Origin of the sequence: Cupriavidus sp. Met-2 (assembly GCF_049843575.1) — a bacterium.
Lineage (GTDB): Bacteria > Pseudomonadota > Gammaproteobacteria > Burkholderiales > Burkholderiaceae > Cupriavidus > Cupriavidus metallidurans.
This window is the reverse complement of record NZ_JBBHZL010000002.1, coordinates 512,034-624,848: the sequence shown is the minus strand read 5'-3', so window position 1 is coordinate 624,848 and position 112,815 is coordinate 512,034. Positions and strand designations below refer to the sequence as shown.

General features: G+C 64.0%; 109 protein-coding genes and 4 tRNA genes (2 of these 113 running past the window's edge). 49 read left to right on the top strand and 64 right to left on the bottom strand.

Annotated features, from left to right (window positions below):
* The 14 genes from WD006_RS08110 to WD006_RS08045 all read right to left on the bottom strand — a co-directional run.
* A protein-coding gene (locus WD006_RS08110) for a hypothetical protein (protein ID WP_009876580.1) crosses the window boundary here: on the bottom strand, window positions 1-313 show its 5' portion. It extends 425 nt beyond the left edge of the window; the window shows 313 of its 738 coding nt (coding positions 1-313); its start codon is at window positions 311-313; its stop codon lies beyond the left edge, outside the window.
* Between the two features lie 214 nt (window positions 314-527).
* Entirely contained in the window at window positions 528-920 is a 393-nt protein-coding gene (locus WD006_RS08105; protein ID WP_009876579.1) for a hypothetical protein, read from the bottom strand.
* Between the two features lie 21 nt (window positions 921-941).
* A complete protein-coding gene (locus tag WD006_RS08100) occupies window positions 942-1,154 on the bottom strand; it encodes a hypothetical protein (RefSeq protein ID WP_009876578.1) in 213 nt (70 codons plus the stop codon).
* 922 nt (window positions 1,155-2,076) lie between these two features.
* Window positions 2,077-4,098, bottom strand: a complete 2,022-nt coding sequence (locus tag WD006_RS08095) for a DNA topoisomerase III (protein WP_009876577.1) — start codon at window positions 4,096-4,098, stop codon at window positions 2,077-2,079.
* 279 nt (window positions 4,099-4,377) lie between these two features.
* A complete protein-coding gene (locus WD006_RS08090) occupies window positions 4,378-4,818 on the bottom strand; it encodes a single-stranded DNA-binding protein (protein WP_009876576.1) in 441 nt (146 codons plus the stop codon).
* 73 nt (window positions 4,819-4,891) lie between these two features.
* Entirely contained in the window at window positions 4,892-5,419 is a 528-nt protein-coding gene (locus tag WD006_RS08085) for a DUF3158 family protein (RefSeq protein ID WP_011871437.1), read from the bottom strand.
* Window positions 5,416-6,195, bottom strand: a complete 780-nt coding sequence (locus WD006_RS08080) for a PFL_4669 family integrating conjugative element protein (protein ID WP_011871436.1) — start codon at window positions 6,193-6,195, stop codon at window positions 5,416-5,418. The genes WD006_RS08085 and WD006_RS08080 overlap by 4 nt, the downstream gene beginning before the upstream one ends.
* Before the next feature lie 331 nt (window positions 6,196-6,526).
* Window positions 6,527-7,777 (bottom strand): STY4528 family pathogenicity island replication protein, encoded by a 1,251-nt coding sequence (locus tag WD006_RS08075; protein ID WP_011871435.1) that lies wholly within the window; start codon window positions 7,775-7,777, stop codon window positions 6,527-6,529.
* Window positions 7,778-7,780: 3 nt separating this feature from the next.
* The gene (locus WD006_RS08070) at window positions 7,781-8,341 is read right to left on the bottom strand and encodes a DUF2857 domain-containing protein (RefSeq protein WP_009876573.1); all 561 of its coding nucleotides are present in this window, start codon (window positions 8,339-8,341) and stop codon (window positions 7,781-7,783) included.
* A 15-nt stretch (window positions 8,342-8,356) separates the two neighbouring features.
* On the bottom strand, window positions 8,357-10,021 hold the full coding sequence (locus WD006_RS08065) for a ParB family protein (protein ID WP_009876572.1): 1,665 nt from the start codon (window positions 10,019-10,021) through the stop codon (window positions 8,357-8,359).
* Complete coding sequence (locus tag WD006_RS08060; protein ID WP_009876571.1) at window positions 10,014-10,274, bottom strand: hypothetical protein; 261 nt, start codon at window positions 10,272-10,274, stop codon at window positions 10,014-10,016. Before WD006_RS08060 ends, WD006_RS08065 begins: the two co-directional genes overlap by 8 nt.
* The gene (locus tag WD006_RS08055) at window positions 10,258-11,133 is read right to left on the bottom strand and encodes a ParA family protein (protein WP_011871433.1); all 876 of its coding nucleotides are present in this window, start codon (window positions 11,131-11,133) and stop codon (window positions 10,258-10,260) included. The genes WD006_RS08060 and WD006_RS08055 overlap by 17 nt, the downstream gene beginning before the upstream one ends.
* Before the next feature lie 42 nt (window positions 11,134-11,175).
* Window positions 11,176-11,388, bottom strand: coding sequence for an AlpA family transcriptional regulator (locus WD006_RS08050; RefSeq protein WP_009876569.1), 213 nt, complete (start codon window positions 11,386-11,388; stop codon window positions 11,176-11,178).
* A gap of 118 nt (window positions 11,389-11,506) precedes the next feature.
* Window positions 11,507-12,253, bottom strand: a complete 747-nt coding sequence (locus WD006_RS08045; RefSeq protein ID WP_011871432.1) for a hypothetical protein — start codon at window positions 12,251-12,253, stop codon at window positions 11,507-11,509.
* A 725-nt stretch (window positions 12,254-12,978) separates the two neighbouring features.
* Here WD006_RS08045 and WD006_RS08040 point away from each other — a divergent pair.
* From WD006_RS08040 to ybaL, 8 genes are all read left to right on the top strand, one after another.
* Entirely contained in the window at window positions 12,979-13,302 is a 324-nt protein-coding gene (locus WD006_RS08040; RefSeq protein ID WP_009876567.1) for an ArsR/SmtB family transcription factor, read from the top strand.
* A 4-nt stretch (window positions 13,303-13,306) separates the two neighbouring features.
* Window positions 13,307-13,801 carry an arsenate reductase ArsC gene (locus WD006_RS08035; RefSeq protein WP_009876566.1) on the top strand — a complete coding sequence of 165 codons (495 nt, stop codon included), beginning with the start codon at window positions 13,307-13,309 and terminating at the stop codon, window positions 13,799-13,801.
* Window positions 13,802-13,811: 10 nt separating this feature from the next.
* Window positions 13,812-14,882, top strand: coding sequence for an ACR3 family arsenite efflux transporter (gene arsB / locus WD006_RS08030; RefSeq protein ID WP_011871431.1), 1,071 nt, complete (start codon window positions 13,812-13,814; stop codon window positions 14,880-14,882).
* Between the two features lie 2 nt (window positions 14,883-14,884).
* Window positions 14,885-16,117 (top strand): MFS transporter, encoded by a 1,233-nt coding sequence (locus WD006_RS08025; protein ID WP_009876564.1) that lies wholly within the window; start codon window positions 14,885-14,887, stop codon window positions 16,115-16,117.
* On the top strand, window positions 16,114-16,536 hold the full coding sequence (gene arsC / locus WD006_RS08020; RefSeq protein WP_009876563.1) for an arsenate reductase (glutaredoxin): 423 nt from the start codon (window positions 16,114-16,116) through the stop codon (window positions 16,534-16,536). Before WD006_RS08025 ends, arsC begins: the two co-directional genes overlap by 4 nt.
* Complete coding sequence (gene arsH, locus WD006_RS08015; protein ID WP_011871430.1) at window positions 16,529-17,251, top strand: arsenical resistance protein ArsH; 723 nt, start codon at window positions 16,529-16,531, stop codon at window positions 17,249-17,251. The genes arsC and arsH overlap by 8 nt, the downstream gene beginning before the upstream one ends.
* 370 nt (window positions 17,252-17,621) lie before the next feature.
* Window positions 17,622-17,695, top strand: a tRNA-Cys gene (locus WD006_RS08010).
* Window positions 17,696-18,087: 392 nt separating this feature from the next.
* Window positions 18,088-19,314, top strand: coding sequence for a YbaL family putative K(+) efflux transporter (gene ybaL / locus WD006_RS08005; protein ID WP_011516989.1), 1,227 nt, complete (start codon window positions 18,088-18,090; stop codon window positions 19,312-19,314).
* A 15-nt stretch (window positions 19,315-19,329) separates the two neighbouring features.
* Here the strand turns inward: ybaL and WD006_RS08000 are convergent, their stop codons facing one another.
* A complete protein-coding gene (locus WD006_RS08000; protein WP_029307409.1) occupies window positions 19,330-20,247 on the bottom strand; it encodes a LysR family transcriptional regulator in 918 nt (305 codons plus the stop codon).
* 102 nt (window positions 20,248-20,349) lie between these two features.
* On the opposite strand from WD006_RS08000, the gene WD006_RS07995 reads away from it, so the two are divergent.
* On the top strand, window positions 20,350-21,438 hold the full coding sequence (locus WD006_RS07995) for a YeiH family protein (protein ID WP_029307410.1): 1,089 nt from the start codon (window positions 20,350-20,352) through the stop codon (window positions 21,436-21,438).
* A gap of 8 nt (window positions 21,439-21,446) precedes the next feature.
* Here WD006_RS07995 and WD006_RS07990 read toward each other — a convergent pair.
* Window positions 21,447-21,532, bottom strand: a tRNA-Leu gene (locus tag WD006_RS07990).
* Window positions 21,533-21,705: 173 nt separating this feature from the next.
* On the opposite strand from WD006_RS07990, the gene WD006_RS07985 reads away from it, so the two are divergent.
* Entirely contained in the window at window positions 21,706-22,032 is a 327-nt protein-coding gene (locus WD006_RS07985) for a hypothetical protein (protein WP_011516986.1), read from the top strand.
* A 247-nt stretch (window positions 22,033-22,279) separates the two neighbouring features.
* A complete protein-coding gene (locus tag WD006_RS07980; protein WP_008642389.1) occupies window positions 22,280-22,687 on the top strand; it encodes a heme-binding protein in 408 nt (135 codons plus the stop codon).
* 210 nt (window positions 22,688-22,897) lie between these two features.
* On the opposite strand, the gene hemP is transcribed toward WD006_RS07980, so the two are convergent.
* The 4 genes from hemP to WD006_RS07960 form a co-directional block, all read right to left on the bottom strand.
* Window positions 22,898-23,224, bottom strand: a complete 327-nt coding sequence (gene hemP, locus WD006_RS07975) for a hemin uptake protein HemP (protein WP_011516984.1) — start codon at window positions 23,222-23,224, stop codon at window positions 22,898-22,900.
* 208 nt (window positions 23,225-23,432) lie between these two features.
* Window positions 23,433-23,846: an ExbD/TolR family protein gene (locus WD006_RS07970; RefSeq protein WP_029307411.1), complete on the bottom strand. Its 414-nt coding sequence runs from the start codon at window positions 23,844-23,846 to the stop codon at window positions 23,433-23,435.
* Between the two features lie 32 nt (window positions 23,847-23,878).
* Window positions 23,879-24,610 carry a MotA/TolQ/ExbB proton channel family protein gene (locus WD006_RS07965; RefSeq protein WP_008642395.1) on the bottom strand — a complete coding sequence of 244 codons (732 nt, stop codon included), beginning with the start codon at window positions 24,608-24,610 and terminating at the stop codon, window positions 23,879-23,881.
* Window positions 24,611-24,663: 53 nt separating this feature from the next.
* The gene (locus tag WD006_RS07960) at window positions 24,664-25,323 is read right to left on the bottom strand and encodes an energy transducer TonB (protein WP_011516982.1); all 660 of its coding nucleotides are present in this window, start codon (window positions 25,321-25,323) and stop codon (window positions 24,664-24,666) included.
* A gap of 456 nt (window positions 25,324-25,779) precedes the next feature.
* On the opposite strand from WD006_RS07960, the gene WD006_RS07955 reads away from it, so the two are divergent.
* On the top strand, window positions 25,780-28,095 hold the full coding sequence (locus WD006_RS07955) for an AAA family ATPase (protein ID WP_029307413.1): 2,316 nt from the start codon (window positions 25,780-25,782) through the stop codon (window positions 28,093-28,095).
* Here the strand turns inward: WD006_RS07955 and murI are convergent.
* From murI to WD006_RS07935, 4 genes are all read right to left on the bottom strand, one after another.
* Window positions 28,085-28,897: a glutamate racemase gene (murI, locus tag WD006_RS07950; protein WP_029307414.1), complete on the bottom strand. Its 813-nt coding sequence runs from the start codon at window positions 28,895-28,897 to the stop codon at window positions 28,085-28,087. The two genes, WD006_RS07955 and murI, sit on opposite strands and share 11 nt — an antisense overlap.
* Before the next feature lie 164 nt (window positions 28,898-29,061).
* Window positions 29,062-30,585, bottom strand: coding sequence for a fumarate hydratase (locus WD006_RS07945; RefSeq protein ID WP_008642400.1), 1,524 nt, complete (start codon window positions 30,583-30,585; stop codon window positions 29,062-29,064).
* Between the two features lie 153 nt (window positions 30,586-30,738).
* Window positions 30,739-31,293 carry a TIGR00645 family protein gene (locus WD006_RS07940; RefSeq protein ID WP_029307415.1) on the bottom strand — a complete coding sequence of 185 codons (555 nt, stop codon included), beginning with the start codon at window positions 31,291-31,293 and terminating at the stop codon, window positions 30,739-30,741.
* A 93-nt stretch (window positions 31,294-31,386) separates the two neighbouring features.
* Window positions 31,387-32,313, bottom strand: a complete 927-nt coding sequence (locus tag WD006_RS07935) for a DMT family transporter (RefSeq protein ID WP_011516976.1) — start codon at window positions 32,311-32,313, stop codon at window positions 31,387-31,389.
* Between the two features lie 296 nt (window positions 32,314-32,609).
* On the opposite strand from WD006_RS07935, the gene acs reads away from it, so the two are divergent.
* From acs to WD006_RS07915, 4 genes are all read left to right on the top strand, one after another.
* On the top strand, window positions 32,610-34,592 hold the full coding sequence (gene acs / locus WD006_RS07930) for an acetate--CoA ligase (protein WP_011516974.1): 1,983 nt from the start codon (window positions 32,610-32,612) through the stop codon (window positions 34,590-34,592).
* A 108-nt stretch (window positions 34,593-34,700) separates the two neighbouring features.
* Entirely contained in the window at window positions 34,701-36,752 is a 2,052-nt protein-coding gene (locus WD006_RS07925; RefSeq protein ID WP_029307416.1) for a sodium:solute symporter family protein, read from the top strand.
* Window positions 36,753-37,334: 582 nt separating this feature from the next.
* A complete protein-coding gene (gene fliD, locus WD006_RS07920; RefSeq protein WP_029307417.1) occupies window positions 37,335-38,831 on the top strand; it encodes a flagellar filament capping protein FliD in 1,497 nt (498 codons plus the stop codon).
* A gap of 377 nt (window positions 38,832-39,208) precedes the next feature.
* Window positions 39,209-39,721 (top strand): hypothetical protein, encoded by a 513-nt coding sequence (locus tag WD006_RS07915; RefSeq protein WP_227874038.1) that lies wholly within the window; start codon window positions 39,209-39,211, stop codon window positions 39,719-39,721.
* A gap of 146 nt (window positions 39,722-39,867) precedes the next feature.
* Here WD006_RS07915 and WD006_RS07910 read toward each other — a convergent pair whose 3' ends face one another.
* The gene (locus tag WD006_RS07910) at window positions 39,868-40,497 is read right to left on the bottom strand and encodes an O-antigen polymerase (RefSeq protein WP_160172326.1); all 630 of its coding nucleotides are present in this window, start codon (window positions 40,495-40,497) and stop codon (window positions 39,868-39,870) included.
* 2 nt (window positions 40,498-40,499) lie between these two features.
* Here WD006_RS07910 and WD006_RS07905 point away from each other — a divergent pair, with 2 nt between their 5' ends.
* The 10 genes from WD006_RS07905 (at window position 40,500) to WD006_RS07860 (ending at window position 47,448) form a co-directional block, all read left to right on the top strand.
* On the top strand, window positions 40,500-40,781 hold the full coding sequence (locus WD006_RS07905) for a tyrosine-type recombinase/integrase (RefSeq protein WP_051723018.1): 282 nt from the start codon (window positions 40,500-40,502) through the stop codon (window positions 40,779-40,781).
* A gap of 475 nt (window positions 40,782-41,256) precedes the next feature.
* Window positions 41,257-41,457, top strand: coding sequence for a helix-turn-helix transcriptional regulator (locus WD006_RS07900; RefSeq protein ID WP_029307421.1), 201 nt, complete (start codon window positions 41,257-41,259; stop codon window positions 41,455-41,457).
* Window positions 41,458-41,492: 35 nt separating this feature from the next.
* Window positions 41,493-41,873 carry a DNA primase gene (locus tag WD006_RS07895; protein WP_196765236.1) on the top strand — a complete coding sequence of 127 codons (381 nt, stop codon included), beginning with the start codon at window positions 41,493-41,495 and terminating at the stop codon, window positions 41,871-41,873.
* 25 nt (window positions 41,874-41,898) lie between these two features.
* Window positions 41,899-43,362, top strand: coding sequence for a phage/plasmid primase, P4 family (locus WD006_RS07890; RefSeq protein ID WP_214608468.1), 1,464 nt, complete (start codon window positions 41,899-41,901; stop codon window positions 43,360-43,362).
* A gap of 288 nt (window positions 43,363-43,650) precedes the next feature.
* Window positions 43,651-44,085 (top strand): hypothetical protein, encoded by a 435-nt coding sequence (locus tag WD006_RS07885; RefSeq protein ID WP_029307424.1) that lies wholly within the window; start codon window positions 43,651-43,653, stop codon window positions 44,083-44,085.
* Between the two features lie 314 nt (window positions 44,086-44,399).
* Window positions 44,400-45,947: an HK97 family phage prohead protease gene (locus WD006_RS07880; protein ID WP_051723020.1), complete on the top strand. Its 1,548-nt coding sequence runs from the start codon at window positions 44,400-44,402 to the stop codon at window positions 45,945-45,947.
* 1 nt (window position 45,948) lies between these two features.
* Window positions 45,949-46,509, top strand: a complete 561-nt coding sequence (locus WD006_RS07875) for a hypothetical protein (RefSeq protein WP_029307426.1) — start codon at window positions 45,949-45,951, stop codon at window positions 46,507-46,509.
* Entirely contained in the window at window positions 46,506-46,694 is a 189-nt protein-coding gene (locus WD006_RS07870) for a hypothetical protein (RefSeq protein WP_029307427.1), read from the top strand. The genes WD006_RS07875 and WD006_RS07870 overlap by 4 nt, the downstream gene beginning before the upstream one ends.
* A 161-nt stretch (window positions 46,695-46,855) precedes the next feature.
* Complete coding sequence (locus WD006_RS07865) at window positions 46,856-47,218, top strand: hypothetical protein (RefSeq protein WP_029307428.1); 363 nt, start codon at window positions 46,856-46,858, stop codon at window positions 47,216-47,218.
* The gene (locus WD006_RS07860; RefSeq protein WP_029307429.1) at window positions 47,215-47,448 is read left to right on the top strand and encodes a hypothetical protein; all 234 of its coding nucleotides are present in this window, start codon (window positions 47,215-47,217) and stop codon (window positions 47,446-47,448) included. The genes WD006_RS07865 and WD006_RS07860 overlap by 4 nt, the downstream gene beginning before the upstream one ends.
* A 37-nt stretch (window positions 47,449-47,485) precedes the next feature.
* On the opposite strand, the gene WD006_RS07855 is transcribed toward WD006_RS07860, so the two are convergent.
* From WD006_RS07855 to bcsB, 17 genes are all read right to left on the bottom strand, one after another.
* Window positions 47,486-47,857, bottom strand: a complete 372-nt coding sequence (locus tag WD006_RS07855; protein ID WP_029307430.1) for a hypothetical protein — start codon at window positions 47,855-47,857, stop codon at window positions 47,486-47,488.
* 155 nt (window positions 47,858-48,012) lie between these two features.
* A complete protein-coding gene (locus WD006_RS07850; RefSeq protein ID WP_051723022.1) occupies window positions 48,013-48,582 on the bottom strand; it encodes a hypothetical protein in 570 nt (189 codons plus the stop codon).
* A 129-nt stretch (window positions 48,583-48,711) separates the two neighbouring features.
* Window positions 48,712-48,802, bottom strand: a tRNA-Ser gene (locus WD006_RS07845).
* 61 nt (window positions 48,803-48,863) lie between these two features.
* On the bottom strand, window positions 48,864-49,127 hold the full coding sequence (locus WD006_RS07840) for a hypothetical protein (RefSeq protein WP_029307432.1): 264 nt from the start codon (window positions 49,125-49,127) through the stop codon (window positions 48,864-48,866).
* Between the two features lie 103 nt (window positions 49,128-49,230).
* A complete protein-coding gene (locus WD006_RS07835) occupies window positions 49,231-49,944 on the bottom strand; it encodes a GGDEF domain-containing protein (protein ID WP_011516964.1) in 714 nt (237 codons plus the stop codon).
* A 26-nt stretch (window positions 49,945-49,970) separates the two neighbouring features.
* Window positions 49,971-50,360, bottom strand: a complete 390-nt coding sequence (locus WD006_RS07830; RefSeq protein ID WP_017515511.1) for a DUF1987 domain-containing protein — start codon at window positions 50,358-50,360, stop codon at window positions 49,971-49,973.
* Between the two features lie 21 nt (window positions 50,361-50,381).
* The gene (locus WD006_RS07825) at window positions 50,382-50,954 is read right to left on the bottom strand and encodes a SiaB family protein kinase (RefSeq protein ID WP_008642446.1); all 573 of its coding nucleotides are present in this window, start codon (window positions 50,952-50,954) and stop codon (window positions 50,382-50,384) included.
* Between the two features lie 35 nt (window positions 50,955-50,989).
* Window positions 50,990-52,165, bottom strand: a complete 1,176-nt coding sequence (locus WD006_RS07820; RefSeq protein WP_035821990.1) for a SpoIIE family protein phosphatase — start codon at window positions 52,163-52,165, stop codon at window positions 50,990-50,992.
* Between the two features lie 220 nt (window positions 52,166-52,385).
* Window positions 52,386-52,613, bottom strand: a complete 228-nt coding sequence (gene bcsR / locus WD006_RS07815) for a BcsR/BcsP family cellulose biosynthesis protein (protein ID WP_029307433.1) — start codon at window positions 52,611-52,613, stop codon at window positions 52,386-52,388.
* Window positions 52,610-54,172 (bottom strand): cellulose biosynthesis protein BcsG, encoded by a 1,563-nt coding sequence (gene bcsG / locus WD006_RS07810; RefSeq protein WP_029307434.1) that lies wholly within the window; start codon window positions 54,170-54,172, stop codon window positions 52,610-52,612. The genes bcsR and bcsG overlap by 4 nt, the downstream gene beginning before the upstream one ends.
* A gap of 27 nt (window positions 54,173-54,199) precedes the next feature.
* On the bottom strand, window positions 54,200-56,773 hold the full coding sequence (gene bcsA, locus WD006_RS07805; RefSeq protein WP_029307435.1) for a UDP-forming cellulose synthase catalytic subunit: 2,574 nt from the start codon (window positions 56,771-56,773) through the stop codon (window positions 54,200-54,202).
* Window positions 56,770-57,525, bottom strand: a complete 756-nt coding sequence (bcsQ, locus tag WD006_RS07800; protein ID WP_011516957.1) for a cellulose biosynthesis protein BcsQ — start codon at window positions 57,523-57,525, stop codon at window positions 56,770-56,772. Before bcsQ ends, bcsA begins: the two co-directional genes overlap by 4 nt.
* Complete coding sequence (locus WD006_RS07795; RefSeq protein WP_011516956.1) at window positions 57,522-57,722, bottom strand: hypothetical protein; 201 nt, start codon at window positions 57,720-57,722, stop codon at window positions 57,522-57,524. The genes bcsQ and WD006_RS07795 overlap by 4 nt, the downstream gene beginning before the upstream one ends.
* Window positions 57,723-57,725: 3 nt before the next feature.
* On the bottom strand, window positions 57,726-59,474 hold the full coding sequence (gene bcsE / locus WD006_RS07790; protein ID WP_029307436.1) for a cellulose biosynthesis protein BcsE: 1,749 nt from the start codon (window positions 59,472-59,474) through the stop codon (window positions 57,726-57,728).
* Between the two features lie 28 nt (window positions 59,475-59,502).
* A complete protein-coding gene (locus WD006_RS07785; protein ID WP_029307437.1) occupies window positions 59,503-63,306 on the bottom strand; it encodes a cellulose synthase subunit BcsC-related outer membrane protein in 3,804 nt (1,267 codons plus the stop codon).
* Window positions 63,288-64,451, bottom strand: a complete 1,164-nt coding sequence (gene bcsZ / locus WD006_RS07780) for a cellulose synthase complex periplasmic endoglucanase BcsZ (RefSeq protein WP_029307438.1) — start codon at window positions 64,449-64,451, stop codon at window positions 63,288-63,290. The genes WD006_RS07785 and bcsZ overlap by 19 nt, the downstream gene beginning before the upstream one ends.
* Window position 64,452: 1 nt before the next feature.
* The gene (bcsB, locus tag WD006_RS07775; protein ID WP_029310056.1) at window positions 64,453-66,705 is read right to left on the bottom strand and encodes a cellulose biosynthesis cyclic di-GMP-binding regulatory protein BcsB; all 2,253 of its coding nucleotides are present in this window, start codon (window positions 66,703-66,705) and stop codon (window positions 64,453-64,455) included.
* Between the two features lie 360 nt (window positions 66,706-67,065).
* Between bcsB and WD006_RS07770 the strand changes: the two genes are divergently transcribed.
* The gene (locus WD006_RS07770; RefSeq protein WP_011516951.1) at window positions 67,066-67,914 is read left to right on the top strand and encodes a D-amino acid aminotransferase; all 849 of its coding nucleotides are present in this window, start codon (window positions 67,066-67,068) and stop codon (window positions 67,912-67,914) included.
* Between the two features lie 69 nt (window positions 67,915-67,983).
* The gene (locus WD006_RS07765) at window positions 67,984-68,259 is read left to right on the top strand and encodes a hypothetical protein (protein ID WP_011516950.1); all 276 of its coding nucleotides are present in this window, start codon (window positions 67,984-67,986) and stop codon (window positions 68,257-68,259) included.
* Window positions 68,260-68,274: 15 nt separating this feature from the next.
* Here WD006_RS07765 and WD006_RS07760 read toward each other — a convergent pair whose 3' ends face one another.
* The 4 genes from WD006_RS07760 to WD006_RS07745 form a co-directional block, all read right to left on the bottom strand.
* On the bottom strand, window positions 68,275-70,827 hold the full coding sequence (locus WD006_RS07760; protein ID WP_051723025.1) for an EAL domain-containing protein: 2,553 nt from the start codon (window positions 70,825-70,827) through the stop codon (window positions 68,275-68,277).
* 285 nt (window positions 70,828-71,112) lie between these two features.
* A complete protein-coding gene (locus tag WD006_RS07755; protein ID WP_008651927.1) occupies window positions 71,113-71,616 on the bottom strand; it encodes an OmpA family protein in 504 nt (167 codons plus the stop codon).
* Window positions 71,617-71,625: 9 nt separating this feature from the next.
* Window positions 71,626-72,906, bottom strand: a complete 1,281-nt coding sequence (locus WD006_RS07750) for a diguanylate cyclase domain-containing protein (RefSeq protein ID WP_029307441.1) — start codon at window positions 72,904-72,906, stop codon at window positions 71,626-71,628.
* Complete coding sequence (locus WD006_RS07745; protein WP_011516947.1) at window positions 72,903-73,553, bottom strand: YfiR family protein; 651 nt, start codon at window positions 73,551-73,553, stop codon at window positions 72,903-72,905. The genes WD006_RS07750 and WD006_RS07745 overlap by 4 nt, the downstream gene beginning before the upstream one ends.
* A 174-nt stretch (window positions 73,554-73,727) precedes the next feature.
* Here WD006_RS07745 and WD006_RS07740 point away from each other — a divergent pair, with 174 nt between their 5' ends.
* The 3 genes from WD006_RS07740 (at window position 73,728) to WD006_RS07730 (ending at window position 74,811) form a co-directional block, all read left to right on the top strand.
* Window positions 73,728-73,931, top strand: coding sequence for a hypothetical protein (locus tag WD006_RS07740; protein ID WP_008651931.1), 204 nt, complete (start codon window positions 73,728-73,730; stop codon window positions 73,929-73,931).
* A gap of 125 nt (window positions 73,932-74,056) precedes the next feature.
* On the top strand, window positions 74,057-74,488 hold the full coding sequence (locus tag WD006_RS07735; protein WP_011516946.1) for a YXWGXW repeat-containing protein: 432 nt from the start codon (window positions 74,057-74,059) through the stop codon (window positions 74,486-74,488).
* A 98-nt stretch (window positions 74,489-74,586) separates the two neighbouring features.
* The gene (locus WD006_RS07730) at window positions 74,587-74,811 is read left to right on the top strand and encodes a hypothetical protein (protein WP_008651933.1); all 225 of its coding nucleotides are present in this window, start codon (window positions 74,587-74,589) and stop codon (window positions 74,809-74,811) included.
* A 109-nt stretch (window positions 74,812-74,920) separates the two neighbouring features.
* Here WD006_RS07730 and WD006_RS07725 read toward each other — a convergent pair whose 3' ends face one another.
* The 3 genes from WD006_RS07725 to glpK form a co-directional block, all read right to left on the bottom strand.
* Window positions 74,921-75,304, bottom strand: coding sequence for a hypothetical protein (locus tag WD006_RS07725; RefSeq protein ID WP_029307442.1), 384 nt, complete (start codon window positions 75,302-75,304; stop codon window positions 74,921-74,923).
* Window positions 75,305-75,382: 78 nt separating this feature from the next.
* Window positions 75,383-76,987, bottom strand: coding sequence for a glycerol-3-phosphate dehydrogenase/oxidase (locus WD006_RS07720; protein WP_029307443.1), 1,605 nt, complete (start codon window positions 76,985-76,987; stop codon window positions 75,383-75,385).
* Window positions 76,988-77,006: 19 nt separating this feature from the next.
* Entirely contained in the window at window positions 77,007-78,539 is a 1,533-nt protein-coding gene (gene glpK, locus WD006_RS07715; RefSeq protein WP_029307444.1) for a glycerol kinase GlpK, read from the bottom strand.
* 33 nt (window positions 78,540-78,572) lie between these two features.
* Between glpK and WD006_RS07710 the strand changes: the two genes are divergently transcribed.
* Both WD006_RS07710 and purU read left to right on the top strand, forming a co-directional pair.
* Entirely contained in the window at window positions 78,573-79,424 is an 852-nt protein-coding gene (locus WD006_RS07710; protein ID WP_029307445.1) for an NUDIX hydrolase, read from the top strand.
* A 47-nt stretch (window positions 79,425-79,471) separates the two neighbouring features.
* Window positions 79,472-80,338 carry a formyltetrahydrofolate deformylase gene (purU, locus tag WD006_RS07705; protein ID WP_008641549.1) on the top strand — a complete coding sequence of 289 codons (867 nt, stop codon included), beginning with the start codon at window positions 79,472-79,474 and terminating at the stop codon, window positions 80,336-80,338.
* 184 nt (window positions 80,339-80,522) lie between these two features.
* Here purU and WD006_RS07700 read toward each other — a convergent pair whose 3' ends face one another.
* Window positions 80,523-81,293, bottom strand: coding sequence for a DeoR/GlpR family DNA-binding transcription regulator (locus WD006_RS07700; protein ID WP_024570378.1), 771 nt, complete (start codon window positions 81,291-81,293; stop codon window positions 80,523-80,525).
* Window positions 81,294-81,455: 162 nt separating this feature from the next.
* On the opposite strand from WD006_RS07700, the gene WD006_RS07695 reads away from it, so the two are divergent.
* The 7 genes from WD006_RS07695 (at window position 81,456) to WD006_RS07665 (ending at window position 88,955) form a co-directional block, all read left to right on the top strand.
* Window positions 81,456-82,580 carry an ABC transporter ATP-binding protein gene (locus WD006_RS07695; RefSeq protein WP_029307446.1) on the top strand — a complete coding sequence of 375 codons (1,125 nt, stop codon included), beginning with the start codon at window positions 81,456-81,458 and terminating at the stop codon, window positions 82,578-82,580.
* A 1-nt stretch (window position 82,581) separates the two neighbouring features.
* Window positions 82,582-83,682 carry an ABC transporter ATP-binding protein gene (locus WD006_RS07690; protein WP_029307447.1) on the top strand — a complete coding sequence of 367 codons (1,101 nt, stop codon included), beginning with the start codon at window positions 82,582-82,584 and terminating at the stop codon, window positions 83,680-83,682.
* The gene (locus WD006_RS07685; RefSeq protein ID WP_011516938.1) at window positions 83,679-84,563 is read left to right on the top strand and encodes a carbohydrate ABC transporter permease; all 885 of its coding nucleotides are present in this window, start codon (window positions 83,679-83,681) and stop codon (window positions 84,561-84,563) included. The genes WD006_RS07690 and WD006_RS07685 overlap by 4 nt, the downstream gene beginning before the upstream one ends.
* Window positions 84,556-85,386 carry a carbohydrate ABC transporter permease gene (locus tag WD006_RS07680; protein WP_008641554.1) on the top strand — a complete coding sequence of 277 codons (831 nt, stop codon included), beginning with the start codon at window positions 84,556-84,558 and terminating at the stop codon, window positions 85,384-85,386. Before WD006_RS07685 ends, WD006_RS07680 begins: the two co-directional genes overlap by 8 nt.
* An 11-nt stretch (window positions 85,387-85,397) precedes the next feature.
* Entirely contained in the window at window positions 85,398-85,706 is a 309-nt protein-coding gene (locus WD006_RS07675; RefSeq protein WP_029307448.1) for a DUF2160 domain-containing protein, read from the top strand.
* 123 nt (window positions 85,707-85,829) lie between these two features.
* Entirely contained in the window at window positions 85,830-87,560 is a 1,731-nt protein-coding gene (locus WD006_RS07670; RefSeq protein WP_008641556.1) for an ABC transporter substrate-binding protein, read from the top strand.
* A 183-nt stretch (window positions 87,561-87,743) separates the two neighbouring features.
* Window positions 87,744-88,955 (top strand): ATP-binding protein, encoded by a 1,212-nt coding sequence (locus WD006_RS07665; protein WP_029307449.1) that lies wholly within the window; start codon window positions 87,744-87,746, stop codon window positions 88,953-88,955.
* A gap of 27 nt (window positions 88,956-88,982) precedes the next feature.
* On the opposite strand, the gene WD006_RS07660 is transcribed toward WD006_RS07665, so the two are convergent.
* Window positions 88,983-90,947 (bottom strand): sensor domain-containing diguanylate cyclase, encoded by a 1,965-nt coding sequence (locus WD006_RS07660; RefSeq protein WP_035832585.1) that lies wholly within the window; start codon window positions 90,945-90,947, stop codon window positions 88,983-88,985.
* 255 nt (window positions 90,948-91,202) lie between these two features.
* Window positions 91,203-92,063, bottom strand: coding sequence for a LysR family transcriptional regulator (locus tag WD006_RS07655; RefSeq protein WP_029307451.1), 861 nt, complete (start codon window positions 92,061-92,063; stop codon window positions 91,203-91,205).
* An 85-nt stretch (window positions 92,064-92,148) separates the two neighbouring features.
* On the opposite strand from WD006_RS07655, the gene WD006_RS07650 reads away from it, so the two are divergent.
* Entirely contained in the window at window positions 92,149-92,757 is a 609-nt protein-coding gene (locus WD006_RS07650; protein WP_011516932.1) for a cysteine hydrolase family protein, read from the top strand.
* Between the two features lie 214 nt (window positions 92,758-92,971).
* Window positions 92,972-93,994 carry a lipopolysaccharide heptosyltransferase I gene (gene waaC, locus WD006_RS07645; RefSeq protein ID WP_011516931.1) on the top strand — a complete coding sequence of 341 codons (1,023 nt, stop codon included), beginning with the start codon at window positions 92,972-92,974 and terminating at the stop codon, window positions 93,992-93,994.
* On the opposite strand, the gene WD006_RS07640 is transcribed toward waaC, so the two are convergent.
* The 6 genes from WD006_RS07640 to WD006_RS07615 all read right to left on the bottom strand — a co-directional run bounded on the left by WD006_RS07640 (window position 93,949) and on the right by WD006_RS07615 (window position 99,967).
* The gene (locus WD006_RS07640; protein ID WP_011516930.1) at window positions 93,949-94,638 is read right to left on the bottom strand and encodes a hypothetical protein; all 690 of its coding nucleotides are present in this window, start codon (window positions 94,636-94,638) and stop codon (window positions 93,949-93,951) included. The two genes, waaC and WD006_RS07640, sit on opposite strands and share 46 nt — an antisense overlap.
* A 142-nt stretch (window positions 94,639-94,780) precedes the next feature.
* Window positions 94,781-95,968 (bottom strand): c-type cytochrome, encoded by a 1,188-nt coding sequence (locus WD006_RS07635; protein ID WP_029307453.1) that lies wholly within the window; start codon window positions 95,966-95,968, stop codon window positions 94,781-94,783.
* 15 nt (window positions 95,969-95,983) lie between these two features.
* Window positions 95,984-96,772 (bottom strand): ABC transporter ATP-binding protein, encoded by a 789-nt coding sequence (locus WD006_RS07630; protein ID WP_029307454.1) that lies wholly within the window; start codon window positions 96,770-96,772, stop codon window positions 95,984-95,986.
* The gene (locus tag WD006_RS07625) at window positions 96,766-97,809 is read right to left on the bottom strand and encodes an ABC transporter permease (protein ID WP_011516927.1); all 1,044 of its coding nucleotides are present in this window, start codon (window positions 97,807-97,809) and stop codon (window positions 96,766-96,768) included. Before WD006_RS07625 ends, WD006_RS07630 begins: the two co-directional genes overlap by 7 nt.
* 4 nt (window positions 97,810-97,813) lie before the next feature.
* On the bottom strand, window positions 97,814-98,839 hold the full coding sequence (locus tag WD006_RS07620; RefSeq protein ID WP_011516926.1) for an ABC transporter substrate-binding protein: 1,026 nt from the start codon (window positions 98,837-98,839) through the stop codon (window positions 97,814-97,816).
* Window positions 98,840-98,875: 36 nt separating this feature from the next.
* Window positions 98,876-99,967, bottom strand: coding sequence for an LLM class flavin-dependent oxidoreductase (locus WD006_RS07615; RefSeq protein ID WP_011516925.1), 1,092 nt, complete (start codon window positions 99,965-99,967; stop codon window positions 98,876-98,878).
* A gap of 194 nt (window positions 99,968-100,161) precedes the next feature.
* Between WD006_RS07615 and WD006_RS07610 the strand changes: the two genes are divergently transcribed.
* From WD006_RS07610 to bluB, 5 genes are all read left to right on the top strand, one after another.
* Window positions 100,162-101,370, top strand: a complete 1,209-nt coding sequence (locus WD006_RS07610; protein ID WP_029307455.1) for an acyl-CoA dehydrogenase family protein — start codon at window positions 100,162-100,164, stop codon at window positions 101,368-101,370.
* A 102-nt stretch (window positions 101,371-101,472) separates the two neighbouring features.
* Window positions 101,473-102,093, top strand: a complete 621-nt coding sequence (locus tag WD006_RS07605; RefSeq protein ID WP_029307456.1) for a cysteine dioxygenase — start codon at window positions 101,473-101,475, stop codon at window positions 102,091-102,093.
* Window positions 102,090-103,688 carry a rhodanese-related sulfurtransferase gene (locus WD006_RS07600; RefSeq protein WP_029307457.1) on the top strand — a complete coding sequence of 533 codons (1,599 nt, stop codon included), beginning with the start codon at window positions 102,090-102,092 and terminating at the stop codon, window positions 103,686-103,688. Before WD006_RS07605 ends, WD006_RS07600 begins: the two co-directional genes overlap by 4 nt.
* Window positions 103,689-103,852: 164 nt before the next feature.
* Window positions 103,853-104,449 carry a ParB-like protein gene (locus WD006_RS07595; protein WP_029307458.1) on the top strand — a complete coding sequence of 199 codons (597 nt, stop codon included), beginning with the start codon at window positions 103,853-103,855 and terminating at the stop codon, window positions 104,447-104,449.
* Between the two features lie 103 nt (window positions 104,450-104,552).
* The gene (gene bluB, locus WD006_RS07590; protein WP_011516920.1) at window positions 104,553-105,236 is read left to right on the top strand and encodes a 5,6-dimethylbenzimidazole synthase; all 684 of its coding nucleotides are present in this window, start codon (window positions 104,553-104,555) and stop codon (window positions 105,234-105,236) included.
* A 123-nt stretch (window positions 105,237-105,359) separates the two neighbouring features.
* On the opposite strand, the gene WD006_RS07585 is transcribed toward bluB, so the two are convergent.
* From WD006_RS07585 to WD006_RS07560, 6 genes are all read right to left on the bottom strand, one after another.
* Window positions 105,360-106,247 carry a universal stress protein gene (locus tag WD006_RS07585; RefSeq protein ID WP_029307459.1) on the bottom strand — a complete coding sequence of 296 codons (888 nt, stop codon included), beginning with the start codon at window positions 106,245-106,247 and terminating at the stop codon, window positions 105,360-105,362.
* Between the two features lie 30 nt (window positions 106,248-106,277).
* On the bottom strand, window positions 106,278-109,016 hold the full coding sequence (locus WD006_RS07580) for a cation-transporting P-type ATPase (protein WP_029307460.1): 2,739 nt from the start codon (window positions 109,014-109,016) through the stop codon (window positions 106,278-106,280).
* Between the two features lie 635 nt (window positions 109,017-109,651).
* Window positions 109,652-109,726, bottom strand: a tRNA-Val gene (locus WD006_RS07575).
* 124 nt (window positions 109,727-109,850) lie between these two features.
* Complete coding sequence (dnaQ, locus tag WD006_RS07570) at window positions 109,851-110,576, bottom strand: DNA polymerase III subunit epsilon (protein WP_029307461.1); 726 nt, start codon at window positions 110,574-110,576, stop codon at window positions 109,851-109,853.
* 22 nt (window positions 110,577-110,598) lie between these two features.
* Window positions 110,599-111,036: a ribonuclease HI gene (gene rnhA, locus WD006_RS07565; protein WP_029307462.1), complete on the bottom strand. Its 438-nt coding sequence runs from the start codon at window positions 111,034-111,036 to the stop codon at window positions 110,599-110,601.
* Window positions 111,037-111,054: 18 nt separating this feature from the next.
* Window positions 111,055-111,849, bottom strand: a complete 795-nt coding sequence (locus WD006_RS07560) for a class I SAM-dependent methyltransferase (RefSeq protein WP_011516914.1) — start codon at window positions 111,847-111,849, stop codon at window positions 111,055-111,057.
* 12 nt (window positions 111,850-111,861) lie between these two features.
* Here WD006_RS07560 and gloB point away from each other — a divergent pair, with 12 nt between their 5' ends.
* Window positions 111,862-112,662, top strand: a complete 801-nt coding sequence (gene gloB, locus WD006_RS07555; protein WP_029307463.1) for a hydroxyacylglutathione hydrolase — start codon at window positions 111,862-111,864, stop codon at window positions 112,660-112,662.
* A 137-nt stretch (window positions 112,663-112,799) separates the two neighbouring features.
* Window positions 112,800-112,815, top strand: the beginning of a protein-coding gene (locus WD006_RS07550) for a transglycosylase SLT domain-containing protein (protein ID WP_029307464.1). The gene runs 1,697 nt beyond the window's last position; 16 of the gene's 1,713 nt are visible here — the first part of the coding sequence; it begins with the start codon at window positions 112,800-112,802; its stop codon lies off the right edge, out of view.

Sequence of the window (112,815 nt, the reverse complement as noted above, 5' to 3'; positions counted from 1 at the left end):
GGCGACCGTCCAGGTCGTCGCCATGGATGGCATAAACCACCGCACCCACCACGCCTTCGCCGCTGACGCCTTCAATGGCATCGCATTCGGCCATCAGTTCGGCACTGACAGGCACAGTGCCATTCCTGACCACCGCGAAGTCGCTGGTGACGATGCAGGGGGAAGAAACCAGCTCCTCGTCGGAGAGGTGCTGTTGGCTCGCGTGGATGTTTCGCCACACATGCGGGCTTCCGTCTTCGTAGCTGATGCACAGCGTTCGGACGATTTTCAGATTCCAGTAGCCGCGTACAAAGGGGTTGGGATTCTGGGTCATAGGATTTCTCCAGATTGAATAATGGAGCCAATCCCCGCCACCGGGAACTGGACCCCGGTGGGTTGAAAGTCGAAAAAGCGTCAGGCGGCACTGATCGATGGCTTTGGGCCAATCCGCGCTGGCTGACGGAGGGAAAATTGAGGGACATGGCCTGGTGGGCGCATGTCCCTCATGGGGTGGCGAACGACAAGGTGGTGATATTCCGGAAGCCGGCTCACCAACCGCTGTAGTTCACCAGCAGGTCGGCGATGACCTTGCGGCGTTGCAGATCGAGACCGTCGAAGTCCGACAGTCCTTGGAAGTGGCAGCGTTTGAGCATGGCACCGCCCTCGCGCGCGTTGTAGAAGCTGAACATGGCGGACAGGAACATGCGTTCTCCGCTGCTCAGGACGCCGAGAGCGTCGTTGGCACGCAGCATGTCGGGACGCAGATCCCACTTGCTCTTGGCCTGGTTCAGGCCTTCGCGTGTGCCGTCGCCAAACCATTGCGGGCCAGCGATCTCGACACCGCGCTTCCAGGCCTCGAAGAAGGCTTGGGGCGCGGCGGCGAAATGCTGCTCTTCCCGCATGATCTGATCGACGACTTCCTGTGGCAAAAGCTGGTTCATGACGTGATTCCTCCAGTTGGATCAGGGCGTGGCGAGCTGGGACCAGCCGCCTCTTTCTAGGGCACGTTGAGCCGCGACATAGCTGCGGAAGTACTCGCTGGATTCCCGCGAAACGGGACCTTCGGTATCGCGCGTGCCGATGTAGTGGCCGGCGGCGCTATGCAGGACTTCGAGCGGCAGGAACTTGCCGCAATGGATCAAGGCCAACTGGCCGAAAGAGGCTTGCTGGGACATGGATGGGCTCCTTGGAGAAGCGAGGGCCTTGTCCCTCACGGGATGGCAGCTCCCGCATGCGGTTGAGAAAAAGCATCGGCGTCACGAGGACGCGCGTCCGCAGACTCGATGCGATGGCGGACTGGCGGGTGGCGCGGAGAGAATCCGCGGCAGCCTGGAAACCCTGGCTGCTGGCATGGTGCTGACGGATCAGCGACACATGCAGGCAGCTTCGTGCGCGAGTCGAGCCACGTCAGCCGGAAATCGGCACCTGCTACAGCCCCGATTGGCGAACGTGGAAAAAGAAAGCCCCGCAGCAAGTGCGGGGCTGTCAGGACGGGTAGGAGAAGCTGGATCGATGCCGCTGCACACACTGCCGTACAGCAGTTGCGCGCAATATTGAGGGTGCATGTCATCTCTCCTGTTCGTGTGGCCCAGGCCAATGGCCGGACCGGGACGTTGATGGGCAGGAAAAAGGCGCCGAAGGCCCTGCGGCCTTCGGCTCGGGAGGAAAGAGGAGCCACCCGTGGGCTGATTGGCAGGCCCGGTCGTCGCTAGAACCGTCTGCTCTCAGCAATCACACCCGGCCCATGTCGTGGCTGGGGCCGGCATCGTCTGGCGCACATCCGCGCACAAAGGGAGCCCGTTTTTGCACCGGCGGGCACCGGCACCGATTACCGCTGACCACGAAGGGTCTCCCGGTGGCTCGTGCACGCTGGCAAGCCACCGGGAGACCCTTCGCAGAGGGCGGAAGAAACGCAGATCAACAGAACGCGCGTGGTGCGGCTCGCAGAGAAGCTACCTTCAGGTCCCGCGGCCGGGGACGGCTGGGCGGGACGCGCACACAAATCAAGAAGGCGTTGCGCGCTGGGCGTCCCGCAGGGCATGCGGGACACGGGCCACGCCGCCGAAGGCGGGCACGGCTCACGGGGAACGGGATCGGTCAGGAGCCTTTGCGGCCGCTACGGCGCGGGCGCGAGGCGGCGCGCTTGGAGCTGCCGGATTCGACCGGCAGCGTGCCTTTGCAGTCCGGGTAGCGACTGCACGACCAAAACGGGCCGCTCTTGCTGCTGCGCTGGCGCGTGGGTGCGCCGCACTGCGGGCATGTCGGCCCTTGGGGAGCCTTGATAGACAGGGACGCGTTGCCGTACTGCGCGATCAACTGCGAAATCCATGCGGCCTGCTTGCCGATGAACACATCCAGCGTGAGCTGGCCGGCTTCGATCATGTCGAGCGCTTGTTCCCAGACGGCGGTGGTGCCGGGGTCGGCAATCGCCGCAGGCACGGCATCGATCAAGGTGAAAGCCGCATCCGAGGCGCGGATGGCGCGCCCTTTCTTTACGAGGTAGCCGCGGGCGATCAGGCCGCCGATGATGTTGGCCCGGGTCGCTTCGGTGCCGATGCCGACCGTATCCTTGAGCTTCTGCTTCAGGCGGGGATCGGACACCAGCTTGGCGACGCCTTTCATAGACTTGACCAACTCGCCTTGCGTGTACGGTTTGGGCGGCAGCGTCTTGAGTGCCTTCAGATCGATATCGGCCACCTGACATGCCAGACCTTCGTGCAGCGCCGGTAGCACCTGGGCGCGGGCCGCGGTGTCGCCGTCGCCATCGCCGTCCTCGGACTGCGGCTCGGCCAGCACCTGGCGCCAGCCCGGCGTGACAACCTGCTTGCCCGTGGCCGCAAGGTTCTGCCCACCGCACGAAAGCTTGGCCACAGTATGGTCGAACTCGTGGTGAGGGAGGAACTGCGCTAGGTAATGCGCCCGGATGAGCCTGTACACGGCCAGTTCCTTCTCGCTCATGGCGGAGAGGTTCGCCGGTTCGAGCGTCGGGATGATGCCGTGGTGGGCCGTGACCTTGCCATCGTTCCAGGCGCGCGAGCGCTGCAAACGGTCGAGCTGGCCTATGATCGAGCGCAGCGAGGGATCGGTCTTAAGCAGGCTGTCGAGAACGGTGGTCACTTCGGCAAACATGCTCTCGGGCAGGTAGCCGGAATCCGAGCGGGGGTATGTCGTGGCCTTGTGCGTCTCGTACAGGGCCTGGGCGATCTCCAAGGTTTCCTGCACGTCCAGCCCGAGCTGCTTTGAACACACCTCCTGCAAGGTGCCCAGGTCGAACGGCAGCGGCGGGCCTTCGCGCACGCGCTCGGTCTCAACCGACACTACGTGGGCGCTGCCCGCAGCGCGGATCTGCTGCATGGCCTGCTGTGCGACCGGCTGCTGCAGGCAGCGGCCTGCGTCGTCGGTGCAGGCATTGGGTGGAACCCAGTGCGCGGTGAAAGCCTGGACACCTGCGGACAGGGACACGACGATGGCCCAGTACGGCACGGACACGAAGGCTGCGATCTCGCGGTCGCGGTCCACGACGAGCTTGAGCGTCGGGGTCTGGACGCGGCCGACCGACAGCACGCCGTCGTAGCCGGCCTGCCGCCCCAGCACCGTGAACAACCTACTGAGGTTCATGCCCACCAGCCAATCCGCACGGGATCGCGCCAGCGCCGAGTGGTACATCGGCAGCGTCTCGGCTGAGGGCCGTAGCTTGCCGAGGGCGGCGCGGATGGACGCATCGTTGAGTGCCGACAACCACAGCCGCTCGATGGGGCCGCGGTAGCCGCACAGTTCGATGATCTCGCGGGCGATCAACTCGCCTTCGCGGTCGGCATCGGTGGCGATGACAAGCTGGGTCGCCTTCGCCAGAAGCGCCTTGACGACCTTGAATTGCGTGGCGGTCTTCGGTTTGACCTCGACCCGCCAATGCTGGGGAATGATGGGCAACTGCTCGATGGACCAGCGCTTCAACTGCTCGTCGTAGGCTTCGGGCGTAGCGGCTTCTACGAGATGGCCGATGCACCAGGTGACGGTGACGCCGGAACCGTTGAGACAGCCTTCACCGCGCTGTGTGGCGCCGAGAATCCGGCCAATGTCTTTGCCCTGGGAGGGCTTCTCGCACAAGAACAGCCGCATATCCGTTCATCCGATTCCCATGGTTCATGGAGTTGCTGGGATCGAGGATGCCGAGCACCACCGGGGGCAGCAGCAAACAAGCGGCACGCGGCGGCGACCGCTTTCACGGGATGGAAGGGCTTGTGCGGTAATGGCGAGTGGCCGGAGGTATGCGGTTCGGGAGCGGCGATTCGCGGGAACGCGTGGAAGTCGGTGGACGTTGATGGAGCTATCCCCTGGGGATAGCTCGCGGCGCATGGAGGGCGGCGAAGCGCTGCGGCAGCCGCCCTCCATGCCGGGTCACTTCCGGCGCTTCGTCTCTTTCGGCGCGGTCGATTCCTGGTCGGCCTGCGGCTTCGGTTCTGCCTCCTGTGGCTTCGGGCTGAGGACCACAGACTCGATGCGGTACGGCAAGATGCCTACGCTGCGCGCATTGACTTGCCAGGTCTCGCGTGGCTGATCTTCGTTGTCCGTCCAGGGCTCGCGCTCCATGCGGCCGATGACCAGCACCCGCATACCCTTCTGGTAGAGGCGCTGCCAGTGCTCGGCGTCGCGGTGCCAGATTTCCACCGGCGCCCAGAAGCCGCCACGGTCCTCAAAGGTGCCATCCTTCTTGGGAACGGGGTTGTCGAAATAGACGTTCAGGCGCAGCAGGCGGTTGGGCTCGTCGTTGCCATTGGGGAATTCGCGGTACTCCGGTGGCGAGCCGATATTGCCTTCGCCAGAAAAATGCGTGCTCATGATGTGATCTCCGTGGTGGTTGAAATACCCGTGCCTCATCGGCGCCGGGTGCGTGCTGGGATGTCTGGCGCAATCACCGATCGCGCATTGCGGTTGGGGTGGACTTGAGCCGGCGCAGGTATGCGTTGTCCGCTTCGGCCGCTTTGCTGGCGCATTCCTGCGCCTGCCTGCCCAAGGTGTGCAGCAGGCTGATCTGCATGTTCAACGTGATGCGCTGTAACTCGATCGCGTGCAGGTCGGCCAGCAGGTTGACCGGCGTGCTGGTGCTCGCCACCAGTTCCTGCCACAGCGCCACGCCCATGGCCGAGCGGTCGTGCTTGCGCCAGCGAAGGAACGTCGTTCCCGCGCCAGTTATCTGCTGGGCCAGCTCGACGGGAAGCAGGTGGAAGGGATGCCCGCACGCCTGTGGCAGCACCTGTCGCTGCGCCAGGGCAATCAACTCGTCGCGCATGGCGAAGCACTGGCTGGCCCAGGCCTCGAAGTCCCCTTTACCTTTAAAAGGCTTTAAAAGGCCTTTTAGAGAGGCCGCGTGTTCCAGCCGCATGAAGGCTGGCTGTTCCAGACCACGGAAGTAGCGAGGTTCGCGGTTCGGGTCGCTCATGCCTGTTCGTCCTCGCCGGTGCTGGCCTCGGCCGGATCGGCGGCAGTGCCTTCGTCGCTGGGAGGTGCGGCTGCGGCAGCGCTATCACTGCGCTGTTGCAGGCCGCGGCGCACGACGGGCGGCGCAAACTTCGAGCGGCGAGCGCCTTCGAGCACGTCCTGCGGCAAGTCGCCGAACTTCTCCAGCGCCGCCCGCGCTGCGGCGTTCTTGGCCGCGAAGTCGTCGCGGGTGCATCCCGAGTAGCGGTACTGCTGGGCCAGGCTGAACAGGCTGCGCAGCGTGTGAGCGCCTTCGTTGAGCCACCGCTCCAATGTCGAGCGATCGATCAGCGCGGTGTGATGGGCGAGGATCAGCTTGCGGGCGATGTCGTCATAGTCGGCCAGGAGATAGACCGCGGCAAAGCCGAGCTGCGCGTTCACGAACAAGGGGAGCTTCACCGGTTGCACGTTGAGGTTCTCGCCCAGGCTCAACGCCGCTGGCACGCCGGCCAATGCCTGGTCCACCTGCTCGCGCAGCGATTGCAACGTGGTCTTGGCCTGGTCGAGCTTTTCCTCGATGCGCAACATCCACCAGTCGCTGTACGGGTCATCCTGTTCCGAGCCGCGCTTCATCTTGTTCATCACGGCGATGTAGCCGTTCAGGCCGACGATGCCGGGTCGCCCCTCGGCGGCGGCGCGGCCATGCCAGATGCGCGATGCGTGGTGGGTGTGAAGCGTCAGCGACATCGCGCTGCGCAAAGAGCCGAGATTGAGTTGCAGAGGTTCGTTGGTTGCCATGGTGTCCGCTCGCTTGGGAAAAGGAGCGGTCAGGATCGGCATGCAGCGGAAGGCAGTCAGTCAACAAACCGAAATGAACTGGTCCCCGGTTGTCGTGGTGGTGGCGGCCCGCAATGCGAGCTATCCCCAGGGGATAGCTCCATCAAACGCCACAGAGCGCTGCTCGCGCAGATGGTGGGTGCGCTCAGGAACCGGACGCCACTGCAGCACCGTGGACAGAAGCACCCAGCCTGTGTCTTTCGGTGTTACGCCTTGCATCACATCTATCCCCAGGGGATAGCTCTACTGACGGCCACGGGCGTCTGCTTCACGCCCTTGTCGCTCGTCGCGCTCAGCTACTGCGCAGAAGGTCGCGCAGCCGGTCGATGTGCTGCCGGGCTACCTCGGGCGGAACTACATTGCGCGGTGGCTCAGGCGGTGCATCTCGTGCAGGGGCAGGTGGCGGTGCTGACCCAGCTTGCCTGGCCCATGCGTTGAACTCGCCACGGATGGCACGTTGGATGATGCCGAACAGGTAGCCTGCCGGGTTGCGGATGGTGCTGCCACGACAGCGATCCGCCCATTCGTCCAGCACGGCCTGGCGTAGCGGGGCATCGACCTGCTGCAATGCCACCATGGCGCCGGCCTGCTGTTCATCTTTCAAGCCGAGAAAGCGATCAGGCAGACGAACTCCCGGCATCGCGCGCGCCTGCCCACGCTCACGCGCGGTAGTACGTACTTCATTAATACGACTACTACGTACAGTACGGTCCTGTTTCGGATTCCGAAGAGCGCCGTCTGCTGCGTGTTTTGGCCCTGCTTCGGAATCCGAAGAGGGCCGATCAGAATTCCGAAGAAGGCTCGGCGCCCCTTCTTCGGAATCGTGAACCGTGTCCTCCTGTGGATAACTCTCCTGCGACCCAATGCCTTGGCTTGCGAGGCGTTCGGCAAGGACCTGCAGCCGCGAGGGCAGCATGCGGCCAGACAGCAGCGGGTCTTCGGCGATCTCATTGAGCGTGTGCAAGCCCACGACCTGAACGGCCCTGGCCGAATGGCCCAGGGCTTGGCTGACGAGCTGCAGGTAGTCCGGGTCGAGCTGCATCGCCTCGAACGGGGTCAGGGGCTCATCGTGCAGGACGTAGAGGTTGCCGAGGATGCGCCCGGTCTTGGGGTCGCGCCTGCGGCGCACGAGACTCAACCAGCGCGTCAGGCGCAACAGCGTCAGCGCCCGTGCCACGGTCTCGTGGGAGGCCTGTCCGGCGCAGGGCATTGACGCGAGCCACGGGCGAAGTTGCTCATACGTCGGAAACGCCGTGACGCCATCCTCGTTGAGCATCATCCGGAAGACTTGCCAGGCATTGCGTTCCAGCGGCGTCAGGCGTCGGTCGAGGAACAGCCGTCGCGGCACGCTCTCGTGCCGATTTCCACTGAACAGGAAACCGTCGCCGGTTGCAGACACAGGAGACGTCGCGGATGCGAAGGCGGGAGCCGGTGCTAGTGGGCGAGGTTTCGGTGCAAGGTCTTTCAGCGCGCTGTCGAACAGATCAGCGAGGGCGACCGGACCTTGGCGTGGTGCTCGTGGTGCAGCGTCGTCCACGGCCATGATTCAACCCAGTCCCTGATCGATCCAGTTCTTGATCGCAGCCCAGACCACCGACAGCGGCAGCTCCATGCCTTCGGCGAGGTCCATTGCCGCATCAAGAACCGAGGTCTCATCCTCCAGCTCGACGTTCCTGCTGCTGGTCACGACCTTCCAGCGCCGCCACAGCTCGGTGTCCTGCTCCTCGTCCAGAACCGGATGGCGCCCCTTGCGTTTGGGCAGGCCGAGAACTTCGCGCCGAAGTGCGACTTCCTGATGTGTCAGCCCGTAGAAGCGGCTCACCATTTCGGTACTGGCACCCAGGCGCAGCATGCGATCGACGGTGGCGATCTCCTTCTCCACGTCCTGCGCCTGTTTGAGCAATCGCCGGAGCACTTCCCGGTTCACCGAGACAGAGCACCAGGAGACGTTGGCATTGGCCAGCACGCTGATCAGCGCCGGATGCTTGAGCGCATCCAGCTCTTCCTCGCCGAACCCCATCGCCTTGCAGCGACGCAGTTGCCCGTTGCGTAGGTCGTAGAGTGCCTGCGCGATGACGGCCTGGTTGAGTGGGTTCGGTGCGGACATGCAGGCCTCCCTCGCTCAGATCCCAGAACCGACAGCGCCGGCTTCCAGATCCAGCAGGCGCCGGGCCAGCCGCAGCAGACGAAACAGCTTGACCAGCGCGGTGTCGCTCAATCGCCGGGCCCCGCCGTCACGACGTTGACCCTGGCCGTGCAACAGCGCTGGCAGGTCTGTGATGAGTTGCCCGCTGTCCAAGCCGACGCCGGCTGGCTGCTGACCGGCCAGGGAAACCAGTAGTGCGAGCACGGCGCGTGCGAGCGGCGACGAAGCCTGGGCTGGGGCACGACACGTGAACCCGATGCCATCAGAACGATCCTCGACACACGCGTCCAGGTCGGCCTCGCCCGCGATCTCGCGCGCGAACTGCGCGATGTGGATGCGCAGGCGGTCGGGTGTGTCGAGGCCAGGGTCGATATACCAGATGTCCGAGATGGGATAGAGGCCACCGGCCTGCACGGGAATCGACTGCAAGACGTTGGCCGAGAAGTCGGGCGGCAGCGCATCGCCCAACTGGTCGGCGACCATGCGCTGGATGGACTGGAGCCGCTCCGTCGTGGGTGCCGGAGAGATGATGTGCTCGTCAAGCAGACCGCCATTCGCTGCCGCAGGGCTGGCTGCGGATGCCTCGCTCGGGGCCCCATCGTCCCGGGGCCTTGTCGGCGCGTCGGCAGAGTGGCCCGCAGAAGGTGCAGTTGTAGTGGGGGGCGGTGCCGGTTCGATCGGCGGCCGTGCGATGGCCCCAGGCTCGGGCAATGCCGGCGGCGCCGATGGCGGGGTTGGGTCGCTGACCAGGGCGCGGTGGCGGCTCTCGGATTCGGTCAGGTCCAAGGCGAGCACGTCGTAGTCGATGCCCAGCAGCTCGGACATCTGACCGATCAACTCGTCCTGCACACGCGGCGGCGAGAACTCGTCGGGCTGGACATCAAATTGCGACAGCGCCTCCAGAAAGAAGCTGTCGAAGTCCAGCGGCAGGGAGCGGCCTTTGGCATAGTGCTCCCACGTGCGTTCGCTGGCTTTGCGCATGACCGACAGCCGCTCGACCTGGTGGCGGCCGAGGCCCCCGTATAGGACGGTCGGGATCGCGGGCAGCAGGTAGCGCACCGCGTCAGCCATGCGGCTGATGTGCGACTGCTGGACTGGGAAGCCGTCGGCGGCCAGGCGGCGGGCCAGCTCGGACTGGCTCAGGGTGGTGCCGCTTTCAGCCTCATAGAACTCGCGGGCTTTCTCGACGCCCAGGGCGCGCTCGATGAACGTGAGGCCGCCGCGTAGTTCGTTCTCGGCGAGGTGCCCGGTCAGGGCGACGATCTCTCCGCGCGCAGGCCACGGCCGGAACAGGCACGATATGCGGAAGAAGCGTTCGTCCTTGGTCTCCGCCCAGAGTTCACGCAGGATCGCCAGCCTGGTGTTGCCGCCGTTGCGGATGATGTAGTGCGCCTCGCCAGGACGGCGTGTGATCGCTGGCGCCGCGTCCAGGCCGCGCTCTCGGATGGAGGCCTTGATTTCATCGTAGGCCGAGTTGCGCTTTTTGCGGGGGTCGTGGTCGTAGGGCCGCAACTGGTCCAGCGTCACGACCATCGGCGTGTCGGCGATCGGGTCGCTCAAGGCCGTGGCCGATGGCCCACTGCGCTCGAACCCGGCGGCAAGCAGCTTGCCGGCCATGTCCTGGGAGGTCATCTCAGCCATGACCACATCCCTCGGCGTTGACGGCCCGGGCCATGCGGGCCTCGCGCTCGGCGCGGCGGATCTGTGCACGGGCGTTGAGATCCGCCCGGTAGTCGCTCGCTGTTGAGCTGGTGTAGATGGCGGCGCAGCCGGCCTTGGTGAACTTGAGGTGTCCGCCCCGTGTGCGCTTGACGTGCCAGCCTTCGCTCACCGCAAACTCAATCAGGGCGCGCAGCCGTTTGTGGCCGCGGGCCAGTTCATGTGCGTTCGCCATGTGACCTCCCGGTTTCAATGGAACGAGGAGGACGGCCGGACACGAGGGCAAATCTGTCTTGCCACTGTGGGAACAGTTCGCCGGCGAGCGCGCGCATGGTGTCGAGCGCGGCGGGCGCAACTCTGCCCGGCGGCTGGCGATGCTCGACGCGATGCACCGGCAGGCCGCGGGTTGCGGCGCGCGGATAGGCCTCGATGGCCGGCACGTCGGTGCCCAGCACGCATATGCCGGCATGGTCCTGGAACAGGTCGCGCAGCGCCTGCTGGATCATCCGTGCATTCGCGGACACGGGGTGGACGCGATTGATGAGCAGGTGCAGGGATGGCGGTTCGATGCCGAGGTGCCGGTATGGCGCGATGTCCTCCAGCAACTGCATGGTGCCGCGTCGCAGTTCGCGGGCAGCGAGAATTTCCGGGGTCACGGGCGACAGCGCCAGGTCAGAGGCGAGCACCGCCATCTCCAACAGCACCGAGCGTGCACCCTGGGTGTCGATCAGCACCAGGTCATAAAGCGGCGCCAGCGCCGGCAGCAGGTGCCGCAGTCTCAGGCGTCCGTCTGGCGCGTGCAGTAGCAACGTGTTCAGTTCACCCCGGTGATCGTTCGAGAGCACCAGGTCCAGGCCCGCGATGATGGTGCGGGACACCAACTGATCGAGGGCGCGTTCGTTGAACGCCAGCAACTCATAGATACCGCCGGCAGCGCGGTGTGCCAGCTCGTAATAGGACGACAAGGTCGGCTGCACGTCGAGATCGAGCAGCAGCACACGCAGCCCCGCGTCCGCGGCGAGGCCGCCGAGGTTGGCGGCCGTAGTCGTCTTGCCTACGCCGCCTTTCGTTGAAATTATGGATACGACCTGCATGGCGCTCTCCGTTTGGCGATGGGAAAATCGAGGGGGAGCGGGTCAGGTCCGGTTGTTGAGGCGTTCGGCGATCCACTGGTCGATCTCGACCGAATCCCAGCCCACGGCGCGCACGCCCAGGCGCAACGCCTGCGGAAACTGGCGCTTCTTCATCAGGTTGTAGATGTGGGCGCGTTTGAAGCCGGACTTCGCTTCAACTTCATCGAGCCGCAGGATGCGGCGCTCGTGCGGTGGCAGTACAGGTATTTGCGACATGGCGGTCACTCCTGAACGCTCAGTAGCGTTTGTTGGCGTGACCTCTATTCAATAGACATGGCTGCGGAAAAACATTGCAAATGCAATCTCCGCGACTGCACATACAAGATGGAAGAATTCACGCGGCTGCGCTACGGACATTCTTCCTGGCATTGGCGAACTTGCCGTTCAAGGTTCGCTCCGTGATGCCCATGGTGCCGCCATAGTGGGCGAGCAATGCGGTGACGATGGCCTCCTGCGTCTTGAAGCTGGAGTACGGCACGCCGGATGGGGATTGGCTCAGCATCAGCGTCAGCATGCCGCCGATGATGTTCAGGTATGTAGTTTCCGCCCGATCACTGATCACGCACTGCTTGGGAGCCAGCAGTACGGCGGACTGCTTTAGCAAGACTTCGTGTTGCTGTTGCAGTTCGCGCATCTCGCGTCGGCTATGGTCCAGCGCGGCCTGCAGAGCCAGCCGTTCCAGCAGGATTGCCTGTCCTGTCTCGATGGTGATGAAGGGATGCACCATGCGCTCGCCGCGACTGAACAGAAATCCCGGCCGATGCTCGGGATAGTGGGTGCGCATCCACCGCTTCAGATCGACATGGCGGACGGTCAGATCGAGTGAACTCACCAGATCTGGGTCATTAAGTGTGATCCCGTTCTTGCCGAAGGGTAGTTCGGCGTTGAGGATACCGTCGTAGATGCGTTCCGAGTACAGCCGACACTCGTTCCATCGCGGGCAGTCCAACATCTGCGGCAGACAACGCGGTGATGCGATCGATGCGACGATCACCGCTTCGTACCGCAACAACCCAGCCCACCGTATGGCAGCTTCGATGGGACGATAGAACACCTTTGATAGTGGTGGCTCCTTGTGCATGTTTTCGTCTCCTTTCGGAAGCGCTACATCACCGGCTCCTTCTTGCCCCACCAAGGGGCTGTTTTTTCGTTATGCCTGTGGCTGATGCCTGGGGCGATGCCCTGGAACATGGACGGAAGAGATCATGGCACCCGTCACAGGTGGTTCTCTCTTGCTCGATATGCAAGAATTGACCAGTTGCCGGTCCGTCGAGTAATAAGGAAGAAGCACGCTCGACAATTGCGCTCACGGTGCCAGCGTCATGGGGTGCGTCAAGCACATCAAGACCGATTCGATATGGTCTGATATCCCCACGGTTTCACAAGGCGCAGGGGATTGCATCCGCTGCTCCACGTCCAGAGGGACCTGGAGAAATCCGCGCATGTCATGCTTGTTTCGGCATCCTGATATATCGACATAGCATCTTGCGGCGAAGCATTTTGCTTGGTTCAATCCAACGCACTTTGCGTTCACGCGCCTGCGGTGTGGGCCAAACATGGTCACATCGCATCAGGATGCAGTGCAGTTCTATCGCCCGCTAGGCATCCTGCCTTCCCTTGAACTAGTCCGTGGTGCGAGAAGGCATCCGCCGCTCTTGATAGAAGCATCTTGCTGCCGCGATGACTTTGATGGGCGTGATGCGCGGAACATAGTCCAAGAACTCGACGGCGGTATGCCGCGAAGCCATGAATGACTTGCCCGCTGATTCTTATCCATTAATTCAATAATTGTTGTACTATCGAATCATGAACGAAGATCAAGCCGTTTCCGCCCTGAGCGCCTTGGCGCACACCCAGCGCCTGCGTGTGTTCCGCGCCCTGGTCGTCGCCGGCCCGGAAGGACTCACGCCCAGCGTGCTGGCCGACCAGCTCGACGTGGCCCGCAACACCTTGTCCTTCCATCTGAAGGAACTGGCCCACGCCGGCCTCGTCAGCATCGAGCAGCAAGGCCGCAACCTGATCTATCGCGCCGAATACGACCACATGAACGGCCTGATCGGCTACCTGACCGAGCATTGCTGCCAAGGCGGAGTGTGCGAGGTTTCCGAATCCACCCGCTGCGACTGCTGACGCCATGACCGACACGATCTACAACGCATTGTTCATTTGCACGGGTAATTCCGCCCGCTCCATCCTTGCCGAAGGCATGCTCAACGAGCTGGGCAAGGGCCGCTTCCACGCTTATTCGGCGGGCAGTCACCCCAAGGGCGAGGTTCATCCGCTGGCACTTGCCACGCTGGAGCGGCTGCACCTGCCGACGACCGGCTACCGCAGCAAGAGCTGGGACGAGTTCGTGGCACCGGGTGCGCCGGTGTTCGACTTCATCTTTACAGTTTGCGACAACGCTGCTGGGGAGGCTTGCCCGCTGTGGCCGGGCAAGCCGGTGTCGGCGCATTGGGGCGTCCCTGATCCGGCAGCCGTCGAGGGCACTGAGGAGCAACAGCGCAAAGCGTTCCTCGACGCCGCGATCACGCTGCGCCGACGCATTGAACTGTTCCTGTCGCTGCCGCTCCAGCGCCTGGACGCCATGTCGTTGCAGCGCGAGCTGCGCGACATCGGCCGCCAGTAAGGGCGGCGCGATGACTACAGAAACCGAAGCGGCCGGTCACGCGCCGGCCGCATCTGCCATGAGCAGCTTCGAGCGCTATCTGACCCTGTGGGTGCTGCTGTGCATCGTTGCCGGCATCGCGCTGGGCCAGTTCGCGCCGGGCGCGTTCCAGGCCATTGGCCAGCTGGAAGTCGCCCAGGTCAACCTGCCGGTGGGCTTGCTGATCTGGGTGATGATCGTGCCGATGCTGCTGAAGGTGGACTTCGGCGCACTCGGCCAGGTCAGGCGACACTGGCGCGGCATCGGCGTCACGCTGTTTGTGAACTGGGCGGTCAAGCCGTTTTCGATGGCGCTGCTGGCGTGGATCTTCATCCGCCATGTCTTCGCACAGTGGCTGCCGGCCGGGCAGCTGGACAGCTACATCGCCGGGCTGATCCTGCTGGCCGCCGCGCCCTGCACGGCGATGGTGTTCGTGTGGAGCCGGCTGACCGGCGGCGATCCGGTGTTCACGCTGTCGCAGGTGGCGCTGAACGACACCATCATGGTGTTCGCCTTCGCGCCCGTCGTCGGCCTCCTGCTGGGCCTGTCGTCGATCATCGTGCCATGGGCCACGCTACTGGTGTCGGTCGCGCTCTACATCGTCATTCCTGTCATCCTCGCGCAGCTCTGGCGCCGGGCGCTGCTGCGCCGGGGTCAGGTTGCGTTCGACCGGGCGCTGGAACGTATTGGCCCGCTGTCGATCGCCGCGCTGCTACTGACGCTGGTGCTACTGTTCGCCTTTCAGGGAGAGGCCATTATCCGGCAACCGCTGGTGATCGCCATGCTGGCGGTGCCGATCCTGATCCAGGTGTTCTTCAATTCCGGGCTGGCGTACTGGCTCAACCGCAAGGTAGGCGAGAAGCACAGCATCGCCGGCCCCTCGGCACTGATCGGCGCGAGCAACTTCTTCGAGCTGGCCGTGGCCGCCGCCATCAGTCTGTTCGGCTTCCACTCGGGCGCGGCGCTGGCCACCGTGGTTGGCGTGCTGATCGAGGTGCCGGTGATGCTGCTGGTGGTGCGCGTGGTCAACCGCTCGCGCGGCTGGTACGAGCGCCAAGCGTAATCATGGACAACACCATCCCGCGCTCTCGCGGCTGGCTGATTCCCTCGCTCGGACTGACGCAGATCGTCGCGTGGGGGTCGATGTTCTACGCCTACGGCGTCCTGATGCAGCCCATGCAGGACGAACTCGGCCTGTCCAAGCCCGCCATCGTCGGGGCTTATTCGGTGGCCTTGCTGATCTCGGGACTGCTTTCGACCGCGGCCGGCAGCATCATCGACCGCATCGGTGGACGTCTGCTGATGGGAAGCGGCGCCTTGCTGGCCGCCGTCATGCTCGCGTGCCTCTCGCGGGTACACAACGCGACGGAGCTTTACCTCGTGTGGGCCGGTATCGGCGTGGCCATGAGCGCGACCTTGTACCAGCCGGCCTTCGCGGTCATCACGCAGGTCCATGGCAGCAACTATCGCCGGGCGATCACGCACCTGACGTTGTTCGGCGGTTTCGCCAGCACGGTATTCTGGCCGCTGACGCAAACGCTGTTGCAACACGTCGGCTGGCGCGAGGTCTGGTTGATCTATGCGGCCGCGAACCTGCTGATCTGCCTGCCCATCCATGCCAGCCTGCCAAAGGGACGCGGCCCGGCACACGGCACACCCCCAGCGCGGACGGAAACCCGATCCCGCAATCTCACCGCGGTCATGCGCGAACCGGTGTTCTATCTCGTCACGGCGGCTGTGACGCTGAATGCACTGGTGTTCGCGGCGATGTCGCTGCACATGATCCCAGTCTTGCAGGCACATGGCATCTCTGCCGCAAATGCGGCCTGGGTCGGTGCGCTGATCGGGCCAATGCAGGTACTCGGCCGTGTGGTGCAAGCCACGGTCGGCAAGCGGGCCAGCACGCGCCAGGTCGGCATGGCGGCCATCAGTCTGCTGCCGCTGTCATTGCTCCTGCTCTTTGCTTCCGAGCAGTGGCTGCCGGTGTATGTCGTGTTTGCCGCGCTCTACGGCATCGGCAATGGCGTCATGACGATCGTACGAGGCGCCTTGCCCGCCGAGCTGTACGGTCGGGCCGCTTATGGCGCCATCAGCGGCGCGATGGCGACACCCGTGCAGATCGCAGTGGCCGCCGGCCCCTTCGTGGCCTCGCTGCTGTATTCCGCCGGCAACGGCTATCCCGGCACGCTGCTGGCCCTGACCGGCATCAGCGCGGCGGGCGCGATCCTGTTCGGCTATGTGATCAGGCATCTGCGCCAGCAATCCATGCTTCTCTCGAACGAAGGCACCTCGACATGAGCCACATCACGATCTACCACAATCCCGATTGCGGCACGTCACGCAACGTCCTCAGCCTGATTCGCAACAGCGGCGAGGAACCGGCTGTCATCGAATATCTGAAGACACCGCCCGACCGCGACATGCTGAAGGCGCTGATCGCCGCGATGGGCATCCCGGTACGCGCGGTGCTGCGCGAGAAAGGCACGCCGTATGCGGAACTCGGCCTGGGAGATCAGAAGTGGAGCGACGAGCAATTGATCGACTTCATGCTCCAACATCCGATCCTCATCAACCGACCTATCGTGGTCACGCCGCTGGGCACGCGCCTGTGCCGCCCGTCGGAAACAGTGCTCGACATCCTGCCGCAACCGCAGCGCGGCGCGTTCAACAAGGAAGACGGCGAGCCGGTAGTGGATGTGGAGGGCCGTCGTGTCTGAATCCCGTCTCGACCTGCCGAACATCGACGCCGCATTGCTCCAGCCGCCGGACATGGAACGGCTACTGGCACCCGAACGTTCCACCCATGCGCCACGCTTCCTGCTGCTCTACGGCTCGCTGCGCGAACGCTCGTTTAGCCGACTGGCCGCCGAAGAGGCAGCCCGCGTGCTGCGGGCGTTGGGCGGCGAGACGCGGCTGTTCAACCCGTCGGGCCTGCCGCTGGTGGATGACGCGACCGAGGATCATCCCAAGGTCAGGGAACTGCGCGAACTCGCGCAGTGGGCCGAGGGTATGGTGTGGAGTTCGCCGGAGCGCCATGGCGCGATGTCCGGCCTGATGAAAACGCAGATCGACTGGATTCCGCTGTCAGTCGGCGCGGTGCGTCCGACTCAGGGCAAGACGCTGGCAGTGATGCAGGTGTCGGGCGGCTCGCAATCTTTCAATGCTGTCAATCAGATGCGCGTGCTGGGCCGCTGGATGCGGATGCTGACCGTCCCCAACCAGTCCTCGGTCGCCAAGGCGTATCAAGAATTCGATGAAGCGGGACGCATGAAACCGTCGGCCTACTACGACCGCATTGTGGACGTGATGGAGGAACTGATGAAGTTCACGCTGCTCACGCGCGATGCGTCGCCGTATCTGGTGGACAGGTATAGCGAGCGCAAGGAAAGCGCCGAGGCGTTGACCAAGCGCATGCAGCAGGCGGTAATCTGATAACCCCTGATTCCATTCGCCTATCGCCGCACGACGGCCTTGGCCACTGGAGGCCCCATTGCATCGCGACAGCATCGTAGGGCGGTGCGACTGCGAAAAGAGCAGTCCTTGGACTTCAATGGAAGTCGTTGGATGAACTTTGTTGCCGAGGGCGAAAAACAAGGCTATAATTCAGGCCTTCGCTGCTCACCACAGCGGAGAAAGTGATTGGGAAACAGAGACTTATCGCTCTAGTGCATGACTCGTTTCCCGCTCCAATCCCAAAGGGAAGCAGCGCTTCCCTTTTTCTTTCTCGGGATTGCCTCCGGGTTGTGGCCATGTCGGTGACGACGGTCGCAACGAATGCGGATACAACCCAGCATCGTCACCTGGCGGGGTGGCAGAGTGGTTATGCAGCGGCCTGCAAAGCCGTGTACGCCGGTTCGATTCCGACCTCCGCCTCCAGTCTCAAGCAAAACGGCGCCCGATGTGGCGCCGTTTTGCTTTTCGGTCTTTCCCTAATTCAGTTTCTTTGGGATATCGCGGATTTTTTGCGACTTCTCTCACATTGGCTTGCGTGGTGCGCGTGTTACATTACGTCAGGCCGTACCGCATTCGGGACGACGCTTGGCGTGGCAATCCACCTCGCGTAGTTGTATTCCGATGCACTCTCCTTGCCGTGGAGCGTTGCGCCGCAATTGGCGCCCGCGCGTCGCGGTCTGCTCTTCCCGTACTATCCGTCTCTTCCTTGTGCCCTTCGCGGGGGCATGATCTCGTCGTGCGATGCCCGTAAGGGCGGCCACGAGGGGCGGGTGGTCCCCAGAACATCGAGACAACCATAAAGGAACCCCAGACGCATGCATCACGCCACCCCGCTCATCAGCACAATCGTCGGCGGTATCGTGCTGGCGTTCATTCTGGGTGCGATTGCCAACAAGTTCAGGCTACCACCGCTGATCGGCTATCTTTGCGCGGGCATCGTCGTGGGGCCGCATACGCCTGGCTACACGGCAGATCAGACGCTGGCGCCGGAGCTTGCGGAGCTAGGCGTGATCCTGCTGATGTTCGGCGTCGGGCTGCATTTCTCGGTCAAGGACCTGATGGCCGTGAAGCGAATCGCCATTCCGGGGGCGATCGTCCAGATCAGCATCGCCACGGCTCTCAGCATGTTGGTGGCCTGGGGGTTCGACTGGTCCTGGGGGCAAGGGCTCGTGTACGGGCTGGCACTCTCGGTGGCCAGTACCGTGGTGCTGCTGCGCGCGCTGCAAGAGCGCGATTTGATCGAGTCGCCACAAGGCCGCATTGCCGTGGGCTGGCTGATCGTCGAAGATCTCGCGATGGTGCTGACGCTGGTGTTGCTGCCGGCCATGGCGCGATTGCTTGGTGGCGGTGATGCCAATGCGACAGCGCCGACCACGATGGAGGTACTGATCGAGGTCCTCTCCACGCTTGGCAAGGTGGCCGCGTTCGTCGCGGTGATGCTGGTGATTGGCCGGCGCTTCATTCCGTGGATGCTTGAGCGCATTGTCTGGACCGGTAGTCGCGAGTTGTTCCGCCTTGGGGTGCTGGCCACCGCGCTGGGTGTGGCCTTCGGCGCCTATGCGTTGTTCGGCGTGTCGTTTGCCCTCGGCGCCTTCTTCGCCGGCATGGTGCTGGCCGAATCGGAATTCAGCCATCGCGCGGCAGAGGAATCACTGCCGCTGCGCGATGCCTTCTCGGTGCTGTTCTTCGTCTCGGTGGGCATGCTGTTCGACCCAATGGTGCTCGTCAACGACCCCTGGGGGGTGCTGGCGACGCTCCTGATTATCGTCGTCGGCAAGTCGCTCGCCGCGCTCGGCATCGTGCGGGCCTTTGGCCTGAATAACCGGACCGGTCTGACGATTGCCGTGAGCCTCGCACAGATCGGCGAGTTCTCCTTCATTCTGGCCAGCCTCGGTGTCTATCTGGACATCCTGCCAGAGCGGGGGCAGGCGCTGATCCTTGCGGGTGCATTGCTGTCGATCGTGCTCAATCCCGTGCTGTTTCACCTGCTCGACCGCTACACCGCGCGCGAAGACAAGCAGGGCGATCCGCAACCTGCCTGATCGGTTGCCGTGCTGTCAGGCGCCGAGACTTGGCGCCACGCCTCGCAGGTACTCGGTAAACGCAAGCAGCCCCTGGGTGGGAAACTTGTCCTGGTGGACGACCAGCTGGAGCGGGCGGATCACGCGGGGCAGGTCGCTTCGTAGTGCGACGAGCAGCCCACGCTCGATTTCGTCGCGTACGACGTGCAGCGACAGACAACTGACGCCGAATCCGCTCATGACGGCGCGCTTGATGGCTTCTGCATTGCCGAGTTCCAGTGCAAAGCGCAGCGCGCCCAGTTCGGGTACCAGGCGGGCCTCGATGATTTCACGCGTGCCGGAACCTGGTTCTCGCACGATCCAATCTGCGTCGCGCAGCATGTCGTGAAACTGCGGCGATTGCTTTCCCGCGACGGCCAACGGATGCGTAGGCCCAACGACCACCACCATCTCGTCATCGCACCAATGCACGCTGCGCAGATCGCGCTCCTGGCTCGTGCCTTCTATCAGGCCGATGTCGGCCTCGAACTTCATCAGTGACTGCAACACATCCTGCGTGTTGCCGATGCGGAGGTCGAGTGCGCATGGGCCAGTCTGGGCATTGCGGAAGCCCGCCAGCAAGGCGGGCAGGATATAGCTGCCGATGGTGTTGCTGGCGGCGATGCGCAGTTGGACACCACCTTCCGAGGCGAAGCGCTCCAGTTCCTGCGCCTGATCGAGTAGCGATAGTGCGCGGGGAAAGAACTGCCGTCCCGCTTCATTGATCGCAAGGCGTCTGGCCACCCGGTCGAATAGCGCCCCGTTCAGTGCCCGCTCGAGCTCGGCCAGCGATGCGCTGACGGCCGATTGCGACATCGCAAGGGCGTCGGCCGCGGCGATTGTGCTGCCGTGCTGGGCCACAGCCACGAACACCTGCAGTTGGCGCAAGGTAAGGCGTAGCGGGCGCTGATCCATGATTTATCGATATTTAGGGTTATGGCTACCAATATTACCCGTTTTACGGGTTAGATGTACGCCGATACCCTACATGGCATCCAACGAGAATCAGTTGCCGCCATGTCTTCCACGCCTGTTACCCCCGCGATTTCCCAGACTCCGCAGTCGGCGCTGGCGCTCTGGCGCATGAGGCTCATCACGCTCTTACCGCTTGGCGCCATCGCGTGGATCTCCATGGTCCTCGCCGATCACCCCGCGATTGCCCATTACGGCCTTTCTGCCCTGACCCTGGCGATGGGCGCCGGCATGGTGGCTGCCAATACGATGCCGAAACACTGGCTTGCGCCGCTTGCCCCCGGGATGCAGTTCGCGCGCCATCATCTGTTGCGCCTGGGTGTCGCCCTGTACGGCCTTCGCCTGACATTCGGCGCAATTGCGGCGCTTGGCGTCGGTGGGGTGGTGGTGCCGCTGACGATGCTGGTCGCCACGCTGCTCTTCGGCACGTGGGTCGGATCGTCGTTCTTCGGGTTGAGCCGTCGCGAAGCCATCCTGGTCAGCGCCGGTAGTGCGGTTTGCGGAGCGGCGGCGGCGATTGCGGTGTCGTCGGTCGTGCGTACCGATGACCGGCAAACGGCTGTGGCGGTGGCCACGGTGGTGCTTTTCGGAACGATGGGGATGTTGCTTTACCCCTGGCTCTACGAGCTCGCCACGCAACACTGGCACCTTGCCATCAGCGAACGGAGCTTTGGCATCTTTACCGGCGCCACGCTGCATGAAGTGGCCCAGGTGATTGCCTCGGGAAAGATGGTCAGCGATGGCGCGGCCGATGCGGCGGTGGTCGCGAAGATGGTGCGCGTGCTCGCACTGGGCCCCCTGCTGCTGGTCATGGCGCTGTGGCCTCGCACGAGCTGGTCGCAGGCGTCCGGTGGCTCGCGCAATCTGCGTGGGCTGCTCCGGTCGGTGCCTTGGTTTGCGTTGGGGTTCGTCGCTGTGATGGCGCTGAATTCAGCCCAGATGGTGCCGGCGGACTGGAAGCCTGCCCTGATCGGCTTCGATAACTGGATGCTGGCTTGCGCCATGCTTGCCATCGGCCTGCACACCCGCATCGGAGATCTGCTTCGCGCCGGCCGCAAGCCACTGGCGTTGGCGGGCGTCCTCTTCCTGTTCCTGATGGTCGTTGGTGCTGCGCTTTGCGCGCTGCTGGTCTGAGGAGAGCCTGGTGCGGCCGACGGGACTCGAACCCGTAAGCCCGGAAGGCGGCAGATTTTAAGTCTGCTGAGTCTACCAATTTCTCCACGGCCGCACGGCAAGCCCGGTATTGTGGTGGCTTAGCCTGCCGGACGCAAGCTGTTCAACTTGCGACAGAAGTGATGTGCCTGTTACCGGTGGTAACAATGTAGCGCCCGCCGTTTCACCTGAAAAAGCGTGAGCCTCTACAATTCGGTTATCAGAACCCAAATTCCAAGAGGCACGATCATGAAACGTTGGTTGTTCGCAGCATTCGGTGTGACCGCCGCGCTGATGTCGGGCGCTGCAATGGCACATGTGAGCGTTGGCGTGGCGATCGGCGTGCCGGGCGTGGTGATTGGTGCTCCGGCCTATTACCCGCCAGCGCCGGTCTACTATGCGCCGCCGCCGGTGGTGGTCGCGCCTGGACCCGCCTACTATGGTCCTCCTCCCGTCGTGGTGCGGCCGGCTCCGGTCTACTATGGTGGCTACGGTTACTACCGCGGTGGGCCCCGCTACTACTACGGCCCGGGCTGGCATGGTCGCGGCCACGGTCATGGTCGCTGGCATGACTGATTAACCGGCAGGATGTCATCCGAGAAAGAAGCCCCTGACTGGGGCTTCTTTCATTTCTGGCGGTCACTGGCAGGCGTGCTCTGCGGTGCCTTCGGGGTTGCCGGGTGTCTTGCGTGCGTGACAATGCGTCAAGTCGTGCGTCGGGTGAAGGTCTTTCACATTTTGCCGCTGTCGTGGAATGCATCGGCCCGCCCCGGGGGCGATATACTTGCGCCTCATCCCTGACATGAATCGATGGAGAGAGGTAATGCAGCAAAAAACCGTACTGACGGCAGATGACGTGAAGAAGGTGATGGCCGCTGCCGAGGCCGAAGCCCTGGCCAACAACTGGGCCGTCACGATTGTGGTCGTCGATGACGGTGGTCATCCGCTGGCAATGCAGCGTTTGGATGGCGTAGCGCCGATCTCGGCCTACATCGCCACGGAGAAGGCGCGCACCGCATCGCTGGGTCGCCGTGAATCCAAAATCTACGAAGACATGATCAACAATGGCCGCTACTCGTTCATGACCGCCCCGGTACTGAACGGCATGCTGGAGGGCGGTGTGCCTATCGTCGCCAATGGCCAGGTGGTGGGCGCGGTTGGTGTGTCGGGCGTGAAGTCGACCGAAGACGCACAGATCGCACGCGCTGGTATTGCTTCGCTGGGCCTCTGATCGCCCGAAGCAAAAAGCCCCGCGAACGCAACGTCCGCGGGGCGGTATAAAAAGGCGGCATGGCTGGCGTGGTCGGCACGGCAAGGGGTTTGGAGTTGCTTGCTATGCCGGGGATCCAATCGACTGGCTACTGCCCAACGCCCCGGTACGGGGCGGTCCCCACAAAAGTCTTTGCATACCCGACCTTTCGGTCCGGGCCACCTGACCAGATCACTTGGTCAGAATCAGTTTCCCGTAGCGCGTGACACGCAGCGTATAGACGTTCCCGTTGTGCAGAATCGGCAGCGTCGTCGCGCCGTGCATGATGGCTTCTAGCGGTACGGGCTGCGCGGTGCTACCGACGGCCGGCGCGTCCTGGCGCATCAGTGCTTCCAGGCGAGCGGGCAGGGCGGCGACCGCCGATTTGACCGATTCGATTGCTGACGAGGCCGTCGACGTCTCCCGCCTGTCCTGCTGGACAACCTCCACGCGGCGCAGTGACAGACGGCGGCGCGTGACTTCACGCGGTTGCGACATCGGCAGGCTCAGGGTGCTCATGGTCTTCTCCGTACGAAGTATTCAAAGGTGTCGGTGACGATGGAGATGATCATAAATGAGAATTGTTATCATTACAAGCGCGATCGCAATTCGTTACACCCACATCAGTCTTCGAACACGGCTCCTGAGCAGATAAGGCGTCGATCACTAAAAAACAAGGGCACCCCGAGGGGTGCCCTTGTTGCGATGACACAGTTGCGCGACCGGTCTAGTGCTTCGGTTCGGTAATGAACCCGATCTTGCCGAGGCCGCCGTGCTGCGCCGCGGCCATGACCTGGGCGACGCGCTCGTAGCGAACTTCGCGGTCCGCGCGCAGATGCAACTCCGGTTGCGGCTGCTGCAAGGCGGCTTCCGAAATGCGCTGATCCAGCGTGGCGTCGTCAACTTCCTGCTGGTTCCAGAACACCTTGCCTTGGGCATCGATCGAGACGTTGATGCTCTGCGGCTTGGAGTCGTTGGGCTGGTTAGTCGCGCGCGGCAGGTCGATCTTCACCGCGTGATTGATGACGGGAATTGTGATGATGAAGATGATCAGCAGCACCAGCATGACGTCGACCAGTGGCGTCATGTTGATCTCGCTCATCACCTCGTCATCGTCTCCGTCGAGCGTGCCGAATGCCATGATGCTTTCCTTCCTGCGTCTGCCGGGCAGACTTAGTTCTTGACGGCCAGGCGGACCGACGCGTCATCGGCGCGGACGCCACCAGTGGTCGGGCGCACACGGGCGCCGGTCACGAAATAGGCGTGCAGGTCGTGCGCGAAGCGGTTCAACTTGCTGATGACGCCCTTGTTGCCGCGGCTCAGCGCGTTGTAGCCGAGCACGGCCGGGATCGCCACGGCCAGGCCGAAGGCGGTCATGATCAGCGCTTCGCCCACCGGGCCGGCAACCTTGTCGATCGTCGGCACGCCGGAGGCGCCAATGCCGATCAGCGCGTGGTAGATGCCCCACACGGTGCCGAACAGGCCGACGAACGGGGCCGTCGAACCCACCGACGCCAGAATGGCCAGACCTGATTGCATCCGCGCCACGGCTTCGTCGATCGCACTCTTGAGCGAACGGGTCAGCCAGTCCGAGATGTCGAGTGCGTCGTGCAATTGCGGCTGGCTGGCGCGGTGATGCTGAGCCGCCTCACGGCCGGTGACGGCCAGCATGCGGAACGGGTTGGCATCGTTGGCGCCGAGCGTGTCGAGCGCGTGGTCGAAATCGTCGGAATGCCAGAAGCGCTTTTCCGCGCCGTGCGCCATCTTCTTGAGGCGGATCAGATCCCACGCCTTGGTGAGGATCACGATCCACGACAGGAGCGACATGATCAGCAGAATGATGGCGGTCGCGCGCATGACGAAATCGCCTTGCGACCAGAGGTGGGAAAGTCCGAGGTCCTGCATGGTGGTTCCTGAAAAGGGTCAGTGTAAGGAAGTGTCGGAAAGATTCCGGGAAATCAGTTCAATTCGAAATTGATCGGCTGCTGGGCGGTCACCGCCACGGCTCGACCATTATCCATATAGGGCTTGCAACGCATCGCCTGCACAGCGTTGACCGCCGCCGTATCCAGGCGTGTCGATCCGCTCGACGTGACAATGGCAGTCTTTACCACATGCCCGGTTTCGTCCGTGGTCAAACGCACCACGGTCTTGCCGGTTTCGCCCATCCGCCGCGACTGCGACGGATACGTGACCTGCGGCGGCGAACATGCGATCTCGCCGATACCCACTGCACGCGGTGCGGCATTCGCCGGGGCGGCAGGTGCGGCGGGCTCGGGAGCGGGCGCCGGTGGCGCAGGCGGAGCGGGCGGCGCTTCGATCGCGGTAGGCGAGGGCGGCAGCGATGCCACGGGCGTAGGCGTGGGTTGTGGCTTGGGCGGCGTCGGGCGTGGTGTCACGACCTTGACCTGCTTGGGCGGTGTTTGCGGCTGCTGCTTGGGCGGCTCTGGCGCCGGCGGCTGCTGCGGAGGTTCCATCGGGATGATGCGGGCAATGATCTCGGGGGCGATGACAGCTTCCGTCATCTTGCGAGCCAGCCCGCTCTGGATCAAATACAGCAGTCCTGCGTGGAACAGCAGGACCGCGATGGTGATCTTGAAGAAACGTTGATCGAACATGTGAAGAACGACAGGTGTACGCCAGATGGCGCAATCACTTGCGGTAGAACAGGATCAGCGAGATGCCACATCCGACCAGCAGGCTCAATAGCAGTTCCATGATGATAACGCTCCAGAAATAGATACCTCGAAGAAACCGGTTCCCGGGGGGAGCGCCACTCTTGGGTAGCGTATCAGGGCGACAGTATAAACGATAATGATTCTTATTTGTTGCGCATTGTGCAATGCGTGATCGGGATTCTTTCCATCCCCGGATGCGCGCCGCATCAATCGGCACTCCGGGGTTGCGGGTGCGTTACGTGGGCCAGCTCGCGTAACGCAACGTCTCGCCGATGCTCCACACCCGCAAAACCGCGCTAGGATTAACAAATACAGCCATTAGCGGCAGACACGGCACAGGTGCAGCGCGTTCCCCGCGGTCCGGACGCCGAACGCCCCGTGCGAAGGGAACTGGCAATGGACTTTACCCGTTTTGCTGATGACGACCGCATGATGGACGACCGCACCACGCTGTTGCGCGCCTCGTCCGGCGTCGCGGGGACGTCGCCGCTGGACTGGATGTGCGCCCAGTTCGCGCTACGCGTGGTCTGCGCGCTGGGTCCCCGCTTCAATCTGCGCAGCAATATCAATGACGTGCTCACCGTCAGCGCGCAGGAAATGGTCTGGCCCTACGGTGTGGTGCTGCGCGTGCAGCGGTTTCTGTCGGCGCGCTGTGCCGACATGCCGGCGTGGAAGGGGGCCGCAAGGCTTTCCCCGGAAGAATTTCTCGATCGCCATGGCCAATGGAACAGTGCCTTCGATGAAAGTGCGCTGTTTTACTACCTCGACGAGTACGTCAAATACCACGCCAAGGACATGTTTGCCGTGTTCGCGGCCTCATCCGCCGCTATTACGGCGAGGCTCGATGGCGAACGCGTGCTGCTGGTGCGCAACATCGACATGCTCAGCCACGTGCTCAACCTGCCCGAGCATGAGCGCAAGTTGCTGCTGTTCGCGGCGCTGGCGAAGTACAAGCGCGATCTTCGCGCGGTGATGGTCGACTGCAAGGTCGCTCACAGCCAGGAAGCGTTCCAGATCCTGGCGGGCCTGACTGGTGCCAGCCCCGGCGATATTGCCGTCTCGCTGCGCCCGGGTTCGCGGCTCGAGACCCTCAATCTGATCGAGCAACCCCTGCCGGAAAACAGCGTGACCGATCTGGGCGATTTGATGCGCCTGTCCGATCGCCTGTTGCACGTCCTGCTTGGCAACTACGCCAGCGAGGCGGACATGATGGCCGTGTTCACGCGGCCAGCCGCACCGCCGACGCTGGGGACGAGCGACTATCCGCATGTGGAAGCCGACGCCCGTTACCTCACGGCGCTGATGGCCAATGCCACGCGCCAGAATGCCACCGGCGTCAATGTCCTGATCTATGGCCCGCCCGGCACAGGCAAGACCGAGTTCGCACGACTGATCGCGCGTGAGGCCGAGTGCGAGCTTTATGAAGTCGACTGCTTCGATCGAGACGGCAACAGTCTTTCGGGCAAGGATCGGTATCGGTCGCTGCAGGTCTCGCAGGCCTTTCTGCGCGGGCGGCCGCGCACGGCACTGCTGTTCGACGAAGTGGAGGACGTATTTCCGGGCAGCGCGCGCGAGCTGATGAGCCTGTTCGGCCAGGAAGACACGCGCGGTTCGGTCAACGGCAAAGCATGGGTCAACCAGACGCTGGAACAGAATCCGGTGCCGGTGATCTGGATCTCGAATTCGATCCGGCAGATCGATCCGGCATACCTGCGCCGCTTCCAGTTCCACCTGGAGCTGAAGATCCCGCCGCCGCTGGTGCGCGAGAACATTATCCGCAAGCACCTGGGCGGTCTGGCCGTCAGTGATGCCTTCATCGCCACGCTGGCAGCCCGCAAGACGCTGACACCGGCGCAGGTACAGTCAGCCGCGCGGTTCGTGGAGCTGGCGCGGCCCGATGTCGAGGAACCCGTGGAAGCGCTGATACTGCGGCAGCTTGAACACGCGGATCGCGCCATGGGATTGCAGCCCGAAGCGGAGGCGCGTCCCGTGGTGACGCACTACCGCCTGGATAATCTGAATCTGGAAACGCGCTACGCGGTGAACAAGATCGTGCAGGCCCTCGGCGCGCGCAAGCGCGGCACGCTCTGCTTCTATGGGCCACCGGGCACGGGCAAGACCGCGTTGGCCGAGCACATCGCCGCCGAGCTAGATCTGCCGCTTATGATTCGCCGCGCTTCCGACCTGATGAGCAAGTATGTGGGCGAGACCGAGCAGCAGATCGCGGCCATGTTCGCGCGCGCGGAGGAGGACGGGGCGGTGCTGCTACTGGACGAGGCCGACAGCTTTATGCAAAGCCGCCAGCAAGCGGTGCGCAACTACGAGGTGTCCGAAGTCAACGAGATGCTGCAGGGCATGGAACGCTTCAACGGCATCTTCATCTGCACCACCAATCTGTTCGATCGGATCGACGAAGCCGCGCTGCGTCGGTTCTCGTTCAAGATTCGCTTCCAGGCGCTCAAGCCGGCGCAACGGATCTCGATGTTCGTCGACGAAGCACTCGATGGCGATGCGGCGAACATGACCGACGCCATTCGCCGGGAACTCGATGGGATGGATTGCCTGACACCGGGCGACTTCGCGACAGTCAAACGGCAGTGCGTGGTGCTTGGCGAAGCGCTGACGCCCGAGGAATTCCTGGCGCAGCTACGTCAGGAACACGCCGTGAAGCCCGAGGTGCGGCATCACAAGCCGCTGGGCTTTATTCAGTAGCTGGAGCAGGTTCGATCACGACCGTCTCGGCGTTGGCCTCGACATGAAGTAGCGCTGCGGCCATTTCGCGCAGATGGGCAGCGTCCTTGGTGGACAGGTAGCGCACGCTCGGCGCCGTGTCGGGGCTGGCCGCGAGGTCGAACTCCGCGAGCTTGCGTGCGAGTTGGCGTGCGATGGCCACGCCCGTGTCGATCAGCGCCAGTCGTCCGCCGACCAGGTCATCAATCGTTTCCGACAGGAACGGGTAGTGGGTGCAGCCCAGTACAAGGGTGTCGGCGCCGGCCTCGAGCATCGGTGATAGCAGGGTACCCAGGGTTTGGCGGACCGTGTCGCTCGACACATCACCTTGCTCGATCAGCGGTACCAGGCCGACGCCTGCCTCGCAGAGAAAGCGACTCTCATTGCCGAGCGAGGTCAGCAGCCGGTTGAACTTGGCGCTCTTCAGCGTGTTGGCCGTGGCCAGCACGCCCACCACCTTGCTGCGGCTGGCCGCGGCGGCGGGTTTGAGTCCCGGCTCCACGCCGATAATCGGCACGGCAAGACGTTCACGCAGTGTCTGCACCGCATGCATCGTTGCGGTATTGCAGGCAATCACCAGTGCCTTGCATCCCTGCGCGACGAGCCATTCGCAAACCTGCAGCGTGCGCGCCTCCACGAACCGCTCGGGCTTTTCGCCATACGGGGCGTAACGGGAATCGGCGAAGTAGAGCAGCGACTCATGCGGCAGCAGCGCGCGCACTTCACGCAGGACCGACAGGCCACCAAGGCCAGAATCGAAGATGCCGACGGGGGAGGGGTTCACGCGCGCAGTGTCGAGGAGGGTTTGCTTCCCTCTCGCTTGTGGGAGAGGGAAGGGGAGAGGGCGGGCTGTTCCATCTACGACAAGTCGCGATTTGAACCACTGCACCTTCTCCCCCAACCCCTCTTCCACGCAGCGGGAGAGGGGCGTACTACAAGTAGCCGGATTTAGGCCGTCGCGACCGGAATTTTGCCGATCTTGGCCTGCCACTCGGCGGGGCCGGTCTTGTGGACGGACGTGCCCGAGCTATCCACGGCCACCGTCACCGGCATGTCCTTGACGTCGAACTCGTAGATGGCTTCCATGCCGAGGTCTTCGAAGGCGAGGACCTTGGCGCCACGGATCGCCTTCGACACGAGGTAGGCAGCGCCACCCACGGCCATCAGGTAGGCCGACTTGTGCTTCTGGATCGATTCGATTGCGGTGGGGCCACGCTCGGCCTTGCCGATCATCGCGATCAGGCCAGTCTGCGACAGCATCGTCTCGGTGAACTTGTCCATGCGGGTGGCGGTGGTGGGGCCAGCCGGGCCAACCACTTCGTCACGTACCGGATCCACGGGGCCTACGTAGTAGATCACGCGGTTCGTGAAGTCGATCGGCAGCTTCTCGCCCTTGGCCAGCATGTCGGCGATGCGCTTGTGCGCGGCATCACGGCCGGTCAGCATCTTGCCGTTCAGCAGCAGCGTCTGGCCGGGCTTCCACGAGGCGACTTCTTCCGGCGTCAGCGTGTTCAGGTCAACGCTTTTCGACGTTTCGGTGTTCGGTGCCCACTCGACCTTCGGCCATTGCGACAGGTCCGGCGCTTCCAGCTTGGCGACGCCGCTGCCGTCCAGCGTGAAGTGCGCGTGGCGGGTGGCCGCGCAGTTCGGGATCATGGCCACAGGCAGGTTGGCCGCGTGGGTCGGGTAGTCCAGCACCTTCACGTCGAGCACGGTAGCCAGGCCGCCCAGGCCCTGCGCGCCGATGCCCAGTGCGTTGACCTTCTCGTACAGCTCGATGCGCAGTTCTTCGGCGCGGTTGCTCGGGCCGCGGGCGAGCAGGTCCTGAATGTCGATCGGCTCCATCAGGGCTTCCTTGGCCAGCAGCATGGCCTTTTCAGCCGTGCCGCCAATGCCGATGCCCAGCATGCCCGGCGGGCACCAGCCGGCGCCCATGGTCGGCACAGTCTTGAGCACCCAGTCGACGATCGAGTCAGACGGGTTGAGCATCACGAACTTCGACTTGGCTTCGGAACCGCCGCCCTTGGCTGCGACGATCACGTCCACCGTATCGCCCGGAACGATCGACATGTTGATCACCGCCGGGGTGTTGTCCTTCGTATTGGTGCGCTTGCCGGCCGGATCGGCCAGCACGCTGGCGCGCAGCTTGTTGTCCACGTCGTTGTACGCGCGGCGCACGCCTTCGTTGACCATGTCTTCCAGGCTCATCGTGGCGCCATCCCAGCGCACGTTCATGCCCACCTTCAGGAAGACCGTCACGATGCCGGTGTCCTGGCACAGCGGGCGCTTGCCTTCGGCGCACATGCGGCTGTTGGTCAGGATCTGCGCGATCGCATCCTTGGCGGCCGGACTCTTTTCCAGCTCATAGGCGCGGCCCAGGCTGGTGATGTAGTCCATCGGATGGTAGTAGCTGATGTACTGCAGGGAATCGGCGACGCTCTGGATGAGGTCTTCTTGCTTGATGACTGTCATTTTGTGGGGGATGGGCAGCGGTGAAACACAGCCCGGAATCATACACCGTCGCGGCGACGGCTGCCGCTTTGCATACAGCCGTCGACACGAGGTTTGGTAGCGTGATGGGGCGCAGGCGTCACCCGCGTGGCGGGCAACCGTCCCGGCGCGCGGTCAGTGTGTCGCTTCTGCCGCACCGCCGGCAGCGCCAGGTCCGGCGACCGGGTGCGGATGCGTGACCATGCGGTCCACCCAGGCCATCGCCACGGCCGAGAGCAGGAATGCCAGGTGGATGATGACCTGCCACATGATCGTATGTTCGCTGCGCTGGTCGGCGTCGATGAAGGTCTTGAGCAGGTGGATCGACGAAATGCCGATCAGCGCCATCGACAGCTTGACCTTGAGCACGCCGGCATTGACGTGGTCCAGCCATTCGGGCTCGTCGGGGTGGTTGTCGATGCCCAGGCGCGACACGAAGGTTTCATATCCGCCCACGATGACCATGATCAGCAGGTTCGAGATCATCACCACGTCGATCAGGCCCAGCACGACGAGCATGATCTTGGTCTCGTCGAAGGTCGTGACGTGCGACAGCAGGTGCCAGACCTCGACCAGGAAGTGATAGACGTAGACGCCTTGCGCGACGATCAGACCGAGATAGAGCGGCAGTTGCAGCCAGCGCGAGGCGAAGATGATGCGGGGAATCGGGCGAAGCGGGGAGTGGGCCATGGAATTGAATGTAAGTACAGCAAGACAATCAGGATGGGTTATGATTGTACCGTGCGCATTTGACACCTCGCGCCGCGATTCGGTAACCGAACGTCACCGGCCGGGGTCGCCTCCCAACGCCCGGCGCGCGATCGGTCCGGGCCAGCTTGCCAGTACGATGCCTGCGAGCACGCATGCCAGCGCCACGCCGTGCGCCCAGCCCGGACGCTCGCCGAGCACCACGATGCCGTAGAGTGCCGCGGCCACTGGCAGCACCGACGTGAACACGCCGGCCAGTTGTGCCGGAACATGGCGGACGCCTTTCATCCAGAGCCAGAACGAGAACACGCTGGCCGACAGCGCGTACCAGAGCAGCATCGCCCAGGTGGTGCCGCTCACGCTGCCGAAGTCGAACGTCAGCAGCGGCACCAGTCCTAGCGGCAGCATCAGCGCGCCGCCGATCAGATGTGTGTAGGCGCAGATTTCGATTGCGGCCAAGGTCTGGGAGAGCCGGCGCGACAGAATCACGTAGATCGACTCGCATACCACCGCGCCCAGGATCATCAGGTTGCCGATCAGCGCGCCGCTGCCGCCACCGCTGCTGGTCGCGGCATCATGGCCGCTGCCGCGCGCGATATTGAGCACCGCGATACCCGCCACGGCCAGCAGCACAGAGAACACCGTCCGCCGCGACAGCCGCTCGCGCAGCCAGAGCCATGACAGGATGGCCACCGTGGCCGGAATCGTGCTGGTGATCACCCCGGCGGCCATCGCGCTGGTCAGTCGCACGCCGCCCAGCATCAGCAACGTGAACATGAACGTGCCGAAGAACGCCATCAGGAACAGGTTGATCCATTCGCCACGCGAGACCTGGCGCATCCGCGCTGGCCTATACCACGGGGAAAGGCAGACGATCGCGATCAGGAAGCGCAGCAGCGCGAACAGCAGTACCGGTACTTCCGCGATGATGGATTTGCCCAGGCCTACGTTGCTGCCAACCAGGGCCATGGCGGCGATCAGGAAAAAGGCGTGGATGGGCAAGGGGTGTCCGGCAGGAAGGGGTGCGACGTGGAGACGACGGAAACACTGACGCCGGAGAAAGGGCGCGCCAGAAAGGGCGTGCGCGACGTTCAGGTATAGGGTCCGCCGCATTATAGCTGTGCTAACTTAGTAGAGCCGACTGCACTTGTGCCCCAGCGTCTCCCGAATCAGGCCCCACCGGTCTGTTGCGACGCAGCATCGTTGCAAGTGGGATGCTTGCCTGAACCGTCAGGTTTAAGTAAGGCGTCGAGCGTACCTTGCACCGAAAGCAGTCAAAGTCAAACAGGAGACAACCCATGTCCGCCATCGAGTCGGTGATGCAGGAGCATCGCGTTTTCAATCCCCCTGCGTCGTTCGCCAAGACCGCCGCGATCCCCAGCATGGAGGCCTACCAGGCCCTGTGCGACGAGGCTGCAAAGGATTACGAGGGCTTCTGGGCCCGCCACGCACGCGAGCTGCTGCATTGGCACAAGCCGTTCACGAAGGTGCTCGACGAGAGCAACGCGCCGTTCTACAAGTGGTTCGAGGATGGCGAGATCAATGCCTCGTACAACTGCCTCGACCGCAATGTCGAGAAGGGCCTCGGCGACAAGACGGCCATCGTCTTCGAGGCCGACGACGGCACGGTGACGCGCGTCAGCTACCAGGAATTGCTGGCGAAGGTCAGCCGCTTCGCCAACGGCATGAAGGCCCTTGGCATCAAGAAGGGCGACCGCGTCGTGATCTACATGCCAATGTCTGTCGAAGGCGTCGTGGCCATGCAGGCCTGCGCGCGCATCGGCGCCACGCACTCGGTGGTGTTCGGCGGCTTCTCGGCGAAGTCCCTGCAGGAACGTCTGGTGGACGTGGGCGCCGTGGCGCTGATCACGGCCGATGAGCAGATGCGTGGTGGCAAGGCGCTGCCGCTGAAGGCCATCGCTGACGAGGCGCTGACGCTGGGCGGCTGCGAGGCCGTCAAGAACGTGATCGTCTATCGCCGCACGGGCGGCAACGTTGCCTGGACCGAAGGCCGTGATCGTTCGATGGAAGACGTCGCCGCCGGTCAGTCCGATAACTGCCCCGCCGAGCCCGTTGGCGCCGAGCACCCGCTGTTCGTGCTCTACACGTCGGGCTCCACCGGCAAGCCGAAGGGCGTGCAGCACAGCACGGGCGGTTACCTGCTGTGGGCGCTGATGACGATGCGCTGGACCTTCGATATCAAGCCCGATGACATGTTCTGGTGCACGGCCGATATCGGCTGGGTCACCGGCCACACCTATATCACCTACGGCCCGCTGGCCGCAGGCGCCACGCAGATCGTGTTCGAAGGCGTGCCGACGTTCCCGAACGCCGGCCGGTTCTGGGACATGATCCAGCGCCACAAGGTCTCGATCTTCTACACCGCGCCGACGGCGATCCGCTCGCTGATCAAGGCCGCCGAGGCCGACGAGAAGATCCATCCGAAGCAGTACGACCTCTCGAGCCTGCGCCTGCTGGGCACCGTGGGCGAGCCGATCAATCCAGAGGCATGGATGTGGTACTACAAGAATATCGGCCGCGAGCGTTGCCCGATCGTCGATACGTTCTGGCAGACCGAAACTGGCGGCCACATGATCACGCCGCTGCCGGGCGCCACGCCGCTGGTGCCGGGCTCGTGCACGCTGCCGCTGCCGGGCATCATGGCGGCCATCGTCGACGAAACCGGGCAGGACGTGCCGAACGGCAATGGTGGCATCCTGGTCGTCAAGCGTCCGTGGCCGTCGATGATCCGCACGATCTGGGGCGACCCGGAGCGCTTCAAGAAGAGCTACTACCCCGAGGAACTCGGCGGCAAACTGTACCTGGCTGGCGACGGTTCGATCCGTGACAAGGAAACCGGGTACTTCACGATCATGGGCCGTATCGATGACGTGCTGAACGTGTCGGGCCATCGCATGGGCACGATGGAAATCGAGTCAGCGCTGGTCTCGAACCCGATCGTGGCCGAGGCCGCCGTGGTGGGTCGTCCCGATGACACCACCGGCGAGGCGATCTGCGCGTTCGTGGTGCTCAAGCGTTCGCGGCCGACGGCTGAAGAAGCCGTGAAGATCGCGGCCGAGCTGCGCAACTGGGTGGGCAAGGAAATCGGCCCGATCGCCAAGCCGAAGGACATCCGCTTCGGCGACAATCTGCCCAAGACGCGTTCGGGCAAGATCATGCGCCGCCTGCTGCGTTCGCTGGCCAAGGGCGAGGACATCACGCAGGACACCTCGACGCTGGAGAACCCGGCCATTCTCGATCAGCTCAAGCAAGCCCAGTAAAGGCCAGCCAGCGGATCCGGAAAACGGATCGTCCCGGTCACGCATCCGTGACACCCATCGTGCCCGCCTCGGTTTCATGCTGAGCGGGCACGATTTTCTTTCTTGCTGATGCCAGACACCCAGTCGCGCTTTCGCCGCCGGTTGATGCTGTACTACGGCCTGTTCACGCTCGGGCTGTTTGGTTTCGTCGGCATGATGGGCTTGCTGGAGCATTCCAACGCGGATGCGCTCTGGCTTGGCTACGTCTTCCTCTTCGTCACGATCGCGATCTATGCGTGCATCGGCCTGATCTGCCGTACCTCGGATCTCAACGAGTACTACGTGGCGGGACGGCGGGTGCCGGCCATGTTCAATGGCATGGCGATCGCCGCGGACTGGATGAGCGCGGCATCCTTCATCGGACTGGCCGGCATCATCTTCGTCTCGGGCTACGAAGGGCTGGCCTATGTAATGGGTTGGACCGGCGGCTACTGCCTGGTGGCCTTCCTGTTGGCGCCATACCTGCGCAAGTACGGCGGCTACACGATCCCCGATTTCCTGGCGGCGCGGTACGGCAACGGCAAGCCGGGCGGCAACATGCCGGTGCGCGCGATCGCCGTGCTGGCTGCATCGCTATGTTCGTTCGTTTATCTGGTGGCGCAGATCCAGGGAGTCGGGCTGATCGTCACGCGCTTTATCGGCGTGGAATTTGCCGTTGGCGTGTTCTTCGGTCTGGCCGGCATTCTCGTCTGTTCGTTCCTGGGTGGAATGCGCGCCGTGACGTGGACGCAGGTGGCGCAGTACATCATGCTCATCGTCGCGTTTCTGCTGACGGTGTCGCTGATCGCGTGGAAGCACCACCACGAAGTGCTGCCGCAGGTCAGCTATGGCAAGTTGTTGAGTCAGATCGACCAGACGGAAAAAGCGATCGAGCGCGATCCGGCCGAAATTCAGGTGCGCGAGATCTTTCAGCAGCAGGCCATAGCGATGCAGGACCGCATCGCGCGACTGCCGGAATCGTTCCTGGAGGAACGCAACGCGCTCGACGCCAGATTGCTCGAGTTGCGGGCGCGCAATGCGCCGCTGCGCGAGATCAAGAGCGTGGAGCGCGAACGCCTGGCATTCCCGGTCGATGCGGCGGACGCGCTGCAACAGTGGACCCAGATGCGCGAGGATGCGCTCGCACGCAGCCGGGTTTCGACGCCCTCGACTGAGCCATACCCTGCGGCTTCGGAGCAGGAGCGCAAGACGCAACGGCTCAACTTCGTGCTGCTGGTGTTCTGCCTGATGCTCGGGACGGCCAGCCTGCCGCACATCCTGACGCGCCTCTACACGACGCCATCGGTACGCGAATCGCGCAACTCGGTGGCCTGGGCGGTGTTCTGCATTGCGCTGTTGTACGTGTCCGCGCCAACGCTCGCGGCGCTGGTCAAGGCCGAGTTCCTGCAGCATCTGGTAGGTACGCCATACGCCGAGTTGCCGCAGTGGGTGGTGCAATGGCGGAAGGTCGACCCACCCGTGTTCGGCATCCGGGACATGAACGGCGATGGCATCGTCCAATGGGCCGAGATCCTGATCCAGCCGGACATGATCGTGCTGGCCGCCCCGGAAATCGCCGGGCTTCCCTACGTGATCTCAGGACTGGTCGCGGCCGGCGCGCTGGCGGCAGCGCTGTCCACAGCCGACGGCCTTCTGCTCACCATCGCCAACGCGCTGTCGCACGACGTCTACTACCACATGGTCGACCGCCAGGCGAGCCACCAGCGGCGCGTGACGACCGCGAAGGTCGTGCTGCTAGGGGTGGCGCTATTTGCGTCCTATGTCACGTCGCTGCGGCCCGGCAACATCCTGTTCCTGGTCGGCGCGGCGTTCTCGCTGGCGGCATCGAGCTTCTTCCCGGTATTGGTACTAGCCATCTTCTGGCGCCGCACCACTGCAGCGGGCGCGGTAGCCGGCATGGCAACCGGCCTGGGTGTGGCGGTCTACTACATCTTCGTCAACTACCCGTTTTTCACCAAGATGACTGGAATCTTCGGCAACCGCTGGTTCGGCGTCGACCCGATTGCATCGGGCGCGTTCGGTGTGCCAGCCGGGTTTGCCGCGGCCATCCTGGTCAGTCTGGTGACGCCGAGGAATGCGCCGGTGATCGACAGGTTGGTGAATTATCTGCGGAAGGGGTAGCAGGGTATTGCCTAATGCCCATTGTCCATTGCGCATAGGGCAAAAAAACGCCCACACCTGAGAGGCAGTGGGCGCGCGGGAATAGATCAGTTGGGGTCACAACGGATCTTGCTGGGACCGGGAGGTGCCCAACGGATCAAGTCTGCTCCCTGGTGCGCGGGGGTTCTATTTGATGTTTCCGAATTTAGTCTGGGACTCTTCCGCAATTGACATTCCACACGCTGCAGGAACGATAGTCTTTCGCGCCACCGCCGTAGTCGCTTTGTCATCCAAGAGCCTTCGAAGCGTTTGAATGCGAAAAGCACGTCCGCGCAACGGGCCATGTTTCCACTTTGTATTGGATCTGAGTCGGACAGCCCCACACACGCGCCTCAATTTCTTGCAGTACGTTACGCAACGTCACCGCCGGTTAAATGCCGGCGGAAGCAGCGCCAGTTCATCAATAAGCGCCAGTTTCTCGTTGCTATGGTGATGACGGGCTATTGCGTGCAGAACAAGCAATAGCCTGGTTGCAGAACCTGGGCATTGCTCAGGCTGCCCGATATCGTCACAGACGAAATATCCCCTCACCAGAAGCGAGTCATGACTACGACATCCAGTACGACTTCCGCCTCAAGCTCCGGCCTGATATCAAACCTCGGCGTTGGTTCCGGACTTGATCTGAGCTCCTTGCTCGATCAGCTCACTCAGGCCGAGCAGGCACCGCTGACCGCGATCACCCAGGAGCAGCAGAGCTACCAGACCAAGCTCTCCGCATATGGGCAGATCCAGAGCATGCTGGCGGCATTCCAGGGCTCGGCCAGCCAGCTTGCCAGTCAGTCCTTCTTCCAGGCAACGACTGCCAGTTCCAGCAATACCGCCGTGTTGAGTGCAGCTGGCAGTAATACGGCGGCCACCGGCAACTATGCGGTCAACGTCACGCAACTCGCGCAGGCGCAATCGCTCGTCTCGAAGGGACAGGCCAACCAGGCCGCTGCCATCGGCACAGGCACCATCCATGTCGATTTCGGCTCGATCTCCGGCGGCACGCTTGACAGCAATACGTCCAGCGCCACCTACGGTACATACACTGGGGCCACGTTCACGGCCAACAGCGCCAACACCGGCGTCGACATCACGATCGACAGCAGCCACAACACGCTGCAGGGTATTGCCAGCGCGATCAACAACGCCAACGCCGGCGTCACCGCAAGCATCATCAACGACGGGTCAGGCACACCCTACCGCCTTGTGATCAACTCGAACAATACGGGTGCCACCAACAGCGTGCGGCTTTCGGTCAATGAAACCGATGGCGGCACGGCGCTCGCGAACCTTGTTGGATATGATCCTGCCGGAACGCAGAACCTGCAGCAGACCGTTGCTGCCCAGAATTCCCAGCTCACTGTCAACAATATCGCCATCCAGAGCACCAGCAACACCGTGAGCGACGCGGTGGCCGGCGTGACCATGACATTGGCGCAGACAGGTACCAGCAGCGTCTCGGTGCAACGCGACACCAGCTCGATCGTGACGGGCATACAGGGATTCGTCACCGCGTACAACAACCTGCAGAGCACCTCTGCCTCGCTGTCCGCATATGACCCCAGCACACAGACGGCTTCACCGCTGACCGGAGACTCCACGCTGAGCATCATGCAGTCGCAGATGCGCAGCCTGCTGAATACGCCCCAGTCGAACAACGCCCTCACCACGCTCTCGCAGATCGGCATCTCGTTCCAGGACGACGGTACGCTGGCGGTCGACACCAGCAAGCTGACCACGGCGCTGAACAACAATGCCGGCGCGGTGGCCAACCTGTTCGGCAACACCGACGGCGTAAGTGGCTATGGCAATCAGATCAGCACGTTGGTCAAGAACCTGACCAGCAGTACCGGTGCGCTGACCACGGCAACCGCGGGCATCAACAACACACTCAAGGATCTGAGCAATCAGTACGATCAGACGCAGACGCAAATCAACGCAGATATCGCCAACTACAAGGCGCAATTCACGCAGCTCGACGTGATCATGTCGCAGATGCAGAGCACCAGTGCCTACCTGACGCAGCAGTTCTCGACCAGTAGTAGCAAGGGATAACGTTGGAAGAGCGAGGGCACTGCCGTCTGGTGACGGCGGTGCCTGCCGTGACCCTGTGTCCGACGCACAGGGTCACGGCCAGGGGGCAGGGCAAAAGAGCTGATGGATTGGTGGGAAAACTGCCGGGCAGCCAAGCTCAAAGCGAGAACGCGCCCGGATCACACCGCACGGGTGTCAAAGAGCCCGGTCGCATTGACGCCCTGCGCCGCCAGCCTGTCGCTGGGGACCGTTGCCTGCCTTTCTTACGTGGTTGACAGCAACTTCATCCAGGGTGTCGATTGTGCAGCACACGACACCATGCCGCGCGCCTCCCGGCCGGTCATGGCGAGGACCTCGAGGGACCACGCACGACCGGCGCAAATCAGGCCAGCGTATTGATGATCGAGCCAGTCGGCACTGCCGCGGCGCTCGCTTCGACCGCCAGCGAATTGCTCGCGTCCGCTGAGGACGTGCTCGCAATGGCCTGTGCGGGGGGCCGCGCCTCCATGATGGTGATGACCGCCGCCATGATGGGCCTGCTTGAGCTTGGCCAGCGCCTGCTGGGCGCCGCTCAGATCATTGTTCTGCAAGGCCTGCGCGATCTGCCGGAAGTCGGCAGCTGCGCTGCGCGGTGTTGTTCTGGTCGGAGGCGGCCGGCAGGTATATGGCATCGAAGGCTGACCATGCTCAAACGCTACCCGCTGAACATCCTCTCCGCGCTGGACCGTCTCGCCAACGCCATCACCTTTGGCAGCGGGGACGAAACGATCAGCAGCCGACTCGGCAAGGCGCACGCCAAAGGCAGCCGGTTCGCCTGTGTGTTCTGTCGCTTCCTTGACCTGTTCCAGAAGGATCACTGCAAGCTGTCGATCAACCCCGACGATGGGGCGAATGCAACGGTCCCGGACTGAGGATGGAAGCCACGAGCAAAGTAGATCAATCGAACAGTTTGTTCATTGCCGTATCAGGCCAAGAACCCATGCCGCAAGCGCGATGATCAAAATCGGGTGCAACGACGAGAGCTTGTAGGACAAGAGACCTAGGACTGGCATCCCTCCTACAATCCAGGCGGCAGAAAGGGCGCGGGCCGAATCAAACATTCTGCGGTATTCCTTGTTGATTTTTTTTTGCCTGAGTTAACTCTTACGAAAAGCATGTACCAGAACACTACCTGTATCCATGTGGAAAGCAGTGACATGTACATGTCTTGAAAGAACTGCATCACCAAAGGAAACATGAATGCGGCATGGATGAAAATGTAAGGGCCGCCCTCTGATTTTGCCTTCTCATACAAGGCGTCATGGGCTAGACCTGAGAGCGCGGCAAATATCAAAACTCCACCAACACCAAAGTCTCTATAGTACGGATCCATCACCGTAAAAACGTTGGTCATATCCGGGATCAAAACATAATCTCTGATTAATGGAGGGATTTCTATATTAAGTCCGATGACATTCGCCAGCATATAGAAGAAGCGAAATGTATAATCACCATATGTTGCCGAACCATTCCCGTCGAATACACTGCCCATTGCGAAAATGGGGGAGAGGAAATAGACTCTCAGCGTCTTGATTATGCCGTCTACATTGTCATCAACCGACGCAGTTGCCGATCCTCCGCGACATGGAAGCCGTGCGATCTTCCGACTTCGTCTTTCCTGGCATGAAGGCGGAAACAGGACTTTCAAACATGTCCATGCTCGCAGTCCTCAAGCGCATGGACCGGCCAGACCTGACCGTGCACGGCTTTCGGAGCACGTTCCGCGACTGGACCGCAGAGGCAACGAATTTCCCAAGAGAACTAGCGGAGAAGGCGCTTGCGCATACGCTGCGCAGCGAAGTAGAGGCCGCCTATCAGCGCGGCGACCTCTTGGCCAAGCGCGCGAAGATGATGCAAGCGTGGGCCGACTATTGTGACCGTCCCGTGAGCAGCGTTGTTCTACCGATGACGAAAACGGCGTCTGTGGTATAGGCCATCACCCAACCTCCGAATTCAACGTCCCGCCATAGGCGGGATTTTTTTTGCCTTCACCTAAACCGCTCTGCGATACCACTTCATACCATGCGACACCAAGTGATACCAGTTGATACCACTTGATACCAGACAGCATCATATCGAGCCATCTGGAATCGCTCCGCTCGGCATCAACCGATTCTAAATCGCATGGTGTCGCCTGACATTATTCGTATCGTTTAAACGCAATGGACCAACTATCAGTGATCAATTGATCATAAAAATATTTTTTGGCCCCATACATATGCGCCACATAGCGATCCATCAATCCCCGCGAATCCATATATTTCAATGGTTGCGAGGTTAGTATATTCATATATTTGAATAAAGACATTAAACGATTCTTAGTGAAATAACGCGTGGCAATGTCTTCACACAGCGCCTTGACCTACGCTAATGTTCGCCCGTCAATAATGATGAATATATACAAGCCATGCACTCTGACACCGCAAAGCGCAAGGTGCTTCGCGCTCGCGACATAGCAGAAATGACCGGCCTGGCAAGGCCGACCATCTATTACTACGTGAAACTTGGGCAGTTCCCAAAGCCGATCCCCCTGGGGGCTAAAGCTGTCGGCTGGCTGGCATCCGAAGTGGAGGCTTGGCTCGACGCACGCATCCAAGCTCGCAAGTAATGAGCGCAAGCACATTGCTCTCTCGCCTGGATCGCGTGCAACAGACGAGCAAAGGCCGGTGGAAGTGCATCTGCCCTGCGCACGATGACAAATCTCCGTCGCTATCAGTGACTGAAAAGGATGATGGCCGCGTGCTGGTGCATTGCTTTGGCGGATGCGATAGCAGCGAAGTACTGGCGGCTGTCGGCCTGGATATGTCCGCGCTATTTCCCGAGCGGCTGGCGGACCATCTGCCGCGCGAGCGACGGGCATTCAACGCGCACGATGTACTGCGCGGCGTGGTGTTTGAGCTTGCCATCGCAATCCAGTTCATCAACATGGTGCGGCGTGGTGAATCGCTGACAGAACAGCACCAAGAGCGTTTGCGCGTCTGCGTAGAGCGCCTGGCTGTAGCGGAGGGCATCGCAAATGCGTAATGAATCCGCACGTCTTGCGCACGGCTTGGACGCACTGGATGCGGGGCGCGCGACGCTCAAGCGGGATTCGTCCGGCGAGGTCATCCGCAAGGCCACAGGCACGGCAGGCGAACTGGCCGGCGCGACCGGCGCGGCATCCAATGAGCCGCTGAATCTCAGCGAGGACGCTTTGGCGCTGATTTTCGAGCGACAGCACGCGGACACCCTGCGCTATTGCCACACTGCCTGCGCCTGGTACAAGTGGACCGGAACACGCTGGGAACAAGACCGCACGCGCCTCGCGTTCGCCTGGGCACGCGAAACCTGCCGCAATTTTGGCAACGGCCAGGCCAAGTTTTCAAAGGCTGCGACTGCGAGCGCCGTGGAGAAGTTTGCAAGTACCGCCCCCGGCCTCGCTGTCACCGCTGAGGTATGGGACCGTGCACCGTGGCTGATAGGAACACCTGGCGGGACGGTTGATCTACTGACTGGTGACATGCGCGCTGCAGTGCCAAGCGAACGCATCACGCGCCAAGCGGGCGCCGCACCAGCCTCCCCTGGTGTCATCCCCAGTCGGTGGCTTGCGTTTCTGGACGATGCCACTCGCGGAGATGCCGCCCTTATCCGATTCCTGCAGCAAATGGCCGGCTACGCCCTTACGGGCGACACATCAGAACATGCACTGTTCTTCATCTATGGCGCCGGCGGCAACGGGAAATCCGTTTTCCTGAACACTATTACCGGCATCCTGGGCGAGTACGCAGAAACCGCCGCGATGGACACGTTCACGGCGAGCAAGCATGACAAGCACCCGGCTGACCTAGCAAAGCTCAAGGGCGCCCGCCTGGTGAGTGCCAGCGAAACCGAGGACGGGAAAGCCTGGGCAGAAGCCAAGATCAAGCACATGACGGGTGGCGACCCAATCGCGGCGCGCTTCATGGGCGGCAACTTCTTCACGTACACCCCGGAGTTCAAGCTTGTCATTGTTGGCAATCACAAGCCCCGACTAAACAACGTGGATGACGCTACCCGCAGGCGCTTCAACATCATCCCGTTTGTGCATAAGCCCACGACGCCAGACAAGGGTCTGGAGCGCGAGCTACGCGAGGAATGGCCGGCCATCTTCCGCTGGATGATCGACGGATGCCGTGACTGGCAGAAAAACGGATTGCAGCGCCCCGCCGTTGTCGAGGAAGCCACCCGCGAATATTTCGAGGCCCAAGACGTGTTCGGCCAATGGCTGGAAGAGGCATGCGACGTTGGCGCACGGTTTGTCGATACGTCCGCCGCACTGTTCGATAGCTGGGCGAAGTATGCACGCGCCAATGGCGAGGACCCCGGCAGCGCAAAGGCGTTCAGCGAAGCTATGCAAAAACGCAACTTCGTCCTGAGAAAAAACACTCCCGGCGCCCACGGAAAGCGTGGCTTTGCGGGTGTGCGAGTGAGGTTGCCGCAAGCATTGCCGGATCGGACGGACCCACACGCGTGGGATACCGATGGGCCGCTTTAACCGAACCCCTTAGTTTTGGGGCGGATGTCAGTGACTTGGGGCGGGTATGGGGCGCATAAAAATAGCATCCGCCTCGCCGCAAACGCTTACCAGCAAAGCATTTCCAGGTAAGTGGGGCGGATGGGGCGGATTCATCTACTTGTCACAGCATTTCCTGCGCGCACTGTCGAATAACAGGAAAGTCGCGCCCCAACGCGCCCCATGTGCCCCGTGGTCTAGAAAGAACCCGCGACCGCCGCCAGGCAGTCGCACCAACCGTAGTCAAACGAAAAACGAGAGATAGAACACATGCGCGACTTCCGCGACATTTATGAAGACGGGACATTTGCAATGGGCGGGGCATGTCCTGCTCGCCAGCCTCACGAGTTGCGCGGGCTTGCCGACGAACTGCGGAGAAATGATTTCAGGCGAGCCTGGCGTGACTTTGAGTACTTGGAGGACCAGTTTGCTAGGACGCTGGAGAAGTATGGGCGCTGGACGATGGCCCGATTCCCTGGGCTGAGACATTCGGCAATCGAACGTATGCGGCGAGAGTACGCACGCGATCTCATCAAGATTGCCATCGTCATCTACCCCGACGAATTGCGCCGCATCGAGCAGCACATCGTCAACGCCGCAGCGCACGCATCGGACGATTGCACCACGCCTATCACTCTGCAGGAAGTCAAACGTATGACGCTGGCGGAGCAGCTTCACGCCAACGAGCGCAGGTGGCAGCGATAGCCTCGTGCCATCGGGAGGGCTTGGCCACATGCGCCGGGTCCTTCCTGACGGGTGAGCCCTGCGGGAGCAAAGGTCCCGCGATAAATCATATCTGGGTGACTTTCGAAACCGCTCACTACGACTATATCTCCCGCTGCGAAGCATTGCGCGGCGGCGGAATGCGCATCGGTAAGAAGTAGTAAGCGGTCCGGCCTCTGCCTAGTGGCAGTCTTATAAGACTTGAGCAGAGTTGGAAATAGTGCCAGTGACTTTGCTCTGTGCGAACTTGGATACTGGCCTTGCATTTTCGAAGGCTCAAGCCAAAGCAAATCAGCATGGACCAAACACAAATTTCTCAGCGCCTGCTGGAAATCCGCGAGCGCGGCAACCTGCGGCGCCTCGCCGCTGTTACGCCGCAAGGCGTCAATCTGGAGGCGCGCACCGTCGAACTCAGTTTTTCCAGTGAAACGGATTCAGTAGAGCGCTGGTTCGGTGTCGAGATTCTGGACCATTCTCCCGGCGCTTGCGACCTGACACTGCTGAACAATGGCGCGCCCCTGCTATGGGGGCATGACCTAAATGACCAGCGCGGCGTGGTCGAGTCCGCGCGCATTGACGGCGACCGCAAGGGCCGCGCCGTTGTGCGGTTCAGCAAGAGCGAGGACGGCGAGCAATTGCTGCAGGACATTGCGGACGGCGTCGTCACCAAGGTAAGCGTTGGCTACCTCACGTTTGGCATGGAGCACGCTGGCGAGCGCAATGGCGTGGACGCATTCCGCGTAACAAGCTGGCAGCCGTATGAAATCAGCATGGTGAGCGTGCCTGCTGACGATTCCGTTGGCGTTGGACGCTCACTGCAGACCATCGAGCAACAGCACGAGAGAGAATTCATCCAAGTGAAAAACACATTTGATCTGGCCGGCCTGATGCGCGCTGCGCGCGAGAAGAAGGACGGCATCCAGCACTACGACGGTGCGGGGAACTTCCGTGGCTATACGCCGATTTCTCCCTCTGCAATGGGGCAAGTTCGTCTCACCGATTTGCTTCCCAGTATTCCGGTGGAGATGTCGCCGGAGTACGCGCCCATTTCCGCGAAGCTGGCCAACAACAAATTGTCCTTGGCAACCGCGCTGATGGAAGCATCGCAAGTGGTCCAGGCCGGTGCCACAATCATCCCTGTTGCGACCGCGCCGATGCCGGAGAATTCGCCCGTCATTGCGTGGTATCGACGGGCAGCGAAGTTCAGCACGATCGCGCCGGCACTGTTTGGCCAAGTTGCGGATGGCGTAGACGTTGCTGTCGCAACATTCCCAGCACATCGTGCAGAAATCGACATTGGCGATGCGCCCACGGCTGCAGTGTCTTTCGAGTTCACGCGTCGCCAGCAAAAGGACGTTGGGGAGGATCAGCTTGCCGCTGAGCTTGCGATTGCCCTGGCGCTTGGCCTGGCGCGCTACGCCGATAGCGTACTTTTGAGCGCCATCAATGCTTCTGCGCCTGCGCCATTTTCACTGAGCGCGGCTGCCGCAAAGGGGCTGAGGTTCGGGGAATTGTCCGCACTGGTCGGCACCACCGGCGCAGGTGCGTCCATTGGCCAGGACGGCGTCTTACGGGCTGCCGGCGTCCGCGCTGATCTGACGGACACCATGGCAGGAACCTTCGTAGGTGCGTTCTCGCGCGCAGCCATCGCGGTGCATGACGATATCCCGCTGTATATCGAGCGGACGGGCAAGCAAGGAACGCTCAAAGCAACCGCCTTCGTCAATGTGCGGCCGCTGCTTTCCGATCCTGCTGCTTTTTGGTCCGTGGAACCCGCTACCGAGAAAATCGTCACCGTTCAGCCAGCTCCCGGCGCCGTCTTTGCTACCACGTTGGCTGCCTAACATGCGCCTGCCCAAATTCTCATTCTCACGGTCCGCTGCCGCGTCCGGTGCCAATCCTGCGGAGGCTGCGCGGGAAGCGTTGCCTGCCGCCCCCATCGGGGAATCGCACACCGAACTGCCGACGCCTGCACGGCGGCTGTGGCGGACGCCCCGCTGGTCGCGCCGGTCCGTCGCTCCCGTATCCGAGCATCCGGAAGCTCTGCCCGCAGATGTACTAGCCGCTCTCGATGCGGCAAGCGTCATCGTGCGCAACAAGTCGGAGGCCGAGAGCCTTGCAGAGGACGTAGCTGTAGAGCGTCGCCCGCTAATTGGGCTTCCGGGTTTCCGTGCCTTTCTCTTTGATGAGGAGACCGGCCCTCGCTTTCTGCGCAAAGTATTCCCGGAACTTACCGATGCGCAGATTGGACGCGCCGTAAGGCTTCTCATGGCCCGCGTAATAGTGGAAGAGAAGGACAAGGCGGACAGGATGGAGAAACTGTTCACTCCGCAGGAGCAGCGCTCCAAATGGAAAGACTGGAGGCCGTATCCGCGCCTCCGATGGAGCGAGAGTAGCCAGCAATGAACCTCCTCCCCGGGGCCGACCCAAAGCGTACCCCTCGTCCCTACCACCTGACGATGGCCATTAGTGCCGCCATTGCGGATGCCATCGAAGCCGAACGCACGCGAGTGGCCGATTTGAGCGGAGGCATCAAGCCCAGTGTGTCTGCCGTAGCTGCTGCCGCACTGGAGCGCGCGCTGCGCAAATAGTTTCATAGTGGCCCTGCCGGATGGGTGTTCCGGCACTGGCGCCGTTCAGCCAGTCCTCAAAATGACGGAGAGGCACGGCCCACCTCTGGTTGCAACGGGCTAGCACGCGCGCTGGCAGACCGCCGGAAATAGTCTGCCAATCCAACCGCGAGACCATACGCATGAACCAAAATCTTCCCGCCGTGCCCGATCAGGAATCCAGCCAGGAGGAACCCAAGAAGCGCCGCCGCAAGCTGACCAGGCAGACCACACTTGAAGAAGAACAGTCCATGACTGGCACCGGAGCCGAAACGCCCCTGCCTCCTGGCCCGCAAGACGTTGCTGCCGTGATTGGCCATGCAGCTATGCTGCGCCTCGCATCGAAGCTGCCACTTGCTGCGCGCGGGCGGAAAGAGCGCCTGCTCTATGTGCCGGCTGAAATTGAAAGAAAAGATGCCTTTTCGGACCTACTCGGTGGCCATGAAACGGCAATGAAGCTGGTGATGCGCTTTGGCGGCAAGATTCTGCGCTTACCGGCGGCATGAGCACCAACGACTACGAGACGGTATGGGCCGATTGCGTCCGGCGGCTACTGGATGGCGACGCGCCGGTCCATGTCGTCAAAGCCATCCGGCGTTTGCTCACACCGGAGCAACTTGAGGCCAGCCGGCGCCAGCGCCAGCACCAGGCGCGCCACCTTGCCCTGGCGGCGCTGTTGCAAGCCGGCGACGATATGGCGGACCTGGCAAGCGAGCTATCACGTAGGGTTGGCTGATCCCAGTTCCAAGGCTCGATTCCCGTCGAACGCCCTTTCAGTCGAGCGCCACGCCCAACTTGGTGCAGGCCGCCTGAAGCGCGATGAAGACAAGGGAACCCATATCCTCGCCCCAACGCTCAGGGTTGCTTGACATGAATTTGTCGACGATAGCTTTAATCTGAATGTCGGTCATGTGTGCGGCCAACTCACACCGTTGCAGTTTCTCGGCTCGCGGCAATGAGCCCTTTGCCATCAAGGGCGAGGCGAGAAGGCCGTCGATCACTCCGATCACGTATCGACGTTTGTCGATATCGGTGAGCTGCTGGTACGTGTTGCCGGTGAAGAAGCCCTGGGGAACCATGATGCTTTGCGCCGACGCTGTCATTGCAAGGGCGGCGAGCAATGCGGCCACGATCGTCTTTTTCATTAGCACCCCCTGGTCGTTCTTAGAGTTGGCGGTATTGTAGCGCCCCCTCCCAGGCCTGGCCCGCGTCGTGAGGCAGCCTAGAGACAGACTACCTACTGAACGCAAAAGATGGCGGAGGTGTCTTTCTGGCTGAACGCAAACGCTTCAAGGCAACGCTAATTCGCCAGCTTTTGTGTTAGCCATGCGGCGCCAAGGTAGCCGAGATAAACCACGGAAATAAGCCCAATGGCGAATACGGCATTGATCAGCAACCGGAGCCACCGGGGAGTTTGGCGTTGCAATAGCACTGGAATCTGTGTCGCGAATCCCTGGTCGCACTTGATACCGGTGTTCACCTGCGCGGCAGTCAGCGGCGGGAAGTAGAGGTACGAAATTTCAACCTGCTCGCCCGGCACAAGGCTTGGAATCACAATGTCTTCGCTACCACCAGGCGTGCTATTTACTTGGTGAGCGATAGGCGGAAAGATGTGAAAGTTCGGAAGGTTCGCGTGCTGTACGCGGATATTCGTCGCTGCCTGGCGGCCAGCATTGCGAAGAACCACTGCGTGTGTATAGACAAGGTAGGGAGGGCCGCCATTGGTAGGCGCCACTCGATGCGTACTTACGTGGCCATAGTACGTAATGAGTTTCGGGCGATGCTCAAACCAGCGATTGATGTAGACGCCAAGGACAAGCCCGATGACAGGCTGGGCGATTGTCGCCACCACGTTCCAGTCGATTGCCATCTGATCTCCCAAGACCATCCTGACGATTGCGCCTGCCCCCAAGTCAGTTTTAACGACGTGGGTAAGAACGTGGGTAGCTGAGCGCGAAAAGAAAAAAGCCCTTGAAAATCAAGGGCTTAGAATTCTTTCTGGCGGAGAGAGGGGGATTCGAACCCCCGATGGGCTATTAACCCATACACGCTTTCCAGGCGTGCGACTTAAACCACTCATCCATCTCTCCGGGAAGTCCGCGATTATAGCAGAGCCGCTCCGGCTGTCCAGCATCGCGCATGTGCAACGTCTTACTCGCTGGCTCGCCTTCCTTTTCCGAACCTCAGGGACTTTGGCAGCAGGCACAACATGATCGCCAGGAAGAAGAGCGTCGACGGCACGCCTTTCCCTTGCCAGCCTGAGAGCGAGTGGAACCAGTAGACGAGGATGGCCAGGCCGACGAGGTAGTGGAATCTGACTACAAGGTTGCCTAGCGGGGGACAGATTCGGCCGATGAGCCAGACGCAGCCGTAGGCGGCAGCGTAGTAGCCCAGCATGATGAGGAGAGCGCCCATGAGGTGACGGATAACGGATGCGGCACAAGACACCTCATCTATCGGGCTGTGCCGGCGATTGCTTCACCCCTCGGACGAGTGGGCACTGGCTGGACGATGCCAGTCACTCCCGCGCCTGCGTCACCCGATTCCGCCCGCCTCGCTTGGCTTCATACAACGCCTCGTCCGCGCGGCCGTAGGCGTGCTCGAACGGGCGGCCCTGCGGTGACCAGCTCACGCCGAAGCTGGCGGTGACCTCGCGGTTGACGGGGGCAGGGAAACGATGTCCGGCGATGGCCTGGCGCATCTGGTCGGCCAACGTGGCGGCGGCGTCGATCGTGAAGTCGGGCAGCAGCGCCGCGAACTCTTCGCCGCCCATGCGTCCGATCACGCCTTCCATGCGGACCGTGTCCTTCAGGCAGGCCGTGACGCCGCAGATCACCGCATCGCCCACGGGGTGGCCGAAGTCGTCGTTCAGGCGCTTGAAGTGGTCGATGTCGATCACGATCAGCGCCAGGCTGCCGCGCGCCAGCGCAGCTGTGGCGCGGTCGATGACGGCGCCGCGGTTGAGCGCGCCGGTCAGTGTGTCGTGCGTGGCGCGGTATTCGAGTTCCTGGGCCAGTTCCTGCAACCGGTGGTTGAGCCGGTTCATTTCCAGCTCTTCACGATCGCTGCGCCGGATCAGGCGGCGCGTCTCGCGCATCAGCCGCTCGTAGTAGCTGATGAGCTGGCCAAGGGTGTGACGATAGGCTTCCTCGCCCGCGTCGACATCGCAGAACACGGACCTGGCGTGGGCCAGAACGCTGTTCTCCGATTCGAACAGATCGGGCTCGGGCATGGTGGCGACGGTAGCGAGAGGGGGATTCAACTGCTGGTCGTCACTTCGTCGATGAAGTCGATGGCGGGGAAATCGGCGTGCAGTTCCTGGCCGAACTCGAGGATGGTGTCGTCGTCCTCGTCGTGGAACCAGTGCAGGCGGATCTCGTTGCCACGCTCGGCGGCCTCGTTCAGCGCGTCGAACATGCTGAACAGCATCTTGGTGCTGGAGCTATTGAAGTACGTCAGCGCGACGTTGACCGTGACGGACGCGCCATCGCAGTCGGACAGGTACTTGCGCAGGCGCGCTACGGCTTCGCCGTAGAACACCGCGGCATTCTCGGGGTAGGACTCACCCTTGAGCGAAAGAACGTGCCGCGTGAAGTCGAAGCTCACTTCGGGCGAGCTTGGCGTGGCGGCGATGAACAGGTTTTCCATGGCGGGCTCTTTCCGATGGGCTCAGATGGTGGCGACGAGCTGGAACATCGTCGAGACCGGATCGGAATCGATCGGCTGAAAGTTGTACTCCAGAGGGGCGCTGGCATCGCGCGCCATCGTCAGGATGCCGAGACCGGCGCCTTTGCTGCCCTCCGGCACCTCGGCCCGCAGGGTTTCCTTGTAGGCGCGCTTGATCTCGTCGAGCGTCATGGTGCGCACGCGTTCCAGCGTGCCGCGCAGTTGCGCCACGCGCGCGGTGGACACTGGATTCGAGCACATCAGGCGGTAGTGTTCGTCGACCATGCTGATGCAGACGGAACCGTGGCGCAGATGACCGTCGGCTTGCGATGGCGATGTCAGCGAATCGGACGAGTAGTGCACGATGTTCTGCGCCATCTCCACGAACGACGAGAACAGCTTGCGACGCGTGGCGCCGTCCACGCCGCTGACGGAAAGCTGCAGGCGCACCGCGTCGGACATCGCGGCGATGATGTTCTGCGAAAAATAGCCGACGTAGTAGAAGATCACGTTGCGTTCCCGAGCCATCGCGAAGAAGGGCTCATATTCATTGTCAATCGATTGTGCGGCGGTCATGTGTTGGCGAGTGGGCGCGGTGCAACCGGATGGCGTCACGGCGCGCGGAAACAGAAGAAAGTCAGGTCGTCGCGTCGGCGCTGCGTGCCTTGCCAGTCCCGGTGCGCGTCCTGCACGGCCTGGCTGATCTGCGTCGCTGATGCGGCGCGATTCGCGCAGATCGCCTCGCGCATCCGGCGCTTGCCGAAGGCGATTTCCTTCGGGCCGCCGATCTGATCGATCAGGCCATCGGTGGTGACGAAAACCAGCGTGCCGGACGTGGTCGGAGCGACGCTGTTCTGCCATGTGAATGCCATATCGGTATCGACGTAGCCGACACCCATGCGCGCCCCGTTGATCATCTCGCCTTCGGCGTCGGCGGGTTGCAGCACGAATAGCGATGACTTCGCGCCGGCGAAGGTCAGCTGGCGCGTCGCGTTGTCGAACCAGAAGAAGGCCGCGTCCATGCCGTCGTCGGATTCCGACGCGCTTGGTGATTCACGCGGCTCGCGGTCGTTCTGGCCGAGCATCTGCTTGATGCCGCGATTCACGGCCATCAGCAGCGCGCCGGGGTCGCGCGGGCCGATCTGCTCGATGGCCTGCGTGAGTAGCGACGAGGCGATCAGCGTCATGAAGGCGCCCGGCACGCCGTGGCCGGTGCAATCGGCCAGTGCGGCGAACCAGCCGTCCTCGAAGGCGGCGAAGTGGTAGAAGTCGCCGCCGACCACGTCACGCGGTTCCCATACCAGTGCGGCGTCGGGTAGCGTGGCGCCCAGCATCTCGCGCGAGGCGCGCAGCATCGCGCGCTGGATCGTGCTCGCATAGTCGATGCTGTGCATGATCTGGCGATTGCGCTCGGCCTGCATGTCAGCCACTACGCGCATCAGTTGCAGACCTTGCCCCAGGCCGATGTACTGGTCGTCGCGCGCGATGATGAAGCCGTCGGCCAGCGCCTTTTCACCGTATTCCACGGTTCGGAACGTCAGCGCGTCAATGCTCATGGCCGCGTCGACGATCAGCGGCTCCTTGTCCATGAACGCGATACAGCTTTTGCGGTTATAGAGCTCGCGATGGTATGGCTTGCTCATCTGCGAAAGAAAGATCGACCGGTTGATCAGGCCGATCGGCTTGCCTTGCTCGGTGACGGGCAGGCAGGCCAGGTCGCGATGGGCGGCAAAGACTTCCAGCACATCCTGGTTCGTCTGGTCGGTGGTGACAGACGGGGTCGGCATGGCCAGGTCTTCGGCGCATGGCTGTCGGAAGCGCGGACGGGCAGCGGAAGGGTCGACCAGTACGCCAGACATGACGGGAGGGACACTGTGTGGAAAGTGGCCCAGAGTCTAGGCAGGCTATATGACGAATCCGTGACGCTTCGGCCCCGAAGGCCAATGTTGCTTCCCTACTGGCGAGGGATGGCGGGCGTAGCGCTTTGAGGAAGGGGGGGGGCTACCGTCAACCGCCACCGTTCGGGCCGACGGCGACCGCCGGCTCAGCGTCGGCCAATGCCGCGCACCCCATCACCCGGGCCAGCAGAGGCCAGCGTTGCGCGGCGGCCACTGTTTCTACTTCGACTTGCTGGTCGAAGTACTGCTGCGCGTCGAAGCCGTCGACATGTTGGGCCAGCATGTCGATATCGCTGTAGGCCGTGGCCGCCTTGCGGGACCCGATGGGTTTGCTCATTGCTGCTCCACCCAGACGCCGTCCGGTGTGTGAATCACATAGCCGTTGGTTCGTTTCATCGTCAGCGTGGCTTCGTTCTCGCCGACCATCTGGGTCTGCGGAAGATCCTCGACGTAGTGCGCCAGATCGGGCGCCCCCTGGCGGAACGGGCTGTCGGCCACGAGATTGAACACCAATTGTGACAATCCGAAGAAGCTCGTCGGGGCGTCGACGGTTACCGGCTGCGGCGTTGCCGTGGTGGGCAGGCCGACCAGTTTCACGCCCACGGGCACGTGGATGATGTTGGGAGTGGGAATCTCGCGCAGCCCCGAGATCTGGTTCTTGTCGCCGCGTAGCGCCGCGCCATGCTCGGGCACGAAGATCACCACGGCCTTGCGGCCAGACTTGCTGATGGTGTCGATGATCCGGTCGACATCGTCGAGCAAGGTCTTCAGGCGCAGCGGGTAGGACTCGATGCTGGTCAGGCGCTTGTCGGGCAGGCGATTGCCGTCGTGCAGCGTGACCGTGTTGTAGTAGAGCGCCACGGGGCCCTTGTCCTGCGCCAGGTGCTGCTTGTACCAGTGGTCAAAGGTATTGAAGTCGTCCAGGATCGGCGAGTCGTCGAAGGCGCGCATGGCCACCGGCACGCCTTCGGTCGATTCCATCTTCACGCCCTGAATGCCGATCTCGGTCTCCACGTAGGTGCGGAAGTTGTCGAAGCGGCCATCGTGGTTCATCAGGATGCGCGGCGTGAAGCCGGCCTGGGCCAGATCGGCGAACAGGTGGCATTCGGCGGGCGCGGGGTCGTACAGGTCCTTGTGCGGCTGCTGGCCGCATGACGCGCGCAACAGGCGGATGGCGGCTGGGCCGCTATAGCTGGCGGCGGAACTGAAGTTCTTGAACAGGTAGTCGAAGCGCGACAGCAGTGGGTGATTGAGGCTCTTGGCCGCGTCGAGGTCATCCCACGACAGCGAGCAGATGTGCAGCACAATGATGTCGAACTGCGCGTCAGGCGTTGCGGTAAGCGGCGAGAAGGTGGCGGTGCGCTGGGTTTCCTGCTGGCGGAACGCGGCCAGGATGGCGTCGTAGTTGTTGGTGGCGTTGATATCCGCGCGCGCCGATCCGGCGGATTGCGCCGTTGCTTGCTGAGCCTTCGCGCCTGGCAACGTGATACCGGTGCCATACCAGATCGGCATGGCGATCAACGCAAGCAGGACGAGCGTAGTGGTGCGAATCCATCGGTTGATCAGCAGGTACACCAGGACCACCAGCACCACGGCCACCACCATCTGCACCGGCACGAAGCGCTGGAATAGCTCCACCAGGTATCCGGGCGTGAAGGCGCGGATGTTGGAAAACTCCGTGAGCAGACGCGTGAACGGCGGCAACGTGGATTCCCGCCACGCCAGCGCCGCACCGGCGCCGATGGCGATGATCTGCCGCAGTACGCGCAGAATGCGCGACTCGAGCGGTATCACCAGCAGCAGGGCGAAGACCAGGTTCAGCAGCCATATCGGTTGCATCTGCCCGGTATGGAACAGGTAGATCTTGGCGAGGAAGTAGAGGTTCCAGAGTCCCATGGGGTCTCGCTTAGGGGTTCGGGCCGGTCAGGGCAGACGTGAGCGGCGTCGCGCGGTCACCAGCTCGACGGCATCGACGAAGGCATCGTAGAGCCGTAGCAGGCCCTGGTAGCCCATTTCAACGACTTCCTTGAAGCTGCGCAGCGGAGCATCGACGCGCTCGTCGTCGAGCCAGTCGATCCACGCGTCGGCACGGCCGAACGTGCACTGGATCAGCTGTGCTTCGCGCTCGACGCTCAAATCATCCATGCGCACCCCAAGGTGGCGATTGATATTGCGCGTGACCATGGCGGGGAAGTGATAGGTTCGTGAGCCGCGCGACAGACATACGCCCACCGGCGCGCCTTCGACCAGTGGCACGTCGATCGGCAGCACCATGCCCAGGCCGCCCATCGAATAGTTCTCGGTCTTGCACGCGATCGTGCGGCCATCGGGCAGCAGCAGAGTCGCCGGCACGCGCATCGGGATACGGTGCGATACGCGCACCTGCCGTGCCTCGCGGGCCACGCCAACGGCAGCGCCGAGCATGATGAGGTTGAACGTTGCCCATCCCATGTTCATCAGCACGGTGGCGGGCTCGTCGGTGCCCCAGAACAGCAGGCGGAGCACGCCGAAGACAAGGCCGGCCACGTTCAGCGCCAGCAGTACCAGATAGGGCTTGGAGATGGTCCAGTCCAGATAGTCGTCGGCGATCTGCCCGCCCTTGGCCGTTACGTTGAACTTGCCGGCGCGCGGATTGATGAAGGCCACTGTGGTGGGCAGCACGATGTACCACGCCAGCACGGACTCGTAGACCTCCGCCCAGAACGAATGTCGGTAGCGACCCTGAAGCCGCGAGTTGGTTACGTTGGCGATCAGCAGGTATGGCAACACGTAGGCCATGATCATCAGCGCCGACGTATTGATCACGTGCAGCCCGAAATACAGATACGCGATCGGCATGGTCAGGAAGATCAGCCGTGGAATGCCGTAGAAGAAGTGCAGCATCGCATTGCTGTAGCACAGGCGCTGGAACAACGTCAGGCCCTTGCCAAGCAGCGGATTGTCCAGACGGAAGATCTGCGCCATGCCGCGTGCCCACCGGATGCGCTGGCCGATGTGGCTGGACAGGCTTTCGGTGGCCAGCCCGGCGGCCTGCACGGTACGCAGGTATGCGCTGTTGTAGCCACGGCGGTGTAGTTTCAGTGCGGTGTGCGAGTCTTCGGTGACGGTCTCTACCGCGATGCCACCGATCTCGAGCAGCGGCGCGCGCTTGATTACCGCGCAGGAGCCGCAGAAGAAGGTGGCGTTCCAGAGGTCATTGCCGTCCTGGATCAGGCCGTAGAAAAGGCTGCCTTCATTCGGCACGCGCCGGAAGGTGTCGAAATTGCGTTCGAACGGATCGGGCGAGAAGAAGTGGTGGGGTGTCTGGACCAACGCGCACTTCGGATCGTCCAGGAACTCGCCCATGGTCATCTGCAGGAACGAGCGCGTGGGGATGTGGTCGCAGTCGAAAATCGCGATGTAGTCCCCGCTGGTGCGGGGTAGCGCCTGATTGATATTGCCGGCCTTGGCGTGGCGATTGTTATCGCGCGTGATGTAGCCCACGCCCGCCGCTTCGGCGAACTCGCGCATCGCCGGCCGGTGGCCATCGTCGAGGATGTAGACGCGCAGCTTGTCGGGGGGCCAGTCCATGCTGCGTGCCGCGTACACCGTCGGCTGGACCACGGCGAGTGATTCGTTGTACGTCGGGATGAAGACATCGACGGTAGGCCATAGGGACGAGTCAGCCGGCAGCGGCTTTGGCTTGCGATGCAGCGGCCAGGCGGTCTGCAGGTAGCTCAGCGCGAGCACCAGCCACGTGTAGCACTCGGCTGCGTAGAGCAGGTAACCGATCACGGCCTCGGTCGTGGTGGCGAACTGCAGCGTCTGTGTGGAGCGCCACCAGATATAACGCACGGCCATCAGCATGGAGACGGCGATCATCGTGATCGTGGCCAGCCGCCCAGGAATGCGCCGCACGACGATCAGTATGGCCCAGACCACGGCGAACATCAGCATCTGGCTCGCGAGCGTCAGCGGCGTGGTGCCGATGACGACGGTGGCGATGGCTGCGATGACCATGGAGATCGGCAGGACATATGGAATACGCCCGACCTGCGCGGCAAGCGACTCGAGCGAATAGGCCACTCGATTCCAATCCGGTCGAGGCAGGATCGACAAGAACTGGTGGTGCAGTCGCGATGTCGTATTCCAGACGGGCTCGAGTACCCGATCGAGCCAGCGGCGCAGCCAGTTGTCGCGCTCCGGCTCGGCCATCGAACGTTGTTTGCGTGGATCGGCCGCCAGTCGAAATCGAGGTCTTGGGGGGCGGATGAACAGGCGCCACATCCACGTGCCTGTGCCCTGGCGCTTGCCAATGCCGAGCCGGGTCATGGCGCGTCTGTGAACCTGCGCGGCCCATTCCGCCGGGATGTCGCGCTTGCCCGGTCGCGGCGGACGAAAGAACAGGCGGAGCAGCCAGTTGCCGGCATTCGCGGTGCGCGTCACGCCGAGCGCCCGCGCCACGCGGTCGCGGGCACCGGAGAACAGTTCGCTTAGCGAGAAGCGGCGCGCGCTCATGGACGGGACTCCTGTGTGGCGGCTTCGAGCCATGCCGACAACCATGACGCCAGGCCATTCATGTCATGCGCGGCCTGCGAGTGCGGCGTGCTGCGGCAGAAACTCTCGCTGCGGGCCAGCGCCTCGGCCACGCTGCTGTCGTCATGCACGTGATAGGGCAGCATGTCTTGCCCGAGCATGGCCTGCAACAGCGCGACGATATCGACATGAAGTTGCCGCGCAGGCTGCAGCCGCGTAGCCACATAACGGGCGGTCTTGCCTTGCGCGGTCAGCGCGTCGGCCAGTCGGCGCAGCGTCAGGCAGGTCTCCGGTTGCGCCGGGGCCAGGACAAGCACCAGATCGGCGGCCGCGATGGCCTGATCCGCAAGTGGCGATGGCCAACGCGCGCAGTCGATCAACGTTACCCCGCGCGGTGGCAGATCCACCTGCGCCAGCAGGCGGCCGAGCCAGTCGGGCGCGGCGTTTGCCAGCGCGGCGGGGGCGCCGCCGCTGCCCCAGGGCACGAACAGCACGTCATCATCGCTGCGTTGTCCGGCGCGTGCCCACGCGCCAGGGGTCGGTGCGTCGAGATAGGCACCGAGGCCATCCTCGGGAATTTCTCTCATCCCGAAGTGAAAGCCGAGCACGTTGGCGGGATCGCATTCCAGCGCCAGCGCCGGGTGCTTGCGCTGGGCCAGCAGCGAGGCCAGTTCCGCCGTCAGCGTGCTGCGGCCAGCGCCGCCCGTGGTGGAGACGATGGCCACGGTATTCATGACTGGTCTCCACCGCCGATACGGCGCTTGCCACGTATCACCAGGGCGTCGAGTTGCGGTGGTAGTCGCACGCTGCGACGGGGCCGTGGCGCGGTCCAGCGTGGCAGCCAGCGCAGCAGGTCAAAGCGCCACGTCAGCCACGCAAGCGGTGCCGCCAGAATCAGTCCCCAGACGAAGTAGCCGAGAAAGATGGGCATGGGTCAGCGTAGTGGTTTGAGCGGCACGGGATGGTGTCGCGGCAGGGCGCGTGGGCCACCGCCGCCTTGTGCCCGGCGAGGCGCGATCAACGGCAAGGTCTGCACCGGGGCCGGTGTCGTTGGGGATGCCTCCGTTGGTGCATCCGACGGTTCCGTGTGGCTCGATGGTTCCTGGGCCAGCCAGCGTGTGTAGTCGGGAGGCGGATAGGCCTGAATGTCGGCCTCCAGTTCGCTCAGCGTCGCGGCGATCGATTCGTTGTCGCCGCTGCGCAGATCACCCTGGAACATATCGGCCATCGGACGCTGGAACACGCGCGCGCATACGGCGTCAACATCGTCCAGCCGGCAGGCGAAAAAGAACGCGTACACGCTATCACTGCCCGCGGTGCAGAGATCGCCGGCGCGATTCATATGGCAGGCGCGCAGCGCGTCGATATGCGCCACTTCGGGCAGCAGCGGCAGTTGCAGCAGTACGTGTGGCAGCCGGATCAGGCGGCTGCGGTCCACCGCATCGCGCACCAGAGAAAGGAATGTGTCGGGCGTCACGTAGCCGGTGGCCGACGTTGTCAGCACGGCCGACAGGGCGCTGTGATAGTCGGCGAGGATTGGCCGCGAGAAGACCTGGCCCTGCAACGCGTCGATCATCGCCTGCATTCGCGCGAACGGCGTGCGTTGCGCTACCACGGCATTGGCGCCGAGGTTGAGCATCAGCAGCTCATAGTGCTGGCGCATGGCCTCGCGGTCCTCGCGGATCACGATCTTGAGTGCGCGGCCCGCGCTACGCCGCAGGCGGTGCACCTGGCTGGCCAGCAGTTCCAGGTCACGGCTGCCCGAATAATGCAGGATCACGGTCGCGGCCACGGACTGGCTGGCTGTGGCGACGGCGGCTTCGTTGCTGTCAACGATGCGCCAGTTCTCGGGAACGAAGCGCTCGCGCAGCACCGCGTCGCGGCTGACGATCACGCGGTCTTCGTCGGGCGCCAGCATTCCCGCTTCCTCGATCTGGTCGCTGTAGGTGTCGGACGCCACCATCAGCCGCTGCTCGTGCGGCGCGAAGCGAAGCCGCAAGACCTCGCCGGCCACCACCGACTGCTTGTCGCGCCAGAACGCGACTTCCCAGGTGTACTGCCCCTGCTGCTGGGAAAGTTGCGCCGCACCGGCAAAACGGCCGTGGAAGGCCTGCAAGTCGGGCGGCGATTGTCCCGGCGCCAGTGGTGGCGGCGCGACCACGAGCAGCACGCCACAGCGTTCTTTCGCGCACCAGTCGTTCAGGCGAACGCCTTGGCTCGCCAGGGAGACCGCATCCTGCCAGCTGAAAAATGCTTCGGCGCCTTCGATCAGGAACATCGTGCCCCGCGCGCCGCATTGATCGGTGAGTGCCTGAAGCGCGTCGATCAGGGCATCGATGCCGTCGCGGCCGGGTTGGGCGCGCAAGGCACAGAGATTGGCGCGCGAATGCAGCGCGCGATTGACGTCGATATCGAGCCCATGCTCGCGGAGCACCTTGGCGATGCCATCGGCATCACGCGTCGAGAGCACACTGGCGGGTCCGCGTAGCGCGACGGCGGCGGTTTGCCAGAAGAACGCATCGCGTGCGGGCGAGGGCTGCGCGTACACCACGTGCGCGCGGCCGCTGGCCAGCGTGCCGAGCGCTGGCGCCAGCCCTTCGATCGCGAGCAGGGTGCGCGCCTGCAGCCGTGCCAGCAGCGGTTTGCGGGAGGGGCGGGGGGCAGAGTGTTCGACGTCGTTCATGACAGAACCCGATAGCTCAGTATGTCGCTCAGTAAGTCGAGTAGGGCCGCACTGGCGCGGGCGGGTACGGCACCGGGTCTTTCCGCTTGTCGAACAGATACCGGAGCCAGGCCATGGCACGGTTCGGCGCGTAGTCGCGTGACCGGTCGATCGAGAATGCCGCGCCAACCACCCAGTGCGGCGCGAGCGTGTATTCGATCGTCGCGCCCAACGTGTAGCTGAAGCCACCGCCCGAACCGCCCTTGTAGATCGCGTTGCCGCTCATCGCTTGCAGGTCGGGGCGGGTCGGGAAGTACGGCGCGTCGTTCTCGTAGGTGAATGACCACCCTGCCGAGCCAAGGAAGCGCCATGACCACTTGTGATACCGCCCGGTCCAGTCCAGCGGGATGCCGAACGACACATAGCGTTGGGGGCTGTAGTAGCCGCCATGTCCAAACGTATAGAACCGCTGGTTGTCGGAGTAATGCCAGTAGTTGAGCACCAGGCCGCTGGAGACCCTCTGGTCTCGAGCCATGTAGACCGGCACGTCGAAGCCGGTGCGCACGGTGATTTCGCGATTGGTCTTCACGTTGTCACCAGTGTAGAGGCCGGCGCCGACGTCGGCAAACAGGCCAACGCGTCCCACGTCGCGCGCATAGCGCAAGTGGACGCCGTTGCGCACGATGCCGCCCCAGTGCTCCCCGGTGACGGGATCAACGGCCCCCGCGTACGAGATCAGCGAACTCGTCACGGCACGCCGCGAGATGTCCGCGCTGAACGACGATACGCCGAGGTCGGCGCGATAGCGGAAGCCGCCAACCACGTTCTGCTCGGTGAAGCCAAGCGGCGTGGTGCCGATATCGGCGCGCCAGCTGTTGTACGCGCCATCGTATTCGTAGCCGGCGGCCAGGGCCACACCCTTGTCGGTCTGGCCGATCGCCCCGAGCCCGGCGTTGCCGAGCGCCGGAATCTTGCCGAAGGGCAGGTCACTGACCGATCGGTTGGCCTGCAGCGTACCGGCATTGAGCAGCACGGTATCCGCATGGAAAAAATAGTGGCCCGTATAGCCATTCGGAATCCGCACATAGAGCGGAATCTCGGTGGCGTTCAGCTTGGAGATGCCGTCGTCGCCGGACTTGTTCGACTGCAACACGGCCGTCGCCACTTCGCCCTGGCGACGTGCCTCCAGGCCCGCCAGCGCGCGCTGCGCGGGCGTGCCTTCGGGGCCCGGGAGCACGCTCTCGCGCTGCTCCAGCCCAAGTGCGGTGCGATAGATCTCCGCCGCATCGTTGTAATCACCGCGCGACTGGGCGATGCGGCCGCGCTGCACGGTGATATCGGCGCGATTCGGGAAGCGGGCGTCGAGTGCATCGACGACAGCATCCGCTTCGTCCTCGCGCCGCAGCGCGGTGAAGCGCCGCGCTACCGAGAGGCGTGTGTCGATATCGTCCTCGGGCGCTTCGGCCAGCACCGTGCGCACGATGTCGAGCGCCTCGTCGGTGCGGCCCATGCGTTCGTACTGACGCGCCAGCGTCAGTTGCGCGCTGGCGTCGTGCGGATCGGTGGCCAGCACCTGACGCGCCGCATCGGCCGCGCCCTTGAAGTCGCCGTGGGCCTCGCGCAGGTCCGCGAGCTCCAGCAGCCAGCGACGGTCGCGTTGCTGTGCTTCGGGCACTGCATACAGGGTGTCGCGCGCGCCGTTGAAGTCGCCTTCGGCGATCCGCCGATCGGTCTCGCGGATGGCCAGTCGCAGTGACTGGTCGGCGAAGCTGGCGCGTTGTTCGTCGGTGATCCCGGGCAGGGCGGTCGAATCGGCGATCCACTGGCGCAATGCCTCGTCGCGATCGGCCGCTGCCAGCAATTCGCCATAGCGCAGGCGGATGTCGAGATGCGGGTCCTCCGGGTGCGCGGCCAGCCAGTCGCTGACCAGATGCAAACCGGTTTCCGGCTCGCCGAGCGCGATCCATTCGCGTCCGATCGACGCCAGCATGTGCGGATCGTTCTGGGCCTCCTGCTCGGCCTGATGTAGCAGGGCGCGTGCCTCGTCGTCGTGTCCCTCGGCAACGCGCAGCCGGGCTTCGCGCAGCAAGCGCTGGGCGGCCAGGTTATGTCCCAGGTTTCTCATCCCTTCCGAGCGTTCGGCATCCGGCACGGCGGCCAGCACCGTAGTGGCCGCGTCGATGTCGTCCACGCTGTTCAGGTAGAGCGCCGTCGCATAGCGCATTTCACTCGTCGGCGCAGCCTTGAGACCGTCGTCCATGACGGTGCGGCCCAGCGCGGGCAGTCCCAGGTCGCGATAGAGGCGGGCTAGCGTGAAGCGTGTCCAGGCGTCGTCGGGCTGCAGCCGAACCGATGCCTCGAGGTTGGCGATGGCGGGGCTGCGCTTCTGCTGCGCCAGCAGCCGTTCCGCCTGCACGGATAGCAGGTCGGCACGCATCGCGCGCATTTCGCTCTCCGAGCCTTTCATGCGCGGCTCGACGCTGGCGATCAGCGGGTCGATTTCGGCATCGCGATGTTCCTTCTGCAGGAGTTCGACCAGCGAGCGCAGCGCGCCCATGTCGGGTTTGGGGCGGGCCAGCATCTTGCGCAGCAGCGCCTCGGCTTCGGCATCCTTGTTCTGCGCGATCAGCGCGTCGGCCAGGATGCCTTCCGCGCTGTCGTTGCCAGGCTGCTGCGCCAGTGCCTTGCGGGCCAGCGCTTCCGCTTCGGCCGGCTTGCCTTGCTTGTTCGCGTCGCGTGCCTTGGAGATCATGCCCCAGAACGTCGCCGTGGCCATCAGGCTGCGCCATTTGTTGCTCGGGTCGAGCTGCTGCGCACGTGCGAACAGTTCGCGTGCCTCGTCGTGCCGGCCTTCGCGCAGGCGCACGAGTCCGAGCCCGCCCACCACTTCGGCATCGTTCCGCCGCTTTTGATACGCCTTTTGCAGGGCGATGTCGGCCTCACTGAGCTGGCCACGCTCGAGCTGTGCCAGCCCGCGTTGCCGGGCCTGATAGGCGGGGTCGGCCTGCAGCCGCTTCTGCTCCTCTACCTTCTTGCCGAGATCGGCGAGGGTTTGCCGCGCGGCGTCGTCGTCGGGCACTTCCTTGAGGTAGCGCTCGAACCAGACGTAGTAGGCCGGGTCATCATTCACGCGGTAAAGCGTGCGCCGCCAGATGTCGAGCGCGGTCTTGCGGTCGCCATCGGGGCGCTGCGTGATGCGGTAGAGGATTCCGATACCTTCCTGGCGGGTGCCGGCGCGGTCGGTCAGCAGATCGCCCAGTGCGAGCTGCAGTGCCATGTCGTTGGGGTTCTGGCGCGTGCGGCTGCGGAGTTCGCTGATGGCCCGCGTGCGGCCATCCGGCGTGCCGGAGAGGATGCGGTAGTAGTCACGTGCCAGATCGCCGCTAGGCGCGCCGCGCGGGAACAGCAACAGCAGCCGCTTCACGGCTTCCTCGTCCTTGCCGGATCGCGATAGCAACCGGATGGTGGCCATCTCGCGCTTGTCGCGCGTGGCGATCCGATAGGCGTCCTCGAGTTCGAGCGTCGCGGCGCTGCCCGGCGCGGACTGCCGCAGCTTGGCCAGCAGCTTGCCGGCTTCGGCGGGGCGGTTCGAACGGATCTCGATCAGGCCCATCAGCTTCAGCGCCTCGGGCTGGTTCGGGTCGATCAGCAGTGCCTTTTCCAGGATGCCGCGCGCCATATCGGCGCGGTTCTTTGCCTCCCACATTTTGGCGGCGGCCAGCAGCTGCGCCATCTGCGCGGATGTGGCTGGCGGCGACACACCTGCCGCTGGGGCAGGATCGGCCGCGAAAGCCGGCAAGGCGGAACTGGCCAGCAACAGCGCCAGCGTGGGAGCTAGCGCGTGGCGGGGCATGTGGATTTCCAGGCCGGCACCAGAGTGCCGTCCGCTTCGAAGCGGAAATGTCCGTCAAGATGGCCCAGGCCGAACAGCGCCAGCACCTGGCTGTAGTAGCCGGCGGGCTTCTGCGCGGCCAGGTCGCGGGCGCGCTGCGCCTGCGCGCGCGCATCATCGGTCTGTCCCAGGGCGGCAAGGTAGGGCGCGACGGCTGCCGAGAAGCCACCGTTGCCGCTGTTCGGTCCGAACGTGCCCGACTGGGTATCGACCCGCTCGGGCGGATCCCCTTGCTTGCGGACGTAATCGGCCATCGGGCGGAACGCCTGGAGCACCGAAGTGCGCAGCGGATCGCGTGGCGCCATCATGCCGGCCCAGAGATATACCCGGATCGCGTTATATGAGCCGCCGGCCTGTGTCTGCGTATCAGGCCGGAAGCCTCGACCCTTGTGATACTCCACCCAGTCAGGCGAAAAGCCGTGCGGCGCCGTGTTCAGGATCAGCCGGGCCGAGGTGTCGACCAGCGTTTTCCAGCTGCTGTCCTCGCCCGGCATGGCTGCCAGCCGCCGCATGACCTGCAATGGCACATAACTCGGATTCAGGCGCCAGACATCGGGCGACGTGTGGAATCCAGTGGGCCCGGGCAGCAACGTGCGGCCGAGTCCGGGCAGCACCGCCGTTTCCTCGCGCAGGGCGCGACGCGCCAACAGCGTTCCAAGCGCCGTGAAGCGGCGCTCGTTCCAGAGGCGGCCGGCTTCGAGCAGGGAGTAGGCGATCCACAGGTCCGCGTCCGATGCCGGATTGGCGTCGATGACACCCCAGGTGCCTGCGTGCTCGCCTTCGGTGCGCTTGCCCCAGATCCACGCGGGCAGATGGGCCGTCAGGTCGCCTTGCGCGAGGTTGTTCTCGGTCCAGGTCAGCAGCTTGTCGAAGGTGGCGCGGTCGTTGGCCACGAGCGCGAAGAAAAGCGCATACGACTGGCCTTCGGAGACCGTCACCTGCTGGTCGGTGCTGTCGTCGATCACGCGGCCGTCCTGGCTGATTGTGCTGCGCCGGAAGGCATCCCAGTCGGGCCACGCGCAGGTGGCCGCGGCACTGGTCAACACCGTGCCGGCCAGCGTGCATACGACGGTAGCCCGCAACAGCCAGGCCCTTGCCCGACGCATGTCAGCCTCCGTTGCGGCGTGCCGCCAGTCGGCTCAGCGCCCAGAACAGCGTCAGCGCCACGATCAGGCCGGCAATGATGCCCGCGATCGCCAGGAGCGCCGGATGCCCGGACAGGCGCATCCACAAGCGGCCATACCAGGGCAGGCTGCCGACGTAATACCGTTCGCCCAGGCGCAGGCCTTCCAGGTCCCGGTGGTGGATCACGGTCAGGTCGCCGCGGATCTGCGCCACTCTGCCGGGGTCCTCGAGCACATCGAGTACATCGCGCAGACGCTCGTCGGCCGTGGCCGTCAGCGCGACGATGCTGTGCTGCGCCTTGAATGGCGATTCGAAGCCGATCAGCGCGGCCAACGGGCCATCGGCGGTGAGGATCGCGCGCCCGGCAGGCGAAACGTCGAAGTCGTCGGTGCCGCTGAGCCAGTTCGACCACGCGTGCGAGCGCTGGTCGCGCAGCGTGATCTCGGTCTTGCCGCGCTCGATCATCAAGGGCAGCGACTTGCCCCAGCCGGTCAGGATCTGCGCCGCGCTGCCGGTGCCAATGATGACGAGATTCCGGTCCTTGACGGTGTCAATGGCCTTGGCAGGTGCCACGGCCACGCGCAGAGATGGCAGGCCGGTCCATTTGCCCATGTGGCCGAGCATGGTCAGTGCGGCTTCCTGGTCGATGGTGGTGGGGGCGTCGGGCACCACCACGGCGGTATCGGCCAGATCGGCCAGGCGCGTGAACGGATAGCCACTATTGGCGAAGAACGCCAGGTTGGGCAAGGCGGCGTAGTGCGAGAAGCCGCTGAAGTCGATCGACGAATCCGGGTCCACCGCCGCGCGCGCCACGTTGGTCGCCGTCGACGCGCACAGACCGGTCTTCTGCGAGTCCATACTGAAGCGGAACTGCATCTGGTTGTTGCTGCCGACGCGGAACGCGGGGATCAGGATGTCGCTGCTGGCCGAGACACTGCCGCCGGACAGCAGCGGCACGCTGACGAGGTTCTCGTCGCCCTGCGTGGTCAGCGGCTTAAGGCGATACGAGCGCACGAGCTGGTCGTTGATATCGACGCTGAGCACTGAATCGTTGTACGTCGAGGGCGCGGTGTAGCGGTACTTGATGCTGAGCGGCACCGATCGGTCGTTCCAGCCGAACAGGTCAGCCGGCACGCGCAAATTAACGCGGATGGCATCCGGGCTGGCGCCGGCCACCTGGAGTTGCTGCGGATCGGTGACGAGTTCCTTGAACAGGACTGGGCGATCCACCGGGGCCCACGCTGGCGCGTCATAGGGCTGGCGCGGCTTGCCCAGGTCCACGGCCTGCACGCCGGTGCTGGCGCCGGCCATGGCGGCCTTGCCCAGAACCAGCGCATTGGCGGCCAACTGCAGTTCTTCCGGATTACGCCCGGCCAGTACCAGCAGCTTGCGCGCGGGGTTTGCGGGGTTCGGCATGACGCGTACCGAGGCGCCTTCGATCTTGTCGATACGAAGACCGTCCGGAATGGCGTTGGGCATGACCAGTGCGATCGCGTGCGCATCGCCGGGCGCGGTGCGCGACACCGGGAAGCGAAGCTCGCGATAGCTTGCCAGCGCGCCGAGCCAGGAAGCCACGACGCCAGCGGCGCGCAGCACGGCGGGATCAGTATTCGCAGGCAGCACAAACGGCACGGTGACGCGGTTGTTGTCGCGGCGGTCGAAGAACGGCGCGGGCAGCAACGCCAGGTTGTCCGGCAGCGTCACGTTGGCCTTGCTCAGCGTCAGCGTGGTGCTCGGACTGATATCGGCCCACAGGCTTGAATGGAACGGGTCTTCGCAATGATCGAGCGTGTAATGCGCGATCATCTGCACGTTGATGCGGTTGAAGTCCGTGAAGTAGCGCGGGTCCAGATCCACTTCGCGGGTGACCTGTTGCCCGGCGTGCTCCTGATCCAGCGGGATCGTCGCCACTACCTCATCGTTGAGGCGAATCTTCAGGTGCGAGAGCGGGAAGACGAGCGCTGGCGAATAGGTGAATACCAGCTTGAGCCGGGCTGCGGTGACCACTTCGTCGAGCCGGACGCCCACGTTCAGTGTGTGGTCCGGGTCCACGCCGCGCAGCGGAATCGGATAGTTGGCCCCCATCTGGGCGAGTGTCAAAACTTGGGTGCGGGTGACCAGCGGAGAAGCCGCTGTCGCGCCCGGCGAGGGCGGGGGTGCTGCGGCGGGTGAAGACGCCGCGACCTGGGCGGCCGACTGGCCAGGAATCGTCGAGATCAGGAAGGCCGTCGCCATGGCGGCAATCCGCGTGCAGCCACATCGCAGGCCTGACACCAAATTCGTCATATAGGGCGCCCTGTAGGAGTGGCACGGCGAAGGCACGTGAACGCAATGCCGATGTCGCGCACTGAAGTTTCGCGTGACGAATATATCACGCTGTTTTTTGTCTGCTGCATGGCAATGCACGCTAGATCAATGAATTAAAAAATATTCAATACAGGCCGACTTTGTCGTTGAAATAGTTTTAGGCGCGCGTCTTGCCGAAGTCACATCGACGGAGGGGCGATGCCGCGACGACATGCCGAAATTGCATAAAGGCAGCCCGCGCCATGTGAAAGAATTCACTTCACAATCTTCCTTGCCCAAATATTGACCATGTCTGAAACAGTCGTTTTCCTGAATGGGGAATTGCTTCCCCTGTCCGAAGCTCGCGTGCCCGTGCTCGATCGCGGGTTCATCTTCGGTGATGGCATCTACGAGGTGATTCCGCTCTACAACGGCAAGCCGTTCCGTGGCGCTCAGCATCTGGCGCGCCTGCAGCGCAGCCTTGCCTCGATCGGCATCCCCAACCCCTATTCGGAGACCGAATGGCTGGCGCTGATCGACCGCGTGGTCAAGGCCAACGGCCTGGGCGACCAGATGGTCTACATGCAGGTGACGCGCGGTGTGGCCAAACGGACCCACGCATTCCCGACGGAAGTCACGCCGACCGTGCTGATCATGACCAACCCGATGGCACTGCCGCCGGCGGCATCGGTGGAGCAGGGTGTGGCCTGCGTGACGATGGAGGACCGCCGCTGGCTCAACTGCCAGATCAAGTCGACCTCGTTGCTCGGCAACGTGCTGGCCGCTCAGGTGGCCGCCGAGGCAGGCGTCACCGAGGCGATCCAGTTTCGCGATGGCAATCTGACCGAAGCATCGTCATCGAACGTCTGGCTGGTCAAAAATGGCCGCGTCTATGCGCCGCCCAAGGACAACCTGATCCTGGAAGGTATCCGCTATGGCCTGATGGAAGAGCTCTGCGCGGCGATGGACATCCCGTTCGAGGCCCGCCGCATCACGCGCGACGAGGTGTTCTCCGCCGACGAAGTCCTGCTGTCGTCGGCCAGCAAGGAGCTGTTGCCGGTGGTGACAATCGACGGCAAGACCATCGGCGCGGGCAAGCCCGGCCCGGTGTTCCAGCGCCTGTTTGCGGCGTATCAGGCAGCCAAGTCGGCGCTATGACAAGCGTCATGTCCCTGCGGTGGTCGCGTGCTAGGATGGCGCGCACGAACCACCGAAAGGAGGCTGCTCATGGCCAAGCGCGAGCGCAGCCGGCATGCCATCAAGGAAGAGGTGAGCCGGCGCATTCATCAGATCGATGAGGTTGCCGACGATGGCGCGCATATCCGGGTGCCCGACCCCGAGCCGCACGAGCGCGACGCGCGGGGTCGCAACTGGGACATGGACTATTTCGGCAATGCGCGCGGATACGAGGCATCGATCCGCATCGTGGTCGATGAAGTACGCGACGAGTTTGATCTCGTCGACGATCCCGCAACAAGGGTGCCGAACCCGTTCGGCGACTGAGCGGGGGCGGAATCCCTAGTGCATCAACCCTGGCCAGGACGGTTGGGGTTGCCATCTCTCGATGGACGCGGCCGGCAGTGGCTGGGCGAACAGGAATCCCTGGCCTACGTGACAGCCTTGGTCGAGCAGGAACTGGCGCTGGAGTGCGCTGGTGACCCCCTCGGCCACCACGGTCAGATCCCGCGCGCGGCCAATCCGGATCACAGCCTCCACCAGGGTGCGCGTGGCCTCGCTGGTCTCCAGATCCACCAGGAAACTCCGGTCGAGTTTGATCTCGTCGACTGGCAATTGCATGAGCCGGCTCAGGCTCGAAAATCCCGTTCCAAAATCGTCGATCGACAGGCGCACGCCAAGCTTGCGCAGGGCTGCGATCGTGGCTTCCGCTTCGGAGGTGTGATCGAGGAACACGCTTTCCGTGATCTCGATGGTCAGTTCGCCGGCGGGCAGCGCGTGCGTTCGCAGGGCCTGCGCCACCACGTCCGGCAGCGCTGGGTCACGGATCGAAAGCGGCGAGAGGTTGACGGAGATGGCCGGCACCGCGGCGCCGCGCCGCCGCCAGCGTGCCTGCTGTGCACATGCTTCGCGCACGGCCCAGTATCCGAGCGCCACGATCAATCCGGATTCTTCGGCCAGCGGCACGAACACCGTGGGCGCGATGTCGCCGCGGTGCGGATGCGGCCAGCGCGCCAGCGCTTCCACCGCCCAAAGGTTGCCCGAAGCCAGATGGATCTGAGGCTGGTAGCGCATCTGCAACTGGCCACTGCCGATGGCTTCGCGCAGCTCGCATTCGAGCATGCGCCGATCGCCAAGGCGTCGCGCCAGCACGGTGTCATACACACAGATCTGGTTGCCGAGGTCCGGGCCACTGCGCTTCCTGGCCTGGCAGACCGCAAGGTCGGCATGATGCAGCAGCGTTTCTCGGTCGCGCGTCTGCTCGGTCAGCATGCTGATGCCGATGCTGGCTGAAGGCGAAAGGCTCAGGTCGTGTGCGACGGTAATCGGCGGATCGAGCGCGCGCAGCAGCTCATCGGCGATGGCCAGGGCCTCGTCATGTCCGTGGCCCGGTAGCAGTACGGCGAACTCATCTCCTGACAACCGGCCGACGGTGGCATCCCGCGCGTGTTCGGCAGTGGCGAATTGCAGCCGTGATGCCACTTCGATCAGAAAGCGGTCGCCGGCGCCGTGACCCTGCACGTCGTTGACGCGCTTGAAGTTGTTCAGATTGATGAACAGCAGGGCGAGCGGGGTGCCATGGGCGTTGGCGCGCGCCACGGCATCGTCGGCGCGGGACAGCAGCAACTGGCGATTCGGCAGGCCGGTCAGCGCGTCGTAGTACGCCAGGCGGTGGATGCGCTCCTGCGTCTGGTCGCGCACCAGCGCCAGCGCGCAGAGGTCGGCGGCAACACCCACAAGGTTTTCGTGGAACCCGTCCGGCAGGCGTGGCTCGTTGAAGCACAGCGCGAAGGTGCCCAGCACACGCCCGTCGGCGGCACGCACGGGGGTGGACCAGGTGGCGGCCATGCCGGCGGCAAGCGCCGTTTCGCGTAGCGTTTCGCAGCGCGGATCCTGAGCGATGTCTTCTACGGCCACGGCGTGGCCGAGAAAAGCCGCCGCGCCGCAGGAGCCCGACTGCAGGCCGATCTGCAGGCTGTCGAATGCGGCAAGCAGATCGGGGGTGGCCGATGGCATCGCCACCAGCCGCAAATGGCCGTTGGAGGCGCGCATGACAGCGGCCTTCGTGCCCGGTGCCATTCTTTCCACGCGACGGCACAGATCATTCATGATCTGCGCGGTCGGCAGGTCGCGCGCCAGGGCGTCCAGCGTGCGGTGCTGGATCGATTCGCGTACCTTGGTTGCCGTGATGTCGGTCAGGACCCAGACCGTGTTGACCAGTCCGCCACTTTGCGTCGACGCCATGATCGGACTGACCGCGACCGATAGCCAGCGCGGCTGCCCGCTCTTGTCGGGCACCAGTGCTTCATTGCGCAGCGGCAGGCCGGCCGCTAGCGGCGCCAGCAACGAAGGGATCTGCTCCGGCCGCGCGTTGATCGGCATTAGCAGATCCTGCCAGCGGCGGCCTACCGCCTGATGCCGCGCGTAGCCGAGCAGACGCGTGAAGCCACCGTTCAGGTGGCAGATCGTGCCGTGGGCGTCGGTGATCATGACCGGGTTTTCGGCGTGGTCGAGGCACAGCGAGAGCATACGCAGCCCCGGCGGGCTCAACGTGGCGCCGGGCTCGTTGCCGGTGCTGGCGTCGTCATGCAGGAAAGCGGCGAACTGCTTCGCAGGCGCTCCTGGGTTGGAGTCGCCGTCCGTGCCGAAGATGGCGATGTGCAGCCGCACATGACGCAGGGTGCCATCGGCGCGTGCGATGGCGAGGTTCTGACCGCTCTGGCCATTGGCCACGCGCAGATCGCCAAGCGCCAGGACGGACGCGCACTGGCCTAGCACGGTGGTTCGTTCCAGACCCCACAATGCCTCCGCTGCGGCATTGAAGAGGGTGATCTGGTTGCGTGCGTCGACCGCGACCACGGCATCGATCGCCTGTTCCAGCGCCTGGGTACGCATTATTTTTTGACTATCTCGTTCTTGTCGGGTGTTACGTGCGCGACCAGGTGTTGCCTGGTCTCTCCCCATCGACCTGATCGACTGATCGACGTGCACACCACGCGAGTGTACGACCGTTCCACTGCGCCCGTGGGCAGGGTTTGTCCGGCCTTCTGTCGTTGGCCGATCCACCGCAAACCAAGGCTGGGCGGGCCTGGGGACATGGGCAAAGGGCGAGAAAGGCGCTTTCGCTACGGCCTGATTGTCTCGGCACGCCAGAATTAGAGTGTTTCTTCGGAACAGGGTCTATTCGACCGTGACAATGATCGCCACGCGGCGGTTCTCCGCGCGCCCCAGCGCCGTGCCGTTGTCGGCGATGGGGCGGGTCTTGCCGAATCCGCGCACATCGAGATGATCGCGTGCGAAACCGCAGGTGAGCAGCACGCGCGCCACAGCCTCGGCACGGCGCATGGAGAGTTGCTGGTTGTACTCGATCGTGCCGACGTTGTCGGTGTGGCCGTCCACGCGCAAGGCGTCGATGCCGGCATCCCGCAGCGTGCGCGCGACCCGGGCGAGGGCGTTCTGTTGCTCGGCCGAGACCGTGTCGTCGTCGAAGCCGAACAGCACCTTGTCCGGCATGACAAGTTCCCAGCCGTTGCCAGTCAGCATGAACCCCTGGTTCTTGAGCACGGCAATTTGCGCGGGTGTCAGCTTGTGGGCGGGGCTGGCGCAACCGGACAGCGCCAGCGCGCCCAGACCGGCCAGTGTGGTCAGCAGGAAAGCGCGGCGGGGTCTGCTGGGCGCTCTCATGGTCGGCCTCTAGAGATGTGGCTCCGGTGGCGCGGACTCCGCGCTGTGCCAGGTGGCGCCGGACTGGCGCTTGGCCCCGTACATCGCGGCATCAGCGGAATGGAGCAGCGCCGTGCCGTTGCGGGCATGCAGCGGGTAGACCGCCAGGCCGATGCTGAGCGGCGCGAAGATGGTGGTGCCATCGGCCAGACACACAGGGGTGGCCATGGCGTTGAGGATGTGCTCGGCGATGCGAACCGCGTCCTCGGGCGCGCGGAGGGCGTTGACCAGCACGGCGAACTCGTCGCCGCCCAGTCGCGCCACGCTGTCGCCTTCGCGCAGGCAGCCGCGCAGGCGTTGACCGACGGCGACGAGCACGGCGTCGCCCGCCGCGTGGCCATAGCGGTCGTTGATACCCTTGAAGTCGTCGCTGTCGAGATAGAGCACGGCGGCATATTGATTGCGCGCCGCCGCAGTACGCACGGCGAGATCGAGCGCTTCAGTGAAGGCGGCGCGGTTGAGCAAGCCTGTCAGGCTGTCATGGCTGGCGCGGTGCGCCAGCGAACGGTTCTCGTGCTGAAGCTGGTTTTGCCAGGCCTCGAGTTCGTCCAGCAGGACGTTGAAGTCTTCGGACAGCGCATTCAGTTCCTCGATCCGCGCCGGTGGCATTCGCTGTCCAAACGCGCGTTCGGAACGCACCGCGTGGGCCACGCGCATCAGGTTGCGCAGGGGATCGACGACATCCCTGAGCATTCGGCGGGACATGTAGTGCGCCACCAGCGCCGTCAACAGCAGACAGGCTCCCAGGCCCAGCGTGCCTTGCAGCAGGAAGTGCAGGAGCGCCACCGGATCGCCTGCCACACGCACGCTGCCTACCTGCTGGGCTTCGTGAAGGATTGGCTGCTCGACGGCGCCCGATATCAGCAGGTCGCCGGCCACCCGGCGCAGCGCGGGGAATTGCTCGTGACCGGGGCGCTGCCACACGGTCATCGGCTGGTGGTCGCGGTCGTACACGATGACCCGCGTCACGTCCTCGGATGCGGCGATCACGGAAAGCGCATCGGCCGCGGCGGCGGCGTCGCCGAACACGACCGGCGCTTCCACCGTATAGGCGATCGAGCGCGCGACCAGCCGGAGGTTGTGATCCGCATAGACGCGCAGCGCGGTCAGCCCGAGCGCGGTCAGCGAGATGCCGACCGTGAACACGGCGATCAGCGCCACGCCAAGGTGGATGCGCCGCAGCGCGCGGTACAGCGTCGGGCGCTGTGGCACGGCGTCGTCGCGGGCGGGGGGGCGGCCGGGCCAGTTCATGATGCGGGCGTCCTGCGGCGGCCGAGCTGGAGCACACCGGGGTGGATATGAATCCCGCTGCGCGCGATGGCATCGAGATTGATCCGGAACGAAACTTGATTCTCGCGGAATGTCAGGCAAAACATGCTGCCAACTTCACATTCGAAATCTTCCTCGACGATCACCAGCACGGGCTTTCCCACCAGATCCGCCGTCAGCTTCTTGCGGCGAGCATCGGTCATGGCCCCCATATAGAGTGCGTCGCACTCGGGCGCGAGAGTGTCGGCAAGCGGATCGACGGAGCGTGCCTGGACCAGCCGGCCCGTGGATAGCGAGCCGCCTTCCATCAGCTTGCCGCCGTAACGCGCGTCCGTATCCACGCACAGCCTCAGCGTTTCGCGCTCGGCGGGCCAGCGCGCATAGCTCAGCAGGCTCATCACCATGCGGGCCACGGCTTCGGGGCGTGAAGCCGGTGCGACGGGGGCCGATACCGGGGCTGATGCAGGCGCTGCTGCGGTAACCGTGGAAGCGGCCATGGCTGCCGGCCACGTGCCGGGCGTGGCCAGCAGCAGAACCAGTGGCAGCGTCAGCGCGGAGCGCGGTCGGTGAGCGAAATTGGGCGTCAAGTACGGCAATTGGGGCGGCTGGCAGAGGGGTCCGGTGGACATCTGGTCAAGTGTCGGCACCGTTACAGAAAACTGTAGCCACTCTGGCTTATGTCCGCACCGGGCCAGATGTCTTAGATATAAGAGGATGAGGGGTGACGGAGGCGGCAGCCACCCATCCCGTGTGCTAGAGTTCCCGGACGCGTTTGTCTCGCTTGTTTCGACCGGAGGAGTCTCATGACGACCGAATCCAGACCGCAACTCAAGGCTTTCGTGCAGACCGCGCCACAGGCCGGGCGCTATGTGTGGGTAATCTCGCTGGTGGATTTCGGCGGGCAACAGATCCGGCGCACCATCGTGTCCGATGACACCTTCACGACATCCGACGCCGCCCGCGTAGCCGGTGATGCCGAACTCAAGGCGATGGCGGCGGACCACTAAGCGTTTCAGCCGGCTAGTGCAGCCTAGGTCGCGTGGTAATTTTCAGATACCCTTTCTTACATCACATTCCAGATGGCACCGATAGACTTCTTTCTATCGGTGCCAATTACAAAGAGAGGGTCCCTATGAAACGACAGCTTATCGTGCGCGCCTTTGCTGGCGCGGTTCTGCTTGGTTCGGCAGCGGCGCTGGCGCCGGCCGCCATGGCGCAGGTCAGCATCAATATCGGCATTGGCGTTCCGCCACCGGCCCCGGTCTATGAAGTCGTGCCGCCTCCGCGTGCTGGCTACGTCTGGGCGCCCGGCTACTGGGACTGGGACGACCACGGTCACAAGCATGCTTGGAAGAAGGGGCACTGGGTCGGCGAACGTCCCGGCTATGTTTATGAGCAGCCGCGCTGGGTTCGCGCCAGCAACGGCTGGGTGCTACAGCCCGAGCGCTGGAACCGCGGGCCGGGCCGAGGCGATGACGATGATCAGGGCCACGGTCACGACCATGACCGCGGCCGTGGCGGCTATCACTGCCCGCCCGGACACGCCAAGAAGGGCGAGTGCTGAGGATTGATCTCGATTCGTCGCGCCTCGCGATGCGGTGACAGCGGCGCGTGATGCCATGCTAGGATGCCCGGGCCAGAAAATTACCCGGAGATGCCGACATGTCCAAGCAGGTTTTCACGCGCGCGCAGTATCTCGATATTCTCAATGACAGTCTGCGCCGCCATCCAGGTTTCCAGCCCGGCATGGCGTTCGTTTTCCTGCCGCCGGGCGCCAGCGCCAGCCAGGCTTCGGGCGTGGGCTGCACCGGCCCGATGGAAGCGATGCCGATCTACTGCGAGATCGAGCGCGTGGCGTCGGGGCTGATCGAGGTCGAGCCGGCGTAGTGGCGAGCGTAGTGGCCGGTGTGACGGCTGGTGTGGCGACCATAGCGATAGGACAAAAGCAAAACAGGCACCCCTCGGGGTGCCTGTTTTGCTTTGTGGCGTGGCCTGCTTACGCCTCGTCTTCCTCGTCGTCAAGGAATTCGCGACGCAGCATCCAGTTGGCGATCGCTTCGTCGCAGACCTTCTTGAGCTTGCCCTTGTCTGGCAGCTTGTCGAACAGCTGAAAGTTCACCAGCGCCATGCCGATATCGGTGATGTAGAACATGCGGTCCGGCTCGTCGTGGTGGACGATGCGTCCGTCAATGCCCGAATCCTCACTGTCGGCGGGCATGTCCTCGAGTTCGACCACCCGGCACGTGAAGCGCGGGCTGCGGGTGTGGGTCAGATACTCGAATTCGTCGTGCATGACGTCGCCGCCCTTGTTGGCGATGACGGCGAAGCCCCAGATGAACCGGGGCATCGGCAGATCGGACAGATCGTCAATCTCGTCCATATCGTCCATGGTGTTCTCCCTGATGCGTTAACCGGCATTATCGCCCAAGTCCAGCACCATGAACGCAGGTATCGTCGATCATCCGAGCATATAGCCCCTGGCGAGCTTGCCGAAGTCCTCGAGTTCGCGTGCCTGCCAGGCCGAGTCGTGCGCGAGTTCCTCCGCCAGGATCGCCGCCACCCGGGGGGCGCCGTCCAGCGCAGCGCGGGCGTCCAGGAACAGCGCCCGATTGCGCCGCGCCAGCACGTCCTCAACGCGGCGGGCCAGCTCGTAGCGCGCGGCAAAGCGGACGTGGGCCTCGGTCAGGCCGGAGGCGGGCACGAGCACGTTGTCTGCGCCAGGCATCGCCTGAACCAGTGGGAGGTCGGCGCCGTAGTAGCGGTCGGGCGATCCGGTGCCCGAGGGCGGCAGGTCATTGGGCATGTTGGTCGCGCCGTGCAGCGGCAGGTCGGCCGTGCGGCACGGCGCGGCGCGCAGCAACTGCCGCTGGATCGCGGTTTCCATCACGTCCTCGGCCATCTTGCGATACGTGGTCCATTTGCCGCCCGTGACCGTGATCAGTCCGGCTTTGGATACCAGGATCGTATGCTCGCGCGACAGCGACGCGGTGGAGGCTTCTCCGGTGGCCTTCACCAGCGGACGCAGCCCCGCCCAGACGCTGGTCACGTCATCGCGGGTCGGGTCGCGGGCCAGGTAACGCGCGGCCGTTTCCAGGATGAAGTCGACGTCGTCGCTCGCAGCCCGGGGTTCCAGCGGTAGATCCTGGCGCGGGGTGTCGGTGGTGCCGACGATCGTGTGTCCGTTCCAGGGCACCAGGAACAGCACGCGGCCATCGTCGGTTTTCGGAATCAGGACTGCGCGATCGCCGGGCAGGAAGCTGCGCGGAATCGTCAAGTGAACGCCCTGGCTCGGCGCCACCATCCGCCGGGCCTGGCCGTCTTCCATCTGGCGCACGGCATCGACCCACACGCCGGTGGCGTTGATCACGCAATCCGCGCGCAGGTGGAACGTCTCCCCACCGATCACATCTTGTGCCGTGACGCCGGTGATGACGCCGTTGGACTGCGAGAGTCCGCTCACGCGCATGTAGTTGACCGCGGTGCCGCCCACATCGAACAGCGTGCGCATCAACGCCATCGCCAGCCGCGCGTCATCGAACTGGCCGTCGAAATACAGATTGCCGCCGCGCAGCGGACGCCCGCCCACGTGCTCGGCCAGGGTTGGCGCGGCCTCGAGCGTTTCGCGATGGCTGAGCCAGCGGCTGCCGGAAAGGTTCAGGCCGCCTGCCAGCATGTCATAGAGCTTCAGGCCGATCCCGTAGAACGGCTGGTCGAACATCTGGTAGGCCGGCACGACGAAGCCAAGCGGCCACACCACGTGCGGTGCGTTGCGCGCGAGCAGGCCGCGTTCGTGCAGGGCCTCGCGCACCAGGCTGATGTTGCCTTGCGCCAGGTAGCGAACGCCGCCGTGCACGAGCTTGGTGGCCTTGCTCGACGTGCCCTTGGCGAAGTCGGCGGCTTCGAGCAGCAGCGTGCGGTAGCCGCGCGAAGCAGCGTCGAGCGCGGTGCCCAGCCCGGTGGCGCCGCCGCCGATGACGATCACATCCCAGCGTGGCTCGCGCGCGAGCGTCTGAAGCAGGGTGTCGCGGGAGGGAGGGGCGATCGGAGTGACGGAAGTTTGCATGGGAAATTCGAATCTGGGTTCAGCGTGCGGCGTCATCGGACTCGCGCGCCCAGTCGCGGGCGCGGTCGACGGCGCGGTGCCAACGCGCAATGCGGCGTTCGCGTTCGTCGGCGGACAGCTTCGGCTCGAAGCGCTGCTCCACCTGCCACTGCCGCGTGATTTCTTCGGGGTCGGTCCAGTAACCAGTTGCCAGCCCGGCGAGATATGCCGCGCCTAGCGCGGTGGTTTCGGTCACGCGCGGCCGGACCACGGCGGTGCCGAGCAAGTCGGCCTGCATCTGCATCAGCAGGTCGCTGCGCGAGGCACCGCCATCGACCCGGAGTTCGGCCAGCGAGATGCCGGCGTCCTTCTGCATGGCGTCGAGCACATCCACGCTCTGCAGCGCGATGGATTCGAGCGCGGCCCGGGCGATGTGCGGCCCGCCGGTACCGCGCGTGATGCCGACCAACGTGCCGCGTGCGAACGGATCCCAGTGCGGCGCGCCGAGGCCGGCGAATGCCGGCACCAGCACCACGCCGCCGGTGTCGGTGCACTGGCGGGCCAGCGGCTCCACCTCGGGGGCACTGTGGATCAGCTTGAGACCGTCGCGCAGCCACTGGATCGTCGCGCCGCCCATGAATACGCCGCCTTCCAGACAGTACTGGGTATTGCCGCCGATCTGCCAGCCGATGGTCGTGATCAGCCGGTTGTGCGATGTTACGGGTTTGTCGCCGGTGTTCATCAGGATGAAGCAGCCGGTGCCATAGGTGTTCTTGGCCATGCCCGGCCGCAGGCAAGCTTGGCCAAACGTGGCGGCCTGCTGGTCGCCGGCGATGCCGGCAATCGGAATCTCCACGCCGAACAGCCGTGCCGACGCGCGCGCGACCTCGCCGCTCGACGGCACCACTTCCGGCAGCAGGTTGCGCGGAATATCCAGCAGGCCCAGGAGTTCATCGTCCCAGCGGAAATCGTGGATGTTGAACAGCATCGTGCGCGAAGCATTGGAAACGTCGGTGACGTGCCGCGCGCCATCGGTCAACTGCCAGATCAGCCAGCTATCGACGGTGCCAAAGGCCAACTCGCCGCGCTCGGCGCGTGCGCGGGCGCCCTCGTAGTTGTCGAGCATCCAGCGCAGTTTGGTGCCGGAGAAATAGGCGTCGACGATCAGTCCGGTCTTGCGCTGGAATGTCTCCGCGTGGCCCGCTGCCTGCAGGTCCTCGCACATCGGCGCGGTGCGGCGGTCTTGCCAGACCAGCGCGCGGCCCACCGGTTCACCGGTCTTGCGATCCCACAGCACCGTGGTTTCGCGCTGGTTCGTGATGCCGATGGCAGAAATCTGCGTGCCGCTGACGCCCGCGTCGCCCAGTACCTCGTGCGCCACGGCCAGTTGCGACTGCCAGATCTCATAGGGGTCGTGCTCGACGTGGCCGGGATGCGGATAATATTGCCGAAACTCACGCTGGGCGATGCGTACGACATTGCCCAGGTGATCGAACAGGATGGCGCGCGAACTGCTGGTGCCCTGATCCAGGGCCAGCACGTACTGCGGCTGATGAGATGTCGTGGATGTCATGCGTTCCATCCGGATGTGTTGAATTGAATAGCCATGGCCGAAACAGTTTCCCGCCCCGCCGATCCCGCCGATATCGTTAGCGTAGTCACTGCTGGCGTTGCCGCGCGCAGTCCGTTTGATCCCGTCGCCCACCTTCGCCTGATGGTCGATGGGCGGCACGTGGGCTGGCTGCCGCGCAAGCACGCTGACATCCTCGCGGGGTTTGATGGCGTGCTGGGCCAGCCCGACGGGCAGGGCGCCATCACGCTGCTGCCCGGCCGTACCACGGTGCCCGCGCGCAATGCAGCACTGGCGACGCTGGCCACCCAACTGGCCGATGCCGGCCATGTGCGCGGCTGGCGCAACGAACTGTTCGCGGTGACGCCGACGCTGGAAGCCGAGCCGCTGGCCGTGATCGAGCGCGCGGCAGCCCGCTTCCTGGGGCTGCTGACGTTCGCGTCGCACATGAACGGGATCGTGGCCGGCCAGCGGGCGCTGTGGATATCGCGCCGCAGCCCGCGCAAGGCGGTGGACCCGGGTATGTGGGACAACCTCGTAGCCGGTGGCATGCCGGCAGGCAGCGATCCGCTGGAAACGCTGGTGCGCGAATGCGACGAGGAATCGGGGATTCCGCCCGCGCTGGCCAGCCAGGCCGAGGCCCACGGGGTGATCGATGTGCTACGTGAAATCCCCGAAGGCGTGCAGTGGGAGCGTGTGTATGTATATGACCTCATGCTGCCGGCCGACTTCGTTCCCCATAACCGGGACGGTGAAGTGGCCGAGCACCGGCATATCGATCCGGAGGCATTGCTTGCTATCATGGCGGATTGCGCCATGACCGTCGATGCCACGCTGGTGACGCTGGATGCCCTCCGCCGACGCGGCTGGGCCGGTATCCAGCCCTGAATCGAGGCCTTCACGGTCCCGGCCCGCTCAATCCCGAATCGCTTACGATGAGTTCCACCGGATTTATCCTCACGCTTTCCTGCCCGGACCAGCCGGGCATCGTTCACGCCGTATCCGGCCTGCTGTTCCAGCACGGCTGCAATATCGTTGACTCCGACCAGTACGGTGATGCCTTCGCCGGCCGCTTCTTTATGCGCGTGCATTTCAGCGCCGCGCCGGGCGGCCCGGATCTGGCCGAGCTTCGTGCCGCGTTTGCCCCTGTGGGCGACCAGTTCGGCATGCAGTGGGAGGTGCACGACGCGACCGTGAAGCCGCGCGTGATGATCATGGTGTCGAAGATTGGCCACTGCCTGAACGACCTGCTGTTCCGCGCCAAGGTTGGCGGTCTGCCGGTGGAGATCGCGGCGATCGTCTCGAACCATCGTGACTTCTATCAGCTCGCCGCGTCGTACGACGTGCCGTTCTTCCATCTGCCGCTGATGAACGCATCGGCGGAGCAGAAGGCCGCGCAGGAAGCGCGCGTATTTGAAGTCGTGCGCGAGCAGAATATCGACCTGGTCGTGCTGGCCCGCTACATGCAGGTGCTGTCCGATGACCTGTGCCGCAAGCTCCAGGGCCGCGCGATCAACATCCACCATTCGTTCCTGCCGAGCTTCAAGGGCGCCAAGCCTTACTACCAGGCGCATGACCGCGGCGTGAAGCTGATTGGCGCGACGGCCCACTACGTGACCGCCGACCTCGACGAAGGCCCGATCATCGAACAGGAGATCGAGCGCGTGGACCACAGCATGGATCCGGAGCAACTGACCGCCGTGGGTCGCGACGTCGAATGCGTGGCGCTGGCCCGCGCCGTCAAGTGGCATGCGGAACATCGGATTCTGCTGAACGGCCACAAGACGGTGGTGTTCAAGTAATAAGGACCGGAAACCGCAATGGTTTTCTCCCCTCTCCCGAACGGGGGAGGGGGGCGGAGGGAGGGACGGGGAGAGGGGCAGGCGGTTCAAATTGCGACCTGTCCAGATTGCTGCTACCCCAATGCCTTCTCCCAGAACCCCTTTCTCACAAGCGTGAGAAGGGAGCGCGAGACGTGAGCCCACCTCACTCCTGATCCGCGACCACACATTCCACCCCGCTTTCCTGCAGCATCGTGTCGAAAGGCGCGGGTAACGGCTCGTCCGTGAATAGCCGGTCGATGCTCGCGAGCGGCGCCAGTTCCACCATGGCTCGCCGGTTGAACTTGCTGGCGTCGGCCGCCAGCCAGATTTCGCGCGAGTGTTCCATGATCGTGCGAGACACCTTGACCTCGCGAAAATCATAGTCGCGCAGCGTGCCGTCGGCTTCGATGCCCGAGATGCCGATCAGGCCGATATCCACCTTGAACTGCCGGATAAATTCCACCGTAGCCTCGCCAACGATGCCGCGGTCGCGTGAACGCAGCACGCCACCGGCGACGATGACCTCGCAGTCGGGGTTGTCGGCCAGGATATTGGCCACGTTCAGGTTGTTCGTGATTACCCGCAAGCCCCGGTGATGAATCAGCGCGCGCGCCACTTCCTCCACCGTGGTGCCGATGTTCAGGATCAGCGAGCAGCCTTCCGGCACGGCAGCCGCCACCGCGCGCGCGATGCGCGCCTTACCCTCCGCGTTCAGCACCTGGCGTTGCCGGTAGGCAATGTTCTCGGTGGTCGATCCCTCTACCCGTACCCCGCCATGAAATCGGGCCAGCATGCCGTTCTCGGCCAGCAGGTTGACGTCCCGGCGCACCGTTTGCAGGGTCACGCCGAACTTGCGCGCGAGTTCGTCGATAGAGGCAAAGCCCTGCGTGCGGACTTCCTCGAGGAGTGCGGTCTGGCGTGGATTGAGCGTCATGTCCGGCATTCTAGTTCAAACAGAAACGAAAACAAATGATGCGGCGCAGTATTGTTTTGTGTTCGTTTTTGAGCTAAAACGAGCGGGTTGCTATGAAAAGTGCGCCTCAGCCGCAGGTTTTCGAAGTGGCTGAGCTGTCACAAGAAGAATATTGGAGACTGGATGCAGCTCAGCCTGGAAGGCATTGCGCAGCACGTGGGATCGCAAGCCTATCTTTACCCGATGTCGCTGGCCCCCGTGCCTGGCGCCGTCACGATCCTGCTGGGAACGACCCAGGCGGGCAAGACATCGCTGATGCGGGTCATGGCAGGGCTGGACAAGCCCACCGCGGGCCGCGTGCTGGTAGACGGCGCCGACGTGACCGGCGTGCCGGTGCGGGAACGCAACGTGTCGATGGTCTATCAGCAGTTCATCAACTACCCGTCGCTGCGCGTCTTCGACAACATTGCATCGCCGTTGCGGCTGCGGCGGGATCGCCAGGCTGACGTCGACGCGCGTGTTCGCTCGCTGGCGGGGCGCCTGCACATCGAACATCTGCTCGACCGGTACCCCTCGGAGCTATCTGGTGGCCAGCAGCAGCGTGTGGCCCTGGCCCGCGCGCTGGCCAAGAATGCGCCGCTGATGTTGCTCGATGAGCCGCTGGTCAACCTCGACTACAAGCTGCGCGAGGAACTGCGCGAGGAACTGACGCAACTCTTCGCGCAGGGCGATGCCACCGTGATCTACGCCACTACCGAGCCGGCTGAAGCGCTGCTGCTCGGTGGCCATACCGCAGTGCTCGACGCTGGCGAACTGCTCCAGTATGGCCCGACGCCGGAGGTGTTCCACTATCCGGCGTCACTGCGCGTGGCGCGCGCCTTCAGCGATCCGCCGATGAATCTTCTCGAAGGTGTGCTGGGGCATGGCCGCGTCGTGCTGGCCGGCAACATTTCCATCCCGATGCCGGACGTGGCTCATGCCGATGGGCCGGTAACGGTGGGCGTGCGTGCTGGCGCGCTGCGGCTCGACGCCGTGCCACAGGCTGTGGCCGTGCCGGGCAGGGTGGCGCTGGCTGAACTGTCGGGTTCGGATACGTTCGTGCATGTCGATACACCCGCCGGCAATCTGGTGGCCCAGCTTACCGGTGTGCGCGATCTCGAACTGGGCGCGCAGTTGTCGTTCCATATCGAGCCAGCGCAGATCTACCTGTTCAACGCGGACGGCGATCGCATACACGCGCCGCGCCGTCCAGGCATGTCGCCGGCATCGGCAGGCCCGGTCGCCGCGATCACCGAGTCGGGAGCCTGATATGGCACGCATCGATCTCGACCTCGCGCACGCCTATGTCGCCAATCCGCAGAAGGATGAGGACTACGCGCTGCTGCCACTACATTTCACGTTCGAGGATGGCGGTGCCTACGCGCTGCTGGGCCCGTCAGGCTGCGGCAAGACTACGTTGCTGAACTGCATCTCGGGTCTGCTGCGTCCCTCGCAAGGCACGATCAGCTTCGATGGCAAGGACGTGACTGGCGATTCGCCGCAGGCACGCAACATCGCCCAGGTATTCCAGTTCCCGGTGATCTACGACACGATGACGGTCGGCGAGAACCTCGCGTTCCCACTGCGCAACCGCGGTGTACCGGCCGCGCAGGTCAAGGAGCGGGTTGGGCGCGTGGCCGAAATGCTCGACCTCTCGGCGTCGCTGGACCGCCGCGCGAGCGGGCTGGCTGCCGACGCCAAGCAGAAGATTTCGCTGGGTCGTGGTCTGGTGCGGCAGGACGTATCGGCGATCCTGTTCGACGAGCCGCTGACCGTGATTGACCCACACTTGAAATGGCAACTCCGTCGCAAGCTCAAGGAGATCCACCACGAGTTTCGCCTGACGCTGATCTACGTGACCCATGACCAGACCGAGGCACTGACCTTTGCCGATCAGGTTGTGGTCATGTCGCGTGGCAAGGCCGTGCAGGTGGGCTCGGCCGATGCATTGTTCGAGCGGCCCGCGCACACCTTCGTGGGGCACTTCATCGGCTCGCCCGGCATGAATTTCCTGCAGGGCCAATGGCGCGATGGCGGCATCGAAATGGCGGGGCGGCGCTACGCACCCGACCTGTCGCCAGATGTGGCAGCGAGGCTGCAGGCTGCCGGCAGCTTCAAGGTCGGCGTGCGTCCGGAGTACCTGAAGCTGGCAGCCGGCAATGATCCGCAAGCGCTGCCCGTGCGCGTGGAGCGCGCGCAGGATATCGGCACGTACTGGCTGGTGTCCTCAACGGTAGACCACGGCGAAGCCGCGACCCTGCACGCGCGGCTGGGAACCGAGGCCGCGCATCTGCGCGCTGGCGATACCGCGTGGTTGTCGGTGTTCAACCGGCATACCTGCTTCTACGTCAACGAGGAACTGGTCCAATGAAGCCCGTCAACCAGAAGGCCTGGCTGCTGGTGCTGCCAGTGGTGCTGTGCGTGGCGTTCTCGGCCATCCTGCCATTGATGACGATCGTCAATTACTCGGTGCAGGACATCATCTCGCCTGATCGGCGGGTGTTCGTCGGCACCGAATGGTTCCGCACCGTTCTCCGGGACGAGGAACTGCATGGCGCGCTGTTCCGCCAGCTCGGTTTCTCGCTGGCCGTGCTGTGCGTGGAGATTCCGCTCGGCATCCTGCTGGCGCTGTCGATGCCGGCCAAGGGCTGGAAGGCATCGGCGACGCTGGTCATCATCGCGCTGTCGCTGCTGATACCCTGGAACGTGGTCGGCACGATCTGGCAGATCTTCGGCCGTACCGATATCGGCCTGCTTGGGGCCGCGCTCGACGGGCTAGGCTTCGCCTACAACTACACCGGTAGCGCGTTCGACGCCTGGGTTACCGTGCTCGTCATGGACGTGTGGCACTGGACACCCCTGGTGGCATTGCTCTGCTACGCGGGGCTGCGGGCCATCCCGGATGCCTACTACCAGGCGGCGCAGATCGACGGCGCATCGCGCTTCGCGGTGTTCCGCTTCATCCAGTTGCCGAAGCTGCGCGGTGTGCTGATGATTGCGGTGCTGCTGCGCTTCATGGACAGCTTCATGATCTACACGGAGCCGTTCGTGCTGACCGGCGGCGGGCCTGGGAATGCCACCACGTTCCTGTCGCAATACCTGACGCAGAAGGCGGTAGGCCAGTTCGATCTGGGGCCGGCCGCGGCGTTCTCGATCGTCTACTTCCTGATCATCCTGCTGACCTGCTTCATCCTCTACAACTGGATGCAACGCGCCGGCACGGCGGGCGCCGAGGAGATTCCGAATGGCTGAGCACGTGCTTCCGGGCCAGCGCGCCAGCTGGTGGCGGCCTGTATTCCTGACCACCTACCTGTTGTTCGCGATCGTGCCGATCTACTGGATGGTGAACATGTCGTTCAAGACCAATGAGGAGATCGTCTCGACACTCTCGCTCTGGCCGGCATCGTTCACGCTCGAGCACTACGTGACGATCTTCACCGACGCGTCGTGGTACTCGGGCTACATCAACTCGATGATCTACGTGGTCCTGAATACGGTGATATCGATCGGCGTGGCGCTCCCGGCCGCCTACGCGTTCTCGCGCTACCAGTTCATCGGCGACAAGCACGTGTTTTTCTGGCTGCTGACCAACCGCATGACGCCGCCCGCGGTGTTCCTGCTGCCGTTCTTCCAGCTCTACACGACGATCGGCCTGATGGATACACACCTTGGCGTGGCGCTGGCGCATCTGGTGTTCAACGTGCCGCTTGCGGTTTGGATCCTGGAGGGTTTCATGTCGGGCGTGCCACGCGAGATTGACGAGACCGCCTACGTCGACGGCTACTCGTTCCCGCGATTCTTCCTGACGATCTTCCTGCCGCTGATCAAGGCCGGCGTGGGCGTGGCGGCGTTCTTCTGCTTCATGTTCAGTTGGGTGGAGCTGCTACTGGCGCGGACGCTGACGTCCGTCAACGCCAAGCCGATCGTGGCGACGATGACGCGCACGGTGTCGGCGTCTGGCATGGACTGGGGCGTGCTGGCAGCGGCCGGGGTGCTGACCATCGTGCCGGGCGCCATCGTGATCTGGTTCGTGCGGCACTACATCGCGAAAGGCTTCGCGATGGGCCGCGTTTGAGGGAGGGACCGATGCTGAGCTGGATGGTATGGACCACGCCCGTGGCCGTGTTCTTTGCCGCGGTGGTGGTGATGCTGATCGGCATGACGATCTGGGAAACCCGTACGCCGACGTTGATGCGCAAGGGCTTCCTGCCCATCGCCACCACACGTGGCGACCGCCTGTTCATCGGGCTGATGTGCGCGGCGTGGATCAACCTCGCATGGGTAGGACTGGGCGAAAAGATCCAGAACTGGCTGCAACTGGCCGAAGAGCCATCGATATGGATCAGCGCGGGCGTCTCTGCTCTGGTGGTGCTGCTGATCATGCGCCGGGGCTAGTGCTTCGGCGCAACGCGGATTTTGCTGATGTGGGCTGCGAGATCTTGTCCCTTCCCCAGGGCCGCAACCCAATTACAGAGAGCCGGGGAAGGGGTTCATGAGGAGACACAGATGAAAGAGCGCGTGAAGTTGGGGATGTCGGCCCTGGCCTTTGCGGCCGCGCTGGCTTGCGGTCATGCGGCCTGGGCCGACGAGGCCTCCGCGAAGAAGTGGGTAGACAACGAGTTCCAGCCGTCGTCGCTGTCCAAGGACAAGCAGATGGCGGAAATGAAGTGGTTCATGGACGCCGCCGCCAAGCTCAAGGCGAAGGGCGTCACCCAGATCAACGTGGTGTCCGAAACCATTACCACGCACGAGTACGAATCCAAGACGCTGGCCAAGGCCTTCGAGGAAATCACCGGCATCAAGGTCAATCACGACATCATCCAGGAAGGCGATGTCGTGGAAAAGCTGCAGACGTCGATGCAGTCCGGCAAGTCGATCTACGATGGCTGGATCTCCGACTCGGATCTGATTGGCACGCACTACCGCTATGGCGCGATCCTGCCGCTGTCCGACTACATGACCGGCGTGGGCAAGGAGTACACGAACCCCGGCATCGACATCAAGGACTTCATCGGGACGAAGTTCACCACGGCGCCGGACGGCAAGCTCTACCAGCTGCCGGATCAGCAGTTCGCCAACCTGTACTGGTTCCGCGCCGACTGGTTCGCGCGCAAGGATCTGCAGGAGAAGTTCAAGGCCAAGTACGGCTATGACCTGGGCGTGCCAACCAACTGGTCCGCCTACGAGGACATCGCCAACTTCTTCACCAACGACGTGAAGGAACTTGACGGCAAGAAGGTGTTTGGCCACATGGACTATGGCAAGAAGGACCCGTCGCTCGGCTGGCGCTTCACCGATGCGTGGCTGTCGATGGCCGGATCGGCCGACAAGGGGCTGCCCAATGGCATGCCGGTGGACGAGTGGGGCATTCGCGTGGCCGAGGACAAGTGCACGCCGGTTGGCGCGTCGGTCTCGCGTGGCGGCGCCACGAACAGCCCGGCCGCGGTCTACGCGCTGACCAAGTACATCGACTGGATGAAGAAGTACGCGCCGCCGCAGGCCATGGGCATGACCTTCTCCGAGGCGGGCCCGGTGCCTGCCCAGGGCCAGGTGGCGCAGCAGATCTTCTGGTACACGGCGTTCACGGCCGATATGACCAAGAAGGGCCTGCCGGTGGTCAATGCCGATGGCTCGCCGAAGTGGCGCATGGCTCCGTCGCCGTACGGCCCGTACTGGAAGCAGGGGATGCAGAACGGCTACCAGGACGTCGGCTCGTGGACTTTCTTCAAGAACACCGATCCGAACCGTCTGGCTGCCGCCTGGCTCTACGCGCAGTTCGTGACGTCCAAGACGGTGTCGCTGAAGAAATCGCTGACCGGCCTGACCTTTATCCGCGACAGCGATATTCACCACGAGTACCTGACCAAGAACGCGGACAAGTATGGTGGCCTGATCGAGTTCTACCGCAGCCCGGCCCGCGTGGCCTGGACGCCGACCGGCAATAACGTGCCTGACTATCCGAAGCTGGCACAACTGTGGTGGAAGAACGTGGCCACTGCGGTGACGGGCGAAAAGACGCCTCAGGTGGCGATGGATACCCTGGCCGAGGAGATGGACAACGTGATGGGCCGCCTGCAGCGTGCTGGCATGGCGAATTGCGCGCCGAAGCTCAATCCGAAGAGCGATCCGTCGAAGTGGCTGTCGTCGGAACATGCGCCGTGGAAGAAGCTGGACAATGAAAAACCAAAGGGCGAAACCATCGCCTATGACAAGCTGCTGCAGGCGTGGAAGGAAGGGCGCGTGCGCTGATTGTTGCTGAACGGGGTGTTCGGCTTGTAGGGAGGAGCGGCGGCGCTGTTGCGCCGCCGTTTCGTTTTGTGCCGGATCTGTGCCAGTTTGGAACTTCCGCGTTGCACTCCGTATTCGACACCCTAAAGCCTCCCATGGCTATCTAGAATCGCTCGCAGTTGGATCTCATGGACAGAGGCAAAGATGAACGAATCCGAAAGCATTTTCAGACGGCGGCAGCTCGCGGCCGAACTCGCCGACGAGCTGATGGGCGATTCACGGACAGGCATGGCGTGGTCGGGGTTGTTCCTGTCGGCACCACGCCGCACGGGCAAGTCGACGTTTCTGCGGGAAGACCTCCAGCCGGCACTCGAGCGTCGTGGCGCACTGGTTCTGGTTGCGGATCTATGGAAAAACAACGATGTCGATCCTGGCGACGTGATCGTCGACGTCGTACGCCAGGCACTGGCCGCGCATGAGGGGGTCGTTGCCAGAGCGGCGCGCGCCGTGGGGCTGGACCGGTTCGGATTCGGAGGCTTTTCTTTCTCGATAGACCGGGTGGGGCTCGGCAAGGGTGTTGCCCTATCCGATGCGCTGGCCGAACTGTCAGACAAGGTCCAGCGGCCCATCGCGCTGATCATCGACGAAGCTCAGCAATGCATGGCCACCCGGCGCGGCAACAACGCGATGTTCGCGCTCAAGGCGGCACGTGATGAACTGAACTTCGCCCATCACGGCCTGCGCATCATCGCCACGGGCTCCGATCACGTCAAGCTGCGCATGCTGCTTGGCTCTCGCGAGGCATTCTTCTGCGCGACGGAACGGATCTTCCCGGTGCTGGGGCGTGACTACATCGATTGGTTTCGGTCGCGGCACGGCTTTTCCGACGTGCTAAACGCCGATGTCATGACGCATCTGTTCGCGCGTGCGGCGTATCGTCCCGAGCTATTCGAGTCCGCGGCGGTTGCGGTGGGCAGGGACGGTCTTGTCGGGGACGATGCGGCAGCGGTGCTCGAGCGGCGGATCGACGAACAGATGCGCGCCGTTCATGCACCCGCTATGCGAACGCTGGAAGAACTGCCGCCGCTCGATGACGCGATCATCCGCGTCATGGCGACGAGCAAACAGATGTTCGCCGGATTCAGCGCGTCAACGATGCAAACCTATCGGCGAGTCATGAACGCCCTGTCAGGCGAGCCATCGTCGCGTCTCGACTACGCCGAGGTCGAGCGGGCGCTGGAAAGACTGGTGGTCCTGCGACTTGTCTGGCGCTCCGCATTGGGCCTGCATGTTCTCGAAGACCCAACGCTCGCCGAGGCGATGCGCCGTGCAGGGCTGCTTGACGTGGTCAGGCGCGTCTCGGGCAGAAAGCTGACCCTCGTTTCCGGGGCGGAGCACGACTTATCGGTTGCCTGAGGCGGGGCTGCGAATGGGCCACGTCAGCTACGCGTGCGGAGCGATATCCGTGGCCTTGTTGGGGCCGGTCGCCGAATAGCAGGCTTTGCCATGTCGCTTGGCGTCGTACAGGGCCATATCCGCCCGTATGAACAGTTCGCTGACGGATGCGCTCTGGCCGGATTGGTGGATCGCGCTGCCGACGCTGCACGTAGAGACGAGTGTCTGGCCATCGATCGTGAACGGTCGTAGCGCCACATGAACGACAGCATGTCCGATGCGTTCGACGATACTCGGCGTGGTGATGTGTTCGAGGATGATGGCGAACTCGTCGCCGCCAATTCGGGCCACGGCATCGCCGCTGCGTACACAGGTGCGCAGCCGTTCGGCGAAAGCGACCAGCAGGCGGTCGCCGACCGGGTGGCCGTAGCTGTCGTTGACCGCCTTGAAATCGTCGAGATCCACCAGCAGCAGCGCAGCACCGTGATCTGCCGAGTCCGCTCGCGCCATGGCTTCCTGCAGTCGCCGGTCGAAGCCCTTGCGATTCAGCAGGCCGGTCAGGTGATCGGACAGCGTCTGGGCTTCGAGTGTGCGCAGTTTCAGGCGTTCGCCGGTCACATCGCGGGCGAACATGTGCAGGCCGGTGAGAACGTCCTGCGTATCGTTCCACGCTGGCTGGTAGGTGATCTCCCGGGCGGTGCCGTCGGAGGTTTCTCGCGTGAAGGTCACGACTTCGCCAGTGCGCGCGCGCTCGAGGTAGGGCTTGTTGGCGACGTAGTCTGGCGTGCCCCAGAGTTCTCGCACAGAAAGGCCCGTGATCTGGTCGGCCGGCAGGCCATAGTGTCGCGCATAGGCCTGATTGACGAACGCGAACCGCTCGCTGGCATCGATGAAAGCGACGAACTCGGGAACATGATTGGCGATGGCCACGAAGCGTTTCTCGCTCGCCGCGGCGCTGTCGTTGGCGGCCTTGAGCGCTGCCTCGCGCTCGGAGAGTTGCTGCATGACCTCGCAGAAGGCGCCGGCAAGCTCGCCGATTTCGTCCTCGCGGTTGACGGGCAGGTCCGCCACAGCGGATGGGCGCGTGGCCAGTTGCCTGACGGCGCGATGCAGGTGTTCGAGCGGGGTCAGCAGGAAACGGATCGTCATCCACATCAACGCGGCCGCAAAGATCAGAGAAACGACGCCGATGACGATGGCATGTTGGCGGGCTTCGAGCAGCGGCCCGTAGGCTTCCTTGGCGGGCAGGACCGATATCACCTCCCACCCGTTTGATGCCAGCAGGTGGCGCGCGACGACCGGTTGCTGCGGCTCCAGCGCTTCCCAGCGCGAAGCTGGCCGTTCGGCGCCGCAGGAGTCTCCCGAGGCGCGCGCAGGCGCGAGCACCTTGGCGCTGTCGGGATGCATGGCATAGCGTGGATTCGGACCGGCCGAGACCAGGCAATAGAACCCGGTCAGGCCGATGCGGCTGCCGGCCAGTTCGCGCAGGAAGTTGTCCGCGGACAGGTTCAGGATGCCGCCGACGACTGCGCGCAGTTCACCGTTCGCTCCCCGCAGGGGCACGGCGAGGATGACGCCGGGGGCGGCGCTGTGTTTGCCCTGCAGCAGGTCCGAAACGACAAACGGGGAGCCGCGCAGGATTTCCTTGAAGTAGTCGCGGTCGCTGAGCGTCATCTTGACGCCATCCGGAACCGCCGTGCTGAACGCGAGTGTGCCGTCGGGCCATGCCATGAAGACCGCGTTGAATTGCTCCGGTATGTCGATGGTGTCGGTGGCAAGCTGGCGCAGTCGGGCGGAGGGCGCGTCGAGCACGGGCGACAGGTTGTGGGTGAGCCGTCGCAGCACGACTGCGCGTGATTCGAGCTTCTCGTCCAATTGGTTGGCGACGAGCCTCACCAGTGTGTCCTGCTGGCTCTGAACAAGGTCGTTCAGGCGCCCATAGGCGTACCACTGGGAAATCCCCGCGCGTGCCACAAATACCAGCGTGACCACAATTGCGGCAGCGATCGCCATCCGGTACTTCAATGAGTGCCGCATGATTCTTGTCTATTCGCGCACTGACCCGTATTTGGCTGCCTGGATGCTTTCATCGAATGGCCCCACCTATCTATCATCGGCAACCGGTTCAAAGCGTAGCAGAACTGTTACCAGTTGCCTTGGGAGTACCGGCGCAAACGCGTGTGTGATCGCACGCGAGGTGGAATATGGCGCACACCGTGGCGGTGATGCGACATTCGGGAGCTTCCTGTGCGGCGGATGAGAGGATTGTCAGCGGCACTCGGCCAGCGCTTCGACCAGCCAGTCGATGACCGGACGGAAGCGTGACGCCCCACGAAACTCGGCCGGGTAAGCCAGCCAGATTTCACGGGTGACCTCGGGTACGTCCTGCGCCAGGGTCAGGCCCGGGTCTCCAGCGGCGAGGTAGTGGGGGAGCAGGGCGACCCCCAGGCCGGTGCGCACTGCCTGGCTGACCGCCAGCAGGCTATTGGACTGGAAAGCGAAACGCCGATTCAGCGATTTCGGCCACTCCACTTCCGGCAGCGTGAAACCCTCGTCGAGCAGGCCACAGAGTGGCGTATCGCTGGCGAGCGCGGTGGCCACTGTCATACCGGCCGGCGCATAGAGTCCGAAATGCACGGTCCCCGCGCGTTGGGCGACCACTGTGTCTTCCTGCGGCCGTGCCAGACGCACCGCGATATGCGCGCGGCGCCTGGCCAGGCTGGCTACCCGGTTGTCCAGTTCGAGCCTGACTTCCGCCTCTGGATTGGCCGCGTAGAGCGCCGGCAGGCGTGGCGTCAGCAGGCACGTGCCCATCGCCGAGGTGGCTGCCACCCGCACCACCCCCGAGACCCCCGATGCCACGCCTTCGATTTCCCGCAGCAGGCGGTCGGCGGACTGCTCCATCTGGCGCGCCGCAATCAGTGCGTTGCGCCCTGCCGCGGTCAGCACGAAGGTGCCGTCTGCCCGGGTGGCAACGGGCTTGCCCAGCGCTGTTTCCAGGCGCCGGATCCGTCGGATGGCCGTGGCATGGGTGATATCGAGTTCGCGCGCGCAGGCGGAATAGCTGCCGGCCCGCATAAGCGTTGACAGCGTTAGCAGATCATCCCATGAGATTGTGCTTTTTTGCACAGTGATTGTGAATGAGTGGCGAATTGGCGCACAGCTTAGCCTGTCCTACGATGCCTGCATAGTCACCTGGCCATGGAGATGTGAGATGTCAGTCGCCCCCGTTCCAACAACGCTTCTCGACGCTGCAGGCGCGAGCCGCCAGCCATCCGCCTGGTCGGATGCCGTTCTGGTGCTGGTGGATCACCAGCGCGAGTATGTCGACGGCAAGCTGCCGCTGACCGGTATGCCCGAGGCGGTGGCAAGCTGCGGAGAGCTTCTGGCGCTGGCGCGCCGGTACGGCTCGCCGGTGATTCACGTCGTGCACCACGGGAAGGCGGGCGGGGCGTTCGATCCGGCTGGACCTCATGCGGCGATCATCGAAGGTCTGACCCCCGTCGATGGCGAGCAGTCCGTGGTCAAGCATCTGCCGAACAGCTTCGCCGGCACCGACCTGGCCGATCTCCTGGTAGCCACGGGCAAGAAGGAGCTGATCGTGGCGGGCTTCCAGACCCATATGTGCATCAGCGCGACCGTCCGGTCCGCGCTCGACCACGGCTACCGCGTGACGCTGGTGGCCGCTGCCTGCGCCACGCGTGATTTGCCCGATCCACTGGGAGGTGCGCCGTTGTCCGCAGCGGTACTTCATCGCGTTACCCTGGCAGCCTTGAATGACCGGTTCGCCACCGTTGTGGCCGATGCATCGGTTTGGCACTAGCGGCAGGAATCGGCAGGAATCGGAAATCGGGAGGAATCGGGAGGAATCGGGAGGAATGCGCGCCGGTCAAGTGCCGGCGTTGGGTTTGAGGGGGTGAACAAGCGCGCTTGTCAGGATGCTGTGCGCGACTGGCTGAGGCATACTAGCGCCTTCCAAAACGCGGCCTGTCCGGCGGCGCCCCATTTTGCCGGCCATTGTGGCCGACCCACACCTCATGAAGCGCATCCTACTGATCAAGATCACGTCGCTCGGTGACATGGTGCATACGTTACCGCTGGTCCACGATCTGCGACGCGCCTATCCCGGCGCGAAAATCGACTGGGTAGCCGATGCCTCCTGCGCGGACATCCCGCGTTGGACGGTCGGCATTGATCGCGTGATTGCGCCGCCGCTGCGCCAGTTCAAGAAAAACGGCAAGAAGTGGCGAGACCTGCGTGGAATTCTCGGCGCGGTGCGCGATTTGCGCCGCGAGCCCTATGACGTGGCCATCGACGTGCATGGCGTCTACAAGAGCGCCATCGTTGCGCGCCTGTCCCGGACCCGCCGCCGCCTCGGGTATGCCGCCGAATTTCTAGGTGAGTCCCGCGCCGAATTTGCCTATACCGAACTGTTCGGGCCGCACGGCGATGCGGACTGCCGGCACAAGATGCGCCTCGTGGTGGCCAATGCGCTCGGCTACGAGATCGAGCCGCAGGAAACCTGCGAGTTGAGCATTCCGAAGCCGGCCGCGCCGCTCGCCGCAGACGGCGTGCCGCGTGCGATGCTGTTTCACGCTACGTCCGCCGAAATCAAGAAGTGGCCGCAGGCAAACTGGATCGAGGTGGGCCACGCGCTCTCGCTCCGGGGCTACCGCGTGCAGTTGCCGTGGGGATCGCAGCAGGAGCACGAAGAGGCGAAGGCACTTGCGGCCGCCATTCCTGGCGCGGAAGTGCTGCCGCGCATGTCGATCACGGAGTGCGCGCAGCGCGTCGATGCGGCGGCGCTGGTCGTCGGCATGGACACGGGGTTCGTGCACCTGGCAGATGCGCTCGGCAAGCCCACGGTCATGCTCTTCACCGCCACGTCCCGGCCGCATTTCGGCGTGAATCGGCCTGGCCAGTCGATCTCGGTCGGCGACAACGGCGTGCGCCCTCCGGTCGACGAGGTGCTGGCGGCGGTTGCCCAGGTCACTGGGCACGGTGCCGGCGCAAGTCAGGGATTGCCCCGCGATCGTGCTACGGGCGACGTGTCGGCGTAACGCCAGTAGTTGAATGCGACGATCGTGGCGCCGGCATGCGCCGTGACCAGATCCAGCATGAACGGCAGTTGGCGAATCCGTAGTCCGATCATGTAACGGGCCACGCCCTTCAGTCCTTCAGGCGGCGCAATGCGCTCCCCGTGGCGCATTGCCAGCCGCAAGATATGCACAGGGACGAATCGCTGCGGATCGCTCATGCGTGCGTGCGCGGCCTCCGCATAGAGCAGCGGCGTGTCCGCCAGCGCGGCGAAACGCGAACGCAACTGCGCGAGCATCGCGGGTGCCAGCGCCATGCCTGAGCCGTTCAATCCCAGTGCGGTCATGCCACGCACGTTGGCCTTCCACAAGCCGCCCACTACCATCAACGAGCCACGTTCCGCCGGCGGCGGCAGTGCCGTCATGGCTTCCCATACACCAAGCATGTCGCCATTCAGATCGAAGAGATGGCAGCGATCGGCGAATGCCCGCTGGTAGCCGACGATACAGTCGAGGTCGTCGTCAAACACCGGCAACACGTCGCGCGGCATTCGCGCCGGGCGGACTTCGAACAGCCCGGACGAGACGGGATAGCGGCCCGTCCAGGGTTTGGCAGCCCCCACGGCAAAGCCGGGGCCGGCATCCGCGGGCAGAAAATCCAATGACATCAGAAGCAGTCCGTAGCGATTGAGGATTGCATACGCTACGGGGGGCGAACGGGCGCGACATGAGGATTTTTCGATGCGCGATGGCGGCCCTTTCTGAAGCTGCTCCGTGACTTGATCCGAGGCAACCAGATGCCTGGGTGGACTAGTGAATAACGCCTCCCTGGACGAATCGGACGGGTTCGGCATCCATGCGCAACAGCAGTGACGTGAGGCCATCCGTGCCGGGCGATGTCGGGCCACGGTCCTTGTTGACCTGACCGGTCGAACAGAGCAGATCTGCGGTACCCCACGCATCTCGGCCCGGCAGGGATCGCGCGCGCAGCCAGCCACCGCGGTCGGCCAGGAACTCGGTGCCAGCCAGCCTGTTGGGGGCAATGCCGGCGATGCGGGCGTATGCGTCCCAGGCCAGCGGTGATGCGGCGACGCACCCCGCGCGAAACTGTGGGACGTTGACGGGCGGTTTCCCATCGCGCGTTAGCAGCAAAGTCAGGAAGCGTGGGTCTTCCAGTGGCAATCCGCCGGCATCACCCTCGAACGCCACCACTCGGACGCGCTGATGTCCGCGCCAGTCGGCCATCGCGCGGCCCCCATCCTGTCCGCAGCGTACCGTGACATCGAACAGACGCATTGGGATCGGCCAGGTGCCGAACGTGCTGGCGGCAGTGCCGGCTGCCAGCGCCTTGGTGTACTCGATGACAGCCCAGGTGTCGGCATCGTCGAGCTTTCGCGAGAAAGCGGGCATCGTCTGCCGGCCGTCGCTATCGCGCATCCCATTGGCGATATGCCAGAACAGATCGCCGTCGGCGCGACGCCCCAATAACGGGCCGACAAACGTTGGCGGCCAACGCGATAGCCCGGCCGCGAGCGGTCCTTCACCCCGGCCATCCTCGCCGTGGCAAGCGGCGCAATGTTGCGTGTAGAGGCGTGCGCCATGCGCGATGCTTTCGGTTGAGAAGCGGGTGGGGCTGATGTGAAAACTGGTGGGTGCGGCAGGCGTGAACAACAATGCCGGCGATGGCCAGGGTGCGAGGATAAGCGTCAGCGCCGCGGCAGCGAGCCAGGTCAGCCGCTTGCCACGCCAGATGCTGGCGACGGCGAGGCAGGCCAGCGCCACGGAGATTGCCGCAAGGCTCCACGCGACCTGACGTGCCAGACCGAGATCGATCAGCAGCGTTTCCCCTGCGATTCTTCGGGCCCACGGCCAGGCGGGCTGGCCGTGTGCGTCACCGGAGAGGTGCAGCACATGCCAGAGCCGCAATAGCGCAAGCTGCCCGTCCTGCAACAGCGTGAGCAGCGTGTTGAGCCACGCCTGTGCCGGTGGTCCATTCATGCGTTGCGCTGCCTGTTACCAGCTGGCATCCAGACCCAGATGCCGCAACGCTTCGTGCCGCAGTTCGGTCAGCCGAGGGTCGCCGCGATGGCGTGGGTAGGGCAGGTCCACCTCGATCTGTGCGGTGATCTTGGCCGGGCGCTGGCTGAACACGATGACGCGTTGCGCCAGGAACAGCGCCTCCTCGACATCATGCGTGACCAGCAGGGCGGAGAATCCAGCGCGTTGCCACAGTTCGACCAGATCGCTCTGCATGGCCAGGCGCGTGAGCGAGTCCAGTTTGCCGAGCGGTTCGTCGAGCACGAGCAGCCGTGGATCGTTGACCAGCGCGCGGGCCAGCGCCACGCGTTGCGCCATGCCGCCGGAGAGTTGATGCGGGAAGGCATCCGCGAACGCTTCGAGGCCCACGCGTCGGAGCGCGGCGTCGACGCGATGGCCTTCACGTCGCAACAGGCCGCGAGCCTGCAGGCCGAGCGCGACGTTGTCACGCACGCGCCGCCACGGGTACAGCGTGGGGTCCTGGAACACCACGATGCGGGAGGGATCGGGGTGGTCGATGGGCGTGCCATCCTGCCGGATCTCCCCGGCGTTCGGCGTTTCGAGCCCGGCCACCAGGCGCAGCAGCGTGGACTTGCCGCAGCCACTCGGGCCGAGCAGCGCGACGAACTCGCCGGGTGCGACTTCGAGGCTGACGTCGTCCAGCACCGGCAGCCGCCGCGCGCCGTCGCCGAAGGCGTGGCTGACACCGCGAATGTCAATCTGGGCGCCAGCGGCCTCTGGGGCGTGTTCCAGTACGGCTACCATTTGACGGTTCCTTTCTGCCAGGAGAGCGCGCGGTCGCGCACGGCGAACAGCAATGTGATGACCCCCGAGAACAGCAGTGCCATGACGATCAGCGCTGCATACATGTTCACGTACGATGCCCAGCCCTGAGCCCAGGTCAGGTACCAGCCCAGACCGGATTTCACGCCCATCATCTCGGCCGTGACGAGCACGGAGAACGATGCGCCAAGCCCCATGAACAGGCCGACGAATACCTGCGGCAGCGCGGCGGGGATCGCCACCCGCAGCACCAGGAACCAGCCCGATGCACCCATCGTGCGCGCCACGTCGTAGTAGCTCTTGTTGACGCCGGCCACGCCCGACCACGTCAGCACCGCCACCGGAAACGCGGTGGCCAGCGCGATCAGGAACACCGCTGCGGAATAGCTCGACGGAAAGAAGTAGAACGTGAGCGGCAGCAGCGCCGTGGAGGGCAGGGGGCCAAGCACACGCAGCACGGGGTGAATCCAGTAGCCGATGCGGCGCGACCATCCGATCGAGACACCGATCAGGAAGCCGGCCAGCGCGCCGTATCCCACGCCAAGGCCGAGCAGCTTCAACGTGTTGAATGCGCTGTCGCCCAGACGTTGCCAGTCGTCGAGGTAGACCTCGATCAGCGCCTGGGGCGGCGCGAAGAATGGCGTCGGCAGGATTGCCATCTTCGCGGTCAGGATCTCCCACGCGGTGAAGACCAATGGCAGGGCGACGAGCCAGGGACCGGCTGCCCGCAGCGTGGCGACCGCGTGCTGAAGCGGTCCGCTCCGGCTTGCGTACCCGCCCGCCAGGGCCAGCAATAGCAGCGCGGCGGACACGCCGAGCACGACGATGCCGAGTTCCTCCGTATAGGCCCAGTCGTTGAACCCGGCCATCTTGTTGGGCCAGCGCCAGGTCACGGCGCCGAACACGCCCCAGGCCAGTGCCGCCACGATGCCCGTGGGCCAGACCGTCACGCGTGGGGCGACGGTCCTGGGGGCGGGTTGCGCGAGCCGCGCGTTAAGGGTGCTTTGGTTGGTCGTCATGGTCTTACCCCAGCACGTTGGCGTAGACATGCTGCGCCAGGCGTTTGGCATCGGTGGACTTCTTGAGCACACCAATGCGGCGGAAGTCGTCGGCGTAGAACGCGATCTCCTCCTGCAGATCCACACCGGTCGGGTGGTGCGTGTAGGTGAGCGTGGCGTAGAGCTTGCGCAGATCGTCCGGGCTGATCTTGGGCGAGTACTTGGCGAACACCTTTGCCGCCTCGTTGGGGTTCTCGTTGACGTAGTCCGTCGCCTGCACGATCGAACGCGCCAGCGCGGCCGCTGTCGGGCGATCGTTGCGAACCAGCTCGCCCCGCGCCCCCACCACGCAGCAGACCTTCCGTGCGTATTCGCCCGTCAGGTTGGTGGCCAGTTCCACGTACGCGCCGTTGGTGCGCTTCTCCAGCAGGTAGAGGTTCGGGTCGCCATCGGCGATTGCCTGGATCTCGCCCTTGTCGACGGCCACACCGAGCAGGTCGGCCGGGTACTGCCGCCAGGTGATGTCGCGGTCGGGGTCGATGCCGTTCTTGGCCAGCAGGATCGTGAAGAAATGCTTGCCCGGTGCGGCCAGGTCGCTGACGCCGACGGTCTTGCCCTTGAGTGCCTGAAGGTTCGTGACGCCGGCCGCCTTCGCGCCAACCAGCCGCACGCAGCCGCCGTGCGAGCTGCCGATGATCTTCACGTCGAAGCCGGCTTCGAGCGGCTTGAGCCAGCGATGAATCATGCCCACGGCGGCATCGGCCTTGCCGGTGGCGATCGACTCGAGCAACTGGTCCGTGGACCCGCTGTAGTTGATCAGATCCACCTGCAAGCCGTTCTTTTCGAAGAAGCCTTTCTCCTGCGCCACGACGATAGGCGTCAGGCAGAAGGAATTCTGGTTCCACGCGAAGGTGAGCTTGCGCGGGGCCGACCAAGCCTGTCGGCCCAGGATCAGCGCGGGCGCGGCGATAGCCGTGGTGCCGGCCAGGCGTAGCAGGCTGCGGCGACGATTGTCAGGGCGGGACGACTTTTGGGACGGCTGCTGGCTCATGGTTTTTTCTCCCCGTTTTCAGTTGTTCAGGCCGGTTCAGGCTGCCTTGCGCTGGCGCTCGGCATCGCGTTGCGCAACGAGCGCGCGCACGCGCGGAATCAGTTCGCGACCGTAGTCGACGGCATCGTCAAGCGGATCGAAGCCGCGGAGCAGGAACGTGCTGACGCCGAGGTCGTAGTAGGCCAGCAACGCCTCGGCCACCTGTTCCGGCGTGCCAACCAGACCGGTCGAATTCGAACGGCCGCCGGTTTCGCGCGCGATGGCGGTCCATAGACGTTGATCAACGCGGTCGCCCTTGTCGGCGGCGGCGAGCAGGCGACGCGCGCCCTCGCTCTGTTGTGGGCCGCCACGGCTGTAGCCGGCCTGCACGCGCAACGCGCGGGTGCGTTCCAGGATGCTGTCGGCGCGCGCCCACGCCTTTTCCTCGGTGTCCGCCAGCACGGGCCGGAACGACACCGAGAAACGCACCTCGCGGGCATGCCTGGCGGCCTCGGCACGCACGCGCGTGGTCAGCTCGCGTACCTGGTCGAGGGATTCGCCCCACAGCGCGTAGACGTCGGCATGTTTGCCGGCCACGGCGAGCGCTGCTTCGGAAGCACCGCCGAAGTAGATCGGCACATGCGGCTGCTGGGCGGGTTTGACTTCGGAGAAGCCGCGCTGGAAGCGGTAGAACGTGCCCTCGTGATCGAAGGGCTGGTGCTCTGTCCAGATGCGGCGCAGGATGCCAAGGTACTCGTCGGTACGGGCATAGCGCTGGTCGTGATCGAGATAGTCGCCGTCGCGCCGCTGTTCGTCGTCTGACCCGCCCGAGATGAAATGCACCCCAAGCCGGCCGCCGCTGAACTGGTCGAGCGTGGCGATCTGCCGGGCGGCCAGCGTCGGCGCGGTGAAGCCGGGGCGATGCGCCAGCATGAAATGGATGCGCTCGGTCACGGTGGCCGCGTAGGAGATCGTCAGCGTGGCCGATGGCCCGGTCGAGTGGTGAGGTACCAGGATGCGGTCGAACCCGGCCTGCTCATGGGCCTGCGCGAATGCACGCACGTAGTCGCGATCGATCACGGGCCCGTCAGGAGGGTGAATCTCGGACTGCTTCTGGCTCTGGATCATGCCGATGATGTCGACGCTCATGGGTGACGCTCCTGGTTCGTGAAACGGTTCGAGCCGCCACCGTAAGCCAGCGCGCGCCGCGCGAGAACGAATAAAAACGCGACTCCATATGCGTTGGGAACCGATGCTCGATATGCGAATTGCGTCGTTATCGCCAGCCCGCTTCGGGCGGTACGCTATGCAGCGATTCGTTCACGTCTTCCGAAGGATTCCCGATGTCTTCGTCCCCCTTGCGCCGGCTGCCAACCAGTGAAGCGCGGCTGGCCAAAGTCCTTGCCGAACTCACGCCGCGCCTTGCCGCCACTGCTGCCGATCACGACTCGCGCGGTACATTTCCCCATGACAACTTCGCGCTGCTGCACCAGTACGGCCTGATCTCACAGGCGGTACCCGTCGCTTCGGGAGGCGGTGGCGCCGGGCTGGCGGAGGCGCGCCGCATCATCGCCGCCGTGGCCGGTGGAGACGCCGCGACGGCGCTGGTGTTGACGATGACCTACCTGCAGCACCGCGCGATCGGCCGGGACGAGGCACGCTGGCCGGAGGCGGTGCGCGAGCAGGTGTTCCGCTCGGCCGTGGAAGAGGGGGCGCTGATCAACTCATTGCGCGTAGAGCCGGAACTGGGCTCGCCGGCACGGGGTGGTCTGCCCGGCACCGTGGCCACGCGCGTGGGCGATCGCTGGCGGCTGCGGGGGCACAAGCTCTACAGCACCGGCATCCCCGCGCTGCGCTGGCTGGCGGTCTGGGCGCGCACGCACGAACCGGAGCCGCGGATCGGGGTGTTCCTTGTGCCGAAGCCCGAAGCCGACACGCCGGGTATCCGTGTGATCGAAAGCTGGAACCACATGGGACTGCGGGCATCGGGCAGCCATGAGACCTTGCTGGAGGACGTGTGGATCCCGATCGAGCATGCGGTGGATATCCGTCCGCCATCGGCCTGGGCCCCGGCGGGCGCGAGCCAGGCCGATATCGACGGCAATATCGACCAGCAGGCGTGGATGGTGGTGCTGCTCGGCAGCCTCTATGACGCCGTGGCGCGTGCCGCGTACGACTGGATTCGGGATTTCGTGCGCGAACGCGCACCTGGCAGTCTTGGCAAGCCGCTGGCAACCCTGCCGCGTGTGCAGGAGACCATCGGCGAGATTGCCGCGCTGCTGCGCGCCAACGAAGTGCTGCTGGACGATGCGGCGGGGCGTACCGACGCCGGCACGCCGCCGTCGGCCGAAGATAGCGGGCTGCTCAAGTTCACGGTGACCGGGAATGCCATCCGCGCAGTGGATCTGGCGCTGCAACTCTCGGGTAATCACGGCTTGAGCCGCAACAACCCGCTGGAGCGGCATTATCGCGATGTGCTCTGCAGCCGCATCCACACCCCCCAGAACGATTCGATCCTGACTGCCGCCGGCCGCGCGGCGCTGGCCGACTGATCCCCGCAACGGAACGTCGCCGTCGTGCTATGTTTGCGGCAAACGTTAGCGGCCGCGACGCCTTGCCCAGGCACGACGGCCGAATGATCCAGGAGACATGGCATGTCCACATCGCCAACCCCTGCGCAGGCGCTCAAGCCCCTGCGCGATTTCATTACCGCCTTTACGGCGCTGCTCGACCAGCATCCCGACGAAGCCCGCATTCTCGACGAGGGCGGCAGTCTGCTGGCCAAACTCGTGGCTAGAGACGATTGGTTGCCCGATGCCTACGCGCAGCCGCATCCCGAGTACTACCAGCAGATGCTGCTGCACTGCGACTCCGCCGAACGCTTTTCGATTGTCAGCTTTGTGTGGGGGCCGGGCCAGCGCACGCCCATCCACGATCACACCGTATGGGGGCTGATCGGCATGTTGCGCGGGTCCGAATACGCGCAGCCGTTCGAGATCGATGCAGAGGGCACGCCGCAGCCACAAGGCGAGGCAACGCGGCTGGAGCCCGGTGACGTGGAGGCGGTGTCGCCGACGGTCGGCGACATCCATCGCGTGCACAATGCCTACGACGACCGCGTATCGATCAGCATCCATGTGTACGGGGCCAATATCGGCGCGGTACGCCGGCATGTCTTTCCGGAGACCGGCGGCAGCAAGGCATTCATCTCCGGCTATTCCAATTCCACCTTGCCCAATCCATGGGATCGTTCGAAGGACCCCATCGCGTCATGACTGAAGTTCAATCGTTTCCGACAACAACCAGCCTGGCCGTGCGCCAGGCATTGCTGGACCGCACCGAGATCGCCTTGATCGACGTGCGCGAGGAAGACCCCTATGCGCAGCAGCATCCGTTGTGGGCGGCCAACTTTCCGCTGTCGAAGCTCGAGCTCGAAGCCTGGGCGCGCATCCCGCGCCGCGACACGCGCATCGTCGTGTACGGCGAGCACGATGGCGAGGATCTGGCCCCAGGCGCGGCGGCCAGACTGCGGGAACTTGGCTACACCGACGTCTCGTTGCTGGATGGTGGTCTGACCGCATGGATCGCTGCAGGCGGCGAGGTCTTTCGCGACGTGAACGTGCCGAGCAAGTCGTTCGGTGAACTGGTGGAGGCGAAGCGGCACACACCGTCGCTGGGTGCGCCCGAGGTGCAGGCGCTGATCGACGGCAAGGCCGATGTGGTGATCGTCGACGCGCGTCGCTTCGACGAATATCAGACCATGAGTATCCCCACGGCCACGAGCCTGCCCGGTGCCGAACTGGTGCTGCGGATTCGCGAGCTGGCCCCGAACCCGGCGACGCAAGTGATCGTCAATTGCGCGGGCCGCACGCGGAGCATCATTGGCACGCAATCGCTGGTCAACGCCGGGATTCCGAACCCGGTGGCGGCGCTGCGCAATGGCACGATCGGCTGGAAGCTGGCCGGCCAGGAACTGGACCATGGCGCGAGCCGTGTGGCGCCGGTGCAGGTTGATGCCGCCAACCACGGCAAGGCGCGCGAGGGCGCCGGTGCCATTGCGGCGCGGGCTGGGGTCCGCCGTATCGGACTTGGTGAATTGGCGTCCCTGCATGTGCCGGACCGCACGGTCTACCAGTTCGACGTCCGCACGCCCGAGGAATACGCGGCCAGCCATCTGCCGGGATTCCGCAGCGCGCCCGGTGGACAACTGGTGCAGGAGACCGACCATCAGGCGCCGGTACGTGGCGCGCGCATCGTGCTGGCCGATGACGATGGCGTACGCGCGAACATGAGCGCGTCGTGGCTGGCGCAGATGGGGTGGGAGGTCTATGTCGTCGATCCCGTTGGCGAAGATAAGCGTAGCGAACGTGGATTGGCGGCCGCGAACGTTCCGCCATCGCCCGAGGTAGTGACCGTTTCGCCGGTCGCGCTGGCTGCATGGTTGAAGGAGGGCGACGTCGCCTTGATCGACGTGACCGCCAGCGCCAACTACGTCAAGCGCCATATTCCCGGCGCATGGTTTGCCATCCGTGCCCAGTTGGCACAGGCGATCAAGGCGATTCGGCCAGCGAAGCGCTATGTACTCACCTGTGGATCGAGCCTGCTGGCGAGGTTTGCCGCGGTTGATCTGCGGGCGCTGACCTCGGCCGAGGTCTTCGTGCTCGAAGGCGGCACGGCGGCCTGGGTGGAGGCCGGTTTGCCAGTAGAGCAAGGGGAAACTCGTCTCGCCGTACCGCGCACGGACCGGTATCGCCGGCCCTATGAAGGCACCGACAACGCGGCGGCGGCCATGCAGGCGTATCTCGACTGGGAGTTTGGCCTGATCGCCCAACTCGATCGGGATCGCACGCACTTCTTCGAGGTGGTCTGACACGGGTAACGCCGAACGCACGTGCCGAGCGGAGGGGCGGCCCTGGTTTCCTATACTTGCGGGAACCAGGGCCGCTTTCTTTATGAGACGTACGTTGCGAGACGCGGCCTTCACGCTTCGGATTGCGGCCCTGGACCGAACCATGTGCCAGGAGGGTGACCGCCGTGCCGAAGATCCGAGAATCACTGATCCACGATCTGCATCCAACCCAGCTGACAGTGGGCATGATCGAAGTGCAGGATAAGAAGACGCACCTGGCCTCGTTGAAGCCCAAGGATCAGCAGGCGTTCATGGAGGCACATCCGATTCCGGCCGTCGAAGGCCCCGGAGGCACGCTCTACATCACCGATCACCATCACCTTGTCCGGGCGGCGCTGGAGGCAGGCCTCACGTCCGGCTTCTTTATGGTAGAGGCCGATCTCTCCACCAGCGCGCCAGGCGATTTCTGGGGGGAGATGGACAAGAACCAGTGGGTGCATCCGCTGGACGAGAACGGGGTGCGCCACTGCTACACCCTGATCCCGTCCCATCTGGAAAAACTGATCGACGATCCGTACCGGTCGCTGGCCGGCTACGTGCGCGATGCCGGTGGGTATCAGAAGACGCCTACAGCCTTCGCCGAGTTCGTCTGGGCCGATTTCTTTCGTCGCCACATCGCCGTTGAGGACCTGAAGGCCGACTTCCAGGCCGCCGTCAAATGCGCGAAGGTGCTGGCCGCCAGCAAATGGGCGTCGGGCCTGCCGGGGTTCCAGGCGAAGTAGCCTGCGACTTGCGCTTGTCGCTGCTGTTTGGTATTTGTCGGGCGTCCAGGCGTTGCATTCCGTTTCGGGATGACGCGGACATCGACAACAAGGAAGAAAAAGCATGTCAGGCCCGCACGTTGAAGCTTCCGAGCGCGAAGCGCTCTACCGCATCATGGCGTTGCGGCGCGATTGCCGTCATTTCACGCCCGGGCCGTTGCTTGCCGATGACCAGTTGGAACGGCTGCTGGATGCGGCGCACCAGGCGCCCTCGGTGGGCCTGATGCAGCCGTGGCGCTTCATGCGCCTGAGCACGCCAGCCTGGCGCGAACACCTGATTCCATTCGTGGAAGCCGAGCGACAGGCCACGGCACAGGCCCTGGGGGAACGGGCCGCGGAATTCCTGCGGATCAAGGTGGAGGGTATTCGCGATTGCGCTGAACTGCTGGCCGTGGTGCTGGCGCCGGATGACGGTACCGTCTTCGGACGGCGCAGCATGCCGCGTGAGATGGCGTGGGCGTCCGCCGCGTGCGCCGTGCAGAATCTCTGGCTGGCGGCTCGCGCCGAAAACCTGGGGCTAGGCTGGGTCTCGATGTTCGACCCCGAAGCGCTGGCACGCGAACTTCAGCTTCCCGAAGGCGCCACGCCGTTTGGGCTGCTGTGCCTGGGGCCCGTGCCGGCATTCTATGAAAAGCCGATGCTCGAGCAGATTGGCTGGCGGCAGCGCCGCCCGCTGCAGGAGATGTTGTGGGCGTCCCCGGACCTGCCGCCTGCCTCTGGTGGCGGGGAACAGGCCGGAGGCGACTGACAGCGGGAAGCGACCGCTTGCGGCATGGCGTGGCTACCGCAAAGGCTCCCGACCGTGAGAACGTCGCGGACATCGGTATTGTTGACGCTCCGTCTGGCCGGGTTGCCTTTTTCCCCGATACCTTCAACCCGCCGAGCGCGGCCGGGGCACGACCATTGAGTCGCAGGGCAGGCAGTCGAGCAGTTTTGCGGCAGTGCTGCCCAGCAACGCGCCAGTCAGGGCATCGCGACCCTGCGCGCCCATCACCACCAGGTCGACATCGTGCTGGCGGACGTGCTGGGTCAGGTGCAATTCCAACCCACCACGCACAATCAGCGGTGTGACGCGCGTTCCAGCGGGCAAGGCGGTGGCAGCGATGAATGCGTCGTACTGCGCTCGCTCCTGCGCTTGCGCGGAGGCAGGCTGCGGTTGCGTGTCGGTCAGCCCCGCGAAAGGCGGCAGGTAGGCATGAAAAGCCGTTAGTTCGCATCCCGGGAAAAGCTGCGCCGCCGTCAGCAGCGCATTACGAGAGGCTTCGGAGAAGTCGGTGGCCACAACGATCCGGCGGTAGGGCGCGTGCGGGCGATTACGCACTATCAGCAACGGCTGCGCGAGCGTGCGCGCCAGGCGCTCGACACTAGAGCCGAGCAGGAACCGGCCAAGCAACTCATACCGCGCAACGCCGGCGACCACCAGACCGACGCCGGAAACGGTTGCCATGTTGCGGATCGTCTCCGAGATATCCCGGGACTTCATGATTCGCACCTCGGCACGTACGGGTAGTCCGGCCAGGTCACGATCGATCTGTCGGCGGGCGATGTGCAGGGCATCGCCGTCACCGCCGGTATCGGCAGCCCAGGCCAGTGCCTGGTCCGGGTGCGCGGCGGGGTCGAGCACATGGGCCACGATCAGTTCGGCCTTCCATTCTTGGGCCAGTCCCGCTGCACGGTCCAGGGCGCGATCGCAGCGTGGGCTCAGGTCGGTGGCCAGCATCAGGCTGGCAGGCGGGGAGGTGGCGGGGAGAGTCGTCATGGGCATCTCGCTAATCGTTCAACGGCAGATTCAATCGGCAGCCAGACGCTTACCAGCCGGTTTGCGTCGGATCAGGATCTTTTCGAGTTCGGCGACGCAGAACACCAGCAGGCCGGCGCCGATCACCTTGCACCATTCCAGCGCGGACAGGTCGGTGGAATCAAACACTGCCTGCATCAGTGGCAGGTGTGTGTAGGCTAGCTGCAGCGGCACGCAGGCGGCAATGGCCAGCAGCACATACGGGTTGCCGAACAGCCCCTCGCGGTTTAGCACGGTCTTCAGGGTATGCCGACTGTTGAGCAAGTAGAACATCTCGGCGGCCACCACGGCGTTGACGGCCATCGTGCGCGCGGTTTCCAGGCTGGTGCCGTCGGATAGTTCCCACAGGAACAGACTGAGCGCCCCCGTCATCATCAGGATGGATACCATCGTTACGCGCCAGACAAAGAAGCCCGACAGCAGCGTTTCTCCAACCGGGCGCGGAGGCTTCGCCATGATGCCGTCCTCGGCGGGCTCGAAGGCCAGCGCCAGCCCCAGCGTGCTGGACGTGACCATATTGATCCAGAGTACCTGGGCAGGGGTGACGGGCAATGGCAGGTCGAACAGGATCGCGGCGATCACGATCAGCGCCTCGCCGCCGTTCGTCGGCAACATGAAAAGGATGAACTTCTTCAGGTTGTCGTAGACCGCGCGGCCCTCGCGCACCGCGTGGGCGATCGACGCGAAGTTGTCGTCGGCGAGCACCACGTCGGAAGCCTCCTTGGCTGCCTCGGTGCCCTTGAGCCCCATCGCGACGCCAACGTCGGCCCGCTTGAGCGCAGGCGCGTCGTTGACGCCGTCTCCGGTCATCGACACGACCTGGCCACCGTCCTGAAGCGCGCGGACCAGGCGCAGCTTGTGCTCCGGACTGGCGCGCGCGAATACGTCCACTTCCATCGCCACCCGGCGCAGTGCGGCATCGTCCATCAGTGCCACCTCGCTGCCGGTCAAGGCGGGCTTGCCCACGCCGATCGCCAGTTGCGCGCCGATCGCGCGTGCCGTCTCGACGTGGTCGCCGGTAATCATCTTGACCCGGATGCCGGCGTGGTGGCACTCGTTGACGGCACGGATGGCTTCCTCGCGCGGAGGATCGATGATGCCGACCAGCGCCAGCATCGTGTAGCCGGTTTCCACATCGGAGAACGCGAGCTTGTCGCCCGCGGGTGCCGCGCGCTTGCAGGCCAGGGCGAGCAGGCGTAGGCCCTGTGCCGCGGTGTCGGTCGCCATGCGGCGCCAGTAGTCCACGTCCAGCGTGCGCTCCCCATCGAGATTCCACTGCCGCGCGCACATGTCGAGGATGCGCTCAGGCGCACCCTTTACCAGGATCCACGGCGCATGATCGGCATCGTGGTGGTAGGTGGCCATGAAGCGGTGCTCGGATTCGAAGGGGATGGAGTCGAGCCGATGCCAGCCGGATTCAGGATTCTGGTGTTCCACGCCCGCCTTGGCGCCAGCCACCAGCAATGCACCTTCGGTGGGGTCGCCCTCGACGTGCCACATGCCGTCGTCATTGCGCATGTTGGCGTCGTTGCAGAGTACGCCGGTGCGCAGGGCCATGGCCAACGGCGCGCAATGCATGGGATCGACGACGTGTCCGTCGATGCTGAAGTCTCCCACCGGCGCATAACCGACGCCCCCGACATCGAATACATGGCCCGCGCAGACCATGCGCTGCACGGTCATCTCGTTGCGCGTCAGCGTGCCGGTCTTGTCGGAGCAGATTACCGTCACCGATCCCAGCGTCTCCACCGCCGGCAGGCGCCGCACGATGGCATGGCGCCGGGCCATGCGCTGCACGCCGAGCGCAAGCGTGACGGTCATGATCGCCGGCAGCCCTTCGGGGATGGCGGAGGCCGCCAGCGCTACGGCCATCATGAACATGTCGGCTGCGGAGTGGCCACGCCAGAGAATGCCAGCCACGAACACCACGGCGGAGAGCAACAGGATGGCTACCGCCAGACCGCGTCCAAAACGATCGATCTGCCGTACCAGTGGCGTCGACAGGCTTTCGATGCTGCTGAGCAGCTCGTTGATCCTGCCCAGTTCCGTGGCGCTACCTGTCGCGACCACGATACCGGTCGCCTGTCCGTAGACCACCAGCGTGCCGGAGTACGCCATGTCGAAGCGATCGCCCAGCGGCGCGTCTTCCGCCACGGGCGCGGCATTCTTTTCCACCGGCAACGATTCGCCGGTGAGCGCGGCTTCCTCGACCCGCAGTTCTTTGACCGAGGTCAGGCGCAGATCGGCGGGCACCCGGTCCCCCGAAGCCAGCGCGACCACATCGCCCGGCACCAAATCCGCAGCGGCGATTTCGTGCCGCTGGCCATCGCGAATCACGAATGCAAGCGGGGCGAGCATGGCGCGGATGGCATCGATGGCGGCTTCGGCCTTGCCTTCCTGGATGAAACCGATGACGGCATTGATCACGACCGCCACGAGCAGCACGGCCGCATCGACCCAGTGACCGAGAATCGCCGAGACGATCGACGAGCCGAGAATGATATAGAGGAGGATGTTGTGGAACTGCAGCAGCAGCCGCATCAGCGGGCCGCGGCGCTTGGGTGGTGCGAGACGGTTGGGACCGTACTCGTCCAGTCGACGGGAGGCTTCGGCTGCGCTCAGACCGGCTGCGCTGGTCTGCAAGGTCTGCCCGACCTGTGTGTCGGTGAGCGTGTGCCAGATGGGTGGTGATTGGTTTTCGATGTCGTGGCTGGCAGGAGGACCAGTCATGTGGAGTCGGGGCCTTTTTCTGCAACCGGGCGGGCCGGTCTCGCGTTTCGATCGGAGGCGCGCATCGCCTGGTCAAGCCGCAGGCATCTTCTTGGGAGCCTGCGACACGGCGGCGGCCTGATGGAGAAAGGGCGTATCAGATACTAGCTTGCTTCGATCACGCCCCGATGACAACACTTTGGAGTGCCAATGCATCCCTGTGGGAATGCATTGCGCATCTCTATTTCAACATCGCTTGGCACTTGAGGGAGATGATCTGCGTCAAAGTGGTCAAAGCTCTTCTTCGCGAATTGGGTCAGGGCAGAGTCACCCTCAACGGCGCATTCGGAGCCGTCAATCCACCAGGGCGGTGCGATATCTGCAGGCTTGGCGCCCGCCCGCGAGCCTCATCCGGGATGAGCAAGCCGCACCGTCGCAAGGTATGGGCTTGCCGAGGCCGCAAGAATCGCCAGCCATGATTGGCTTGCCGAGAGGGTGGGTAGGGCGTTGCCGATGAGCATTCGATGGGCGCGCCCATTATCGTGATCGGTGAAGGATGACGAATACCTTCGGCCATCGACAGACAACAAAAAACCCGGAAAGCTCGTCAGCGATCCGGGTTCACGGCAACGTTAGGCGTTGCAAGCCACAAATTTTGGTGGGTGGTACAGGGATTGAACCTGTGACCCCTGCCGTGTGAAGGCAGTGCTCTACCGCTGAGCTAACCACCCATGCTGCTTCGTCATCGTTGCTGCTGATGTCGTGCAGTGGAGAAACGAGATTATGCCGATGGGCCGGTATCTTGTAAAGCCCTTTTTCGAATTTTCTTCGAAATCCCTCGGGAGGCGCCAGGCCCTACTGAGTGGCGGCTTCGGCAGGGGAGGCTTCTTGCCAGACCGTCTTGCCGCCACTTGCCTTGTCGAGTTCCTTGAGCACGCCCATGTGCGCCGAGATTTCTTCCTCGGAGGCCAATAGCACGGGCAGCGTCATGGCGGACAGGTCGGCGGTGCTACGCGTCTCGCCGTCCGTGGCGGCGCCGTCGAGCATGTCGATGACCAGTGAGTTCTGGCCGCGCGTCATCGCCAGGTAGACCTCGGCGAGCAGTTCGGCATCGAGCAGTGCGCCGTGCAGCGTGCGGTGGGAGTTGCTGACGCCAAGTCGGTCGCACAGCGCATCCAGCGAGTTGCGCTTGCCCGGGAACATCTGGCGGGCTTCACGCAGCGTGTCGATCACGTTGCTGGCGTGCTGGCGGAACGGCGGCAGGTCCAGGCGCTGGAACTCCATGTCCAGGAAGCCAAGGTCGAAGGGCGCGTTGTGGATGATCAGTTCGGCGTCTTGCACGAAGTCGCGGACGTCGTTGACGATCTCGGCGAACTTGGGCTTGTCGGCCAGGAAATCGAGCGTGATCCCGTGCACGGCGATGGCATCCTCATGGATGTCGCGCTCTGGATTGACGTAGAAGTGGAGGTGGCGGCCTGTCAGGCGGCGATTCACCAGTTCCACACAGCCGATTTCGATCAGGCGGTCGCCTGTTGCGTGATTGAGGCCGGTGGTTTCGGTATCGAGAACGATTTGTCGCATGGGCGGGATTGTAAACGACGGGTCAGGTATTGATCGACGCCACCCCGCGATTGGCCAGCGCATCCGCGCGTTCGTTGCCGGGGTGCCCGTTGTGACCGCGCACCCAGTGCCACGTGATCCGGTGAGGTTTCTGGGCTTCGTCCAGTGCCTGCCAGAGGTCGGCGTTCTTGACCGGCTTCTTGTCCGCCGTCTTCCAGCCGCGTGCCTTCCAGCCGTGAATCCACTCGCTGATGCCTTTCTGCACGTATTGCGAGTCCGTATAGATATTGACGATGCATGGGCGCTTGAGCGCGCGCAGCGCCTCGATGACCGCCATCAGCTCCATGCGGTTGTTGGTGGTGGGGCTTTCGCCGCCGAACAGTTCTTTCTCGTGGCCGCCGGCGACGAGCACGGCGCCCCAGCCGCCGGGGCCGGGGTTGCCCTTGCAGGCTCCGTCGGAGTAAATCGTGACTTCTTGCATGTATATAAGGTGATGGTCCTAGCTGTCCTGGCCAGGGGTCTTGCCGTGCGTGCCCGTGGGCGTGGCAACTGGGGCCGCTACTGGCTTCAGCGCCGACTTGGGTGTTTTCCAGGCGGGGCCGACCAGGCGGATATTCTTGACGCGCTTGACCGCCGAGATCATATAGACCGCGCCGAAGATCGGCCACCAGCGGTCGCCTGCCTTCTCCATGAATGCCGCGCGCTGCAGCCAGCGCTCCGTGCGATAGGGCGGGCAGTAGCAGCCGAAGCGGCCCCGGATGATCTCGAACCCGAGCAGCTTGAGCCAGTCCTTGATCCGCACGAACCCGATGGTCTGGGCGTCACTTGGCAGGAAGGGCATGGCGCCAAGGCGGTTCAGGCCCTGCCGCGCCCCCCACAGGCTCATCGGGTTGAAGCATGTCACCACCACGCGCCCTTCGGGCATCAGCACGCGCGAGACTTCGCGCAGCACTTCGTGCGGGTCTTCCGAGAATTCGAGGACGTGCGGTAGCGTGACGAGGTCGATGCTCTGCGTATCAAAAGGCAGTTCGTCGAACCGGCATAGCAGTTGCCGAGCATCGGGATGGGTCTCCCTTGGCCCGTGCGGGCCCGCGCGGCCGTCAAGCGCTAGCGCCGAGAACGGCATCCGGTTCTCGCGCAACGTGTCGATGGCGGGCAGGCCGAACTGCACCGCGTGATAGCCAAAAATGTCCGCTACCGTCCGGTCGTACTGCTGGCCTTCCCACTCGAGCACATACTGCCCGGGTGGCGAGGCTAGCCATTCTTCCCAATCTATAATCGGTCGGTTGGACATAGAGGAGCACGCATGTTGAAAGTGGAGCCGATCCCCGCCTTTCAGGACAACTATATCTGGGCAATCCACGACGGGCATAGCGCGGCCGTGGTGGACCCAGGCGAGGCCGCACCGGTCGAGCAGTTTCTGGCGCAACGCGGGCTGGCACTGGGCGCTATTGTAATCACCCATCACCATGGGGATCACCAAGGTGGTGTATCAGACCTCCTCGCGCGTCATCCGAGTGGGCCGGACGGCGAGCCGCTGCCGGTGATCGGCCCGCAGGGCGAGCGAATCGGCCACCGCACGCAGGCCGTGCGCGAAGGCGACACGGTCACGCTGCGTCATCCGGCAGTGACGTTCCGGGTACTGGATGTTCCGGGTCACACCGCAGGCCATGTGGCCTATGTCGGCGACCTGCCTTGCGCCGGCCCCGTGGTGTTCTGTGGCGACACGCTGTTCGCCAGCGGCTGCGGGCGCCTGTTCGAAGGCACGCCGGCCCAGATGCTGGCATCCCTGGACAAGCTCGCGGCACTGCCCGGCGACACGCGCGTCTACTGCGCCCACGAGTACACGCGCAGCAACGTCCGCTTTGCCCAGGCCGTCGAGCCGGCCAACCCGGATCTGGCGGCGTGGGCGGCGCGGGTGGATATCCTGCGCGAGGCCGGCACGCCTACCGTGCCAACGACCGTGGCGCACGAGCGCGCGGTCAATCCGTTCTTGCGGTCCCGCGAGTCCACGGTCCGCCAGGCTGTGCGGGCACAGGGCGGAGACGTGAGCGATGACGCGGCGGCGTTTGGTGCGCTGCGCGGCTGGAAGGACGGCTTTCGTTAACGCGGATGGGACAATCCGGTTGCGGGCTGGGCGAGGACAATTGACTCAAATTGCATCATGGGGAAAATCTCATTGACGCGAGGGGGGCTTTTCCATAGCATCAGGCCAACTTTTTGGCGTCACTTTCAGAGAACTTAATGCGATTTGGTCGAT

What these genes read in the sequence shown, in the direction of transcription:
- WD006_RS08105 (WP_009876579.1), bottom strand. Translation starts at nt 920, where the DNA reads ATGAACCAGCTTTTGCCACAGGAAGTCGTCGATCAGATCATGCGGGAA.
- WD006_RS08100 (WP_009876578.1), bottom strand. Translation starts at nt 1,154, where the DNA reads ATGTCCCAGCAAGCCTCTTTCGGCCAGTTGGCCTTGATCCATTGCGGC.
- WD006_RS08095 (WP_009876577.1), bottom strand. Translation starts at nt 4,098, where the DNA reads ATGCGGCTGTTCTTGTGCGAGAAGCCCTCCCAGGGCAAAGACATTGGC.
- WD006_RS08090 (WP_009876576.1), bottom strand. Translation starts at nt 4,818, where the DNA reads ATGAGCACGCATTTTTCTGGCGAAGGCAATATCGGCTCGCCACCGGAG.
- WD006_RS08085 (WP_011871437.1), bottom strand. Translation starts at nt 5,419, where the DNA reads ATGAGCGACCCGAACCGCGAACCTCGCTACTTCCGTGGTCTGGAACAG.
- WD006_RS08080 (WP_011871436.1), bottom strand. Translation starts at nt 6,195, where the DNA reads ATGGCAACCAACGAACCTCTGCAACTCAATCTCGGCTCTTTGCGCAGC.
- WD006_RS08075 (WP_011871435.1), bottom strand. Translation starts at nt 7,777, where the DNA reads ATGGCCGTGGACGACGCTGCACCACGAGCACCACGCCAAGGTCCGGTC.
- WD006_RS08070 (WP_009876573.1), bottom strand. Translation starts at nt 8,341, where the DNA reads ATGTCCGCACCGAACCCACTCAACCAGGCCGTCATCGCGCAGGCACTC.
- WD006_RS08065 (WP_009876572.1), bottom strand. Translation starts at nt 10,021, where the DNA reads ATGGCTGAGATGACCTCCCAGGACATGGCCGGCAAGCTGCTTGCCGCC.
- WD006_RS08060 (WP_009876571.1), bottom strand. Translation starts at nt 10,274, where the DNA reads ATGGCGAACGCACATGAACTGGCCCGCGGCCACAAACGGCTGCGCGCC.
- WD006_RS08055 (WP_011871433.1), bottom strand. Translation starts at nt 11,133, where the DNA reads ATGCAGGTCGTATCCATAATTTCAACGAAAGGCGGCGTAGGCAAGACG.
- WD006_RS08050 (WP_009876569.1), bottom strand. Translation starts at nt 11,388, where the DNA reads ATGTCGCAAATACCTGTACTGCCACCGCACGAGCGCCGCATCCTGCGG.
- WD006_RS08045 (WP_011871432.1), bottom strand. Translation starts at nt 12,253, where the DNA reads ATGCACAAGGAGCCACCACTATCAAAGGTGTTCTATCGTCCCATCGAA.
- WD006_RS08040 (WP_009876567.1), top strand. Translation starts at nt 12,979, where the DNA reads ATGAACGAAGATCAAGCCGTTTCCGCCCTGAGCGCCTTGGCGCACACC.
- WD006_RS08035 (WP_009876566.1), top strand. Translation starts at nt 13,307, where the DNA reads ATGACCGACACGATCTACAACGCATTGTTCATTTGCACGGGTAATTCC.
- arsB (WP_011871431.1), top strand. Translation starts at nt 13,812, where the DNA reads ATGACTACAGAAACCGAAGCGGCCGGTCACGCGCCGGCCGCATCTGCC.
- WD006_RS08025 (WP_009876564.1), top strand. Translation starts at nt 14,885, where the DNA reads ATGGACAACACCATCCCGCGCTCTCGCGGCTGGCTGATTCCCTCGCTC.
- arsC (WP_009876563.1), top strand. Translation starts at nt 16,114, where the DNA reads ATGAGCCACATCACGATCTACCACAATCCCGATTGCGGCACGTCACGC.
- ybaL (WP_011516989.1), top strand. Translation starts at nt 18,088, where the DNA reads ATGCATCACGCCACCCCGCTCATCAGCACAATCGTCGGCGGTATCGTG.
- WD006_RS08000 (WP_029307409.1), bottom strand. Translation starts at nt 20,247, where the DNA reads ATGGATCAGCGCCCGCTACGCCTTACCTTGCGCCAACTGCAGGTGTTC.
- WD006_RS07995 (WP_029307410.1), top strand. Translation starts at nt 20,350, where the DNA reads ATGTCTTCCACGCCTGTTACCCCCGCGATTTCCCAGACTCCGCAGTCG.
- WD006_RS07985 (WP_011516986.1), top strand. Translation starts at nt 21,706, where the DNA reads ATGAAACGTTGGTTGTTCGCAGCATTCGGTGTGACCGCCGCGCTGATG.
- WD006_RS07980 (WP_008642389.1), top strand. Translation starts at nt 22,280, where the DNA reads ATGCAGCAAAAAACCGTACTGACGGCAGATGACGTGAAGAAGGTGATG.
- hemP (WP_011516984.1), bottom strand. Translation starts at nt 23,224, where the DNA reads ATGAGCACCCTGAGCCTGCCGATGTCGCAACCGCGTGAAGTCACGCGC.
- WD006_RS07970 (WP_029307411.1), bottom strand. Translation starts at nt 23,846, where the DNA reads ATGGCATTCGGCACGCTCGACGGAGACGATGACGAGGTGATGAGCGAG.
- WD006_RS07965 (WP_008642395.1), bottom strand. Translation starts at nt 24,610, where the DNA reads ATGCAGGACCTCGGACTTTCCCACCTCTGGTCGCAAGGCGATTTCGTC.
- WD006_RS07960 (WP_011516982.1), bottom strand. Translation starts at nt 25,323, where the DNA reads ATGTTCGATCAACGTTTCTTCAAGATCACCATCGCGGTCCTGCTGTTC.
- WD006_RS07955 (WP_029307413.1), top strand. Translation starts at nt 25,780, where the DNA reads ATGGACTTTACCCGTTTTGCTGATGACGACCGCATGATGGACGACCGC.
- WD006_RS07945 (WP_008642400.1), bottom strand. Translation starts at nt 30,585, where the DNA reads ATGACAGTCATCAAGCAAGAAGACCTCATCCAGAGCGTCGCCGATTCC.
- WD006_RS07940 (WP_029307415.1), bottom strand. Translation starts at nt 31,293, where the DNA reads ATGGCCCACTCCCCGCTTCGCCCGATTCCCCGCATCATCTTCGCCTCG.
- acs (WP_011516974.1), top strand. Translation starts at nt 32,610, where the DNA reads ATGTCCGCCATCGAGTCGGTGATGCAGGAGCATCGCGTTTTCAATCCC.
- WD006_RS07925 (WP_029307416.1), top strand. Translation starts at nt 34,701, where the DNA reads ATGCCAGACACCCAGTCGCGCTTTCGCCGCCGGTTGATGCTGTACTAC.
- fliD (WP_029307417.1), top strand. Translation starts at nt 37,335, where the DNA reads ATGACTACGACATCCAGTACGACTTCCGCCTCAAGCTCCGGCCTGATA.
- WD006_RS07915 (WP_227874038.1), top strand. Translation starts at nt 39,209, where the DNA reads ATGATCGAGCCAGTCGGCACTGCCGCGGCGCTCGCTTCGACCGCCAGC.
- WD006_RS07905 (WP_051723018.1), top strand. Translation starts at nt 40,500, where the DNA reads ATGTCCATGCTCGCAGTCCTCAAGCGCATGGACCGGCCAGACCTGACC.
- WD006_RS07900 (WP_029307421.1), top strand. Translation starts at nt 41,257, where the DNA reads ATGCACTCTGACACCGCAAAGCGCAAGGTGCTTCGCGCTCGCGACATA.
- WD006_RS07885 (WP_029307424.1), top strand. Translation starts at nt 43,651, where the DNA reads ATGCGCGACTTCCGCGACATTTATGAAGACGGGACATTTGCAATGGGC.
- WD006_RS07880 (WP_051723020.1), top strand. Translation starts at nt 44,400, where the DNA reads ATGGACCAAACACAAATTTCTCAGCGCCTGCTGGAAATCCGCGAGCGC.
- WD006_RS07875 (WP_029307426.1), top strand. Translation starts at nt 45,949, where the DNA reads ATGCGCCTGCCCAAATTCTCATTCTCACGGTCCGCTGCCGCGTCCGGT.
- WD006_RS07870 (WP_029307427.1), top strand. Translation starts at nt 46,506, where the DNA reads ATGAACCTCCTCCCCGGGGCCGACCCAAAGCGTACCCCTCGTCCCTAC.
- WD006_RS07865 (WP_029307428.1), top strand. Translation starts at nt 46,856, where the DNA reads ATGAACCAAAATCTTCCCGCCGTGCCCGATCAGGAATCCAGCCAGGAG.
- WD006_RS07860 (WP_029307429.1), top strand. Translation starts at nt 47,215, where the DNA reads ATGAGCACCAACGACTACGAGACGGTATGGGCCGATTGCGTCCGGCGG.
- WD006_RS07855 (WP_029307430.1), bottom strand. Translation starts at nt 47,857, where the DNA reads ATGAAAAAGACGATCGTGGCCGCATTGCTCGCCGCCCTTGCAATGACA.
- WD006_RS07850 (WP_051723022.1), bottom strand. Translation starts at nt 48,582, where the DNA reads ATGGCAATCGACTGGAACGTGGTGGCGACAATCGCCCAGCCTGTCATC.
- WD006_RS07840 (WP_029307432.1), bottom strand. Translation starts at nt 49,127, where the DNA reads ATGGGCGCTCTCCTCATCATGCTGGGCTACTACGCTGCCGCCTACGGC.
- WD006_RS07835 (WP_011516964.1), bottom strand. Translation starts at nt 49,944, where the DNA reads ATGCCCGAGCCCGATCTGTTCGAATCGGAGAACAGCGTTCTGGCCCAC.
- WD006_RS07830 (WP_017515511.1), bottom strand. Translation starts at nt 50,360, where the DNA reads ATGGAAAACCTGTTCATCGCCGCCACGCCAAGCTCGCCCGAAGTGAGC.
- WD006_RS07825 (WP_008642446.1), bottom strand. Translation starts at nt 50,954, where the DNA reads ATGACCGCCGCACAATCGATTGACAATGAATATGAGCCCTTCTTCGCG.
- WD006_RS07820 (WP_035821990.1), bottom strand. Translation starts at nt 52,165, where the DNA reads ATGCCGACCCCGTCTGTCACCACCGACCAGACGAACCAGGATGTGCTG.
- bcsR (WP_029307433.1), bottom strand. Translation starts at nt 52,613, where the DNA reads ATGAGCAAACCCATCGGGTCCCGCAAGGCGGCCACGGCCTACAGCGAT.
- bcsG (WP_029307434.1), bottom strand. Translation starts at nt 54,172, where the DNA reads ATGGGACTCTGGAACCTCTACTTCCTCGCCAAGATCTACCTGTTCCAT.
- bcsA (WP_029307435.1), bottom strand. Translation starts at nt 56,773, where the DNA reads ATGAGCGCGCGCCGCTTCTCGCTAAGCGAACTGTTCTCCGGTGCCCGC.
- bcsQ (WP_011516957.1), bottom strand. Translation starts at nt 57,525, where the DNA reads ATGAATACCGTGGCCATCGTCTCCACCACGGGCGGCGCTGGCCGCAGC.
- WD006_RS07795 (WP_011516956.1), bottom strand. Translation starts at nt 57,722, where the DNA reads ATGCCCATCTTTCTCGGCTACTTCGTCTGGGGACTGATTCTGGCGGCA.
- bcsE (WP_029307436.1), bottom strand. Translation starts at nt 59,474, where the DNA reads ATGAACGACGTCGAACACTCTGCCCCCCGCCCCTCCCGCAAACCGCTG.
- WD006_RS07785 (WP_029307437.1), bottom strand. Translation starts at nt 63,306, where the DNA reads ATGCCCCGCCACGCGCTAGCTCCCACGCTGGCGCTGTTGCTGGCCAGT.
- bcsZ (WP_029307438.1), bottom strand. Translation starts at nt 64,451, where the DNA reads ATGCGTCGGGCAAGGGCCTGGCTGTTGCGGGCTACCGTCGTATGCACG.
- bcsB (WP_029310056.1), bottom strand. Translation starts at nt 66,705, where the DNA reads ATGGCGACGGCCTTCCTGATCTCGACGATTCCTGGCCAGTCGGCCGCC.
- WD006_RS07770 (WP_011516951.1), top strand. Translation starts at nt 67,066, where the DNA reads ATGTCTGAAACAGTCGTTTTCCTGAATGGGGAATTGCTTCCCCTGTCC.
- WD006_RS07765 (WP_011516950.1), top strand. Translation starts at nt 67,984, where the DNA reads ATGGCCAAGCGCGAGCGCAGCCGGCATGCCATCAAGGAAGAGGTGAGC.
- WD006_RS07760 (WP_051723025.1), bottom strand. Translation starts at nt 70,827, where the DNA reads ATGCGTACCCAGGCGCTGGAACAGGCGATCGATGCCGTGGTCGCGGTC.
- WD006_RS07755 (WP_008651927.1), bottom strand. Translation starts at nt 71,616, where the DNA reads ATGAGAGCGCCCAGCAGACCCCGCCGCGCTTTCCTGCTGACCACACTG.
- WD006_RS07750 (WP_029307441.1), bottom strand. Translation starts at nt 72,906, where the DNA reads ATGAACTGGCCCGGCCGCCCCCCCGCCCGCGACGACGCCGTGCCACAG.
- WD006_RS07745 (WP_011516947.1), bottom strand. Translation starts at nt 73,553, where the DNA reads ATGTCCACCGGACCCCTCTGCCAGCCGCCCCAATTGCCGTACTTGACG.
- WD006_RS07740 (WP_008651931.1), top strand. Translation starts at nt 73,728, where the DNA reads ATGACGACCGAATCCAGACCGCAACTCAAGGCTTTCGTGCAGACCGCG.
- WD006_RS07735 (WP_011516946.1), top strand. Translation starts at nt 74,057, where the DNA reads ATGAAACGACAGCTTATCGTGCGCGCCTTTGCTGGCGCGGTTCTGCTT.
- WD006_RS07730 (WP_008651933.1), top strand. Translation starts at nt 74,587, where the DNA reads ATGTCCAAGCAGGTTTTCACGCGCGCGCAGTATCTCGATATTCTCAAT.
- WD006_RS07725 (WP_029307442.1), bottom strand. Translation starts at nt 75,304, where the DNA reads ATGGACGAGATTGACGATCTGTCCGATCTGCCGATGCCCCGGTTCATC.
- WD006_RS07720 (WP_029307443.1), bottom strand. Translation starts at nt 76,987, where the DNA reads ATGCAAACTTCCGTCACTCCGATCGCCCCTCCCTCCCGCGACACCCTG.
- glpK (WP_029307444.1), bottom strand. Translation starts at nt 78,539, where the DNA reads ATGACATCCACGACATCTCATCAGCCGCAGTACGTGCTGGCCCTGGAT.
- WD006_RS07710 (WP_029307445.1), top strand. Translation starts at nt 78,573, where the DNA reads ATGGCCGAAACAGTTTCCCGCCCCGCCGATCCCGCCGATATCGTTAGC.
- purU (WP_008641549.1), top strand. Translation starts at nt 79,472, where the DNA reads ATGAGTTCCACCGGATTTATCCTCACGCTTTCCTGCCCGGACCAGCCG.
- WD006_RS07700 (WP_024570378.1), bottom strand. Translation starts at nt 81,293, where the DNA reads ATGACGCTCAATCCACGCCAGACCGCACTCCTCGAGGAAGTCCGCACG.
- WD006_RS07695 (WP_029307446.1), top strand. Translation starts at nt 81,456, where the DNA reads ATGCAGCTCAGCCTGGAAGGCATTGCGCAGCACGTGGGATCGCAAGCC.
- WD006_RS07690 (WP_029307447.1), top strand. Translation starts at nt 82,582, where the DNA reads ATGGCACGCATCGATCTCGACCTCGCGCACGCCTATGTCGCCAATCCG.
- WD006_RS07685 (WP_011516938.1), top strand. Translation starts at nt 83,679, where the DNA reads ATGAAGCCCGTCAACCAGAAGGCCTGGCTGCTGGTGCTGCCAGTGGTG.
- WD006_RS07680 (WP_008641554.1), top strand. Translation starts at nt 84,556, where the DNA reads ATGGCTGAGCACGTGCTTCCGGGCCAGCGCGCCAGCTGGTGGCGGCCT.
- WD006_RS07675 (WP_029307448.1), top strand. Translation starts at nt 85,398, where the DNA reads ATGCTGAGCTGGATGGTATGGACCACGCCCGTGGCCGTGTTCTTTGCC.
- WD006_RS07665 (WP_029307449.1), top strand. Translation starts at nt 87,744, where the DNA reads ATGAACGAATCCGAAAGCATTTTCAGACGGCGGCAGCTCGCGGCCGAA.
- WD006_RS07660 (WP_035832585.1), bottom strand. Translation starts at nt 90,947, where the DNA reads ATGGCGATCGCTGCCGCAATTGTGGTCACGCTGGTATTTGTGGCACGC.
- WD006_RS07650 (WP_011516932.1), top strand. Translation starts at nt 92,149, where the DNA reads ATGTCAGTCGCCCCCGTTCCAACAACGCTTCTCGACGCTGCAGGCGCG.
- waaC (WP_011516931.1), top strand. Translation starts at nt 92,972, where the DNA reads ATGAAGCGCATCCTACTGATCAAGATCACGTCGCTCGGTGACATGGTG.
- WD006_RS07640 (WP_011516930.1), bottom strand. Translation starts at nt 94,638, where the DNA reads ATGTCATTGGATTTTCTGCCCGCGGATGCCGGCCCCGGCTTTGCCGTG.
- WD006_RS07635 (WP_029307453.1), bottom strand. Translation starts at nt 95,968, where the DNA reads ATGAATGGACCACCGGCACAGGCGTGGCTCAACACGCTGCTCACGCTG.
- WD006_RS07630 (WP_029307454.1), bottom strand. Translation starts at nt 96,772, where the DNA reads ATGGTAGCCGTACTGGAACACGCCCCAGAGGCCGCTGGCGCCCAGATT.
- WD006_RS07625 (WP_011516927.1), bottom strand. Translation starts at nt 97,809, where the DNA reads ATGACGACCAACCAAAGCACCCTTAACGCGCGGCTCGCGCAACCCGCC.
- WD006_RS07620 (WP_011516926.1), bottom strand. Translation starts at nt 98,839, where the DNA reads ATGAGCCAGCAGCCGTCCCAAAAGTCGTCCCGCCCTGACAATCGTCGC.
- WD006_RS07615 (WP_011516925.1), bottom strand. Translation starts at nt 99,967, where the DNA reads ATGAGCGTCGACATCATCGGCATGATCCAGAGCCAGAAGCAGTCCGAG.
- WD006_RS07610 (WP_029307455.1), top strand. Translation starts at nt 100,162, where the DNA reads ATGTCTTCGTCCCCCTTGCGCCGGCTGCCAACCAGTGAAGCGCGGCTG.
- WD006_RS07605 (WP_029307456.1), top strand. Translation starts at nt 101,473, where the DNA reads ATGTCCACATCGCCAACCCCTGCGCAGGCGCTCAAGCCCCTGCGCGAT.
- WD006_RS07600 (WP_029307457.1), top strand. Translation starts at nt 102,090, where the DNA reads ATGACTGAAGTTCAATCGTTTCCGACAACAACCAGCCTGGCCGTGCGC.
- bluB (WP_011516920.1), top strand. Translation starts at nt 104,553, where the DNA reads ATGTCAGGCCCGCACGTTGAAGCTTCCGAGCGCGAAGCGCTCTACCGC.
- WD006_RS07585 (WP_029307459.1), bottom strand. Translation starts at nt 106,247, where the DNA reads ATGACGACTCTCCCCGCCACCTCCCCGCCTGCCAGCCTGATGCTGGCC.
- WD006_RS07580 (WP_029307460.1), bottom strand. Translation starts at nt 109,016, where the DNA reads ATGACTGGTCCTCCTGCCAGCCACGACATCGAAAACCAATCACCACCC.
- dnaQ (WP_029307461.1), bottom strand. Translation starts at nt 110,576, where the DNA reads ATGCGACAAATCGTTCTCGATACCGAAACCACCGGCCTCAATCACGCA.
- rnhA (WP_029307462.1), bottom strand. Translation starts at nt 111,036, where the DNA reads ATGCAAGAAGTCACGATTTACTCCGACGGAGCCTGCAAGGGCAACCCC.
- WD006_RS07560 (WP_011516914.1), bottom strand. Translation starts at nt 111,849, where the DNA reads ATGTCCAACCGACCGATTATAGATTGGGAAGAATGGCTAGCCTCGCCA.
- gloB (WP_029307463.1), top strand. Translation starts at nt 111,862, where the DNA reads ATGTTGAAAGTGGAGCCGATCCCCGCCTTTCAGGACAACTATATCTGG.